We start from the raw sequence: 91,907 nt of genomic DNA on the forward strand, positions 1-91,907 counted from the left end.
GCGGGCCGGCAGGGCACCGTCGTCGTCGCCGCGACCCCCGAGCAGAAGGGCGAGCTCTACGCGTTCATCACCGCGTACTGCTCGTCCTGAGCAGGGGTGGCGGGCGGTCCGGGGACGCGGACGTCGGCGCCGCGGACGCGTCTCGCCGTCCACCTCGGCCGTCACTCGCCGCCGCTCGCCCGCATCGGCAGGTTGCGCCGTCGGCCGCGCCGAGCCGGTCCCGCCCGCCGTGGGACGAGCCCGGCCTGCCCCGCCCGCCGTGGGACGAGCCCGGCTTGCGCCGCCCGGTGGCTCGGCTCAGCCCGCTCGACTCAGCTCAGCCCGGTCCAGCCAGCGCCCCGCTCCGCTGTGCGCGCCCCAGCCGCGCCCGTCCGCTTCACGCCGGCGCCGTGCTCAGCGCCTGCAGCCCCGTCACCCGCAGCAGGTCGAGCCGCGCCTCGTCCTCACTGCCCGGCGCCACCGTGTAGACGACGATCCGCAGGTCGGTGCCCGGAGCCGTGAGCACGTCGCAGTCGATCGTGACCGGTCCGACGGGCGTCCGCGTCACCGTCTTCCGGCTCGCGCGGTGCTCGGCGATGCGCGCCTCCGCCCAGCGCCGCTCGAACTCGGGCGACTCCTCGCGCAGCCGGGCGACGAGGGCGGCGAGCACCGGATCGCGCGGGTAGCGTCCGGTCGCCGCGCGCAGGTCGCCGCGCGCAGGTCGGCCGCGAGGTCGCTCGCGAAGTCCTCCTCGTGCTGCGCGTCGAACTCGGTGCCGGCGTGGCCGGAGGTGAAGTGCCGCCAGACGAGGTTCCGTTCCAGCCCGGTGTACACCGAGGGGTCGCCGTTGAGGGCGGCCCAGAGCGGGTTCCACAGCAGGATGTCGTGGGCCGCCGTGAACGCCGCGAGCGGCACGTCGCCCAGGCGGTCGACGATCCGCTGCACGCCCGGGCTCACGTGCTGCGGCACGACGCCCGGCGAGGGGACGGCGGCACCGGCGACCCGGTAGAGGTGGTCGCGCTCGCTGTCCGTGAGCCGGAGCGCCACCGCGAGAGAGCGGAGCATCGACGGCGACGGGTTCCGTGCGCGTCCCTGCTCGAGCCGCACGAGGTAGTCGACGCTCACGCCCGAGAGCGCCGCCAGCTCCTCGCGGCGCAGGCCCGTGGCGCGGCGGCCCGAGCCCGCGGGCAGGCCGACGTCGGCGGGACGGATGCGGTCGCGCCACGAGCGCAGCACCGTGGCGAACTCCTCCATGCCGCCCATCCTCCTCCGCCCGCCGTCGCCGAGCCAGGTACTGCCGGTCCCCCCGTCGAGCGCGGCGTGGTCGAGGCCCGACCACCCGCGCAGGATGGGAGCATGACCACGACACTCATCACCGGAGCGAACCGCTCCCTCGGCCTCGAGACCGCCCGCCGACTCCTCGAGGCGGGCCACACCGTCTACGCCGGCATGCGCGACACCGCCGACGGCGACGCCGCCCGCGCGCTCGGCGCCCGCCCCGTCCGCCTCGACGTCACCGATCAGGCGAGCGTCGACTCCGCGATCGCCTCCCTGCCCGGGCTCGACGTGCTCGTCAACAACGCCGGCGTGCTCGGCACATCGTTCGGCGTCGACGACCTCACCCCGGAGGCGATGGCGGGCGTCCTCGAGACGAACGTCATCGGAATCCTGCGCGTCACGCAGGCCGCGCTCCCGCTGCTGCGGGCCTCCGCGGCCCCGGTCGTCGTGAACGTGGCGTCCGGAGTCGGCTGGCCGCGCTGGCTGAGCACCGAGGGCCACGACGAGTTCCCCGTCACCGCGATCCCCTACGCGGCGTCGAAGGCGGCGGTCGTCGCGCTCACCGTGCAGTACGCGAAGAACCTGCCGGCGATGCGGATCAACGCGAGCGACCCCGGATACACCGCGACCGACTTCAACGGACACGGCGGGCACCAGACCGTCACCGAGGGCACGGACGCGACCGTCGCGCTCGCCCTGCTCGGCTCCGACGGGCCGACGGGCGAGTTCCACGACCGGCGCGGGCGCATCGAGTACTGAGCGGCGGGGAGGGCGGGCGCGGCCGGGCGGGGCGGCCGGACGCCGGCCCGGACCCGGCAGGCGTCCGCGCGCCCGTTCGAGAAGCCGCAGCCCCGAGTCCGGCCTGCGTCCACGTGCGCGTTCGAGCAGATCCCGCCCCGACCCTACGTGCGTCCGCGCACGCCCGAGACGCGGTGAGGTCCCCGAACCCGCCCTCGGCGCACCGGCCAGCACATGGTGATGAGGTGTCCTGTCTGCGCGGTCACCGGTCCTCGGTGCTGGGCTGTGAGTGACGGCCGGAGCCGGGACGCTGCCCACCGCGTGACAGAGGGCCGGATGAACCGCCGGCCCGACGGTGCGTGCTCGCTCCGATGCGCCTACCGACTCACCGCGTCTCGTGTCAGCTCTGCAGCTCGACCCCCCAGTTCGTCCTCTGGACGTCGGCGTCGAGCCCGCGCAGCTCGCGCGCCACGGCGTCGGCCTGCTCGCGCAGCTCCCGCACCGGCAGCGCGGGCAGGCGGCGCAGCTCGCTCCGGAGCTGGCGGTAGCCGCGCTCGCCGGCGGCCGCGTCGGCCGCGCGGGTCAGGAGGCTGTGCCGGGCGCGCAGGGCCTCGCGCCGGGCGAGCGCCGCGGTCAGCACCTCTCCGGTGGGAGTGGTGGCCGTCGCGTTGGTGAGGTTGATCGCCGTGACCAGCCGCTCGAGCTCGCCCAGTGCGCGCGTGCAGTCGGCGAGCAGCTCGGCCGGGTCCTCGGTCGGCTCCTCCCCCTCCTGGTAGGAGGCGTTCGCGACGATCCGCGACTGGAGGGCCTCGATCCGCTTCTGCAGGTCGGCCCGCTCGAGGAGTGCTTCGGCGAGAGTCATGCGACCAGGCAAGCACACATCGGCGCGACCCGCGCCCCTAGGCTGCGACCGTGCCGCTGCAGAACCATCCCGGAGACGTCGAGTTCCCCGTCCGACCCCGGCTGCGCTACGCGCGGGCGGCCGATGCGCACCGGCGCGGTCAGGGCGCCGGACGCCGCGCGCTCCTGGTGACCGCCTTCGCGGCTCCGGTGGGCCTGGTCGGCTTCGCGTGGGGGCTCGCGCTCGGCGGCGGCGAGAGCGTCGTCGCGTTCACGGCGTTCGCGTTCGCTCTGGCCTTCGGGCTGCTCGCCGCCACGGTCGGCTTCCAGCAGTGGGATGCGCGCGCGCCGCGCCGCGAGCAGCTCGCCTACCTCGGCGCGGCCGACTCGCCGACCCCGTCCCTCCGCCAGCAGCAGCTGCTCGCGCTCGACGCGGTCAGCGACTTCTCGTTCGCCGGCTGGAACTCCTCCCTCGCGTTCCAGCCCTCGTGGGCCGAGCTCCCGGAGGAGCTGCGGCGCCGCTACGCCGACGGAGCGAAGGGGGCGCCCTGGCAGCAGCTGCCGCTGCATCCGCTCGTCGAGCACCGGGTCGCGCTCGACCGCGACTTCCGCATCGCCTCGGCCGACGACGTCGAGCTGCTGGTCGCCGACGTGCTCACCCGCGGGCCGCTCTCGACCCGTTTCGCCGAGGTCTCGGCCTCCGCCGACGCCGAGCGGATGCGCTCCCGAGTCGCCGCGCTCACGGGCGGCAGCGAGTTCCACCTCCTCGAGCTCGCCCAGGCGGTCGACGGGCGTCCGCCGCTGCTCCTGCTCGCGGGCGACGCCGAGCGCACGATCTGCGCGATCCGCTACGCCTACGTCGCCGGCTACCTCCCGGCGGCGCGGGCCTGGGAGCTGCTGGCCGCGGTCGGCGACCGCGTCTTCGAGCGCTACTCCGGCTGGGACGCCTACTGGGCCGACGCGGCCCTCGCCATCGCCTTCCGCACCGACTCCCTCGGCGCGGTGCAGCACCACCATCGTCTGCGCGCGGAGCTCGCGGCCTCGGGGTGGCCGGCGGCGGCGGTGCCGTACCCGGGCTGAGCGCGGGGCGGCTGCGGAGACGGTGCGACCGAGCCGGAGCGTCCGGATGGGAGGCGTGCGCCCGCGCGGTGGCCTCCCTAGCCCACGGGGCTGTCGACGCGGAGAGCGCTGCGGCCCCGGGGTCAGCCCAGCTTCGAGGCGGGCACCGTCTCGAGGTGGAGCAGGTCGCGGCGCAGGCGCTGCGAGCGGACGTAGCTGCTCAGCACGTGCTCGGGCGAGGGCGGGGAGTCGCTCCCGCCGAGGAGGGCGCGCGCGGTCGTGAGGCGTGCGCGGCGGATCTCGTCGAACACGGTGGTGCCGTTCCGCGCGAAGGTGCGCTGCAGCGTCCGCTTCGGGACGCCGAGGCGCTCGCAGATCTCCTGGACCGAGAGGCGGGGGTCGGTGGACATCGCGGCGATCAGGGCGAGGGCGCGCGTGTAGACGTCCTCGCTGCTCTCGCGCGGCAGCGAGGTCGCCAGCACAGCGCCCGCCAGCTGCTCGACGGCGGCCCGCACCAGAGGGAAGGCGGGGGAGTCGGCGTCGAGGGTGGAGCCGAAGGTCGCGTTGACGGTCGAGAGCAGGATGCCGCGGCTGGCCGCGTCGGCCTCGGTGACGACGGCGCCACGGTCGGCCGAGTCGACCAGGCCCAGCAGCGGGCGGTCGAGGGCGATCTCGGTGCGGGCGCTCGGGGTGTCGGTCACGATCGTGAACGGGGAGTCGCAGTGGAGGAAGGCGATGGCACCCGGCGCGACGCGGACCTCGAGCGCCGCCGGATCGTCCGGCTGGATCACGATCGCGCCCTCGAGCGGGATGATCAGGCGGACGCCCGGGCCGATGGCGGAAGTGCGGTGCAGGCGGGCCGGCGAGTGCCAGATCCGGAGCACGTCGACGCCGTCGCTGCAGAGGGTGTCGGCCACGATGCGGAACGCGCCGTTCGCGCGGACGTCGACGCCGCTCTGGGCCAGCCACGCGGCCGCCGCGGTGTCCCGGCGGGACACCCCGCGATCGACGATCGGTCGGCTGCCTTCTGCGATTCCCCTCACGGCGGAGTCCTTTCCTCTGGCGCGTCCTCCGTACGACGCGATCCCTCTACCCTGGCCGATCCGGCCCGGTGGTGAGAAGTCTTCATGCGATCGAATCGTCGCTCACCTCCACCGCAAGGTGTCGGATCCCGCCATCGGGGGACGGAACCTGACCTCGGGAGTGCGCCTCGGATCGACGTGGACCTCGAGCGCGGCGACGTCGGTGAACGGCCGGTCGTCGCTCGTGCGGCCCCGCAGCACGATGGAGTGGCGGAGCGTCCGCGGTGCCCGCAGCGGCGCGATCGTGTAGTGCGCGACGGCCACGAATCCCGCGCCTGGGGCGACCCGCTCGGGCCGGCCGACGACGGTGACCGGGGCCTCGTCGTAGTCGAGCTCGACGCCCGAGCCGTCGGTGAAGGAGCCGCAGAACAGGGCGAGGTCGTGCAGGGCGGAGGTGCCGGAGTTGTGGAACTGCATCCAGAAGGTGATCACGGCGACGGAGCCGCACGCGGGCGCGAGCCGCACCGCGCTGCCGTCGAGGACGAGGTGCGGAGGCGCATCGAGCGTCGGAGCTCCGAGCATCAGCCGCGCCGCCTGACGCCCGCCGCCGGTGCGGCCACCGGTTCCGCTGCGCGTCCCGCCAGCTGCAGGAGGCCGCACGCGGCGACCACTCCGACGAGGGCGGCCGCCCAGCTCAGGTCCTGCTGGTCGAACTCCCGGAGGCGCGCCGGGACGCCCGTGAATCCGAGGATCCCCTGGGCCGCGGCGACGGTGGCGAAGGCGAGCAGCGCGGCCGTGGCGGCGACCGCGGCCGGGGTGGGCGGGTCGCCCTCCGAGTCCTGGGCGAAGCGGCGGACGGCGTGCGCGAGGGCGAGTGCGCAGAGGGCTGCGGCGACGAGGGCGGCCGCGGTGTAGGCCGGGCCGGCGGCCAGCAGGAGGAGGGCGCCGACGACGACCCGCAGGCAGGCCGGGAGGACGCCGGGAGCGCTGCATCCGCGCGCGCCCGGGCCTCCGCCGAGGGCCGCGGCGCGGGCGCGGGACTCCTCGAGGCGCCTCCGGACGCCACGAGGACCGATGGTGCGGAGCAGGGCGGTCGCGCCCGAGGCGAGTAGCGCGACGCCGACGAGCAGGGGGAAGACGAGGGCGGCGGCGGGCAGGGCGGGGGCGGCGTCGGCAGGGGTCATCGGGTCTCCTTCGGGGCGGGGACGGGGCACGGCACCTCGATGATCCGTCCTCGCCGAGCGCCTCGGGAGGCCGGGCGCGAACGCTCACGAGGCAGGCGCGCCAGAACGTCAGAACGCGCCAGTGGACCGTGCCGCCGAGCTGTGCCAACGGCACCGCGGAACGTGCCACGCGCCTCCGCGTGCCCGCTGCGCGCCGTTTCGAGACGGCCTACGCTCACCGGATGGACGAGGTGCGGGACGCGTACGGCGCGCGGGCGGAGGAGTACGCGGCGCTGCTCGGATCGGTCGACGCGGGGCCCGCGGCCGATCGCGAGCTGATCGGGTCGTGGGCCGACGGGCTGGAGGGCACGGTCGCCGACGTGGGCTGCGGGCCCGGGCACTGGACGGAGTTCCTCCAGCGCCGCGGAGCCGCCGCGATCGGCGTCGATCCGGTGCCGGAGTTCGTCGCTCTGGCGCGGGCGCGGTTCCCGGACGTCCCGTTCCGGCTCGGCTCGGCGCTCGAGCTCGACGTCGACGGCCTCGGGGGCGTTCTCGCGTGGTACTCGCTCATCCACCTGCCGCCGGCGGAGCTGTCCGGCGCGGTCGCGGCGCTCGCCGCGCACCTCCGACCGGGCGGAAGCCTGCTGATCGGCTTCTTCGAAGGGCCGCGCACGGAGGCGTTCGCGCACGCAGTCGCACCGGCGTGGTTTCGCCCGCTCGCCGAGATGCGCGCCCTCGTCGAGCAGGCCGGCCTCGAGGTGACCCACTCGCTCCGCCGCAGCGCCCCCGGCGTCCGCGACCACGGCGAGCTGATCGCCGACTGCCCACGCTGACGCCGAGCTGAGCGCCGACCTGTGATCCGGACGCCGCCGACGCCGCGCTGGTTCCGTGCTGACGGCACCCGCTCTCGCTGGTCACCGGCGGCCGACGTCCCGGCCCACCGCATCCCCTCGAGACACCACCGCCCCGCCGGGACGCCGCCGTCTCAGCGGTGCCGCGGCGGTCTCGGCGGTGTCCCGGCGGACGAGGGCCCCCGCGCCTAGAGGCGGTCGGCGCGCCACTCCGTGGGGATCTCCTCGGCGCGGCGGAACGCCTCCTCCTCGCGCTCGCGCAGCTCGACGCGGCGGATCTTGCCCGAGATCGTCTTGGGCAGGGGGTGGAACTCGAGGCGCCGCACCCGCTCGAAGGAGGAGAGCAGCTCGCGGGTGTGGGCGAAGATCGCGCTCGCCGTCTCGGCGGTCGGCTCCCAGCCGTCGGCGAGGGTGACGTACGCCTTCACCACGCTGTGGCGCACCTCGTCCGGAGCCGGCACCACCGCGGACTCGGCGACGGCGGGGTGCTGCAGCAGCACGCTCTCGACCTCGAACGGCGAGATCTTGAAGTCGGAGGACTTGAAGATGTCGTCGGTGCGGCCGACGAAGGTGATCGTGCCGTCGACCGCGCGGACCGCCACGTCGCCGGTGTGGAAGTAGCCGTCCGCGCGGGCGCGCTCGGTGCGGTCCTCGTCGCCGAGGTAGCCGGACATCAGGTTGACGGGTTCGACGGACAGGTCGAGGCAGATCTCACCGGTGGAGGCGGGCTCGCCGGTCAGCGGATCGACGAGGGCGATGGCGACGCCGGGCAGCGCGCGGCCCATCGCTCCGGGGACCACGGGGGCGCCGGGCGGGTTCGCGATGATCGCGGTGGTCTCGGTCTGGCCGTAGCCGTCGCGGATGGTGAGTCCCCACTCCCGCTCGACGGTCGCGATGACCTCGGGGTTGAGTGGCTCGCCCGCCGAGAGGATCTCGGTCAGCGCGCGCGGCTTCGCTCCCAGCGCCGACTGGATCAGCATCCGCCACACGGTCGGCGGCGCGCAGAACGTGGTGACCTCGGCCCGGTCGAGCTGCTGGTGCAGAGCGGTGGGGGAGAAGCGGCTGTAGTTGTAGACGAACACCGTCGCCTCGGCGTTCCACGGCGCGAAGAAGCAGCTCCACGCGTGCTTGCCCCAGCCCGGCGAGCTGATCGCCATGTGCACGTCGCCCGGCTGCACGCCGAGCCAGTACATCGTGCTGATGTGCCCCACGGGGTACGACTCGTGCGTGTGCACGACCATCTTGGGCTTCGAGGTGGTGCCGGAGGTGAAGTAGATCAGGCACGGATCGGAGCTCTGGACGACCACGGTCGGGCTGATGCCGAAGGGCTCGAGCGAGTCGGCGTAGTCGAGCCAGCCCTCGACGGCGCCGCCGACCGCGATACGGCCGAAGCCGCCCTCCATCTCGTCGAACTTGGCGGTCTCGGAGGCGTCCGCGATGACGTGCGCGACCTCGCCGCGCTCGAGGCGGTCGGCCAGGTCGGCGGGTGAGAGCAGGGTCGTCGTGGGGAGGATGACCGCGCCGAGCTTCATGATCGCGAGCATCGACTCCCACAGCTCGAGGCGGTTGCCGAGCATGAGCATCACGTGATCGCCCTGCTCGACGCCGACCGAGTGGAGCCAGGCGGCGACCTCGTCGGAGCGCCAGCGCATCCGGTCGAAGGAGTACGTCTCCTCGGAGCCGTCCTCCTCCACGATCCAGAGGGCGGGGCGCTCGTTGCCGATGGCGATCGCGTCGAACCAGTCCACCGCCCAATTGAAGCGGGGCCCGACGTCCGGCCACTGGAAGGCCTCGTTCGCGGCGACCGCATCGGTGCGGTGCTGCAGGAGGGTGTCGCGGGCGGCGCGGAAGCTCCCGGTGGGGTTCATGCATGTCTCCGTAGCGGTCGAGGTCCGGCCGCTGGCGGGACCGACCCCATTCTGCTCCCGCCGCGGTGCCGGGTGCTGCGCGACGGAGGCCCGGTGGGGACGCGCGTCGGAGGGAGCACCTGTGGAGGGGCGGCCGAGTCCGTCCCACGAACGACACGGCGTCAGCGGGAGGGCGGAGGGCTCGCCGCCGCAGCAGGCGCTCCCTCCGCTCCCTCCGCGGGACCTCAGTACTTGATGGACTGACCGCCGTCGATCGGGAGGACGGTCGCGTTCACGTAGGAGGCGTCGTCGGAGAGGAGGAACGCGACGACCGAGGCGATCTCGTCGGCCTCGCCGTAGCGCTTGGTCGGGTTGACCTGGATGAACTCCTCGGCCGCCTTGCGCGGGTTCTGCGGGTCGAGCTGCTTCATCGAGTTCTCGACCATCGGGGTCCAGATGGCCCCGGGCGCGATCGCGTTGATGCGGATGCCGAACTCGCCGTACTCGATCGCGGAGTTGCGGGTGAGGCCGACGACGCCGTGCTTGGCGGCCGCGTAGCCGGACTGGTTGCCGATCGCGGTGATGCCGCCGACGCTCGCGGTGTTGACGACCATGCCCGAGCCCTGCTCGCGCATCACCTTCAGCACCTTCTCCAGGCCGAGGAACACGCCGCGGAGGTTGATCGCGACGACCTTGTCGAACTCGTCGGCCGTGAAGTCCTCGGTGAGGTTCTGGCGGCCCTCGATGCCGGCGTTGTTGAAGAAGCCGTCGATGCGGCCGAACGCCTCGAGGGTGCGCGCGACGTAGGCGTCGACGTCCGCCTCCTTCGACACGTCGGCGAGGACGGTGATCGACTCGGTGCCCTCGGGCAGGACGTCGACCGTGGCGGCGAGGCCCTGCTCCGAGATGTCGACGAGGGCGAGCTTCGCGCCCTCCTGGGCGAGGCGGACGGCGGCAGCGCGGCCCAGGCCGGATCCACCTCCGGTGATGAGGACGACGCGGTCGGTGAATCGGGTGCTGGTGGTGGTCATGACGACTCCTGCTCGAAGAGGGATGGGCTCGGAGGCCGTGCGGTCGGCGAGTCCGTATCCATGCGTCTGCATGCAATTGACTCCACGATACGCCACAGGTGTCGGTTGAGTCTGAGTGCGCGGTCAGGGATGGAGTGATCCGGGCTGCGGGCGCCCGCAGTCGAGCCCGGTGGACCCTCACGAGCGGGGCCGCAGGATCCGACGCGAGCACTCGGGTTCTGGGCAGAGCCCCCGCCCCCGCCCCCCCGACCCCGATCCGCCGCATGCCCGCCTACAGGTGCGGCTGCCCCGTCGAGGCGCTCGTCCCGCCGTCAACGGCGAGGATCGCGCCGGTGATGTACGACGCGTCCGCGCTGGCGAGGAACAGCACCGGCGGGGCGATGTCGTCCGGCTGCCCGGGGCGTCCGAGGGCGATGCGGTCGATGAAGGGCGCGAGCTCCTCGGGGGTCGAGGCCATCGACTCGGTCAGCGGCGTCTGCGTGAAGGCGGGGGCGACGGCGTTGACCCGCACCCCGTGCGCGCCGAAGTCGAGGGCCAGCGACTGCACGAAGGTCGTGATCGCGCCCTTGGTCGCGTTGTAGGCGGCCTGGCCCCAGTCGCCGCGGATGCCCGACACGGAGGAGACGACGACGATGTTGCCGCGGCTCGCCTTGAGGTGCGGGAGCGCCGCCTTCACCGCGTAGAAGAGGGCGTCGACGTTCGTCGCGAAGAGCGAGCGCCAGGAGTCGTCCTCCACCTCCTCGATCGGGCCGCCGAGGTGGCCGGCCGCGTTGTTCACGAGGACGTCGATCCCGCCGAACCTCGCGACGGTGCCCTCGACGAGCGCGTCGACCTCGGCTCGGACCGAGACGTCGGTGGGGACGACCAGGACGCGCTCGGCCGGGAAGCCGGCGACGGTCTCCTCGAGCGTGGCGGGGGTGCGCCCGGCGACCGCGACGCTCGCGCCCTGCTCGAGGAAGGCGCGTGCGATGGAGCGGCCGATGCCGGAGCCGGCTCCGGTGACCAGGACGGTGCGTCCGGCGAAGGGGTAGGTGTTCGAGGCGATCATGGCGGTGCCTTCCGGGTGCAGAGGGGCGGCTCGGCGGGGTGCGCCGGGAGCGGCGGGCGTCGGATCCGCCCGGTGCCGATCATCCGCGGCACCCGAGCGGATCGAAGGGCCGCCGCGCCGGTACGGAGGAGCTCCCCATCGATCCGCAGCACGGCTCCCGACCCTGGCAACCGCCGCAGAGTGCGGTCCGCGGCCGCGCGGGCTCGGGTAGACCGGAGGGACGCCAGTGGACAGGGGGAACCACCATGGACACCACGAGAACGACCGCTCCGCGCCGGGCGACGGGGCTCCGGGCGGGACGGCGCGCGACCGCGCTGGGCGCCTCGGCACTGCTCGCGGCGCTCGCTCTGAGCGGCTGCACGAGCGGCGCCGACCAGGCGGAGGAGGCGACACCCGCCGTTCCCGGCACCGCTGCTCCGACGACCGCCGCTCCGACCGCGACGCCCACCGAGGCTCCGCTCGGGCCCGTGACGCTGCCCGAGGGCGCGACCGCCGCCGTGCGGTGGACCGACCAGGTCGGCCCCGTCGATCCGCAGACCGTGAACCTCAGCGGCGATCCGCTGCACATCACCGTCTCGGTCGCCTGCGACACCGTGGACGCCGAGGTGACGATCGAGGTCGTCGGCCTGATGACGAGCGGATCGTCGTGCGTCTACAGCCCGAGCACGACCCGCACCGGCACGGGAGGCGGCAACACGGGCACCATGCAGATCGCCGTCGAGCAGGACGCCGAGATCAGGGTGACGACGGTGCCGGACGACGCGCACTGGTCGGCCGCCGTCTCGACCGGGGCGCGGACGGTCCCCGGGCCCTGACGCCGGCCTGCGCGCTCACGAGAACACAGAAGTCGCGGTGGTCGAGAGCGGCCACCGCGACGTCCGGGTTCTCGAGTCGCCCGGGGCGTCAGCCGATCGGGACGCCGAGCTCGGCCATGAACGGCACGGCGTCGACCGCCTCGCCGTCGACCCGCGTCTCGAAGTGCAGGTGGCAGCCGGTCGAGGCGCCGGTCGAGCCGCGCAGCGCGATGACCTGGCCGACGGTGACGGTCTCGCCGACCGACACCATCAGCTCGCTGTTGTGGGCGTAGCCGGTCTCGATGCCGCCGCCGTTGTCGAGCAGGATCCAGTTGCCGTAGCTGCCCTGGTACGACGCCTCCTCGACGGTGCCGCTGGAGGCCGCGAGGACGGGCGTGCCGCAGGCGCCGGCGAGATCGGTGCCCTTGTGGAACAGGTTCACGCCGGCGACCGGCGCGTCGGGGCGGGGGCCGTAGCTGCTGCTGATGTGGCCGGAGATCGGGACGACCCACGCTCCGGACGCTCCCGCGGCGGCCGCGGTCGACTCGCCGGAGGTGGCGGTGATCGCGTCGAGGGACGCGGTGGGCACGAGGACCTCGGGCTTGGCCTCGGCGGCGAAGGCGTCGCGGGTGACGCTCTGCTGCACGACTCCGGCCGCCACGAAGCTCTGCGGGCGGGCCGCGGCGACGGCGGTGGCCGTGTCGCGGGTCAGCTCGGAGTCGGCGGTGCCGCCCACGGCGAACGCGGGCATCGTCGAGGTGATCGCGATGCCGGCCACGAGGGTCATCGCGGCGACTGCGGAGACTCGGGGGCGCGACGGGCCGCGCGAGGGGCGGCGGCTGCGGGACTCCTGCTCACGGAGCGAGCGACGGGTCGGGAGGGCGGACGGACTGCCGGTCTCGGCTCCTGCGGGGGTGGGAGTCGAGGCGCGTGACGAACGGTGCATGCAGAGGAGGTTCCAGGTCTGCCGACGCTCGAGGGGGGAGGCGAGCGCCGGGTGGGGCAGTGGGGCTGATCGCACGGCTGAGCCGATGCGACCCTCCAAACTACCCGCGTTCCGCCGGATCCGACCTGAGAGAAACCTCCGGAGTCAAGCGGTTGAGCGCATCGATCGGCTCTCGATCCGGAGCGGCGGGGGTGCGCCGGGTCGCCGGTGGGCGTGCTCAGCGGTCGGCGGTGAAGACCAGCAGGGCGATCACACCGGCGACCGTCGCCGCGACTCCGGAGCCCAGGCGCCACCACATCCACTTGTCGCGCCTGGGCCCGCGCACGGGACGCCGGAGGCCGGCGCGGCCCTGGTAGCCGCCGGGATCGTGCTGGAAGACCATGCCCCCAGCCTGCCGAACCCGCGCCCGTCGCGGGGTCGACTCGCCCGCGACTCCCAGCCGCGAACGGCACCGCAGGGCTGAAGCGAGAGCCGAGGAGAAAGGAGGAGAGGCGGCGACCAGGGGGAAGGGGAGGCGGGACGGCACGGGCGCAGAACGGCCGCCGCCCGCGCGCCTAGCGCGGCCCGGGCGCGCTCGCCAGCGGGTTCGCGGGGCGGGTGCCGCTCGGTAGCGTGGGGGAGTCGGCCGGAGCGGTCGACGAGCGGAGGAGCGGACATGGCCGGGACCGGCAAGGACAGGGACGCACGCGACAAGGCGGCGCAGAAGCGCGCGAAGAAGGCGCTGAAGAAGGCCGAGAAGTCGGTGCGCGCGGCGCACGAGGCGGTCCGCGACTCCAGCAAGAAGCTGCGCAAGAAGGCCCGCAAGCTGGCCGAGCAGACCGAGAAGCTCAAGCGCACCCAGGAGAAGGCGGCGAAGAAGGCGGCCGCGACCGAGAACCGCCCGACCACGCCGAAGCACGCCGCCGAGCCGGCGGTCGGCGCCCTCGACCTCACCCCGCCGCTGCCCGGCTCGCAGGAGCCCGCCGAGGATCAGGAGTCCGCCGAGGACGCCGGCGCCGCGGCCGAGCCCGCCGCCCAGCAGGAGCCGGCCCCCGACTCCGACCCCGCGCACACCCCGGACCTCACCCCGCCGCTGCCGCGCTCGGCCTCCTGACCGCGCTCGTCTGAGCGCCGCACGCCAGTGCGGGCTCAGGTGGATCGCACCCGCAGAGGCGCCGCCCGCCTGAGAATCTGCACAGACTACTCGGGCGGGCGTGCCCCGCGAGGTGAACAGCAGATGAAGCCTCGCGACCACGCCGGAACGCCTACCGCCGTGGGAGCATCATGTCTGCGTGGATCCCTTCATCCTGCTCGCGCTCGTCGTCGTCACGGCCCTCGCCTTCGACTTCACCAACGGCTTCCATGACACGGCGAACGCGATGGCCACGTCCATCGCGACCGGTGCCCTGAAGCCCCGCACCGCCGTCGCCCTCTCGGCGTCGCTGAACCTCGTCGGTGCGTTCCTCAGCATCGAGGTGGCGCTGACCGTCACCAACGCGGTCGTGAAGATCCAGGACTCCTCGGGCGCACCCGATCCGGCGCTGCTCGAGGACGGCGGATCCGCTCTGCTGCTGATCGTGCTGGCCGGCCTCATCGGCGGCATCGTCTGGAACCTGCTGACCTGGCTGCTCGGCCTGCCCTCGAGCTCGTCGCACGCCCTCTTCGGCGGCCTGATCGGCTCCGCTCTCGCGGGCCTCGGCCTCAACGGCGTGAACTGGGCCGGCGACGGCACGAAGCTCGACGGCGTCGTCGGCAAGGTGATCCTCCCGGCGCTGATGTCGCCCGTGCTCGCCGGAGCGGTCGCGGCGATCGGCACCTGGCTCGTCTTCCGGGTGATCGGCAACCTCGCCGAGAAGAGCCTCCACCGCGGCTTCCGCTTCGGTCAGATCGGCAGCGCCTCCCTCGTCTCGCTCGCGCACGGCACCAACGACGCGCAGAAGACCATGGGAGTGATCACGCTCGCGCTGATCGCGGCCGGCGGCTGGAGCGACACCGAGTCGGTCCCCTTCTGGGTCAAGCTCAGCTGCGCGCTGGCCATCTCGCTCGGCACCTACATCGGCGGCTGGCGGATCATCCGCACCGTCGGCAAGGGCCTCGTCGAGATCGACACCCCGCAGGGCATGGCCGCCGAGAGCGCCTCCGCCGCGGTCATCCTCGCCTCCAGCCACCTCGGCTTCGCCCTCTCGACCACCCACGTCGCGACCGGCTCGATCCTCGGCTCCGGAGTCGGCCGCCCCGGCGCGCAGGTGCGCTGGCGCGTGGCGCTGCGCATGGTGATCGCCTGGGTCATCACGCTCCCGGCCGCCGCCCTCGTCGGCGCCGTGATGTGGTGGATCGGCCACCTCGTCGGAGGCGCGGCCGGCGGCCTCCTGATGGCCGCGATCCTCGTCGCCGTCGCCTCCCTCATCTACATCCGCTCGCGCCGCGACAGCATCGGCGCGCACAACGTCAACGACGAGTGGCAGGACGCGGCGGCACGCCCCGCGCCCGAGACCGCCGGCGTCTGAGCGAAAGGATCCGCACCGTGCTCTCCCTCTTCCTCTCCGCCGCCGGCCAGGTGGCCCTCGTCGCCGTGCTCCTCGGAGCAGGCCTGCCCGTGCTCTTCGCCGTCGGCGTCCGCTCCTTCGCCGTCGCCGCCGGTGCTCCCGCCTCGGGCGGGTCGGACGCCCCCGCGGTCCGGAGCGGTATGCCCGCCCCGGTGCTGCGCGGGATCGGCGTGCTCTGCTTCGCCCTCGTCGTCGGCTCCGTGGTGATCGGCCTGAGCGTCATCATCGCGACGGGCCTCGGCCAGTCGGTGAGCTTCGAGCACGTCATCCCGACCTTCGTGCCCAAGGGCTGAGCATGGCCTCGACCGATCCGATCGCGGCGCGGGAGGGGATCGTCGCCCGCGTGGTCGGCTGGCTGCGCGCGGGCTACCCGTCGGGCGTGCCGGAGCAGGACTACCTGCCGCTGCTGGGCCTGCTGCGCCGCAGCCTCACGACGGACGAGGTCGAGCAGGTCGTCGCGCGGCTCCTGTCGGAGTCGGAGCGGGCCGAGACGGTCGTCTCACGGGCCGTGGTCCGCGAGCGGATCGAGCAGCTGCTGCTCGGACCGGCGATGCCCGAGGACGTCGCCCGCGTCTCCTCGCGGCTCGCGAGCGCGGGCTGGCCGCTGGCGGGCCCGGAGTCGCTGGCCGAGCCGGACACCCGCGAGGGCCTGGTCGCGCGCATCGTCCGCTGGCTGCGCGCCGGCTATCCGGCCGGGCTGCCCGAGCAGGACTTCGTGCCGCTGCTGGCGCTCCTCCGCCGCCGTCTGAGCGACGAGGAGGTGGCCGAGGTGGCCGCCGGTCTCGCCGCCGACGCGCCCGCCTCCCGCGCGGACGTCGGCACCGCGATCGCCGGAGTGACCTCGGAGCTGCCCTCGGAGGAGGACATCGAGCGCGTGCGCCGGTCGCTGGCCGCGCTGGGCTGGCCGGAGGAGTTCGCGAGCTGACGCGCCGCGGCCCGGGCTTCGGGCCACAGGAGTCCGCGTGCCGATCCGCCGCTGTCGCCGGCGATCCGGCCGGAGAGGCCGCGAGCGGACCCGCCTCGCCGCGATCCCGGGCGGTCCAGCCGTCGAAGGGTGACCCCGCCGGGGCCAGGACGCGGACGCTGCAGCGGTCGGGGCCCGCCGTGAGCGGGCGGGACGAGCGCTGGAGCGTGTCCTCGGGCGGGCGACAGGCGGCCGCCCGGTCGGCAGGGGAGTCGCGGGGTCACGACGCGCGCCGTCCGCCGTCCTAGGTTCGGCCCGGGTCCGGATCGGCTGCGCAGCCGGCTGCCGGACCGCAGCCCGACCGGAAGGACAGCCCCATGACCGCACCCACCATCGTCCTCGTCCACGGAGCGTTCGCCGACGCCGCGAGCTTCGCCCCGGTCACGCGGATCCTGCTCGACGCCGGCCACGCCGTGCGCGTCCCGGCCGTGCCGAACCGCAGCCTGCTGGGCGACGCGGAGTACCTCCGCTCCTTCGTGGAGCAGCGCGACGGGCCGGTCCTGCTGGCGGGCCACTCCTACGGCGGCGCCGTGATCACGGTGGCGGGGGTCGCCGAGAACGTGGTCGGCCTCGTCTACCTCGCGGCCTACGCAATCGAGGAGGGGGAGAGCCTCGGGCAGCTGCAGGGCGCCTTCCCCGACTCCGACCTCCCGGCGAACCTCGTCTACACCCCGTTCCCGATCGACGGAGCGGAGCCGGGCACGGACGTGTCGGTCGCGGTGTCGGCGTTCCCGGAGGTGTTCGCGGCCGGGATCGATCCGGCCGAGGCGGCCGTGCTCGCGGTCGGCCAGCGCCCGCTCGCCGCTCTGGCGTTCGGCGAGGCCGCTCCCGTCGCCGCCTGGCGGACCCGGCCGAGCTGGGGCGTCGTCGCGGCCGCGGACCGGACGATCAACCCGGACGTCGAGCGGTTCGGCTACCGGCGGGCGGGCGTGCGCTCGGTCGTCGAGCTCGACGCGCCGCACCTGGTGATGCGCTCGCACCCGGAGGAGGTCGCGCGGGTCATCGCCGACGCCGCGGCGGAGCTGAGCTGACCGCGGAGTCGCCTGACCGCGGAGGGGTGCGCCGAGTGCCGGTGCGCTCCTCCGCACCCCGCCGCGCACCGCACCCACCCGGAAGCACGCCCCGCCGATCTAGGTACTCCCTCCGCGGATCTAGGTCGGCGTCGCGTGGAGTCGGGCCCGCCTCCTCCCTAGCCTCGAAGGGAGAGAAGGGCGGGATCGTGGACACGGACACCGCACGGCTCGGCGCCTACCTCCGGGGGCACCGCGACCGGCTGCGCCCCGACGAGGTCGGCCTGGGCGCCGACGGCAGGCGCCGCGTCAGCGGGCTGCGCCGCCAGGAGGTCGCCGTGCTCGCGGGGATCAGCCCGGACTACTACCTGCGGCTCGAGCAGGGCAAGGACCGCCGCCCCTCGGCGCAGGTCCTGGACGCTCTGGCCCGCGCGTTCCGTCTCGACGCGGACGGGCGGGACTACCTCTTCCGGCTCGGCGGGCACGCCGCGCCGCGCCGCTCACCGATCTGGGCGCAGGCCGGGCCGACCCCGGCGCAGGTCGGCAGCCTGACGAGCATGGTCTCGTCCTGGACCACGACGCCCGCCTACGTGGTCGACCGCTACCTGGACCTCGTCGCCGTGAACGAGCTCGGCCGCCTGTTCCTCCCCCTGGCCTGCGAGCAGGGGACCAACATGATCGAGGCCGTCATCGACGCCGCGGCGCTCGAGACCGACGCCGAGCGGCACGAGGACTGGGACCGCACGATCGCCGTGATGACGGCCGCCTTCCGCTTCCACTCCGACCCGGCGGACCCGCGTCTGCGGGTCCTGGTCGCCTCGCTCGGAGGCCGCTCGCGGGTGTTCCGCCGCGTCTGGGCGAGCCAGGAGGCGTATCCGCTCCGCGAGGGCTCGTCGCCGGTGCGCGTCGACCCCTTCGGCTTCATCGCCTTCCGCTGGCAGACCCTGGAGGTGCACGGAGGCGACCACTTCCTGACCTCCTTCTTCGGCGCCCCCGGCAGCGCCGCGGCCGCCGCGATCGATTTCATCCGGGCCCGTCACCGGGTCGAGGAGTGTCTGCGCGAGGGTGCGATACTCGACGCGTGAAGCGGGACGCGCTCGTCGTCGGTCGGGGATCGGAGCTCGCGCGGCTCCGTCTGATGGTCGAGGGCATCGCCGCCCACGGGTCGGCGCTCGTCATCGACGGGGACGCCGGGGTCGGCAAGACCACCCTGGTCGAGGAGGTCGTCGCCTACGCCCGCGCACGCGACGTGCGGGTGCTGCGGACCGCGGGCTCCGCAGCGGAGTCGGGCGACCAGTACGCGGCGCTGCAGCTCCTCCTGCACCCGCTCCGCCCGGGCCTCGACGGCCTGCCCCTGCCGCAGCGGGACGCGCTCCGCGTGGCCTTCCACCTGGCGGAGGGAGTGCAGCCGACGCCGCTCCTGGCCGGCCTCTCGGCCCTGACCCTCCTGAGCGACGCCGCCGCCGATCGGCCCCTGCTGGTCGTCGTGGAGGACCTGCACCGGATCGACCCGGAGTCGGCGTGGGCGCTGCGGATGCTCGCCCGGCGCATCGGCGAGGACCGCGTCGTCGTCGTGATGACCACGAGGGACCGGCCCGAGGAGGACTCCGGCCTCGAGCACCTCCACCTCGGGCCGCTGTCGGCCGCCGACTCGGCCGCTCTCCTCGACACGCTCCCGCATCCTCCTCGCGGCGCCGCCCGGCGCGCTCTGCTCGACCTCGCCCGCGGGAATCCGCTCGCCCTAGTGGAGCTGACCGGACGCGACCCGTCGGCCGACGAGGCGGAGGACCGCGCGGTGACCGGACGCCTCGAGTCGGCCTTCGCCGAGCGCTTCGCGGAGCTCGACCAGCCCTCTCGGCTCGCCGTGCTGGCCGTGGCGCTGGGCGACGTCGCGACGGCGGAGGAGGCGAGCCGGCTGGCGAACCTGGCGATCGGCCGCCACCCCGACCCCTCCTGGATCGACAGGGCCGTCGCCGCGTCGCTGCTCAGCTGGACGCCGGGGAGCGGACTCCGCTTCCGGCACCCTCTCGTGCAGTCCGCGGTGACGAGCGTGAGCCGCCCCTCCGAGCGCGCGGCTGTGCTCCGCACGCTCGTCCAGGAGCACCGCGACGACCCGAGCCGGACGCTCTGGTGGCGGTCGGAGCTCGCGACCGGCTCGGACGGGCCGGTGGGCGAGGAGCTCGCCGGTCTCGCGGCGTCCGGCCTCGCGACGGGCGACGTCGTCCTGGCGGCTCAGGCGATGGAGCGGGCGGCGGAGCTGACCCCCGCGGGGCCGCTGCGCGTCTCGCGCCTGATCGACGCGGCCGAGTACTCCGGGCTCGCCGGCCGGACCGCGGAGGCGGCGCTGCTCGTGCACCGCGCGGCGGTCGAGACCGTCGATCCGGTGCTCACCGCCCGCGCCGCCTGGACGCGCGAGACGCTGCCGACCGGGCGCACGGCACTCTCGCGGGGCGACCTCTCGCCCGCGCTCGCCGCAGTGACGGCGCTGCAGAGCCACGGAGCCGTCGACGCCGCGACGGCCGCGCTCCTGCACCTCGCCGCCATCGCCTGGGACCACAACCGCGAGGCGTCGCCGGGGGAGCCGATGATCCAGGCGGTGCGCGCGCTCGCCCTCGACGACTCCGACCCGCGCGCCGTCCTGCTCGCGGCGGTCACCGAGCCGATCGCCCGCGGCGACGAGGTCGTCCGCCGGGCGCTCGCGGCGGCCGGCGGGGCGAGCGGTCCGGAGGAGGCGTGGTGGCTCGGCTACGCGCTGAACACGGCGGGCGAGGTCGAGGTCGCCCGGGAGCTCCTGGAGGAGGCGATCACCGGGCTGCGCGCGCGCGGCGACATCCGGATCCTCCCGCAGGCGCTCCTCGCCGCCTCGATGACCACGTCGCTCGCCGGCCGCTTCTCGCGGGCCCGCTCCTTCGCCGAGGAGGCGCTCGTCCTCGGGAGCGACCTGGGGGACGTGGGCTTCGAGACCGCGTCCCGGGCCTGCCTGGCCTGGTTCGACGCGATGGAGGGCGTCGCGCCCGATCCCGAGGCGATCAGCGCGGGGAGCGCGATCGGCGCGGCCGTCCTCTGCTCGAGCGTGATGCGGGCGACTCTCCGTGGATCGCGAGCGGCGGTGGCGGTCCTCGAGTCTCGACCGGGCGACGCCGTGCCGGAGCTCCTGCCCCTCCTCGACACGGACGACGACTCCCTGAACCCCGGCTTCGCCATCCTCACCACGCCCGATCTCGTCGACGCGGCTCTCGCGACCGGAGATGACGGAGTCGTGCGCCTGCACGCCGCGAGGCTGGAAGCGCTCTTCGAGCGCTGGCACCAGCCGATGATCGAGGCGGCCCTCCGGTACGCGCAGATCGCCGTGGCGCTCGCCGACGGAGCGCCGGACGCCGCGGCCGGGCTGCTCCGCCGGACTCCGCCGCCGCTCCCGTACGTGCGGGCGCGGGCGCTGCTGCTCGTGGGCGACGGGCTGCACCGGGCCGGTCGGGCGGCGGAGGCGCGGCCCCTCCTCCGCGAGGCACTGGCGATGCTCGAGGAGCTGCCGATCCACGCCTGGGCCGATCGGGCCCGTGACGCGCTCCGGGCAGCCGGAGGGAGGATCGCGGACGCGCCGTCGCCGGCCGCTGCGACGCTGACCCCGCAGGAGCTGCGCATCTGCGCTCTCGCGAGCACGGGGCTGTCGAACCGCGCGATCGCGCAGAACCTGTTCCTCTCGCCGCGCACGGTCGGCGCGCACCTGTACGCGGCGTACCGCAAGCTCGGGATCGGCGGGCGGGGCGAGCTCGCCGCGGTGCTCGGGAGGGACGCGGGCGCCGACGCTTGAGGCCGGACTCCGCTCGCAGGGGCACCCGGCCCCCGTTCGAGCGCAGACGCGCAGGCGCGCCCCGGAACGGCCGGGACGCGCCTGCGAGCGTGCCGCGCTACTCCTGGATGAAGGCCAGCAGGTCGGGGTTGATGACGTCGGCGTGGACGGTCAGCATGCCGTGCGGGTAGCCCTCGTAGATCTTGAGCGTCGAGTTCTGCAGCAGCTCGTGCTGCTTGAGCGCGGCGTCCTTGTAGGGGACGACCTGGTCGTCGTCGCCCTGGGTGACGAGGACGGGGACGGTGATCGCCTTCAGGTCCTCGGTCTGGTCCGTCTCCGAGAAGGCCTTGATGCCCTCGTAGTGCGCGAGCGCGGATCCGGTCATGCCCTGGCGCCACCAGTTGTCGACCACGGGCTGCGAGAGCTCGACGCCCTCGCGGTTGAAGCCGTAGAAGGGCCCGGAGGCCACGGCCTGGTAGAACTCGGCGCGGTTCGCCGCGAGAGCGTCGCGGAAGCCGTCGAACACCGAGATCGGCGTGCCCTCGGGGTTCGCCTCGGTCTGCACCATCAGCGGCGGGACCGACGAGACGAGGACGGCCTTGGCCACTCGGCCCTGGGGCTCGCCGTACTTCGCGACGTAGCGCGCGATCTGACCGCCTCCGGTGGAGTGGCCGATGTGGATCGCGTTCCGCAGGTCGAGGTGCTCGACGACCGCGTTCACGTCGCTGGCGTAGTGGTCCATGTCGTGTCCGGTGCCGACCTGGGTCGAGCGTCCGTGCCCGCGGCGGTCGGTCGCGATGACGCGGTAGCCGTGCGCGTGGAAGAACAGCATCTGCGCGTCCCAGTCGTCGGACGACAGCGGCCAGCCGTGGTGGAAGACGATGGGCTGCGCGTCGGTGCTGCCCCAGTCCTTGTAGTAGATCTCGACGTCGTCGTCCGTGGTCACAAACGGCATCTTCGAACCTCCGTGCTCGTGTCGATCCCGAGCCCGGCCCGGGTCGTGTCCAAGGTGGTGCCTCCCCGGATGAGGGTGGGGAGCGGCTCCACGATAGGGGCGTGGGAGCGCTCCCTGAAGAGCGCGGGGAGATGTTCCGACGATCGTCCAGACCTGGTCGCCCGGGCGGTGCCGGGGCCGCCGGCCGCGCACGCCGTGTGGGGTCGGATGACTCGTGACCGGCACCGCGGACGCTGACAGGATCGCGGCGGATGCGCCCTCCCGCGGCGCGCGGATCGGAGGTCGCGATGCCCACGACGACGCCCACGACGACGGCCCTGCCGACGCGCAGGACGACGACGCCCCAGCGGGCGGTGCTCCGGTGACCGTCGAGGACCGCGTCCCGATCGAGCCGCAGGCGGTCGTCGCTCCGCTCAGCCGGTCCGCCGTCTTCCTCTCGCTCGACATCGTCGGCGGGCAGGACGCCGCGGACCGCGTGCGGGACGTCCTCGCCGACGTGGGCGGGCTCCTCCGCGCGGTCGGCTTCCGCGACCTGGGCCTGCGCCTCTCCTGCCTGGTCGGGATCGGGAGCGACGCGTGGGACCGCTTCGGCGGGGAGGGGCGCCCCGCGCAGCTGCACCCGTTCCGGGAGGTGGTCGGCGCGGCGCACACGGCCGTCTCGACGCAGACCGACCTCCTGTTCCACATCCGGGCGGAGCGGGACGACGCCTGCTTCGAGTTCGAGCGCCTCCTGCTCGACGCGCTCGGCGAGGACGTCGTCGTCCGCGACGAGGTGGTCGGCTTCCGCTACTTCGACAACCGCGACCTGCTGGGCTTCGTCGACGGCACCGAGAATCCGACCGGCGAGGCGCTGCCCCGCGTCGCGCTGATCGGCGCGGAGGACGCGGCGTTCGCGGGCGGCAGCTACCTGGTCGTGCAGAAGTACCTGCACGACCTGACGGCGTGGCACGCGCTCACCACCGAGCAGCAGGAGCGGGTCATCGGCCGGAGCAAGGCCGACAACGTCGAGCGCGAGGACGATCCGGCGCAGCTCTCGCACAAGGGGCTCGCGACCGTGGTCGACGCCGGCGGGACCGAGCACGACATCCTCCGCGACAACATGCCCTTCGGCCGGCCCGGCAGGGGCGAGTTCGGCACGTACTTCCTCGGCCTGGCCGCCGACCTGTCGGTGATCGAGACGATGCTGACGCGGATGTTCGTCGGCGTGCCCGCGGGCCGGCACGACCGCCTCCTCGACTTCTCGACCGCGACGACCGGCGGGGTCTACTTCGTGCCCTCGCGGGACGTGCTCGAGGGCCTGGGCGGCTGACCCGGGCCGGTCGTCGGGGCGCGGATCGAGTCGGATGACCGTGGTGCGGCCCGGGCCGGAGCGGTGGGATCGGAGCAGCGCAGGCGCGCAGAACGATCAGCAGGGAGAACGCCGTGGAACCCGACGACAGCACCGCTCCGCACCACGAGACCCCCGGTTTCGGAGACCCGGACCTCCCCCAGGAGGGGATCGTGAACACCGAGGGCGATCCCTCGGCGAACACGATGACCGGCCCGCAGAACCGCGTCCTGGAGGGACTGTTCCCGAACCAGATCGCCGCGCCCGCGACGGACATCAGCACGCAGCCGTTCTTCTGGTCCTCCTTCAACATCTCGCCGCGGCGGGTGCAGCGGGGAGGCTGGGCGCGCGAGCTCACGCAGGCCGACTTCGCGATCTCGAACGAGATCGCCGGCGTGAACATGTACCTCGAGGCCGGCGGGATCCGTGAGCTGCACTGGCACCAGAGCGCCGAGTGGGCGCTGATGACCAAGGGGAACTGCCGCATCACCACGCTCAGCCGCACCGGCCGGCCCAGCGTCGACGACGTGCAGGAGGGGGACCTCTGGTACTTCCCGCCCGGCCTGCCGCACTCCCTGCAGGGCCTCGGCCCGGACGGGGCGGAGTTCGTGCTCGCGTTCGACGACGGCGAGCAGTCCGAGAGCAACACGCTCCTGCTCACCGACTGGTTCGCGCACACGCCGCCGGACGTGCTGGCGAAGAACTTCGGCGTCGCGCAGGAGGTCTTCCGCGACATCCCGCTGCACGACCTCTGGATCTTCCCGGGCGACGTGCCCGGCGACCTCCAGGCCGACCGGGCCGCGGCCGGGGTGCAGGACGGCGACGAGGCGGTGATCTTCCGGCTCTCCCGCTCGGAGCCCGTGCACCAGAACAGCGGCGGCCGGATCCAGATCGCCGACAGCACGAACTTCCCGGCCTCGCGCACGGTCTCGGCCGCGCTGACGACCGTCGAGCCCGGCTCGATGCGCGAGCTGCACTGGCACCCCAACGCCGACGAGTGGCAGTACTACCTCCGCGGATCCGCTCGGATGACCGTCTTCAACACCGGCCCGCACGCCAACACGACCGACTTCCACGCCGGAGACGTGGGCGTCGTGCGCCGCAACTTCGGCCACTACGTGGAGAACACCGGCGACGACACGCTCGTCTACATCGAGACGTTCAAGAGCTCCCGCTACGAGGAGGTGTCGCTCGCCCAGTGGCTGAGCCACCTGCCGCCGTCGCTGGTCGCGCAGCACCTGAACATCCCGGAGGAGGTGCTGGCGACCTTCCCGCTCGGGACGCAGGGGATCACTCCGCTGCGCTGAGGGAGGGACGCGCGGAGGGGACGGGGACATGGCGGAGGATCACGAGGCGGCGCTCCTGCCGTGGGCGGGGAGGGCGGCGGTGCTGCTGGACCGGCACCTGCGCGTGCTGAGCGCGACTCCGCTCGCGCGGGCGCTCTCGCCCGCCTTCGCCCCGGGAGTGAGCATCGCCCGCTTCACCTTCCTGGACTCGTCCGAGGTCGAGGACCTGCCCTGCTGGGGCTCCGCCGCCGACCAGGTCGCGGCGATGCTCCGCGACTCGCTCGAGCGGCACCGGGGGGACCGGGAGTTCCTGACGGTCGTCGGGGAGCTCTCGGCGAGGAGCCCGCGGTTCGCGGACTCGTGGGCGGCCGGGGCGGAGGCCGACGCACGCGGGTCGGTCGTGTTCCTCGACACCGCGGTCGGCTCTGTTCCGATGGACTACCGGCTGGTCCGGGACGGCGCGCGCCTCCTGCTCCTGTTCGAGGCGGGTGACGCGGCGGGTCGAGAGGCGCTCGCCCGGCTCACCGCCGCTGATCAGGCGCCGGCCGGGGCGGCCAGCGCGGTGCCCGCCTCCGGAGCGGGCCGCAGCGAGGCGAGGACGTCGACGGCCGCGGCCGCCGGAGTCCCCGCTGCCGCGAGGTAGGTCACGACGTACCGGCCCGGAGCGCCGGCGAGCTCCAGGGTCTGCATCTCGAGGTCGAGCCAGCCGAACGGCTCGACGTGGACGCGGATCCACCGGTGGGTAAAGGGGCGGACCTGGTACTCGGCCCAGATCGACCGGAACAGCGGATTCTCGACCGAGCACTCGCCGACGATCTCGTGCAGCCGCGGATCGTCGGGGTCGCTGTAGAACCGCAGCGCGGCGATCAGCTCGCGGAAGACCTGGCCCCACGCCCGCAGCTGGTCCGGCGGGTCGCCGTTCGCCACGGCGCGCGCGTAGCCGCGGGAGGTGGAGAGCAGCATGTTGGCGCCGGGCACGCCCTTGTCGGGGGCGAGACGGCTCATCAGGTCGTTCGCGCCGAGGACGTCGAGGTTGCGGTCGAACGCGTACGCCGGGGTCCTCGGCCAGTGGGCGAGCAGCGACTCCACGCCCTGGCCCGGCGGAGGAGAGTCGGGACCGTGCGGGCCGGGGCGCAGCCGGGCCAGCCGGAAGAGGTAGGCGCGCTCGAACTCGTCGAAGGCGAGCGCCTCGGCGAGGGCGTTCAGCACCTGGTCGGACGGGGCGACCGCGTGCCCCTGCTCGACGCGGAGGTAGTAGTCGCGGCTGATCCGGGCGCGGTCGGCGACCTCCTCGCGGCGCAGGCCCGGCACCCGCCGCCGGGTGCCCGCGGTCGGCACGCCGACCTGCTCCGGCCGCAGCGCCGCCCGGCGAGCGCGGAGGAACTCCGCGAGGGGGCTGCGAGAGCTCATCGTGCGACTCCATCGGATCACCCGCCGCGTCGAGCGGCGGTCGTGCGGGGGTGGGGCCGTACCGGTCGTCCGGTGGGACACAGAGTACCGTCGGGCGCTCGCGGGGCCCACTGCCCTCCTGTGCCCCCCGGCCCGGCGCCGATCGGGGGCCGGGCGCTCGGGACGGTTCGACAGAGGGTGCGCTCCGGAGGGTTCCGACAGAGGGAGGAGAGCGCGGCCGCGCCCGGCGGTCAGCATGGGGTCCTCGGAACCCGTCCCTCAGGAGTCGCGATGACGATCAGTGCACTCTCCTCGCCGCCCGCGCACCCGAGCGCCCCCGAGGACGTGGTGGTCCGGATGCTGAGCTCGGCGTCGCCCGCGCGGGAGCGGCTCCTGGTGGTCGAGGGCGGGATCGGCTCGGGCCGGACGCACATGCTGCGCTCCGCCGCGGCCACCGCTCGCGCCGCCGGCTGCGAGGTCGTGGAGGTGCGGCCGGACCGGGGCGACGCCGTGATCGGCGCGTCCTCGCTCGCGCTGTTCGCCACGCTGATCGGCCGTCTGCAGCGGGTGCGCGACTCCTCCGCCTCGCCCTGCGACCCCGGCTTCCTGATCGTCGTCGACGACTGGGAGCGCTTCGACGTCGCCGCCCGCGAGACCCTCCAGGCCCTGGTGACCCGGCTGGTGGACGAGGTCGGTGCCGCCTGCCTCCTCGCCACCCGCGACCGGCGCGTCCTCGCCGGCTGGGAGGGCCTCCGGCACCGTCGCACGGAGCCCCTCGACGCGGCGGCGGCCCGCGGCTTCCTGCGCGCCCACGGCGGCCGCCGGCCGCTCGCCGTCGAGGCGCGCCTGCTGCGGGTCGCGGAGGGGAATCCGCTGCTCCTCGACGTCCTCGGGCGGGCCTGGGCCGACGAGGACGCTCCCTCGCCCTTCCCGGTCTACCCGCGACTCGAGCAGGCCGAGACCAGGGTGCTCGACCTGCTGGCTCCGCTGGCGGAGGAGTGCCGGGAGGCGCTCCTGGTCGCCGCGGTGGCGGGCGCCGAGTTCCCGGAGAGCATCGGGTCGGCCCTCGGAGACGGGGACCGCGCCCTGGTGCAGGCGGGGATCTTGACGGCGGGCGGCCGTGCGTTCCGCGACCCGGTGGTCCGCGCGGTGGTGCTCTCGACGGCGTCGCCCCGAGCGCTGCGGGCGGCACGGAGGCGGCTCGCCGAGCGCCCGGAGTCGGCCCCGCACCTCCGCCTGCTGCTCGCGGCGGACGACGCCGCCGGGCCGGAGGAGCGGGCGCGGCTGCTGAGGGACGCGGCGGAGGAGCGACTCCGCGCGGGTCGCCCGCAGGAGGCGCTGCTCCTCCTCGCCGAGGCGCGGTCGAGTGCGCGCGGTGCTGCTCTGCGGGACGAGCTCGAGGCGCGCGCGGCTGCCGTCGCGGCCTTCACCGGCGACGCGGCGGCCCTCGAGCGGGTGGTCGAGCGCTCGCGGGAGGACGGCCGGGTTCCCGGGGCCGGCGTCGAGGCGGCGCGGCTGGCCGATGCGCTGCTCCGCACGGGGGACGTGGGCGGGGTCCGCCGCGCGGCCCTCCGGGGGCTCGGCGCTCGGGTGGGGCGTGGGGGCGCGGGAGTCGGTGGTGCCTCGTCTGTCGGTGGTGTCTCTCCTGTCGGTGGTGCCTCTCCCGCCGAGACCGACGCCTCCCGCGACGACGCCAGCAGCTTCTCCGCCGACCGCGTCGCCCCTCACGACGCCGCCGCCGACCTGCTGGCGACCGTCCTCCACCTCGCCTGCATGCTCCGCGGCGATCCCGCCTGGTGGCAGGAGGCGCTCGCCGTCGGCGAGGAGCACCCCCTCGATCCCGTCCTGCGCCTCGTGGAGGCCTGCGTGCGGCCGGTCCCGGACGAGGAGTGGGAGCGCCGCCTGCTGCTCGCCGAGGACTCCGCGGTCACAGGCGACCCGTGGAAGACGGTCGCGCTGCACCTCGCCTGGTCGCTGCTCGAGGTCTCGGACGAGCGCCGCGACCGCCTCGCCGGGCTCCTCGACGGCGGGGAGGAGGCGGACGGCCTGCCCGGCGCCCTCGCCCTCCTCCGCCGCGGCACCACCGCGCTCGACCGCGGTCGCCTCGACGACGCCTCGGCCGACCTCGATCGCGCCGCCGCCCGCGCCGACGACCTGCCCGCCGTGCGCGCGCTGATCGACGCGACTCGAGCCCGGGTCCACGCCGTGCAGGGCGACCGCGCTCGCACCCTCGAGTGCGCCGAGCGCGCGACGGCCTGGGCGCTGCGGCACGGAGCGGCGTCGGTCGCGCGCGCCGCCGATCACGCCCTGTGCTCGCTCGACCTCGGCGGCGGCCGCTTCGAGGAGGCGCACGCCCGCTCCTCCTCTCGCGCCGGCGGCGATCCGCTGGAGCTCCTCGACGCAGCCGAAGCCGCCTCGCGCCTCCGCCTGCCCGAGCACTGCGCCGAGCTGGCGGCGGCCGCGGCGGAACTCGCCGCGCGGCCCCTCGCTCCCCGCGGGCGGATGCTCGCCCTCGCGGCGACCGCGGTCCTCGATCAGACCGGCGGCGCGGGCGCCCTCTTCGAGCGCTCCCTCGACCCGGCCTCCGAGGAGTGGCCGTTCGAACGGGCACGCGTCCAGCTCTGCCACGGCGAGTGGCTGCGCCGCCGGATGCGTCCGCTGGAGGCCCGCACCCGGTTCCGCCAGGCCGCCGCGGGGTTCGCCGCGGTGGGGGCCGAGCTCTGGCTCGCCCGCGCCCAGCACGAGCTGCGGGCGGCGGGCGGAGCGGGGGAGGCGCCGGTCGCCGCCGACCTCAGCGAGCAGGAGCGGCGCGTGGTCTCCCTGGCCGCCGCGGGCCTGTCGAACAAGCAGATCGCCCAGCAGCTCTTCGTCTCGCCCCGCACCGTCAGCGGGCACCTGTACCGGATCTTCCCCAAGCTCGGGGTGACCTCGCGGGCCGGGCTCCGCGACGCGCTCCTCAGCCTCGAGGACGCCCGGAGCGCGTGACGGAGCCGCAGGATCGAGTCATCCGACCTGGTGCCTGCCGCCGCGGGAGGCGCATGCTGAGCGCATGACGTCGCAGCAGATGATCGACCCCTCCGTCCCGCCGAGCGGCCCCGGCTGCGTCGAGTGCGAGCAGTCAGGCTCGTGGTGGCTGCACCTGCGCCGCTGCGCGCTCTGCGGGCACATCGGCTGCTGCGACGACTCGCTGAACCGCCACGCGACGGCCCACTACCACTCGACCGGCCACGCGGTCATCCGCAGCTTCGAGCCCGGCGAGGACTGGTTCTGGGACTACCGGACCGACGACTACGCCGACGGCCCCGCCCTGGCCGACCCGCAGAGCCACCCGGCGAGCCAGACCACCCCGGGGCCGAAGGACCGCGTGCCGCGCGACTGGCAGTACCTCCTCGCCGAGCGCGCCGAGCGCGGCTGAGCCGCGCGCCTCCGCGAGAGCGCAGGACTTTCGCGAGAGTCCAGGAGTTGTCGCACTCGGCATCGACTGCGACAACTCCTGGACAGTCGCCGGCCGCCGGCTCCCTGCGCACGTCCGCAGGCGGCGTGCAGACAGAAGTCGCTGTGCTCGCGACCGACGACGGCTACTTCTGGATGATCGCGGCGGCCCGCCCAGGAGCGATCGCCACGAGGGTCCAGGAGTTGTCGCACTGGGCGTCGAGTGCGACAACTCTCGAGCAGTCCCGGCCGTCGGAGCCGCCGACACCCAACGCTCGTCCACAGGCGGCGAGTAGCCAGGAGTCGTCGTACTCGCGACCGACTACGGCGACTTCTGGATGTTCGTGGCGGCCCGCCGAGGAGCGATCGCCACGAGAGTCCAGGAGTTGTCGCACTGGGCGTCGAGTGCGACAACTCTTGAGCAGTCGCGGGAGCAGTCGCGGGAGCAGGTCGGAGCCAGCTGCCCAGCCGGCGGCCGACGCCGCGCCTGATCGGCGTTCGTCAGCTCCGGACCCCGCCGGCCGAGCCCCGCCCCGTCACCCCCTCTCGACCCCGTCCAGCGCCTCCGCCTCGGCGATCCGCAGCCGCATCTGCCGGTAGCGGTGGAACTGGTACACCCCGTGCAGCACCGCGAGAACGACCGCGGCCGCCATCCCGCACGCGATCGCGGGGACCTCGTCCGCGCCGCTCTGCGTCAGCGCGAGCGCGACTCCGGCGCCCGCCACGATCGAGTTGACCACCGCGATCGCCGAGGACATCGTGAAGAAGATGCCCCGCCAGCTCTGCCGCCGGCCGATCTCGAGCAGCTCGTTCGGCGCGTGTCGGCCGCGCGGCACCGCGAAGTAGGCGCCCGCGCCCGGCAGCAGGGTCCCGTAGTAGCGGCGGATGCGCTGGATGGCCGTCAGCGCGGCGATGTCCTCCATCGAGGTCTGCACCAGCCGCTCGTAGGTGAACACCCCCAGCAGCACGACGACCGGGATGATCACCGCGAGGAACCCCATCGCGTACCGGGTCGGGGCGAGGAAGCCGAAGGCCACGAGCGAGCTGGAGAGCATCGTCAGGTAGAGCGAGGCGCGGCTGCTCGACTCCGTCACGGTGATGCCGCGCGCCGACTCCAGCACGAAGTGCTCGGTCAGCAGGGCGTTGAGGAAGGCGGCCGGCCGGTCCGGGAGCGACGCGGCGGAGACGGCGGCCTCGGGCAGCGCGGGCGTGCGGGGATGCTCCTCCTCGTCGAGGCGGTCGCCCGGCTCCGGATTCACGGCCGCGCCTTTCGCGGGGACCGTACCTCTCGCGGGGCCGCCCCGCGGCGTCCGCTCTTCGAGTCATCCGACTCGCGCACCGGCTCCACCCGCGCGCCTACCGTCGGACGCGACGCCGAGCACCGCCACCGGGGCGCGTGCGCAGACACCGAAGGGCCGTTCATGACCGCCACCCGCCACCTCCACTCGAACCAGCGAGACACCCTCGAGCGGCTGCTCGAGGACTCGCCGAGCCACAACGTCCTCTGGGCGGACGTGCTGACGCTGCTCGAGGCCGTCGGCACCGTCCACGAGAAGCACGACGGCGCCTTCTCGGTGACGGTCGGCTCGACGACCGAGACCCTCCACCGGCCGCACCACAAGGACGTGGACGAGCAGCAGCTCGTCGACCTGCGCCGCCTGCTCCGCGGAGCGGGGTACGGCGCATGAGCGCCGGGACGCCCGCCGACCTCACCGGGTCGGCCGCCGAGCGCCTCCGCCGGCTGGACGCGCTCGACGCGGGGGCGCTGACCGAGGAGTGGCTGCTGCGCCAGCTGCGACTCGCGCTCGGGGATCTCGCCGCGCTCGAGCCGGCCGCCGAGGCCGAGCAGGAGCGGCGCGAGGACTTCTGATGCGGCGGGCGGCCGTCCGGGGTGCACGCGGCCGGCACCCGGACGGCCGTCGGCCCGCACCCCGCAGCGCCGCCCCGCTCCGCCGCTCATCGCCCGGCCGCCGCGCTGCGGGCGCGCAGCAGCACGCCGGCCGTCGCGGTCGCCGCCAGCACGAGCGCCGCGAACACCGTCAGCACCGTCGTCGCGGCGACGAGGTTGAGCGCCGCTCCCGCCGCCAGTGCGGGCATCGCGAGCCCCGTGTACGCGACCAGGAACACCACCGCCAGGGTCTCGCCCCGGCGGGCGGGATCCGCGAGGGCGACCGCCGTGCCGATCGAGCCCTTGAAGAGCAGCCCCACCCCGAAGCCCGAGACGACGGCCCCGGCGAGGAACACTCCCAGCTGCGGAGCGATCGCTCCGGCCGCGACCGCCGCCAGCCCGACCGCGCAGCCCGCCACCGCGATCGAGAGCTGCAGGCGCATCCCCACCTTCACGAGCAGCAGCTGGCCGAGGGCCGCGGAGGCGAACACGGCGAAGGACGTCGCGCCGGCCAGCAGGTGGTCGCGCACCTGGAAGGTCTGCACCAGGAACGTCGGTGCGAGCGAGGTGAAGAGGCCGAGGACGGAGAAGGCCGAGAACGCTCCGAACGCCGCGAGCAGGAACGCCCGGCGCGCGTCCGCCGGCACCGAGAGCCGTTGCGGCCGGTAGGCGGGCGCCGTCTCCGGCACGTCGACCGTCTCCGGCACGAGGAGCAGCGCCAGGCCCGCCACGAGCAGCGCGACCAGGAACACCTGGTGCGGCAGGAGGAGCGGATCGGGCAGGAACTCGGCGAAGACCCCTCCGAGCAGCGGGCCCAGCGAGAGTCCGCCGAGGTTCACCGCGCCCGAGATCGACGCGGCGACGATCGTGTTCTCGTCGGGCCGGGCGCGGGCGCGCAGCTCGCCGAGGTGGGCGGTCGCCGTGGCGGTGAGCATCCCGATGCTGACGCCGTTGACGAAGCGGGCGACGATCAGCCCCGGCACCTCCGTCGTCAGCGAGAAGAGCACGGCCGAGACCGCCGAGACGAGCACCGCGATCAGCAGCACCCGGCGGCGGCCGAGCGAGTCGCTGACGTGACCGGCGAGGTACAGGCTCACGATCACTCCGACCGCGTAGGCGGCGAAGACGACGGTGATCACGAACGGCGGGAAGCCGTCGAGCTGCTGGTAGAGCGGGTAGAGGGGTGTCGGCACCGTCGAGTACGCCATCACGAGCAGGAAGGTCGCGGCGACGATCCAGAAGCCGACGCCGTGGCGCACCGTCGGCAGCCGGCGGCTCACGAGGTCTCCTGCAGGTGGCGGTGGGCGAAGGTGACGGCCATCGCGCCCTCGCCGACGGCGGAGGCGACGCGCTTGACCGAGCTGCGGCGCACGTCCCCCGCGGCGAAGGAGCCGGGGACGCTGGTCTCGAGGTAGAACGGCGCCCGCTCGAGCGGCCAGTCGCGAGCCGCGTGCCCACCGGCGAGATCCGGTCCCGTCACGAGGTAGCCGCCGGAGTCGCGGACGATCGCGGTCTCCGCCGCCCACGTCGTATCCGGCTCGCCCCCGATGCAGACGAAGAGGTGGGAGGTGGCCAGCGCCCCGTGCACACCGGCCGCCGAGTTCTCGACCTCGATCGACTCGAGGGCGTCGGCGCCGTGCAGGCGGGTGACGCGCGAGTCGAGCAGGATCGTCACGTTCGGCTGCCGGACGACGCGCTCCGCGAGGTAGGAGGAGAGGCTGTCGGCCAGATCCGGGCCGCGGACCAGCATGGTCACGTGCCGCGCGTGCGCCGAGAGGTTCATCACGGCCTGCCCGGCCGAGTTGCCGCCTCCGACGACCACGACGTCCTCGCCCTCGCAGAGCGGCGCCTCGCTCGTGCCGGCACCGTAGTAGAGGCCGACGCCGAGCAGCTCGTCCTCGCGCTCGAGGCCGAGCCGGCGCCACTGGATGCCCGTGGCGCAGATGTTGGTGCGGGCGACGACGGTCGTCCCGTCGGCGAGCAGCGCGTGGATCCGGTCGTCGGCGAAGCGCCCGCGGATCCCCTCGCGCATCCGCAGCAGCTCGGCGCCGAAGGAGACAGCCTGCTGCCGCGCGCGCTCGGCCAGATCGGCTCCCGCGATCCCGTGCGGGAAGCCGAGGTAGTTCTCGATCAGGCTGCTCGAGCCGGCCTGCCCGCCGATGGCCGAGCGCTCGAGGACCACGACCTTCAGCCCCTCCGAGGCGGCGTACACGGCGGCCGAGAGCCCGGCCGGGCCGGCTCCGTAGATGGAGAGGTCGTACTCCGCGAGCCGCGGCGAGCCCACCCAGCCGAGCCGGGCCGCGACCTCGGCGAGCGTCGGATCGGAGGCGCGGCTGCCGTCCGGGAACACCACGAGGGGGAGCGACGCGGTGGCGAGCGGATGCCCCGCGACGGCGAGGCACTGCTCGTCCGTGTCGATCGGCGTCCACGAGAACGAGACGACGCTGCGCGAGAGGAGGTCGCGGATCTCCCACGCGTCGCGGCTCTCGCGCCGCCCGTAGAGGCGGACCTGCGGGAGGTCCCCGGCCACGGTCACGAGGCACGCCGCCGCTCGAGCCCGTCGCGGAACTTCATCAGCTTGAGGCAGAGGTGCAGCGTGCTGCGGGCGAGGCCGTCGTCGAGCGCGTCCCGGACCGCCTCGGGCAGGTTGTCGAGACGGTAGTAGAGCGTGGTGCGGTGGATGTGGAGGAGCCCGCACGCCTCCCGCACGCTGCCGCGCACGTCGAGGTAGGCCTCCACGGTCCGCCGCTGCACCTCGTCGCCCCGCTCGAGCAGCGTCGCCGCGGCCGGCGAGAGCATGGCGAGCTGCGAGCTGTCCGCCCCGATCGAGGCGAGGAGCACCCAGGCCCCGAGCTCGGCGATGTCGGCCCGGCTACGGCCGTCGGGCAGGGAGCCGACGATGGTCGCCGCGAGAGCGGCCCGCTCGGCGGTCGGCAGGAGGTCGTCGTCGCGGACGTCGAAGCGCGCCGAGCCGATCGCATCGACGGCCGTGCCGCGGCCGCGCGCCTCCGCCCGCAGGACGTTGTCCGCCTCCGCGGCGGCCTCGGGCGCCTCCACGCTCACGAAGAACAGCACACCCTCCTGGTCGCCGAGGAACGTCAGGCCGGAGGCGGCGCTCGCGTCGATCCGCCGCGCCAGCGCCGTCCGCTGGAGGGAGCCGGTCGGGCCGGTCAGCCGCACCGCGCGGACCACGGTCTGGGCGTCCCGGCGCAGCCAGCGGCGCTCGACCGCCTCGGCGAAGGAGGCGCGCCGGGTGCCGCCGTCGCCCGACAGGAGCGCCGCGAGGACGTCCGCGCGCCGGGAGCTGCCGCCCGCCCGCGTCGAGGGGCCGAGGAGGCGGCGGATCGCTCCGACGGCCGCGTCGATGAGCGAGTACTCGGCCGGAGTGAGCGGCGCGGGCCGCTCCCGGGGGAGGAGGAGAGTCGCGAGCCGGCCCCGCGGATCCTGGACGGGGAACACGCCGTCGTGAGGCGCCTCCTCGCGCGCGCGCGTCGCGGCCAGCACCCGGCTCGAGGCGTCCTCGATCGTCACCGGGCGGTCGAGAGCCTGGGCGAGCTCGTCGGCGAGGTCCTGCAGAGTCATCGGCGGGGATCCGTGTGGGGGGCCATGCCGTGATCCTCGCGGAGGGAGCCCTCCCGAAGCGTGGCCCTTCCAGGCCCACCTTCCGCGTCGGATCCGCTGCCGGCCGCGATGAGACGCTCAGCCTCCGCTGCCGGAGCGGTCCCCGGGGAACCCGTCCGCGAGGAGGCGGTCGAGGACGTCCGGCCAGTCGAGCAGGACGCCGATGTGGCCTCGACCGGGCCGGATCGTGAGCTCCGCGGCCGGGTGGAGGCGGCGGATCCGCTCCGCGTGCGCGACCGGGACCACCCTGTCCGCGGCGCCGTGGAGGAGGAGGACCGGCGCCGCCAGGCGCGAGAGGTCGACTCCCCAGGGCATGACGAGAGCGAGGTCGTCGTCGACGCTCCCGCCCTGTTCGAGCTCCGAGGCGCGTCCGGCCTCTGCGCCGAGCGCCGTCAGCGGGCCGTCGAGGGCCGAGTAGTCGTCACCGGTGAACTGCTCCGGATCGAAGCGGGCCGTCTCCTCCCACTCCTCGCGCGCAGCCCGGCCGTCGCGCGCGCTGCGGAGAGCGCCCGGATCCTGCATGCCGTCGAACCACGCTCCGTCGTCACTGAAGGGCGCCGGGCTGCCGAACGTCGCGACGCCCAGGACGCGATCACCTCCGAGAGCCCCGGCGGCCAGTGCGTGCGGGCCGCCGCCGGAGTAGCCCGTCACCACGAAGCGCTCGATCCCGAGCAGGTCGGCGACGCGGAGCACATCGGCGGCCGCGTCCGCGATGCTCCGTCCGGGAGTGCGCATCGAGCCGCCGAAGCCGGGACGGGCGACGGAGACGAGCCGGATGCCGCGCGCCGCAGCGGCGTCGACGTGGGGAGCGAGGAGTGCGCCGGTGTGCGGTGTCCCTCCGCACCAGACGACGACAGCGCGGGGGGCTCGAGTGCCGAGGAAGTCGTGGGCGACGAGCGTGCGCGAGTCGACGCGGAACTCGTGCCGGGACGTAGCGGCGCGTCCGGTCATGGAGGAACGGTAGCCGCAAGTCGAGGGCAGTGCTCGTCGCCCGGCCCGACCGGGATGCGACGTCTCGTCGTAGGGTCGACGGGAGGGTCGGTGGACCCTCGGACGGGAGGGGTCCGCATGTCGATCGACGAGGTGTCCGACGGGATCGAGACCGCCGCCGCGCTGCCGCACGTGCGCTCCGGCTTCTCCGGCGCGACACCGTACGGGATCGCGCAGCGCTTCGCCGCGGGGGAGCTGACGCGGGAGCAGGCCGTCGACGAGCTCGGCCGCTGGCGCTACCGGTCCGGATCGCCGAGCGACGGCTTCGACTGGACGACCCTCGACCCGGGGGAGTTCGAGGAGGTCTGCCGGGCCCTGTCCGATGGTCTGCTCGACGCCGCGATGTACGACGAGATCCTCGACCGGTACAGCGGGCAGGGCTCCTCCGGCGAGAGCGCGGCGTCCGCGGAGGAGAGCGCATGAGCGCCGGCCCCCTGGACCTCGCCTTCACCGCTCCGATCGGCGTCACCGTCAAGGGCGACCTCTGGTCGTGCGTCGAGGTGCCCGGCTCCGTCGAGCTGCTCGGCACAGGGAGGTCCGTGAAGGTGGTCGCCACCGTCGACGGCGAGCCGGTGACCGCGGGCCTGCTGCCGACCGGCGCCGGCGGTCACATGCTGTCGATCAGCGCGAAACTGCGGAAGACGATCGGCAAGGACCTCGGCGACATCGTCGCCGTCCACCTGACCGAGCGCCTGAGCTGAGCACTGGCGGTTGGCCAGGGCCCGCGTGCGGATGGTCGACTCGACGGATGCGGAATCGAGTCCTGTTCGTCGTCGGGGTCACAGCGATGTTCGTCGCGCTGGTGCTGAGGCTGGTGTGGCCGGCCGGTGAATTCGCCTCCGGCTTCTCGCTCGCCCTGCAGCTGAGCGGAATCCTGCTCCTCCTGGTCTACGGGGTGAAGCACTTCACGGGGCGGCCGCGCCGGAGCTGAGCGGCTCATCCCCATCGGGGGTGTAGGAGTTGGGGTCTGAAGCCGCCGGTCTCGAGCAGGCTTCGGGCGATGTGGTTGGTCAGGTTGCGGAACCCGAGTGCGGAGCCGCGCAGGTGTTCGAGCCGTCCGTTGAGCGCCTCGGTCGGCCCGTTGCTGGTGCCGGGTCGTTCGAAGTAGGCGCGCACGTCAGCGGCTCGCTTCTTCAGGGTCCGGCCCAGGGTGGTGAGCTCGGTGAGCACCTTGGGGACGCCGGCGCTGAGGTCGGTGATCAGCTTCTCCATGAGCTCGCGGCCACGTTGCCGGTCCTCGTGGCGATAGGCGGCGATCATGCGCTGATGGACACCCCAGGTCGCCTCGACCTCGACGTGAGCGTCATCAACGAACAGCGCGCGTAGCCTGTCGCTCTGCTTGTCGGTGAGCAGGTCCGCGCCGGTGTGCAGACCGAGGCCGTCGAGTCGAGCGAAGGCGGTCAGATCAGGGCGGCCGAAGCCGGCCGGCCGGGTAGCGTCGGTCACGTCGAGGTCTTTCGGACGGATGGCCTAGGAACCTCCGTCGTCGGAAGACCTCGACGTCTATCTGCGGACCGACGCTCCCGGCCGACCTACACCGTCATCTGAGAAGACCCCTGAAACGTCTTCGCCGACGACGGGGCCGGCGAGGAGGAGGGCGCGGTGAGCTAGAAGAATGGAGCTTGCTCGGCTTCGACGCCGCCGCAAGCTCCGGTGAAACGGTCGGTACTGGTCGGTCGTGGTCGGTCACCACCGGATGGCGGCGTCCTCCACGCTCGGCGTTTGCGCAGGTCAGAGGCTCGTTCGCCCAGTGGGCGCATCAAGCGCTAGACGCAAAGCCGACGTGATGAGGTCGTCCGTTCGATTCCGACAGGCGGCTCCGGCGAACCGTTCTGGTGGTCGCGCGATGCGCTGGCCTCACGGCTCTGCCGGACACCGACGTCGCTCTCCTCTGCGACGGACCCCTCGCCGGCTGAGCGCTCGCGGCCGGCATCCTGTCCGTGTGCCGATAGGCCTCGCACCGCTCGGCAACGCAGCGTCGCGTTGCGTCGCGACCTGGCGACGGCTCGGCGGGGCGCGATCGTCTCGTGCGTTGGCGGACTACGGGAGCTTGGACGCGAGGACGTCGGCCGCCAGGATCTCGGGTGCTGCGCCGAGGAGGTGCTGGTTGGCCATCAGGGCTGCGACGATGGCGCCGTTGGCGTGGGCGTCGCGAGCGGCTTCGTCGGGGAATGCATCGAAGATCCAGAAGGTGTCGGCGTGAGTCCTGACCGCGAACCAGACAATCGTTCCTACTTCTTCGTTGGCGAGTGCGACAGCGCCGGCGAGCAGATCGGCGACCGCGTCGTGCTGTCCATCGGCCGCGACGATCTTGGCGACGAAGGCATACGGAAGTGATGCGGGTGTGGACATGAGGGACTCTCCTTGACGTCGGGGTTCTTCGTGGGACGAGTTCAGCGTATGACGAGCGAGGGCCGGTGGGGAGTGGCGTATACGGCAGTATTGCTATTGTTTACGTCATGCGTATCGGACTGATCGCGATCGACGGCTGCTTCGGTTCGGCTATCGCGTCGATCATCGACATCGTGCGGGTGGCCGACGGAGCCCGCGGCGATGTCGACCCGCGGATCGACCCGATCGAACTCGCCATCCTCGGACCGAAACGGCGAGTGACCACGACGGCATCGATGACCCTGTCGGTGGACCACCCGCTGTCGGAGTCCGGAGAGTTCGACGTGGTCGTCGTCCCTGCGCTTGGAACCCTTACGGCCGCCGCTACCAACGACGTCCTCCAGAGCCGAGATGCTCGTTCGGTCATCGCCTCGCTCGGGCGCCTCGACGAGGCGACCACCCGGATCGCCGCGGCGTGCACCGGCGTGTTCGCTGTCGCCGAGACCGGACGGATGCATCATCGGAGGGCGACGACCAGCTGGTTCCTGGGGCCGGAGTTCCTGAAGCGCTATCCGACCGTCGCCCTCGATCTCGACACCATGGTCGTGGTCGACGGGAACCTCGTCACCGCCGGCGCCGCGTTCGCCCACATCGACCTCGCGCTCTCACTCGTGCGATCGATCAGCCCCGACCTGGCCCAACATGTCGCCAAGCTCCTCATCATCGACGAGCGTCCGTCTCAGGCGGCCTTCGTCGCCTACGAACATCTCCGGCACGAGGACCCGATCGTCGTCGAGTTCGAACGCTTCGTGCGCGCCCGCCTGGACGAACCGTTCAACGTCGCCTTCGTCGCGCAGTCGCTCGGCACCAGCCGGCGCACCCTCGAACGACGAGTCCGTGCGGCGCTCAACCTCACTCCGCTCGGCTTCGTCCAACGGCTTCGCATCGAACGAGCTCGGCACCTCTCAGCAACCACGGACTTCACCTCCGCCGAGATCGCGCTACGGGTCGGCTACGCGAATGCCGAGACTCTGCGCTCCCTCCTGCGCAGGGAGCGACGCCGTTCCTGACCTATCGCCATGCCTGTAGCCGGTGTCCTAGCGCTCGACTGGAACCACCTCTCAGCACGTCGCGTCGACGCTCCTGCGTCGCCCTTGGACGACCCACTCGACACGCCCGCAGCACAGGTCATGTGACGTGTCCCGGCTTCCCGGACGGTCGGGGTTGGGTGGCTGTGATGTCGCTGCGTTCTCGTCGAGGGGGTCAGCAGACTCGATCAGGGTCGACTGGGATGAGACGCGAAGGCGGTCAGGTCAGGGCGGCCGAAGCCGGCCGGCGGGGTAGCGTCGGTCACGTCGAGGTCTTTCGGACGGATGGCGTAGGAACCTCCGTCGTCGGGAGACCTCGACGTCTATCTGCGGACCGACGCTCCCGGCCGACCTACACCCTCATCTGGGAAGAGCCAGCTGAGCTCCGGAATCGGAGGAAGACCCGTGAGCGGAGCGGAGGAGCCGGCCTGGGCGGATCCGGAGCCGGAGGTCCACCGGGCGCTCGCGCGGTGGGCGGCGGAGTGCGCGGAGCGCGCCCTCCCCGCGTTCGAGGAGCGGGACCCGGACAATGCCCGGCCCCGGCGCGCGCTCGACGTCCTCCTCGCCTGGGGGCGGGGCGAGGCTCCGATGACCGAGTGCCGCGCGGCGGCCTTCACGGCGCACGCCGCAGCCCGCGCCGCGACGCAGGCGGGCGAGCGGGCCGCCACCGCTGCCGCGCGGGCGGCCGGGCAGGCCGCAGCCGTCGCGCACATGGTCGATCACTGCTCGCACGCCGCCGTGGAGAGCAGCGCGCAGCCTCGGGCCTTCACGCGAAGGAGCGCGCAACGGATCGTCGCTCTCACTGAATCCGCCCGCCGCGCGGATGCTCTCCCAGCGATCTTCTCGCGTCGGTGAACGTCCGCGACTGCTGTGTCGTGTCCTCGGTGGGACCACCTCGGCCCCCGCACTACAGGAGGCATCATGCTCAAGCGAATCGCGACCACTATGACGACTGCGGCGTTCGCCGCCGTCCTTCTCGCCGGATGCTCGACGGCCGCCGGCTCGGCCGCCTCGTCGGAAGCGCCGGCCGACAGCCCCTCCGCCACCGCGATGGCCTCCGCCACCGCGACCGCCTCCGCTGGGACGGCGGCTCTCACGACGGCGTCCTCGCCGCTGGGCGAGATCATCACGGACGAGGCCGGCTACACCGTCTACACGTTCGCCAAGGACACGCAGAACTCTGGCAGCAGCAGCTGCTACGACGAGTGCGCCACGACCTGGCCGGCCGTGTCGGCGTCCAGCACGACCGCCGCGGACGGGATCACCGGAGAGGTCGGCTCGATCACGCGCACCGACGGGACGACCCAGCTGACCGTCGACGGATGGCCGGTCTACCGGTTCGCGAAGGACACCGCGCCGGGCCAGGTCAACGGGCAGGGTGTGAAGGACGCCTGGTACGTCCTCCTCCCTGACGGCACGATGAACAAGGAAGCCGCGGCCATGAGCACCGCCACCCCGGCGTCCTGATGCGACGGCGACCCGTCCCCGCGCAGCGAAGCGCATCGTCGGGCCGGGTCGCCGGTTCTCGACAGGCATGGACGGAAGGGATGACCGGCAGTGATCGCAGCAACCGTGATGAGGGAGCGCACCGTGGCGCTTCGAGGCGGTGAGCGTTGTGCCCCGCCCCGTCGATGAGCTCCTGGCGGCGCTGTACGAGAGTCACGGCCCGGCCTTGCGGCGCTTCGTGCAGAACCTCACTCGGAACGCGGCGCTGACGGAGGACGTCGTGCAGGAGACGATGGTCCGGGCCTGGCAGCGCCCGCAGGTCCTCGAACGCGACGCCGACGCCGCTCGCGCGTGGCTGTTCACCGTCGCCCGCAACCTCGTCATCGACGACGCCCGATCCGCTCGGAGCCGACGCGAGGTGCCGGCGAAGGACGAGGACGGCGGCGGCGCCGTCCCCGATCGCACCGACGCGGTCCTGGACAGCATCCTGGTCGCCGACGCTCTCGCATCGCTGTCGGTGGAGCATCGTCAGATCGTGGTGGACGCGTACTTCCTCGGACACACCGTCCCCGAGATCGCCCGCCGGCACTCCATCCCCGAGGGAACAGCGAAATCTCGATTGCACTACGGACTGCGCGGACTGCGACTGGCTCTGCAGGAAAGGGGCGTCACCCGATGAACGACCACCACGGAAGCTCTGCGACGGAGGACGAGTACCGCGACTGGGACGCGTCCTACGTCCTCGGCGCTCTCCCCGCAGATCAGCGACTCGAGTACGAGCAGCACCTCAGCGGCTGCGCGGCCTGCCGCGCGGCCGTGGCAGAGCTGGCAGGACTGCCCGGCATCGTCGGCCGCCTCTCCGTCGAGGACGCTCTCGCCATCAGCGCATCGGACGACGGCGAGGAGGCGCCGCCGTCGATGGTGACGCTGCCCGCCATCGCCCACCGTGTCCGGACGCGCCGACGTCGGCGCCGGCTGGTGACGTCCCTCGCCGTCGCGGCCGCCGTCACCGCCTCCGTCTTCGGAGGTGTCGCTCTCGGCACGGGCATCGCGGGCGCTCCCGTGGCGAGCGAGGCGACCCTCGAACCGATGGACCCGATGGCGGCCGATCCCGCTCTCGCTGCGGACATCCAGGTCGAGGGGAAGCCGTGGGGCACCCGGCTGGAGTGGAGCTGCACCTACAGTGGTGATGCGCCCGCCGACGCGGAGTACGAACTCGTGATCACCCGCACAGACGGCAGCACGATCACCGTCGCCACCTGGACGGCGGCCGGGCGGCGCGCCGTCGACCTGGCGGCGTCCACGGGCGTCGCCCGGTCGGAGATCACCGGCGTCGACATCAGGGTCCGCGGCACGAACTCCCCCCTCGTCCGCACCGACACCTGAGACACCGCCCACCCGCAGGAGACACCGACACTGCCCGCGGTGCCGCGGGCACCGGACAGGAGCAGACCATGAGCACCGAGACCACGCCGCTGCACATCACCCGCGAGGGCCCGAGAAGCTTCATCGGCCGCAACGCGCGAGGAGCCGAGGTCCGCATCGGCGGGTCGGACGCCGACGGCGTGTTCTCGCCCGGCGAGCTGCTGCACCTCGCCCTCGCCGCCTGCGGCATGCTCTCCTCGGACCACATCCTCGCCAGCCGGCTCGGAGCCGACTTCGAAGCGACCACCGACATCACCGCGACCAAGCCCGAGGGCGAGGACCGCTACGACTCGATCGCCGCCGTGATCCGCGCCGACCTGTCGGCGCTCGATCCCGAGCGGATCGCCTCACTGTCCGAGCGCACCCACCGGGCGGTCGACCGCCAGTGCACCGTCGGCCACACGCTCGAGCACGGCGCGGCGTACACCGTCGACGTCGTGGACGACCAGGCCGTTCCCGTCAGCGGTTCGAGGACGGGGGCCGTCTGAGATCAACACCTCATCGGTCACGGCGACCGGTGACGACCGAGACGCGGACGTCTCCCTTCAGTGCCGTCCGTCTGCGACTCGCCGACCGGATCCGAGACGATTCGCGAGGCGGAGCGCGTTCACGGAGCGGAGGTGCTGGTCGGCGCGGTGACGCCCGTTGGCCGGTGAGGGGTGCGGTGCCGCGAGGACGGGGACGACACGGGGATCATCGTGCAGGGTCAGATAGCGCATGACCCCGTCGAGCGCCACGGTCCCGTAGGTGACGACGGCTTCGAGCGCGGGCAGCAGCTCCAGCAGCTCACCGAGCGCGAGCCGGCCCTGCTCGATGTCCGCGGGGCGGACGCGGCCAGGGATCTCCCACGGGATGAGGTTCCACCGGACGTAGTGGTCGCGGGAGAGTCCGGACTCGATGCGGGCCGCCCGGAACGCGGCGGCGGTGGGCCCGAGGTTGTCTTCGCTGCAGACGGCAGCGGATCCCGCGGCGATCGTCCGAGGGCCGGGTGACTGCATCAGCACCAGGACGCGACTGGCGGTGCCGCCGGAGCGGGGATCGAAGCCCGGAACGAAGCGTCCGGTCGCGTCCGCGGTACTCCGCCAGGTCTCGGCGAGGGCGTTCAGGGTTCGGACATCCACGATGCTCCTCGATCCCGGTCAGGCCGGCCGCGGTGGTGCGAGCAGGGTGCCGCGGATCACGGAACCGTGGAACGTGCGGGCGGCGACGATGATCCACGCGGCGACCAGGCCGACGTAGTAGAGCACGGCGAGGCCGGCGACGACCGTGAGACCGGAGTGCAGGGCGAGGCCGTTCAGTCCGGTGACGCAGGTGCCGACGGGGAACGTGAACGACCACCACGTCAGACTGAACGGCAGGTGCTCCTTCGCGGTGCGGAGGGTGATCGCGAGGGCGATGACGGTCCAGAGCAGCGCGAAGCCGAGCATCGCGAAGCCGTACACCAGAGCCACGACCAGCAGCGCACGCGCCATGCCGGCGTCCACGACGGTGGGCGCGTTCGAGGCGAGCAGATTCACAGCGGTGATCGACTGTCCGACCGGACCGAGGACGATCCACAGCGTCGGCACCATCCCCGCCGCTCCTACCTTGTGCTGCGCGAGCCGGTTCCAGATCAGGGTGATCACCACCAGCGACGCGACCAGGCTGAGGCCGAAGAAGCCGTAGCAGGACCACAGGAGCGTCTCCCGCGCTTGCCCGGCGGGCGCGTACGGCAGCAGCAATGCGCCGGTGGAAGCGGACACCATCGGCGGAACGATCGGCATCAGCCAGCCGCCGAACGCCGAATCGGGCTTGTTCTCATGCCGGGTGAACGCGAGGTAGGGCACCAGGACCGCCGTCACCAGCCCGCCGAGAGTCCCCGCGGTCCAGAGCACCCAGTCGATGGTGACAGCGGCCGGCAGGCCGATCCAGTCCTTGCCGAGGAGGAGGGTTCCCGCGCCGACGGTGAGGAACGCCATGGGAGGCGCGCCGTAGAAGTGCGAGAGGACCGGATTCAGGTGGTGCCTCATCGCTGTAGCGCGGTAGCGGACCCAGTGCAGCCCGGTCGCGACCGTCAGCGCGACGAGCAGCATCGCGGCGATCGCCCAGACGACGGTGGCCCCGGTACGGAGTCCGGGGAACTGGAGTGGCAGGGACGCGGCGGCGACCGCGACGATGCCGGTGCCCATGATCGACGCGAACCAGTTCGGCGTCAGGTTCGACACGATCAGTCCCGGATGCTCCAGCTCCCGGAACAAGCGCCTCGACCGCGGAGGATGCCCGATCGAGGAAGATGCGCGGGCGGGGGAGAAAGTTGTCATGACTCCAGCCTGAGCATCGCCGTCACCAGCCGATACAGCGATCGTGTTGGCGGGGCACAATGAGTGCTTGTGGCGACGCGGCGATTGACGGACCGGATCCTGGATCTCGACACGCTGGAGGTGCTCGAACGCATCGCCGAGGCGGGCTCGCTCTCCCGCGCTGCCGAAGCCCTCGGCGTCACCCAGCAGGCCGTCTCGGCGCGTCTGCGGGTAGCGGAGCGCGCCATCGGGCAGCCGCTCGTGCGCCGCTCTCCGATCGGGTCCCTGATGACCGACGCGGGCCGGCTCGTGCTCGAGCTGGCCGGCCCGGTCCTCGAGGCGTCCCGCCGCCTCGAGGCGGGCGCGGCGGCACTGCGACAGCCGACCGGCTCACTGGTTCTCGCGGCGTCGCAGACCATCGCCGAACTGCTGCTCCCACGCTGGCTCCTCGAATTCCGACAGCGCACACCCGAGGTGAGTGTGCAGCTGATCGCCGGCAATTCAGCCACGGTCACAGAGCTCGTGCGATCCGGTGCCGCGCAGCTCGGATTCGTCGAGACACCGGCGTCCACGGCCACGCTCTCCTCTGACGTGGTCGCGGAGGACGAACTCGCTGTCGTCGTGGCACCGGACCACCCCTGGGCACGCGCGGCGAGTATCGGCGCCGAGGAGTTGGCCGGGACCGCACTGCTGACGCGAGAGGAAGGCTCCGGCACCCGGACGACCCTCGAAGCATGGCTCCACGACGCCGGGCTCGCACTCACGACTCCCGCCGCGATCCTGGAGACGACGGCGATCATCCGAGCGAACGCCCGCGCCGGCATCGCGCCCGCCGTCATGAGCATCCTCACCGTCGAAACAGATCTCGCCGCGCGCTCACTGATACGAGTGCCCCTCCGCGGACCAGCACTCGTGCGACCCCTCCGCGCCATCTGGTCCGATCGCATCGGGTCGTCCGCGGCGGCGTTCCTGGAGATCGCACACGAGTTGCGCTGACCGGTGCACGGCTCGTCGCTACGCCGATCACGCCAGCGGCCGTGTCTGCTCGAGCTACAGCGATCTGGTCGATCTGCCCACGGCGGCGCGGACGTCATGTCGCGGTGATGGCGAAGAGCCCGGCGATGCCGACGGTGTAGAGCGCGAGCACGATCAACGAGTCGATTCCCATGCCGGCGATGCGGCGGGTGGGTCGGAAGATCAGTCCGACGATGTAGACGAGGGTGAGCAGGGCGGCGAGAGCGGTGAGGTAGATGTCGGACGAGTTCGCCTGCGGGAGGACTGCGGTGCCGGAGAGGACGGTGGCGACGAGGAACAGGACGGGGAGGAAGGCGTTGCCGCCGAAGATGTCGCTGATGGCGAGGTTGTCGTCGCCCTGCTTGATGGCTTGCAGCCCGGTCGAGATCTCGGGGAGGGAGGTGGCGAGAGCGAGCACGGTGGCTCCGAACAGCACCCCGGAGAGACCGAGCTGCGAGGATGCTGCGTCACCGGCGCGCTCGAGCACGACACCGGCGAGGAGGGTCGCCGCGGCGGAGATCGTGAACACGATGGTCGCCTTGCGTGTGCTCATCGGGTGCGTCTTCTTCTTCGAGGGGGATGCTGTCGCGTCGGGGGCCCGCCCGTCCTCGTGCCAGGGGAGGTGCTTGCCGGAGCGTTGCACGAGCAGCAGCCCGACGACCCAGAGGCCGGCGATGAGGACGACGTCCGGGGTCAGGCGCAGCACTTCAAGTCCGGAGGGCAGCTGGCTGCCGGCGATGACGACGGCGAGCACCGCGACGACCACGAGCCCCTCGAGCACGAGTGTGAGGGACGCGGCACGGTAGGTGAGCGGCTTCGCACCCTTTCCGCGCTTGCCGAACAGGTCGAGGACGACGAGGACCACGGTCTGCAGTGCGATGCCGCCGAGGATGTTGCCGACCGCGACGTCCAGGTTCCCGGAGAGCGCGGCGGACACGGTGATCGCGATCTCCGGCAGGTTCGTCGCGACGGCGAGAACGATCAGACCGCCCAGCGCACTCCCCAGGTGCAGACGCGCATCCAGAACGTCCGTGGCCTTCGACAACTGGATGCCGGCGACCCACACCACTGCGGCGGCGGCGAGAAAGATGACGACGAGAACAACGAAGGGCAGACCATCCATGCAGTGAGTGAACCGCGCCGACGACGATTCGCGACCCCCTTGCGCCTGAGCTGCTTCTCACCGCCTCGCGCGCGGTGGTCTCCGTGGTGATCGGTTCGACCGCGTGCCATCCTCGACGACACCCCGATCGTCGGGTCGAGCGTGATCCCGCCGTTCGTTCCCGAGGCGCGCTTCGTCAGTAGCAGCCGATTCGGGTACGCCGCAGCGTCCGCACGTGTACGCGCGGGCAGCTGGCGGGGACCGGACCCTTGGGAAGGGGCCGGTGTCGCCCGCAGTGCATCTGCGACACTCCACTGGCTCCAGATCCTGCGATCCTCGAGCGGCTTGACCGGATCGTCGGTGACCGTGTCCCGTGGCAGACGCATCAGATGGCCGGTGACGTTGCACACGCTCTGGCGACGCTCGCGGACCGTGTCGATGCGGTCATGATCATTGTCGGCACGAAGGAGCCGTCTCTGCGTCGCACCGTGCAGGAGGTCTTCTCCGGTGCCGTCGGCGCCCGTCTCGCTCACCGTCAGCACCGGCCGGCCCTCATGATCCCCCTCGCCCCGGTCGATGATTCGGAGCCGCTGCCCTGGTCCTGACCGAGGTGCGGGCGTAGGCTGACGACAGTGGTGATGGATCCCGCCCGAGCGTGAGCTCGAACTGCCGCCGAGGCTGATGGTTCCTACCTTCTCGATCAGAGACCAGGTAGGTGACCCATGCCCGCGCATCCCCCGCTCGTCCTCGTGCGCCACGGTGAGAGCACCGGCAACGCCGACGGTCTCTTCTGCGGCGTCCTCGACGTCCCCCTCACCGACCACGGACGTGACGAAGCGCGACAGGCCGCGACGCTACTGAGGGACGCATCGATCGACCCCGATCTGATCCTCACGTCGACCCTGCAGCGCTCCACCGAATCGGCCCGGATCATCGCCGGCGCCCTTCCAGGGCGGCCGCGGATCGTCGCGGCCCAGTGGCGGCTGAATGAGCGCAACTACGGAGCGCTCACCGGCCTGTCCACAAGCGCCGTCGGAGCCCGGTACGGGGCCGACGCTTTCCTGGAGTGGCGTCGGTCGATGGACGTCCGCCCGCCTGCTCTGTCCGCCGCCGCCTTCGTGCAGCTGCACAGGTCCGCGGCGTTCCGTGGGCAGCCGGCCGAGGCGATGACGGAGACGGAGTCGTTGCGCGACGTCGTCCACCGACTGCAGCCGCTCCTCGAGGAGCGCATCCTGCCCGCCCTCCAGGAGGGCGAGACGGTGCTCATCGTCGGGCACGGCAACTCCCTGCGCGCGCTGCGGGCCCTTCTCGAGGACCTCGGCGATGCCGCGGTCCGCGATCTGAACATCCCGACGGGTCAGCCGTACCTGTACGACACCGGGCCGTCCGGAACACCGATCTCGAGGAGCGGACGCTACCTCGACCCCGCAAGAGCCGACCGGGCGGCGATCACGCTCGCCCACGAAGGAGGAACCTGATGAACGCCTACATCAGCCACACCCGCACCAGCATCCACGGGACGGGCGAGTACGTCACCCACCCCGCCGGACACCCGCTGGTCATCACCGACGTCGCCGCACGGCAGATCCTCGACTCCCGCGGCTTCCCGACCGTCGCTGTCACCCTGCGTCTGGACGACGACACCGTCCTGGACGCCTCCGCCCCCGCGGGCGCCTCGACGGGCGCGTTCGAAGCGGTCGAGCTGCGCGACGGCGGCCCCGCGTTCGGCGGACGCGGAGTCCGCTCCGCTGTCGCGGCCGTCGACGGCGAGATCCGCGCCCTCCTGCTCGATCACTCCTGGACTTCGCTTCGCGAGATCGACGAAGCGCTGCGAGCACTGGATGGAACCGCGAACCTCGCCCGCCTCGGAGCGAACTCCGTCGTCGCCGTCTCCATCGCGGCCGCCCGCGCCTTCGCCGCGCGCACCGGCCTGCCCCTGCACCGGTGGATCGCCGATCACACCGGGGCGACCGCCTCCCTGCCCGTCCCGCACTTCAACGTCATCAACGGTGGCGCGCACGCCGCGAACGGCCTCGACTTCCAAGAGTTCATGATCGCCCCCGTCTCCGCCGGCACCGAGGAGGAGGCCGTGCAGGTCGGCGCCGAGATCTATCACGCCCTCGCCGCCCGCGTCCGCACCGCCTACGGCACCTCCGGGCTCGGCGACGAGGGCGGCTTCGCGCCCCCCATCGACCGGCCCGAAGACGCCCTGGACCTCCTCGTCGCAGCGATCACCGACGCCGGATACCAGCCCGGCACCGGTGACATCGCGATCGCGATGGATCCCGCCGCGAACGGCTTCTTCTACGGCGACGGCCACTACACCGTCGCCGGCACCGATCTCGGCCGCGACGCACTCGCCCGCTACTACGAGAAGCTGATCGCCGACTACCCGATCCGCAGCATCGAGGACGGCTTCGCCGAGGACGACCACGAGGGCTGGGCCCTCCTCGCCCACGCCATCAGCGACCGGGTGCAGCTCGTGGGAGACGACCTCTACGTCACCGACGCCGACCGCATCCGCGACGGAGCCCGCAACGGCTACTCCAACGCCGCACTCATCAAGCCCAATCAGATCGGCACCATCACCGGCACCCTCGACGCGATCGCGGCCGCGGACGACGCCGGCATGCGCTGCATGGTCTCCCACCGCTCCGGCGAGACCCTCGACACCTTCATCGCCGACCTCTCGGTGGGAACCGGAGTCGGGCAGATCAAATCCGGCGCCCCCGCGCGCGGCGAGAGGGTCGCGAAGTACAACCGCCTCGTCGACATCGAACACCTCGACCCCACGCTGCACTACGGTCTCACCCACTGACCCGCCCCCTCCCGAAAGGTCCCACTCCCCGTGACTGATGACCGCCACCGTCACCGCCCCCCGGACCCCGACCCCGAGCTGCCGGTCGACAGCGACCTCGACGTCGACGACGCCCCCGACGGGACGCCACGACCCGTGCACCTGCGTCCGCGATACCTCCTCCTCGTCGCCGCCGGCGGCACGGTCGGGACCGGGGCGCGGGAGGGCCTGACCCTCGCGTTCCCCGCCGATCCCGCCTTCGACACCGTCGTCTTCGCCATCAACATCGTCGGCGCGCTCCTGCTCGGCGTACTCCTGGAGAGCCTCGCCAGAGCCGGCAGCGACGAGGGCCGACGCCGCACCGCACGGCTGCTGCTCGGTACCGGAGCGCTCGGAGGCTTCACCACCTACAGCACCCTCGCCACCGACACCGCCCACCTGCTCACCACAGGACACCCCGCACCCGCCGCCCTCTACGCGCTCGGCACCGTCCTGCTCGGTGCCCTCGCGTCCTGGACCGGAGTCGCCCTCGCCGCAGCACTCCACCGGCGACGCACGCAGAGGAAGGTGCCGGCATGACACCCGCACTGTTCCTCGCGCTCTCCCTCGCCGGTGGAATCGGAGCCGCAACACGGCTCCTCCTCGACGGGCTCATCAAAGCCCGCACCGGCGGCGCCTACCCCTGGGGCACCACCGTCATCAACGTCACCGGATCACTCCTCCTCGGCCTGATCACCGGCCTCGCCCTCGCAGGCATCGCCCCCGAGCCGTGGCGACTCGTCCTCGGCACCGGCTTCCTCGGCGGCTACACCACCTTCTCCACCGCCAGCCTCGAAACCGTCCGTCTCCTCGCCGAAGGACGCCAACTCGCCTCCGCCATCAACGCCCTCGGCACGCTCCTCCTCAGCGTCATCGCCGCAGCAACAGGACTCTGGCTCGGAGGCGCGCGATGAGCATCATCGATGCACCCTCACCGGCAGTGGTGGTCGGTCTTGCCGGCGTCGATTCCGGCCCGGAGTCGGGGCACGCAGGGTCCTTCCGTTCAGCGGGTGCGGTGCGCCGTGAACGACCTCGCCGGCATGTCATCACGGGGCGATCTGGTCGCGTCTCTCCATGAGCGGTCCTGCCGTTGCGGGGTCCCGGGCGGCTCATCACGGCATGCCATCAGGCGGCTGAAGGCGGTCAGCCGTACCCGGGACCCCTGGCGCGTTCCGGAGCCGACAACTGCCCCGAATCCACGGAGACAACGGTGAGGAAGGCGGTCGGACTCCGGGGGAGCGACGCCGACCGGGACGCGGAGCGGCGTCAGCTGTGACGCCGGCCCGGTGGACCTCACCGGGTCGGCGCCCGCGCGCTCAGCGGTGCGCGGGTCGGAGCCCCAGCAGGGTGTCGATGATCACGAAGGCCGCGAGGCTCGCCCCCAGGAGCGGGAGGAACAGCCCGACCGCGGCGGCGACGACCAGGACGGACGCGACTCCCCACCACGGCGCGCGCCGGAGAGCTCCCCGGGCCGGCGGGGTGCCGACGAGCCGTCGGGGGCCGCGGGTGGGGCGGCGCTTCCACCACATCAGGTACCCGAGCACGACCATCGTGGCGATGCCGGCCGCGGTGACGAACAGCAGCAGCTGGTTGGGCAGCCCGAACATCGAGCCCATGTGCGTGTCGATGCCCCAGCGGGAGAGCTTGGCGACGAGGCCGAAGTCGGCGAAGTCGACCCGGTCGACGACCTGCATCGTGCTCCCGTCGACCGCGACGCCGTCGACCTCGGTCGGGAAGCTGCGCTGGATCTCCTGCACGACCCAGGCCGAGCCCTCCGCCGCGGGCGGCCGGATCTCGACCAGTCCCGTGTTCACGTTGACCTCGCGGGCGACCGAGAGCACCGAGTCGTAGGCGGCCGACGAGTAGCCCGCCGTCGACTCGACGGCGTCGCCGGTGGCCGCGCCGTGTCCGGCGTGTCCGGCGTGTCCGGCGTGCTCGTCGGCCACCTCGCCGGTCCGGTCGCCGAGCGTCGTCCCCAGCGAGGGTGTGGTCCAGCCGACTGCGGAGCGGAGGGTCTCGAAGTTCCCGCCTCCGTACAGCGACCAGGTGATGCCGGTGGTCGAGAGGAACAGGGCGCCGACGAGCAGCCAGACGCCGGTGGAGGCGTGCCAGGAGAACAGGCGCTTGTAGCCGGTGGTCCTCGGCGCGGGGCGCAGCAGGTCCCTCTGCACGCGGGCTCGGCGGAGGCGGATGATCCAGAGGCCCAGGCCGGCGAGGGCGACGACCCCCAGCCAGGAGGCGGCGAGCTCGCTGTAGTAGCGGCCCACGTCCCCGAGGTGCAGCGTCCGGTGCAGGTCGCTGATCCAGGTCCGCAACGGCAGGGCGCCGCTGGTGCCGTAGGCGGTGAGGTCGCCGCGGACGGCGGCGGTGGCCGGGTCGATGAAGACCGCGCGGGTCTCGCTGGCGCCGAGCGCCGGGTCCGCGTACATCACCCGGGTGGTGTCGCCGGGGTTCGGGGCGGGGCGGACGGCGACGATGCTCTGCCCGCCTCCGGTGTACGCGTCGGCGGCGTCGATCTGGTCGGCCAGGGGCAGGTAGGTGTCCGCTTCGGGGGCGTGCAGCTCCTGCGCGTAGACGACCTGCTCGAGCTGCGGGGTGAGTGCGTAGAGCGCTCCGCTGGTCGCGGCGACGAGGATGAACGGCCCGACGAACAGGGCGGCGGAGAAGTGCAGGCGGAGCAGCAGCTGTCCGAGCCAGCCTCCGCTGCTTCTGCGCGGCGGGGGCGGGGTGTCGGCGGAGTCGCGGGGTCTCGTGGCGGTGGTGGCCATGCTTCTGGTCCTTCGGTGCTGTGGCGGGTGCCGGTGAGGGTCAGAGGAGGGTGTCGCCGATGTAGCCGCCCTCGACGCAGCCCGGCGGGATCGCGAAGACGGCGGAGCCGATCGGCGTCGTCCACTCGTTGAGCAGGTCCAGCTCGTCCAGGCGCTTCTGGATCGGCACGAACTGCGCGGTGACGTCGGCCTGGTACGCCGCGAAGATCAGCCCGCAGTTCGAGATGTCCTCGCCCGTGGGGGTGTCGTCGTAGTTGTAGGCGCGGCGGTGGAAGCGCTCGGCGGTGTTCTCCGAGCGGGCGCGCCTCATGTGCGAGAACTCCGGGATCACCGGGAAGCCGATGGCCGTCGTCGCCTCGAAGTCGGGCTCGTCGGCCTCCGCCGTCCCGGTGAGGGGCGCGCCGTTCGCGAGGGTCCGGGGAGGAGACGGGTCGGTCAGACGCCGCGGGGACCTCCGGGGAGGTCCTCGCCGCGGCTCGCGTCGATGATCAGGAGGCGGGCTGCAGAGGGGGGCCGCGCCGCAGCGCCGCCTGGGGGAAGACGCCCGAGGCGAGGGGGAGCACGTCGCGCAGCTCGAAGGAGGAGCGTCGCGCGGGTCGAGGAGCGGCCACCGGAGTCGGCAGGACCCGCACCAGGCGGGTGACGAGGTGGCTCGTCGTCGCGGCGACCCGGACGAGGAGGGACTCGCCGCGGTGGAGCGCCCCGGTCGTCGCGACGGCGGCGACGAGGTGCGCCGCCCACATCGAGGAGCCGGTCATCCCGCTGTGCGTCATCGCCGCGCTGACGTCGATCATGGCACCGTGGTGCGCGTGCAGGGTCGGCGCATCGACCGGCCCCGCGAAGGTCCCGATCGTGAAGAGCGTGTGGAACAGGAACTGGCTGACTCCCACCGAGACCGCCAGGCGGACCAGGGAGAGCCTGCGCCCGGCGAGCGCCACGCACACCAGGACCGACAGGACGAGCGGCATCGCGACACCGAGCGGACCCGGGATCTGGCCGCCGCCGGCCACGTGCGAGAACAGTGCGACGAGCGTCGCCACCGTCGCCGCGACGACGCCCCGGAGGGTGCGCAGCGGGCGCGACGACGACATCTCCCCAGTGTCGCAGACGCCTCCTTCCCGCGGAGGACCGCTCCCGGGCGAGAGGGGCGGCCGGCCGACGGTTCCTCTCAGCGGGCCGCGGAGGCTCCGGGGCGTCACTTCTCGGGCCGGACCACCAGCCCGACGCCGCCGCCGCGCCGCACCGGTTCGGCGACCGCGGTCATCCGGCCGGAGGGGTCGACCTCGATGGCGGCCACCGCCCCGATCTGCGCGGCCGAGGTGAAGGTGTCGCCCGAGGGGACCAGCTGCTGGCCGAAGGGAGCGAGGTCGTCGGCGTACGCCTCGATGAACTCGGGCTCGGCGGAGGTCGTCGCGCCGTTGCGCTGGGAGGCGCGGGGCGCTGCCACCGCCTCGGGGAGCGTCATGCCGAGGTCGATGCGGTTGACCAGCGTCTGCAGGACCGTCGTGATGATCGTCGATCCGCCCGGCGAGCCGACGACGAACCGCACGTCCCCGCCGTCGAGCACGATCGTCGGCGACATCGACGAGCGCGGGCGCTTGCCCGGCTCGATCCGGTTCGGGTCCCCGTCGACGAAGGTGGGGGAGAAGTCGGTCATCTCGTTGTTGAGGAGGAAGCCGCGGCCGGGGACGGTCATCGCCGAGCCGCCGGTCTGCTCGATCGTCAGCGTGTAGGAGGCGGCGTTGCCCCACTTGTCGACGACCGAGAGGTGGGTCGTGGAGATGTTCTCGGTGTCCGACTCCTCCACGGCGGGGGCGGTCGCGCATCCGGAGCCGTCGAGAGCGCCGGGCGCGACCGGGCGGACGGAGGCGGTCGCCGGGTCGATCGTGCAGTCCCGCGAGTCCGCGAACTCCTGGCTGAGGAGCGTCTCGGTGGGCACGTCGACGAAGGCCGGGTCGCCGACGTAGGCGCCGCGGTCGGCGAAGGCGCGGGCGGACGCCTCGAGGTAGAGGTGCAGGGCGCTGCCCGTGTCCTCGGCCGCGAGGTCGTGGTTCTCGAGGATGTTGAGGGCCTCGCCGACCGCGATCCCGCCGGAGGAGGAGGGCGCCATCCCGTAGACGTCGAGTCCGCGGTAGGAGACGCGGGTCGGCGCCTGCTCGGCGACCGAGTACGCCGCGAGGTCGGCGGCGGTCATCGTGCCGGCCGGGGCGGGGAGGTCCGACCCCTCGGCGATCCGCGGGTTCTGGACCGTGTCGGCGATCTCGGCGGCCAGCGCGCCCTCGTAGAACGCGTCCGGCCCGTGGACGGCGATGGAGGTCAGCGTCTTCGCGAGGTCGAGGTTGCGGAAGGTGCTGCCCACCTTCGGCGCGTCCCCACCGGGGAGGAAGAGCTCGGCCGTGTCGGGGAACGCCTGGAACCGCTCGAGGTTGTCGAGCGTCTGGTTGCGGAAGGTCTCGTCCACCCGGAAGCCCTTCGCCGCGAGCGCGATCGAGGGCGCCAGCACGACGGGGAGCGGCAGGGTGCCGAAGCGGTCGACCGCGGTGTCCCAGGTCGCCACCGTGCCGGGCACGCCGACCGCGACGCCGGAGGAGACGAGGTCCGGGGTGAACGGGTACGGGGCTCCGGTCGCGGGGTCGAGGAACGCGTCCGAGGTGATGCCGGCCGGCGCTGTCTCGCGTCCGTCGATGGTGCTGACCTCGCCGGAGGCCTTGTCGAAGTAGACGAAGTACCCGCCTCCGCCGATGCCGGCGCTGTAGGGCTCGCTCACGCCGAGGGCCGCGGCCGTGGCGACCGCGGCGTCAGCTGCGTTGCCGCCGCGCTTCAGCACCTCCATGCCCACGCGGCTCGCGTTCGCGTCGACGCTCGAGACCGCTCCGCCGTAGCCCACCTGCGTCGAGGGCGAGATGAGGGGTCCGCCGAGGAAGTCGCGGATCTTCTCGGGCGTGAGCCCGCTGTCCTTCAGGTATCCGGAGACGGGCCTGTCGAGAGCGGACGCCGGTGCGGCACCCGCCACTCCCACTGCGACGACCGCGACCAGCGCGATCGCGATCCTGCGGAGCACGGGTGTCGTGGCCATGGCGTTCCTCCATCGGAACTCTGTGGTGCGCGGTCGGCGATGCGGGTCCCCCCAACCTAGGGGCGGGATGGGGGTGCGGGGTAGGGGGTGTGCGGCGGGCTCCACGATCGGTAGGCCTGCCGTTGCCGCGTGCCGGACCGGATCGTGGAGGTGCCCCTGATCGGGGCCGCAGTCTCGATCCGTCCGGCAGCCCCTCTTGACAGGCGAGCGAAGTAAGTGTTCGATCAGTCACATGCCTTCCCCCTCCTCCCGCTCCACCGCCGAGGCACAGCGCGAGCGGATCACCGCGGCGGCGCTCCACGTCTTCGCGCGCACCGGCTACGCCGCGACTCCGATCACCGAGGTCGCGGCCGAGGCCGGCGTCTCGCCCGCCTACGTCTTCCGCCTGTTCCCGGGCAAGCTCGGCGTCTTCGTCGCCGCGGTCGACCGCTGCTACGAGCAGGTGGCGTCCACGCTCGCGGCGGCGGGGGAGGCCTCGCCCTCCTCGGACCCGGCCGACCGGCTCGAGGCGATGACCGTCGCCTACATCGACCTGATCGCCGACCGCGACCTGATCATGCTGCAGTCGCAGGCGCAGAGCGCGTGCGACGTCCCCGAGATCCGCGAGGCGGTGCGCCGCGGGATCTCCGCGGTCGTCCGGACGGTCACCGTCGTCTCCGGAGCCGACGGCCCGGCCGTGCAGCGCTTCGTCGCCTACGGGCAGCTCTGCCACCTGATCGTGCAGACCGACCTCGGCGGCGTCGACTCCGAGTGGGCCCGCATCGTCTCCGACGGCATCCGGCACCGCGACTGAGTCCGCGGTCCTTCCCTCTCCCTCCTCTTCTTCGCCACCTTTTTTCATGCCCGCCATTGTGACTGTCCAATCACTCACCTACGACCTCAGGAGCCCCTCATGTCCACCACCCTTCCCCGCACCACCACCCGCGTCGTCCTCCCCGGGATCGTCGAGCCGTCCGGACTGCTCCTCGAGCAGGCACCGGTCGAGCCGCCCGCGGCCGGCGAGCTGCTCGTCGCCGTCGAGGCCACCGGCATCTCGTTCGCCGAGCAGTCGATGCGCCGCGGCCGCTACTTCGCTCAGCCGCCGTTCCCCTTCACGCCCGGCTACGACCTCGTCGGCCGGGTCCTCGCGGTCGGCCCCGGCGGCGACGCGTCGTTCGAGGGCCGCCGCGTCGCCGCGCTCACCAAGACCGGCGGCTGGACCGGGCACGCCCGTGTCGCCGCCCGCGACTGCGTTCTCGTCCCCGACGCGGTCGCGTCGGAGGACGCCGAGGCCGTCGTGGTCAACGGAGTGACGGCGTGGCAGATGCTGCACCGCGCGGCCCGGGTCTCCCGCGGCGACACGATCCTCCTGTTCGGCGCGAACGGCGGAGTCGGCGGCCTCGTGCACCGCCTTGCACGCCTCGAGGGGATCCGCGTGATCGGCGCCGCCTCGCCCCGCCACCATGAGACCCTCCGAGCGGCCGGAGTGGAGCCCGTCGACTACGCCGATCCCGACCTCGCCGCCCGCGTGCGCGAGCTCGCTCCCGGCGGAGTGCAGGCCGTGTTCGACAACGTCGGCGGAGCGACGACCCGGCTGGCGTGGTCGCTGCTCGCGCCCGGCGGCACCCTCGTCGCGTACGCGATCGTCAGCGCGAGCACCGGGAGTATCTGGCCCCCCTTCCTCCGCCAGCTCGCGCGGATCCAGGCCTACCAGCTCGCCCCCAACGGCCGGCGCGCGGTCTTCTACGACCTCTGGGCGGGCCACTCGCTGCGCCCCGCGCGCTTCCGTGCGCGGCTCGAGGAGGACCTCGGACGCGTGCTCGGACTCCTCGCCGACGGCTCGCTGACGGCCAACATCGCCGCCCGCTTCCCGCTCACGGGGATCGTCGAGGCGATGGAGCTCGCCGAGTCCCGGACCCTCGACGGCAAGGTGATCCTGCTGCCGTGAGGGCGGTGCGCCCGGGTGGAGGCTGATTCCGGCGCGGAGGCGCCCGGGCGGCGAGCGGAGGAGAATGGCGCGGTGGACACGGGACTGGTCGAGGTGCTGAAGGCGCTGGGCAACCCCGCGCGGCTGCAGATCATGGAGTGGCTCCGCTCTCCCGAGGCGTCGTTCAGCGAGTTCGAGCCGATCGCCGACCGCGCCGAGTTCGGGGTCTGCGTCACCCATCTCGCCGCGAAGAGCGGTCTCGCGCAATCGACCATCTCGTCGTACATGGGATCCCTGGAGCGCGCGGGCCTCGTCCGCTCGACGCGCGTCGGGAAGTACACCCACTACCGGAGGAGCGACGCCGACGTCGACGGGCTCCTGAAGCGGCTCGGAGCCTCGATCTAGCGACGTATCGCGAATCGTCGATATGATCGGCGGCATGACCGATGCTTCCGAGGCCGCTCCCGCTCGCCGCGCTCTGCTCGTCCACGCCCATCCCGAGGAGCGGTCCTTCTCCTCGGCGCAGGCGGACGCGGTCCTCGAGCAGCTGAGGGCCGACGGCATGGAGGTGCGCCGGCTCGACCTGTACGCCGAGGGCCGGGACCCGGTGCTGCACCGCGACCAGTTCGCGTCCGGCTCCGGCTACTTCAAGCCGCAGGCGCAGCAGATGACCGCGGTCCTCGAGAAGACGCTCGGGGAGCCCGTCGCGAGCGATCTCGACGAGCTGCTGCAGGCGGATCTCCTGGTGCTCTCGTTCCCCCTGTGGTGGTTCTCGATGCCGGCGATCATGAAGGGCTGGATCGACCGCGTCTTCGTGATGGGCGCGACGTTCGGAGGCGAGCACGGCGTCTTCGCCGAGGGCGGCCTGCGCGGCAGGAGCGCGATGCTCCTGCTGACGACGGGCGGCGGCGAAGCGGCCTTCGCGCCCGGCGCCGCCGACGGCTACGGCGACCTGCAGTCGTTCCTCTTCCACATCCATCGCGGGATGCTCGAGTTCGTCGGGTACGACGTCCTGCCCCCGGTGGTCACCTACGGTCCCGCCCGCCTCGCCTCGGCCGGACGCGAGGAGGCCCTGCAACGGGCTCGCGCGCAGGCGTCCGCATCGACGGCCCGGCTGCGCGGCGCCTAGCGTTCGCCGCTGCGCCTCCCGGCCGCCCTCAGTCCCGCGACCGGCTCGCGTGCGCGCGGGCCTTCATCCGGTTGCCGCACGTCGCCATCGAGCACCACTTGGCGGTGCCGGGGCGGCTGCGGTCGAGGAGGAAGAGGTTGCACTCGTCGTTCGCGCAGGCGCGGAGCCGCCCGGGGAACCGGGCGTTCACAGCGGACCAGGCGAGGACCGATTCCACCGCGAGTCGATCCGGTTCGGGAGCGCTCAGCTCCCACACGACGCCCTCATCGGTGACGCGCGGGGTGCGCACGGCGTGCGCGACCAGGTCCGCGAGCTCCGCGACGGCCGCGGGCGCGCCCGAGCGCACGACGGCCTGGAGCGCGTCGCGGGCGCGGCGCAGCCGCTCGAGCTCGTCCTCGGTGCCGGCTCCGCCCCACCGCCGGGCGAGCCCGCGACCGGACGCGTCGCCGAGGTCGTCCGTCGGCCGTCCGTCCACCACCGGCGCGCTGTTCAGCACCGCCAGGAGCAGCTCCTCGTCCCGATCCATCGTTCCCCGTCCTCCCGCGCCGTGCGGCCCGTTCGATCCATGCTAGCGTCCGGCTAACCAGTAAATCTGATTTGAAGGGTTAGCCATGGTCGTCGTCCATCACCGCACCGTGTCCGTCGACGGACTCGACGTCTTCTGGCGGGAGGCCGGGCCCGTCGACGCGCCCGTCCTCCTGCTGCTGCACGGGTACCCGAGCAGCTCGCACATGTTCCGCCACCTCCTCCCCGCCCTCGCCGGCCACTACCGCGTCATCGCCCCCGACCACATCGGCTTCGGACGCTCGTCCGCGCCCTCCGTCGACGACTTCGACTACACGTTCGCCGCCCTGACCGCGGTGGCCGGCCGCTTCCTCGAGACCATCGGGGTGACCCGGTACACGATCTACGTGCAGGACTACGGCGCCCCCGTCGGCTGGCGCCTCGCCCTCGCCGATCCGTCCGCGGTCGTCGCCGTGATCTCGCAGAACGGCAACGCCTACGAGGAGGGCTTCGTGCCCGGCTTCTGGGACCCGATCTGGGCCGACGCCGCCGAGCGGACCGACGAGACGCGCGACGCCCTCCGGCCGGCTCTCGGCCGGGAGGCCGTCGAGTGGCAGTACACCCACGGTGTCCCCGACTCCAGCACCGTCGACCCGGACGCCTGGGAGCACGACCTCGCGCTCCTCGCCCGCCCCGGCCAGGACGACGTGCAGCTGGCCCTCTTCCGCGACTACGCCACCAACCGCGCCCTGTACCCCGCCGTGCAGGCGTGGATCCGCGAGTCCGGAGTGCCCGTCCTCGCCGTCTGGGGCCGGAACGACGAGATCTTCGCCCCCGCCGGCGCCCAGGCGTTCCTCCGCGACGCCCCCCACGCGCGCATCGAGCTCGTCGACGGCGGGCACTTCCTGCTCGAGTCCCACCTCGACCGCGTCGTCAGCGCGATCACGGACTGGCTCGGCCGCGAGTGACGGTCCCGTGAGCCGGGCGGGTCCGCTGATTCGGCCTCGCGGGAGCGGCCACGGATGCCTGCTCCTGCTGCCGGCAACCGCGCCGACGTCGGCGCAGCGGGGTCGTGATCCCGACCCGCTGCGCCCGACGAGGCCCTCCTGCCCGGCGCTCCTCAGCGGCTGAGGAGGGCGACGAGGTCGGTCGCGATGCGGTGCTCGACGTCGGCCGGGACGGGCTGCACGGCGGCGTCGAGGTCCGCGGTGACGACAGCGGCGAGGCTCCGTGCCTGCAGGGTCAGGCCGAGGTCCATCGCCTGGATCGGGTTGCCGCCGGCCGCGGTGAGGTTGATCATCCGGCCGTTCTCGAGGCGGACGATCCGCTTGCCGTTCTTCAGGCTGATGCCCTGCCGGCGCTGTCCGTCGGCGAACTCGGTGGTCGACTCCGTGGCGGCCGCGAGGGCGTCCTCGTCGATCTCCCACGGGAAGTGGCCGACGCCGGCGATCACGGCGCCGTCGGCGAACGCGTCGATCTCCGCCGCGCCGATGACGCCGGGTGCTCCGGTAGCGGTGAAGACGAACTGCGCGTCCGAGAGGACGTCGGCGACGGGTCCGACGCGGTGGCCGCGGAGGATCGCCTGCAGCGAGCGGATCGGGTCGACGTCGGCGACGGAGACCCGCGCTCCGAGCTGCGCGAGGGTGTCGGCGACTCCGCGTCCGCACGGGCCGTAGCCGATGACCGCGGCGCGGGTGCCCGGGATCATGAGGTTCGTGGCGTTCATGAAGCCCTGGACGACGCTCTGGCCGACCCCGTACTCGTTCTCGACGATCAGCTTGAGGGGGGAGTCGTTGATGACGACGACCGGTCGCGGGAGGGTCGCGCTGTTCTCCCGCAGGCGGATGCCGCCGGTGGTGGTCTCCTCGGTGCCGCCGAGGTAGTGGTCCGGGACGCCCGAATCGATCAGGCGGAGGGTGAGGTCGGCGCCGTTGTCGAGGGTGAGATCGGGATCGTGCTCGAGCACCTCCTCGATGTTGCGGAGGTGCTCCGCCTCGCCGTCGCTCTGCTTCGTGTGGACGTGCACGCCGAGGGCGCGGAGGTCGTCGGCGACGTCGTCCTTCGTGGTTCCGGGCGAGCCCGTCAGAGCGATGTCCATTCCGGCCTCGACGAGGAGCGACACGAGGGCGGCGGTCTTGGGCTCGACGTGGAGGCAGATCGCGAGCTTCCTCCCGGAGAGCACCGGAGCGAGCTCCCGGACGGCCTGCGCGGTGAGGGGCATGTGGTCGAGAGCCCAGCGGCTCGCCGGGTGGGAGAGGGAGGAGGTCATGGCGGGTCCTGTCTGAGTGGGTACGTGGGGCGTCGAGTGGGGGCGTCGTGTCGTCGGCGGCGCGGGAGTCGCGTCAGGGCGCTCGGTCCCCGGCGGGCTGCCGCCGCGCCCGGCGTCCCGCGTGCGTCGAGCGCGCGGTCCTGCACGCGACGTCCTGAGGAGGCCGATCGCCGGGGAAGGCCGCGAGGCCTCGCGCGGGGCTGATCTCCGTGCGACGGAGCCTGAGGTGCATCTCCTCACGCTGGGCCGAGGTCGGCACGGCGCGGATCGTCATCGGTGAGGACACCAGCCCAGTCTGTCGACCCGGACGCGCCCTCGCTCGGATGATCGTGCTCGGCGGCGGCACCTCGGGTGGGGCCGACCTGTCGTCAGCCGGCGTCCGGCGCGGATCGACAGGCGCGCCGAGTCCGCTCACCCACCGGTGACTGGACGAGGGGCGTCGAAGAAGAGAGAGGACACGAGAGGATCGCGCGAAGCCGGAACAACGCGAAGGCTGGGTCGCGAGCGCGGCCCGACGATGCGCCACCGCTACCCTGACGCCATGCGCCGCAGCCTCGACGACCCTCTTCGGAACCGCGTCCGCACCGGCACTCCGTCCGTCGCGTCCGTCTGATGGAGCGGCGACGGGCGGACCGCTCGGAGCCGGTTCGCGAGTTCCGGCCCTCGAGGGCCCGGCAGAGGAACGAGTCGCGACGGCTGAGGCCCGTCGCCGTCCTTCCCGCGCTGGTCCTGCTGGCGGGGAGCGGCTGGGGCGTCGTGATCGCCGACGACCGCCGTGCGGCGCTGGCCGTCTACCTCGGGCTGTTCGGCTTCGCCACCGTGGTGGCTCTGGTGATCGTCGGAGTGCTGGCGCTCCGCAACCGGCGGTTCCTCGCCACCGCGTCGCTCCGGATCTCGGACCGGGCGATCGAGTGCACGGACGCTCGAGGCAGGGTCGTGACCTTCGAGCGCGCCGACCCGTCGGTGAAGGCGCTGCTCGCGTGGGTGCCCGCCGGCCCCAACAGTGAGGGGATCAATCTCCCCCCGTCGCTGATCCTGTTCCTGTCGGACGGGAGCCGGTCGCTGCGGCTCCGCGGGGCGGACTGGGAGATCGAGGATCTGCGGGCCGTCGTCGCCGCCGTGACGACGCCGCTCTTGCCGGCGGCGCGTGGCGTGCACACCGGTGGCCGGAGCGTGTGGGCGCGCCTGACCGGAGCCGCTCGTCGGCAGGAGATCGAGGCGCCGCCCGCCGCGGAGAAGACGCTCAGCCCCTCCGAGATCAACGAGCTGATCCCCGGCACGATGAGCTTCCGCGAGACCCGTCCGCTGACGTTCGCCCTCCTGATCGGGTTCGGCTCGGTGGCTCTCGTGCTGGGCCTCGTCGTCGGCATCGCCTTCGTGGTGGTGCCCGGGTAGCGGAGGAATTCGGCGCCGTGCCGGGGACCGCTGGGCGGGAGACGCGGGCGACGGGCCCACGCTCCCGACCGGCGACCTCTCCGGGGCGATCCTGCCCGCGCCCTAGGCTCCACGCATGACACTCACCCAGGACTCCGGTTGGATCTGGTTCGGACTCGCGATCGTCACCGCCGGTCTGGCCGAGCAGAAGGGCCGCTCGCGCTGGCGCTGGTTCGTGCTGGGGCTGCTGCTCGGGCCGATCGCGACGGCCCTCGTCGTGCTGTGGGCGCGACCGGAGGGCGGAGTGGCGACGGACGTGCGCTGGAACTTCGCGATCGGCGCCGGCGTCGCCGCGGCGGCGCTCGTCCTCGTCGCCGTGACCTCGGCCCTCTGGCTGCTGCTCATCCCTGCGGCGATCGCGGCGCTCGCCGCCGGTCTGCTCGCCTGGCTGAGCCGCCGCGTCCCCTACGAGGACCTGCCCCGCTGACGACCGCTAGAGGCTGGTCGAGCATCGGAACTCGAGATCTCGCGGCCCGAGGCGGCAGGCGCGTCACTCCTCGGACAGGGTCGATGACCTCGCGAGAGTCTGCCGGCCGCGGCGTCAGCGTTCCGGCCAGGCCTCCCACACTCGACTGAAGGGCGCGGTCAGCTGCTGCCCGTCGTGGCCGATCCTGTGATGCCCCCCGACGTCGTTGCTGTAGCCGCTCGACCAGCCGAGCTCACTGCCGCTCCCGATGCGGTAGCCGACGATGATGCCGTCCTTCCCGGCGGCACGGCCACGAGCGTTGCGGGTGAGGGCGACTGCGAGCTCGGTCGACCTTCATTTTCGACCTCGGCTCTACGTCACGCGGATCAGGGAAGCGGGGCCTTCATTCATGTCTATTAATCGGGTTGGTTCGTAACCAGATCGATGACATGCAACTAAGTCGTTGGTTCGAATTGGAAGCGTACACAAACAGCGAAGGCAACTGGCTACACTGATCGGGTGCCAAGACCTTCCGCTCGAACCTCTACTGACCCTGTCCGTCACTTTCTAAAGCGTGCAGAAGCGGCAAATACTGCCGGTCGATGGATCTTTTTTCTCGCGCTTGCAGGCGGCCTGTTGACGGTGGGTATAAACGTCTTCAGCGCAACGCAACTTACCTTCGAAGCCAATTCGTTAGAAACGCAAGCGGAATCTAGCGCAAGCCGTCTAAAAGAAGTGCGTAAAGATTTCAAGGGAGCGGAGTATCGCCACGACCTGGCTTGGGAGAAGCTTGAACTCGAGCAGACGGTCGCCTCGCAGATCTACGATGAAGAGGTGGCGCGCGGCGTGGAGGACGGAACCATTTCAGCTCCAATCTGGCCCGCCTCTGTCGGCTTCGATCCGGCGCTGAAGAAAGAGTTTGACGATCGTATTGCGGCGTCTTCGAGGGAGTTCGTTCCTTTCAAAGACGAACTGGAGAAGGCGACAGAACGTTTTGAGAAGGCGAGTTCCTCTAGTGACGCCGCGCTCATCCAAGCTGACATTTCTCGTGCGACCGCTGATGCGGCCTGGGCAAGAGTCGCAGTTGTATCCGGTGTCACCTGCGCGGCCCTGGTTGTCCTAGCCGCCTTATGGTTCTTGCTCTCAAGCGCGCTTCTGCGTGCCCGTGCCACAGTAGCGCTGGCCGAGCGCACAACTACGCTCGACTAGCTTCGCTTCATCAGGGCTAGGCACTTCTTAAGCGGTGAACTTGAAGAGGGCGCACAAGTCGCCCGCGGGTCGTCGTCGGCATCGGCACCTACCGGCAAGTCGCCGCTCCGCGCAGCGCCACGTCCCCCTCCGGATACGCGTCGTGCGAGAAGCACAGCCGCACGCCCGCCGCCTCCACCCGCTCCAGCATCTCGGACGTCCGCTCGTGCGCCCGCGCGTCGTCGCTGATGAACCGCGGCAGCCGGCGCAGGCGCCCGGACCAGCCGAGGAACTCCCGCCCCCACGCTGCGTCCCCGGCGACCAGCACGCGCCCCTCGACGAGCACCCCCAGGTGACCGCGCGCATGCCCCGGGAGCGGCACCACGAGCAGCGACCCGTCGCCGAACAGGTCGAATCCGGTCAGCCCCTTGATCGTCGTCGCGGGCTGCTCGTCCGCCACGATCCCGGCCTCGAACCACGGCGGCAGCAGCGCGCGGAAGATCCCCTCGCGCACGCGGTTCCGCCGCACGGAGGCGACCTGGCCCGACGACAGCACGAACGTCGCGTCCGGGAACCAGCGCACGCCGCCCACATGGTCCGGGTGCAGGTGCGTGAGCACCACGAACTCCACGTCGGCCGGGGTCAGGCCGAGGGCGAGCAGCCGCTGGTCGACGGTCTCGTCGTCCGGCACCGTCGCGGGCAGGATCCGCTCGTACAGCCGTCCGACGAGGCCTGTCCCGCGGAACGTCGGCGGGTAGCCCGTGTCCACGAGCACCCGTCGGCCGCTCGCGTGCGTGTAGAGGAAGACGTTCGAGGGGAAGACGCGGCGGGGGAGCCCCTTCCCGCGGAACACCCGGGACAGCGGGAAGACGGTGCTCCCGCACGCCATCACCTGCAGCGACGACTCAGCCACGCGTCCTCCTCAGGTGCTCGCCGACCCGGCGGATGCCCTCGGCCAGCGGCACGGTCGGCTCGTAGCCGAGCTCGGTCCGCGCCCGCGAGATGTCGAGGGTCTGCGCGTAGGCGAGGGTCGCCACGGTGTAGCGGGTGAACGGCGGCTCGCGGCCGGGCAGCAGCCGGTAGACCCGCTCCAGGATCTCGGCGAGCGCGGTCAGCACGCGCAGGTCCACCCGGATGAAGCGCGGCTCCTCGCCCATCGCGGCGAAGAAGCGCTCGAGGAGGTCGCCGAGCGGAGCGGGCTCGCCGTTGGTGATGTTGTAGACGCCGCCGTCGGCCACGGGAGCGTCGGCGGCGAGCACCAGCGCGTGCGCGGCGTTCTCGACGCAGGTGATGTCGACGGGGTTCCGGCCGCCGTCGAAGAGGGGGATGCCGCGGCGGCGGCTAGCGGCGACGAAGCGGGGGAGGAGGCTGGGGTCGCCGACGCCGATCAGGCCGCGGGGGCGCAGGATCACGAGCTCGGGGATCCGGCCGGCGCGGTGCGCCTCCTGCAGCAGCCGCTCGGCCTCGATCTTGCTGCGGATGTAGATGCTCATCCGGCTGCCGGTGTCGACCTCCTCCTCCCGCACCAGGTACTGGTGGCGGCGGGCGGAGTAGATGCTCGGCGACGAGACGAAGACGAAGCGGCGGATCCCGCAGCGCTCGGCCAGCGCGATCATCGACTCCGTCCCCGTGACGTTCGCGCGCTCGAACTCGCTCCACGTGCCCCACGGGCTCGAGAGCGCCGCGGCGTGCACGAGCACGTCGGCGTCGACGTCCGTCGCGCCCAGCTCGGCGAGGTCGGCGCGGAGGACCGTGGCGCCTTCCTCCTCCAGCCGCGCCAGCGCCTCGGGGGCGCGACCGGTGGCGAGCACGTCGTCGCCCGCGGCCAGGAACTCGCGCACGGCGTAGCCGCCGAGGAAGCCCGTCGCCCCGGTGATCAGCACGCGGCGCCGGCGCTCAGCGGACATCGACGACCTCCAACCCGCGCTTGCGGCCCCAGTACCAGAGCAGGATCCCCAGGTACCCGAGCGCCTTGCCCTTCCGGATCGACATCAGCACGACCGCGTCCTTGTCGAGCAGCGCCTCGCTCCGCCCGATCACCTGGCAGACCTTGAGGTGCAGCTCCAGGTCCTCGTCGGTGTCGTCGATGCTCGAGCGCGGGAAGCCGTCGACCTGGAGGTACAGCGCGGCGTCGATCGCGAGGTTGCAGCCGGCGGCCATGAACATCCGGTACCGCTGGCCGGGGCGGCGGTAGAAGACGCCCGGCGCGTGCTCCATCAGGCGGATCAGCGCGGTGCCGAGCACGCCGTCGTACCAGCGGTAGACGGCTTCGTCCCGCCGCGGGGACAGGCGGCCGCCGACGAAACGGGCGCCGCCGCGGAGGTCGGCCCTGAGGCGCGCCACCCAGTCGGCGCTCGGCAGGCAGTCGGCGTCGGTGCGGGCGACGGCCGTCGCGCCCTCGGCGATCGCGTGGCGGAAGCCGGTGTCGGAGGCGGCTCCCGTGCCCTTCTGCGCCTCGTCGATCACGGCGACCTGCCGCTCCGGGCGCCGGCGGCGGAACTCCTCGATCACGGCGCGCGAGCCGTCGGTGCTGCCGTTGTCGACGAGCAGGAGGGTGAAGTCCGGATCGGTCTGGCGGGCGAGCGCGTCGAGGGCGCCGCCGAGCAGCTTCTCCTCGTCGAGGAAGGGCACGACCACCCAGAATCCGTGCGCGTCCATCCGTCCCCCGCTCCGGGACCATGGTGTCGGCGGGCGCCTGTGCCGTCAAACCGCGCCGAACAGTGCGCGCGGAGGTGCAGAGGCGCGCTATACAGGGATTCGCTCCGCACGTCCCGGGGCAGGAAGGGGCCCGCGTGCCCGACCTCCTCCCGCTCCGCGTCCTCGGCACGGGCGAAGCGCTGCCCGAGCGGATCGTCACGACCGCCGAGGTCGCCGCGCTCTGCGGCCTGCCCGCCGACGAGGCCGAGCGCCGCTCCGGCGTGCGCACCCGTCACTGGGTCACCGACGACGAGGACCCGCTGGAGCTCGGCCTGCTCGCCGCCCGCCGGGCGCTCGCGGCGGCCGGACTCGACACGGTCGACGTGGTGCTCAACGCCTCGGGCACGCAGCTGCAGGCGATCCCGGACGGAGGCGCGCTGCTCGCCGCGGGCCTCGGCCTGGACGACGTCTCGGCGTACAGCGTCGGCGCCACCTGCCTGTCGTTCCTCTTCGCTCTGCAGGAGGCGGGGTTCCTCGTCGCCACGGGTCGCGCCGACACGGTCCTCATCGTCTCGACCGACTGCGGCAGCCGCGGCATCGACCCGGGCCAGCCCGAGAGCGCCCTGCTCTTCGGCGACGCGGCCGCCGCCGTCGTGATCGGCCGCGCCCTGACGCCGGGCCAGGGCCTGGTCACCACGCACTTCCGCACCCGCCCGAGCGGTGTGCGCCACGCGGAGCTGCGCGGCTTCGGCTCGCGCATCCGCATCGAGGAGGCGCCCGATCGGCTCGCCGACTTCCGGTTCGACATGCAGGGCAAGGCGCTGCTCGTCGACGCGCTGCGGCACTTCCCGGCGTTCCTCGAGGAGGTGCGGCCCGGCCTCTCGAGCGGGCTCCCCGGCATCGACCGGGTGGTCCCGCACCAGACCAGCGCGGCCGGGCTCGAGGGCATGGCCCGCCTCTGGGGTCGCGACCGGATGACGATCACGCTCGGCGAGGTCGGCAACACGATCGGCAGCGCGATCCCGCTGGCCCTGCACCGCTCGCGCGTGCAGCCGGGGGAGTCGGTGCTGCTGGTGGGCACGGGCGCGGGCACGCACTACGGCGCGGTGATCCTGCAGGCGTGAGAGGCCGCGCCTAGCCGAGGAGCGACAGGGCCGAGAGCCCGAGGAACGGCGCCATCACCACGAGGCAGACCGCGGCGGACGGCAGGAACCCGTGGAAGGAGTCCCGCCCGCCGACCAGACGGGCGAGCAGTCCCGTGACCAGCGGTGGGAGCAGGAACAGCAGCAGCCACGGAGCCAGGACCTCCGCGCGCGGCGCCGTCCAGTCGGGCTGGTCGTCGCGGTCCAGGGGAGGGAGCCGCACGAGGAGGAACGCGGCCGTGAGGACGATCGCGGGGAGGACCGACAGGTAGGTGAGCGTGATCGCGGTGAACCTCGCCCCGTCGTCCCGGGAGTACCGGGCACGGTCGGGGTCGGGCGCAGGTCCCCGGTCGGTGTCCTCGTCCCAGCCCGGACTGCTGAATCGGATGCGTCCCATCAGGCGATCATGCCGTTCCGGAGCGGGGTCCCGGCCCGGCAGACGGAACCTCCGTCATCCCCGCCGCCCGACCAGTGCCCGCAGCGCATCGCGGACGAACCGGGCGCCGGCGACTCCGCCGTAGTGCGCCGAGAACCGCTCGTCGTCGACGTACATCTCGCCGAGCCCGAGCAGGTACTCGTCGCTCGGGCCGCCGGTCGCGTCGCGGGGCGTGCCCGGCACCTCGGCGAGCCAGGCGCGGTGCCGATCGGCCAGCGCGAGCGCTTCCTCCCCGGTCGGATCCGCCCCGCTCGCCGCCGCGGCGGTCCAGGCGTCGGCGAGGTCCGCCTGCCTCCGCTGCCACTGCTCGCGGTCCTCCGCGCTCATCGAGCGCCACCAGCGGTCGCCGTCGGCGTACGCCGGAGCACCCCAGCGGCGCTCCACCTCCTCGCGGTGCTCCGCGTGGTCGAACCCGTCGAACATCTCCTCGGCCATCGGCCCGTTCCCTTCTCTCATCGTGGTGATCGTCCCGGTGACAGCCCGGATGCGGCGGTCGAGCCGTCGGCGCTCCTCCTGGAGCACGTCGAGGTGCCGCTCGAGAGCGGCCACCGGCTCCGCGTCGCGCCGCAGGATCCGCCCGATCTCGGGCAGCCCGAGACCGAGGTCGCGCAGCAGCAGGATCCGCTGCAGCGTCACGAGCGCGGCGGCGTCGTAGTAGCGGTAGCCGTTCGCGCCCACCCGGCTCGCCGGGAGCAGTCCCTCGGCCCCGTAGTGCCGAAGCGTCCGACTGGTCGTGCCGGCCAGCCGCGCCACCTCGTGCACGGTCCACTCCTGCTCCACAGCGCCCTCCGTCTCCGCGTCGCCGGTGACTCCGGCGGCGATGGAAGCGACGGTACGGGTTGACGCGGCGTCAACGTCAAGCGGCGGGAACGGATCCGCTAGCGGGCGCCGATCCTGCGGGTTCCCACCCGGAGGACGAGCTCGGTCACCGGCACCGCGGCGATCGAGCAGCAGGCGGCGGGCACCACGGTCAGCAGCGCGACGACGGCGTCCGTCCCGTCGCCCGCGTCGGTCCACGCCGCGATCGAGACCACGATCCAGGCGATCGCGAGGATGCAGACCGTGGAGGCCGACCAGAGGACCGGCCAGGGCGCGCGACCCCGTCCCGCGGAGTAGGGGAGCCCGCCGACGGCCGCCGTCACGGCGGTCGCCAGAAGCGCTCGGGCCAGCGGGAGGAGCAGCTCGCCGGGGTCCCGGCCGGTGTCGAGGGAGGACAGGGCGAACAGGACCGAGGTCGTCGCGAGCGAGAGGACGCCGGCGACGGCGACGAGCGTCAGCAGGGTCCGGATCAGGAGCCTCACCGGTCGCCCCCGGCGAGGAACGCGCCGCGCTCCTCCAGCAGCCGCCGCAGGTGCCGGTCGAGCACCAGCCGCTCCGCGATCCGCCCGAGGACGCCGAGCGGGGCGGAGTACTCGAGCCGATCGATCATCACGGAGCCGGAGCCGTCGGGCTCGAAGCGGTGCTCGTGCCGGAACATCGCGAAGGGCCCGCCGGTCTGCTCGTCGACGAAGGAGTGCGGGGCGTCGAGCGCGGTGATGGTGCTGGTCAGCCGGAGCGGGACGCCGAAGTGCCGGGCGCTCCAGGTCACGTGCTCGCCCAGGCCGATCAGCCCGGTGGTCGTCCCGGACACCGCGCGCTCGCGAGCGCCGGCCTGCGAGGCGGTGTGCAGGTCGATGTCGCGCGCCCGGTCGAACATCTCGGCGGCCGGGCGGGCGGAGCGGGTCACGACCTGGAGGAGCACGGTGTCGATCCTGCCCGCCGCGCCCACGGCCGGCCGCGGACGCGCCGGTCCGCCGGCCTCACCAGCTCGTCACCACGGTCCGCGTGATCACCCACCCCTCGTCGCGGCGGACGAGGCGGCTCGTCAGCTGGAGCCGCCAGGTCGCGTGCAGGCGGCCGATGGTCGCCTCGGTGATGGTGCGGGAGGTGAGCACCGGGTGCGCGGCGCCGCCCGAGAGGGCGCTCTCGACGTGGTCGATCTCGTGGTACTCCTTGCGCGCCTCGTCGATGTCGGCGAGCCACTCCTCCCGCGACTGCACGAGGCCGGTCGGGTGCTCGATCACGAAGCGCTCGTCGAGCAGCGCCTCGAGCGCGGGCAGGTCCACCAGCTCCAGCGCGTCGAAGAGGGCGGCGTGCACCGCGGTCGGGCCGTGGTCCTCCAGCTCGTCGCTCCTGCCGGCGGTCCCGTCGTCGCTCATGCCGGCGGTCCCGTCGTCGCGCGGCGGACGAGCTGCGTCGGCAGCTGCACGTGCAGCGAGCGCGGCTCGCGCCCGGCCATCAGGGCGATCAGCATCTCGGCGGCGGTCGCTCCGAGCGTCTGCATCGGCTGGCGGACGGTGGTCAGCGGCGGATCGAAGCGAGCGGCCTCGGGCACGTCGTCGAAGCCGATCACCGACAGGTCGTGGGGCACGGCGAGGCCCAGGTGCGCGGCGGTCTCGATGATCGCCAGCGCCGAGACGTCGTTGGCGGCGAAGACCGCGGTCGGCCGGTCGGGCAGCGACAGGAGCGAGGAGGCGGGCCGCCGGGCGGTGTCGCGGTGGTAGTTGCCCACCCGCAGCAGGCGCTCGTCGAAGGCGATGCCGGCCTCCGCCAGCGCCGCCCGGTAGCCGGCCTCGCGCAGCCGCGCCGAGCGCAGGTCGCCGCGACCCGCGACGAAGCCGATGCGGCGGTGCCCGAGGGTGACGAGGTGGCGGGTGGCGAGCAGGGCGCCGCCGAAGTTGTCGGACTCGACGGTCGGCAGGTCGGCGCGGCCGGTGTGCGGGTCCACGGCGACGAGCGGGATGTCGGAGGGCGCGCTCACCACGCTCGGCGTGACCATGATCGCCCCGTCGATGAGGGTGCCGCTGAGCCGGCTGAGCGAGCGCCGCTCCCAGCCCTCCTGCTCGCCCTCGTGGGAGCCGGAGTAGGCGAGCAGGTCGAACCGCGACTCCGCCAGCACCGACCCCACGCCCTTCAGGATCTCGGCGCTGAACGGCTCGAACCCCGCGACGAGCACGCCGATCACGCCCGTGCGCCGGGAGCGCATGCTGCTCGCGACGAGGCTCGACTCGTAGCCGAGCTCGCGCACGACCTCGAGCACGCGGGTGGCGGTGGAGGGGGCGATGCCGTAGCGGCCGTTCACGGCCTTGGACACCGTCGCCACCGAGACGCCGGCGGCAGCGGCGACGTCGTGGATGGTCGGTCGGGTGGTCATGTGGCCGACTGTAACCCGTGCTTCGAAAACCATTTCGAAAACGTTTGACCACTTTCGCAAGCACTGCGGACACTGACTCCACCCGCGAAGGCGGGAACCCCCACGGCGCCGGTGCACCAGGCGGCGCCCTCGATGAAGAGAACGGTTGGACGATGAAGTTCAGGAAGATCGCAGTGGCGACAGCAGCCCTGCTCGGCACGGTCGCGGCCCTCACCGGCTGCTCGGCCCAGGACTCGGGATCGAGCGACGGCAGCGTCGCGATGACCCTCTGGCAGAACTCGACCACGGGCCCCGGCCAGGAGTTCTGGGACAAGACGATCGCGGACTTCGAGGCCGCGAACCCCGGAGTGACCATCGAGTCGCAGGCCATCCAGAACGAGGATCTCGACGGCAAGCTCCAGACGGCGCTCAACTCGGGCGACGCCCCCGACGTCTTCCTCCAGCGCGGAGGCGGCAAGCTCGCCGCCATGGTCGCGGGCGGACAGCTGAAGGACCTCACCGACGGCATCTCGGACCAGGCGCGCAGCGAGATCCCCGAGGGCTCGTTCTCGGCGAACACGCTCGACGACAAGGTCTGGGCGATGCCGGTCGCCGTCCTCCCGGGCGGCCTGTTCTACAGCCAGGACCTCTTCACGGCGGCGGGCGTCACCGAGACGCCGAAGACCATCGACGAGCTCGACTCGGCGATCACGAAGATCAAGGGCAGCGGAGCCCAGGCCGTCGCGCTCGGCGCGAAGGACGCCTGGCCCGCCGCGCACTGGTACTACTTCTTCGCGCTCCGCGAGTGCAGCGCCGACACCATGGCCGAGGCGGCCGACACCAAGGACTTCTCGGACGACTGCTGGGTCCGCGCGGGCGAGGACCTGCAGGACTTCTCGGCCACCGAGCCGTTCAACGAGGGCTTCCTCACCACCGCCGCCCAGCAGGGCGCGGGCAGCTCGGCCGGACTCCTCGCCAACCACCAGGCGTCGATGGAGCTCATGGGCGCGTGGAACCCCGGCGTGATCGCCTCCCTCACCCCCGACGAGAAGCCGCTGCCCGACCTGGGCTGGTTCCCGTTCCCCGAGATCGACGGCGGCGACGGCGAGGCCGGCGCGATCATGGGCGGCGTCGACGGCTACTCCTGCTCCGCGGGCGCTCCCGACGAGTGCGTCGACTTCCTCAACTACCTGGCCACCTCCGACGTGCAGAAGGAGTACTACGCGGCCTTCAACGCGCCCCCGGTGAACACCGTGGCGCAGGAGGCGGTCACCGAGCCGTACCTGCAGCAGATCCTCGAGGCCTTCAACTCGGCCCCGTACGTCTCGCAGTGGCTCGACACCGTCTACGGCCTCAACGTCGGCAACGCGCTGAACGTCGGAGTCGTCGACCTGCTGGCCGGCAAGAGCGACCCCGAGCAGCTGGTCGAGGCCGTCAACGCCGCCGCGGCGAAGGCCTAGCCACCATGGCACTCCGCGAGAGCCCGCTCCTCGGAGTGGATGAGCCCCGCGGGACCGCGCGCACCGGAGGCGTCACCTCGACGCCTCCGGTGCGCCGGCGCCGCCGCAGCGTGGGCTGGGCTGGGCGCTTCGAGATCGCGCTCCTGGTCGGCCCGGCGCTGATCGTCTTCCTCGCCTTCGTGATCTTCCCGGTCGTGATGGCGGCCTACTACGGCTTCTTCAGCTGGCAGGGCTACGGAGTGCCGACGGACTTCGTCGGCTTCCGCAACTACCTGACGATCCTGCAGGACCCCACCTTCCACGACGCCCTCGCGCACAACGGCATCATCGTGGTGCTCTCGCTCGTGCTCCAGGGGCCGGTCGCGATCCTCCTGGCGCTGCTGCTGAACCGCAAGCTGCGCGGGCAGTCGATCATCCGCGTCCTGATCTTCGTGCCGTACGTGATCTCGGAGGTCGTCGTCGGCACCGGCTGGAGCCTGATGCTCCAGACCAGCGGCGCGGTCAACGGCCTGCTCGAGAAGGTCGGCCTCGGCGCGCTGAAGCAGGACTGGCTCTCGGATCCGGCGATCGCGATCTGGACGCTGATGCTGATCATCACGTGGAAGTACATCGGCTTCGCCGTGATCCTCTTCCTCGCGGGTCTGCAGGGCATCCCCGAGGAGCTGTCCGAGGCCGCGGCCATCGACGGCGCCTCCTACTGGCAGGTGCAGCGGCGGATCACCCTGCCCCTGCTCGCGCCGACCCTGCGGATCTGGGCGTTCCTGTCGATCATCGGCGCACTGCAGCTGTTCGACCTCGTCTACATCATCTGGGGCCAGTACGTGTCCTCGACCGCGGGCACCTCGACCATGGCGATCTACCTGGTCACCAACGGCCGCAACGCCGGCAACTACGGGTACGGGAACGCCGTCGCGGTGGTCCTGTTCCTGATCTCGCTCGTGGTGGCGCTGCTCTACCAGCGCTTCGTGCTCCGGCGCGACACGGCGGGCGCACTGACGGGAGACAAGCGATGACCGGCACGACGATGACGGCCCCGCCGATCACTCCGGAGATCCCTCGGCCTCTCGCGGTGAAGCGGCGCCGGCAGCCCCTGGGCCGCGGCACCACGATCGCCTACGTCGTGGCGATCGTCGTGATCGCGCTGATGCTCGCCCCGGTGGCGTACATCATCCTCGGCGGCTTCCGCACGAACGCGCAGATCACCACCGACCCGGCGGGCCTGCCCTCGCCGTGGAACGTGCAGAACTACCTCGACGTGATCACCGGCGGAGTCTTCTGGCAGGAGGTCGGCAACTCCACCATCGCCGGCCTCGCGACGACGCTCGGCGTGGTCGTGCTCGGCCTGATGGCGAGCTACGTCCTCGCCCGCCACGACTTCACCGGACGCGGCGTGTTCTACGCGCTCTTCGCCGCCGGCCTGATGTTCCCGATGACCGTGGCGATCACTCCTCTCTACCTGGTGATCAAGAGCCTCGGCCTGATGAACTCGCTCGCCGGAGTGGTGCTGCCGCAGATCGCGTTCGGCCTGCCGACCACGATCATCATCCTGGTGCCGTTCCTCCGCGCGATCCCGGACGAGATCCAGGAGGCGGCCTTCATCGACGGCTGCAGCCGGATCGGCTTCTTCTTCCGGATGGTCGTGCGCCTGGCGATGCCCGGCGTGATCACCACGGGGATCCTCGCGTTCATCGCGAGCTGGAACAGCTACCTGCTGCCCCTGTTCATCCTCAACAACGAGTCCACCTTCACGCTCCCGCTCGGAGTCCAGGCGTTCTCGTCGCAGTACTCGGTCGACACGGCGAAGGTGCTCGCCTTCGTGTCGCTGTCGATGATCCCGGCGCTGATCTTCTTCAGCGTCTTCGAGCGCCGCATCGTCGGCGGGCTGACGGGGGCGGTGAAGGGATGAGCGGATCGCTCCGCCCGTCCGCCGCGTCCCCCGTCCCGTCCGCACCCGTCGCCCCACCCGCAGAGAGGGTCGCACCGTGACCGCACCGCACGCACCAGAGGACCCCCAGGCCCCGTCCGCCCGCACCACCGAGCTGCTGGGCCGGATGACGCTGGAGGAGAAGCTCTCCCAGCTGGTCGGCTACTGGGTCGACCAGGGCGGCGAGGTCGTCGCCCCGCTCGCCGGCGAGATGGCCACCTCGACCGGGTACGCCGAGGCGACCCGCGAGGGGATCGGCCAGCTGACCCGCGTCTACGGCACGCGCCCCGTCGATCCGCTCGAGCGCGCCCGCTGGCTGTGGGCGGAGCAGCGCCGGCTCGTCGAGGAGACGCGGCTGGGCATCCCGGCGATCGTCCACGAGGAGTGCCTGACCGGGCTCGCCGCCTGGCAGGCCGCGACGTTCCCGACTCCGCTCGCCTGGGGCGCCTCGTTCGACCCGGAGCTCGTGGCCGAGCTCGGCGCCGTGATCGGCGGCTCGATGCGCGAGCTCGGGATCCACCAGGGCCTGGCGCCCGTGCTCGACGTGATCCGCGACCCCCGCTGGGGCCGGGTCGACGAGTGCATCGCCGAGGACCCGTACGTGGTCGGCACGATCGGCACCGCGTACGTGCAGGGGCTGCAGTCCACCGGCATCGACGCGACGCTGAAGCACTTCATCGGCTACTCCGCCTCCCGCGGCGGCCGCAACCACGCGCCGGTGCACGCCGGACCGCGCGAGATCGCGGACGTGCTGCTGCCGCCGTTCGAGATGGCGATCCGCGACGGGGGCGCCCGCTCGGTGATGAACTCCTACGCCGAGATCGACGGGGACCCGGTCGGAGCGACGCCCGCCTACCTCACGGGCGTGCTGCGCGAGCGCTGGGGCTTCGACGGCGTGGTCGTCGCCGACTACTTCTCGGTCGCGTTCCTCCACCTCATGCACGCGGTCGCCGCCGACCTGGGCGAGGCGGCCGAGCTGGCGCTCGCCGCGGGGATCGACGTGGAGCTGCCCACGGGCGACGCGTTCCTCGCGCCGCTGGCCGCGCGCATCCGGGCCGGGGAGGCCGACGAGGCGCTCGTCGACCGGGCCGTGCTGCGGGTGCTCGCGCAGAAGGAGCGTCTCGGCCTGCTCGACGCGCGCTTCGACGACGCCCCCGAGTCGATCGACCTCGACTCGCCCGCCCACCGTGACATCGCCCGCCGCCTGGCCGAGGAGTCGGTGGTGCTGCTCGCCAACGACGGCGTCCTGCCGCTCGCTGCGCCGCGCCGCCTCGCGCTGATCGGCCCCAACGCCGACAGCGCGCCCGCGCTCATGGGCTGCTACTCCTTCGCCAACCACGTGCTGGCGCACCACCCGGGCGTGCCGCTGGGCTTCGAGATCCCGACGGTCGCGGACGCGCTGGCCGACGAGTTCGGCTCGGCCGAGCTGCTGCTCGCCGAGGGCTGCTCGGTCGAGGGGGACGACGTCTCCGGGATCGCCGAGGCGGTCCGGGCGGCCGCCGACTCCGATGTGGCGATCGTGGTCGTCGGCGACCGGGCGGGTCTGTTCGGCCGCGGCACGGTCGGCGAGGGCAACGACGTCGAGAGCCTCGAGCTCCCGGGCCGCCAGCGCGAGCTGGTCGAGGCCGTCGTGGCGACGGGGACCCCGGTCGTGCTCGTGCTGCTGACCGGCCGCCCCTACGCCGTGGGCTGGGCGCTCGACGGGCCGTCGGCTCCCGCCGCCGTGCTGCAGGCGTTCTTCCCGGGGGAGGAGGGCGCCGGCGCGATCGCGGGCGTCGTCTCGGGACGGGTCGACCCCTCCGGCCACCTGCCGGTCTCGCTGCCGCGCTCCGCCGGAGCGCAGCCGTTCTCGTACCTGCACCCGATCCTCGGCGGGCCGTCGGACGTGACCTCCGCCGACAGCACGCCGGTGCGGCCGTTCGGCCACGGCCTCTCGTACACGGCCTTCGCCCGGACGGAGCTGGCGGTCGAGGAGTCCGCCCCGACGGACGGCTCCTTCACGGCGACCGTGCGCGTGCGCAACACGGGCGAGCGGGCGGGCACCGACCTGGTGCAGCTGTACGCCCGCGACGTGTTCGCGAGCGTGACCCGGCCGGTGGCGCAGCTGCTCGGCTACGCGCGGGTCGCGCTCGAGCCCGGCGAGAAGGCGGAGGTCCGCTTCGAGGTCCCGGCCGCGCGCCTGGCCTTCACCGGCCGCGAGGGCGTGCGGATCGTCGAGCCCGGCCGCGTCGAGCTGTGGGTGGGCCCGGACTGCGCGACGCGCGAGACGGAGGCGGCGCTCGAGCTGGTCGGCCCGGCCGCCGCTGTCGACGCCTCCTCGCAGCGCCTCGTCGGCACGCGGGTCCAGCGGGCGGGAGCGGGCGTCCCGGCCTGACCCGTGCACAACGCTGGAAGGATCGCTCCGGCGGGCCGTGGATCCGCGGATCCCGGTGCCCGCGGGGCGATCCTTCCTGCGGTCTGAGCACGGCGCGGCTCCGGCACCGCTCTGGCGCGGCTCGGACGGGCGCGGCAGGCTGGGGGGATGAGCGACGACGCGAAGCAGACCCTCCTCCGCTACCTGCAGGAGGGGCGCGACGCCCTGCTGCAGAAGCTCGACGGGCTCGACGAGTACGACGTGCGGCGGCCGCTGGTGGCGACGGGCACGAACCTGCTCGGCCTGGTGAAGCACGTGGCGGGCACCGAGGCGGGCTACCTCGGCGCCGTGTTCGGGCGGCCGTTCCCGGAGCCGATGCCGTGGATGGAGGACGAGTCGGAGCCGAACTCGGACATGTGGGCGACGGCCGACGAGTCCCTGGCCGACGTCGTCGCGCTGTACCGCCGCGTGTGGGCCCACTCCGACGCGACGGTCGCGGCCCTCCCGCTCGACGCTCCCGGGCAGGTCCCCTGGTGGACGAACCGCGACGTGACGCTGCACCGGATCCTCGTCCACATCACCGCGGAGACGCACCGGCACGCGGGCCACGCCGACATCGTCCGCGAGCTGATCGACGGGCGGGTCGGGCTCCGGACGCCCGGCGACAACCTCCCGCCGGTGCCGGAGGAGTGGTGGCCGGAGTACCGGGAGCGCCTCGAGTCGCTGGCGCGCGCCGTCCGCGACCGGGGCTGACGTGCCGGCGTCCGTCGGCACCGCGGTCACGCCCGCGCGCGCGGCCCGGCTGCTCGACGAGCTCGATCCCGCGACGGAGGCGGCGCTCGACGCGGCCCTGGGCGGTCGCGGTCGGGGCCGGGCCGCCTTGCAGCGGCGCCGCGACGGGGCGTCGCCGGAGGAGCGGAGGCAGCGGGCCGCGCTCGAGCGCCGGGCGTTCAGCGCGGAGGCGGACCCCGCTGCGCTCGAGGAGCTGGCACTGCTGCGGGCGCAGCGCCGCGAGCGGGAGGAGGCGCTCGACGCCGCGGTCGCGGGACTGGCCGCGCCCGCCGGACCCGCAGCGGCCCAGGGCCGGATCGGCCTCGGGACGGCGAGCGGCCGGGGCGGGACGCGCCGTGACCGGACCGGCTGGGACGAGACCGGCCGGGACGAGGTCGGCCGTGACGAGACCGGCCGGGACGCGGCGCCCGGCTGGGGCGAGCGCAGTGAGACCACCGGAGGCGACGACGCCGACTCCCGCACCTCCGCCACGCCCCGCCCGCGCCGCCGCCTCGGGGTGATCGCCGCCCTCGTCGCCGTGCTCGGGCTCGCCGCCCTCGGCACGGCCGCCTCCGTCGCGCTGGCCCCTCGCCCGTCGCTGGAGGTCTTCACCGAGCCCTGGGCCGTCCCCGACGACGTCGCCACGCGCCCGCTGTCGACCCTCGCGAGCCTCCGAGTCTTCCACTGGGGGCCGACGCGCTACCTGGGCAGCATCGCCGGAGTCGACTACTTCGCCACCCTCAGCCTCGACTCCTTCTCGGCCGCGGAGCTCGCCGACGAGTCCGTCTGCCTCTACGGGCTCGCGCGCTCCGACGGCGACGTCGTCGTCACGGACTGCGCGGCGACCGCCGACTTCGTCGCGAGCGGCATGACCCTCTCGCCCGACGACTACCAGGGCGACGCGGGCGGCGCCGGAGTCGCCTGGGGTCCGACCGGAGGGATCCGCTCGGCCGGCTGAGGCGGCGGGCGCGCCCCGGGGGGTCGGGCCCGCCGCGTCGACGCCCGCTCCACCAGCGGCATCGGCACCAGCACCCGCTCTCCCGGAGCGCCGCTGAGCAGCAGCTCGACCGCCCGGCGGCCCATCTCCTCGTGCGGCAGCGCCACGGTCGTCAGCCCGGGGCGGAGGTAGGCGGCCAGCTCGTCGTCGTCGAACGACACCACGGCGACGTCGCCGGGGATCGAGAGCCCCGCCTCCGCGACCGCCTGGTAGGCCGCCTCACGCCGAGCGGCTTCGGGCACGACGGCGCGGGCGGACAGGTCGCCTTCGCCGACCCGGACGCGGGAGTCGGCTTCGCGTTCCTCACCAACCGGATGGAGGGGGTCGGCGACGTGCGCGCGACCCGCGTCGTCGAGGCGCTCGCGACCGCGCTGCGACTGCCCGTTCCGCGCGGACTCTGACCCCTCCGCCCCACCCCCGTCAAGGGGTGGGGCGCCCGGTCGGCGCCGTCCTAGCGTCGGGGGACAGGCCGACCGGAGGGGCGGTCCGGGATCCAGGGGAGGGCGAGATGCAGAAGCTGTACTACGCGAGCGGATTCGTGCTGCTGGGCGACGAGGTGTGCTCGGCGGTCGTCGAGTACGCGCAGGCGCTGGCGAACGTGGGGAAGTCGGACCTGGTCGTGGTGCCGTCGCTCTCGGACGAGGGGCTGCGAGGCGAGACCCGTCTCCTGGTCGGGCCGGCCAGCCAGCTCTTCACCAGCCCGGCGCTCGACCGCGGCGTCGACCTCGACGACCCGGAGGCGGTGGAGTCGATGCGCGAGAAGACCCGACGGCTCCAGCCCGCGCGGCCGACCGTGCAGCCGCGCGGCGAGGGCGACGACAGCGAGGACGACGGCGGGACCGACTACCTCTGACGCCTCAGGTGTCGAGCGTGGTGCTGGGGCGCTCGCCGAAGCGGTGGGCGTACGAGGCCGAGAACCGGCCGAGGTGCGCGAAGCCCCAGCGCCGTGCGACCTCGCTGACGCTGACGACTCCGGACTCGCCCGCCCGCAGCTCCTTCTGCACGCCGTCCAGCCGGATCCGCCGCAGGTAGTCGACCGCGGTGAAGCCGAACTCGCGCCGGAACTCGGTCTGCAGCGTCCGCAGGCCCATGCCCGCCGCGTCGGCGATCTGCTCGGTCCGGAGCGGCTCGTGGGCGTGCTCGTACATGTACTCGATAGCCTGGCGGAGGCGCCCCGAGCGGGGTACTCCGAGGTCGCCGGGAGTGTCCAGCGTCGAGTGCGGGAAGGTCTCGAGCAGGGCGACGGCGACCGCGCGGTCGGCCTCGCGGCGCAGCAGCGGCGAGCTGTCGGCGTCGTAGATCACCCGGGCGACCGTCGCGACGGTCGCCGACCAGCGCCGCAGCGCCGCGCCCTCGGGTCGTGCGGTGGTGTCGAAGAGGAGGGGGCCGCGGGTGCCCTCGACCTCCTCCGCGATGCCCTCGAGGTACGCGCCGTCGAAGTGGATGAGGTTCTGGCGGTAGTCGTGGAACTCGAACCGGCTGGGACGGTCGTTGACGAAGATCGCCGGCTGCCCGAATCCGAGGGTCACCGCGTCGCCGTCGAGATCGGTGACGCCCGCGCCGGCGGTCAGCCACGAGACGACGTACTCGCCCTCGGTCTGGATCGAGCCCTGCACGGAGCCGGCGAACTGGCTGCCGCGGAGCGTCACGTCGCCGTCGCCGACGGAGGTGTAGCGGTACGAGAAGTCCTCGCCGGGCTCGACGACGAAGCGGTGCCCGTTGTACGACTGCTCGAAGAGGGCCCGCGCCTGCTCGATGTCACGCCCGCCGATGTCGGAGCGCATGACCTCGTCCTTCTCGTTCATCCCGATCAGGGTCGCACGAGGAGCGCTCCTCACCGCGTGCCCCGAACGGGGAATTCGTTAAGCGGATAAACCAGTCGCGGGTCCGGCGGCGCGGGTCATGGCCTGGACGGTCGCCGCCTGGAACTGCGTGAGCAGCACCACGGTGTGCCGCGCTCCGGCATCCACGGCGAGCGAGAAGGTGGCGCCGGCCGGAGTGGCCCGCCAGGAGCGGATGTCGCGGGTGCCGACGCGGGTCGAGTCGCCGGTGCCGGCGCTCCGCAGCACCAGGGAGTCGGGCAGGACGCAGAGCGCGCCCGTCACGCCGTCGACAGTGGAGGAGCACTCGAAGCCTGCGTCGTCGTGCACTGCACCGGCGAGCTCGACGAAGTCGGTGACCTCCATCGGCTCGTCGTCGTCGCGCCTGGACACGGCGCGCTCAGGCAGCGTGCGTGAGCCCGGAGGACTCGGGCTGCTGCGCCGGCTCGGTGACGATCCGCAGGCCCCGGCCGCTGTTGGCCTCCTCCATCAGTGCGCGCACCCAGGTGGCGTTGATCGCCGGCATGCGGCTTCCGTGGAACGAGAACTGGAGAGGGATGGTCGGGTGCAGCCAGAGCGTCTGGCGTCCGGTGCCGTGCGCGCTCGAGGCGTCGAGCTGGAAGGCGAACGCCTCGTCGCGACGGAACTTGTTGATCATGACGATCTGGAGGTGCGCGAGCGCGCGGTCGTCGATCTCGTGCGAGGTGGGGGGAGTGCCGTAGAGGAGAGCGCCCATGGTGCGTGCCGCCGTTCTGTGCTGTGTCGCGGGTGCCGGCCGCGACGGTGAGGTGCCCCGGCGAGTGCCGCCGGGAGGGGGAGTGCGAGATGGTGGGGGTGTTCGTGGGGAGCAGGACCCGGGGTGTGCTGTGCCGCCGAGTCGAGTGTCCGGAGTGTCGATCCGGGGGTGCCGGGCTCCGGGATGTCGAGCCCGGATGCCGTCGCGCCGAGCCGTCGATCCCCGCTGACGCCTGCTCTGCAGGCCCGTGGAGTCGGGCGGTCGGGCCGTCCCTCCGGCTGTTCTCCGAAAGTACGCCCCTCGTTCGGAGGGCACGTGCCGCTATCCGGAATGCGAAGCAGTGGCCCCGGCCGCCGGGCGGACTCCCAGCCGGGCGACTCCGGGCCTCAGTTGCGGGTGCCTCCGAAGGGCGGTGCGGCTGCGTCGAGACACGCGCTCGTGCGCGAGACGCCGTCTCGACGGCGGCGGTGTGTCGGGCGGGCCGACAGTGTCTCGGCGGGGCGGGTGGAGCCGGAGGAGGCGTGACGGTGCGCTCACTTGAGAGGGCGTGGGGCTCCGTCGAGACGCCGCGCTCGCGCGAGACGCCGTCTCCGCGGCGGTGTCCCGGCGTACGCGGGAGCGGGAGGGTGCGCTCCTGCGCGAGTCGTCGCGCCGCCGCTCCGGCGGGGGCGCCGGCTCAGAAGGCGTAGCGAACGCGGCAGTAGGGGAGGCGCTCGGCGAGGAGGGCGCGGAAGCGGTCGAGGGCCGCGCGCTTGAGGTCGCGTCGGTAGCGGATGTTGACGGCGCCGTTCTCGGAGACCTTCTGCTCCTGGCGTCCCGGCTGCCAGAGCAGCGACTCCGCCTTCGGGTGCCAGCCGAGGTTCACCTCGTGCAGGCCCTCGTTGTGGGTGAGGAGGATCACCTCGGCCGCGAGCTGCGCCTTCGCCCGCGGGTGGAGGGCGGCGTCGAGCTGGTCGAAGAGCTCGGTCCAGTCCTGCTGCCAGGTCTCGGTGAGGATCACGGGCGAGAAGTTGACGTGCACCTCGTAGCCGGCGTCGACGAAGTCGTTGATCGCCGCGATCCGCTCGGCCATCGGCGAGGTGCGGATGTCGGTGACCTTCGCCGTCTCGGCGGGCATCAGCGAGAACCGGACGCGGGTGCGCCCGAGCGGGTCCCACCCGAGGAGCTCGCGATTGACGTACTTGGTCGCGAAGGACGCCTTGGCGGTGGGCGACATCCGGAACAGCTCGCAGAGGTCGCGGACGTTCTCGCTCAGCAGCGCATCGACGGAGCAGTCGCTGTTCTCGCCGATGTCGTAGACCCAGGCCTCCGGGTCGCACTGGTTCGCCTCGGCCTTGGGGCCCTGCTTGCCGATGTGCCGGGCGAGGTGGCGCTGGATCTGCTCGATGTTCGTGAAGAGCGTGATCGGGTTGCTGTAGCCCTTCCTCCGCGGCACGTAGCAGTACACGCACGCCATGGCGCAGCCGTTGGCGGTGGAGGGGGCGATGAAGTCGGCCGAGCGGCCGTTCGGGCGCGTGACGAGCGACTTCTTCACCCCGAGCACGAGCGCCTCCGTCTTGATGCGCACCCAGCGCGCGACGTTCGCCTCGTCGCCGTGCACCTCCGGGATCAGCCAGTGCGACTCGACGGGCACGATCTCGGCGCCCGGCCAGCGCGCCACGACCTCCTGCCCGCGGGGCAGCTCGAGCGCGGCCGGCTCGGCGTAGATCCGCCGGATGTCGAGCAGGCGCCGCTCGCGGACCGGCGCGGACGCGGGGTTCGGAGCGGTGTCGGACATGAGTCCGTTCTACCGGCGACCACCGACATCCGCTGAGCAGGGCTGTCGCCCGCCGCGCAGGTCCTCCGCCCGCCTGCAGGAACCGTTGCGCCGCTCCCTCAGGATGGAGGCATGCCCTCCTCCGCCGACCGCTTCCGCCGCGCCGCCGTCGAGCTCGCGCAGACCTCCGAGCGGCAGGTCGAGTGGGCGCTCGCCGTCACGGAGGATGCGCGCCTCCTCGCCCTGATCGACGAGCTGCCCGCGCAGCACCGGCAGCCGTCCCTGCTCTTCTCGGTCGCGCGGCTGCTCGGCGTGCCCGACGTCGACGGCGCCGGATTCGCCGCGTGGCTCCGGAGCGAATGGGCGCGGGTGGCACCGATCGCCGCCGAGCGGAGGACGCAGACCAACGAGGCGCTGCGGTGCGCGCCCCTGGTCGCGGCGCTGGAGCGGATCACGGAGCCCGGCGAGCCGGTGGCGCTCGTCGAGATCGGCGCCTCCGCGGGGCTCTGCCTGGCGCCGGAGCGGTACTCCTACGCCTTCACGGCGAGCGACGGCGAGACGAGGCTCGGGTCGGGCGCGCCTCTGCTGCGGTGCGCGGTGAGCGGAGGCGCGGCGCCGGCACGGCTGCCGGTCGTCGCGTGGCGCCGGGGGCTCGACCTGGCGCCGCTCGACGTCCGCTCGCCCGAGGACGTCGCCTGGCTGGAAGCGCTGCTCCCGCCCGACCGCCCGGAGCGGACCGCGCGGCTCCGCTCGGCCGTCGAGACTCTGGAGGACGACCCGCCCACGATCGTCGCGGGCGATGCGGCCGCCGAGCTGCCCGCCCTGCTCGACGCAGTGCCGCCGGGTCTGCGGACGGTGGTCGTCTCGCTCGGGACCCTGGTCTACCTTCCGTGGGCCGCGCGCGAGAGCGTCCTGGCGACGGTCGCCGATCGCGGCGCGAGCCTGGTGACGCTCGAGACGGAGGCGCTGCTCCCGCACCTCGTCGCCGCGCGCGGGGAACGCACGGCCCCCGAGCCGACCCCGTTCCTGCTCGCCGCCGACGGCGTCCCGCTCGCGAGCGCGGCCGCCCACGGCGGCACCCTCTCCTGGCTGGCCTGAGCCGCGCTCCCGCGCCGGGTGCGGGGTGCCCGAAGCCCGGGAGGCGCCCGGCGCCCGGTGCTCGCTCCGCCCCGATCCTCAGCCCACTGTTCAAGAGTTGTCGCGCTCGGCGTCGAGTGCGACAACTCCTGGACTCTCGCGGAGGGGAGGACGGCCGAGCGCAGGACTCAGAGCTCAGAGCCAGAGCTCAGAGCGTCCAGCTCCCAGCGCCCAGCGCCCTACAGCCCGTCGACGACGAGCTGCGTCGCGCGCGGGACGTACGAGGTGTTCGTCGTCGGGTCCCAGCCCACGAGCGCGACCGCGTCGCCGCCGACGCGCGCGGTGATGCCCACGAGCGAGAACGGCTTGCCGCCCACGGCTCCGGACACCTTCCAGCCGAGCGTCTCGTCGGCGCCGGTCAGCGTCTGCTCGGTGCGCTCGACGGTCGTCTCGACCGGCACGCCCTGCATGGCGAAGAGCGTCGAGCCGGAGGCGCAGCGCGTGGTCGCGTCGGTGGCGCTCGCGAGGAGCGAGGCGGCCGCGTCGGCGGTGCCGGTGCTCGACACGACGGCGGTCATGGAGCGGTCGGCGCTGGTGCCGTACGAGAGTCCGGCGGCGGGCTGCGCGGTGTCCCAGCCCAGGCCGAACGGCGAGAGGCAGCTGGCGTCGGTCGCGGTGAGGCCGGGGTAGATCGAGTCGAGCATCTCCTGGATGCTCGCGTACTCGCCGGGCATGAACTGCACGCCGGTCAGCACGGCGGCCACCTGCTCGCCGGTCTTCTGAGCGGTGTCGGCGGCAGGGGCGGCGGCCGTCGCGGTGGCGGACGGGGCGGCCGACGACGAGGGGAGCGTCGGAGTGAACGGGCGGAGGGTCGATCCGCTCGTCGCGGTCCCCGCGCAGCCCGAGAGGGCGAGCAGCAGCGCGCCTCCCATCAGAGTCGTGCGCAGCAGTGTCTTGGACATCATGTCTCCCCCTTCGCCCGCCGGCGCCGCACCGGGGCGCCTGAGGCTAGCAGAGCCCCGCGTCCCGGAGGCGGCCCGGCGCCGCCCGCAGGACGGAGGCGGCCCGGTGGCACCCGCAGATCGGAGGCGGTCCGGCAGCGCGTGCAGATCCGAGTCGGCCCGGCCCCGCCCGCACGACGAAGCCCGGAACCCCGAACCCACGCCTCCGACGGCCGCTCCCGCCGCCTCCGCTCCGCCGCTCAGATCTCCGTGTGCCCGAGCTCGGCTCCCGCGAGCAGGCGGATCTCCGGCTCGGCGATGCCCTCCAGCTCCAGCACCACGACGCGGTTGCGGCCGGCGCGGGTGACCGGCGAGGGGACGATCAGCGTCCGCTGCGGTCCGCGGCGCCAGTAGCGCCCGAGGAGGAAGCCGTTCACCCAGACCAGTCCCTTGCCCCAGTGCAGCGTGTCCACGTAGAGGTCGGCCTGCTCGTCGAGATCGAACGAGCCGGAGGCGAGCTGCGGTCCGGCCGAGAACGCCGGCGCCGCGACGGCCAGGTCGGGGAGGCACTCCAGCGCGAGGGCACGCGCCGCCCAGCCGGTCAGCGGGGCGCCGTCGAGCGTCACGCCTCCGATCAGGCCCTTGTGCTCGCCGATGCGTGTGCCGTAATTCACCCGGCCCTGGTTCTCGACCAGGATCGCGAGCTCGCCGCGTCCGCTCGGCAGAGTCAGCGCCCGCTCGTGGTGGTCGCGCGCCAGCACGCCCACCGGCACGCCGTCCAGCAGCACCCAGGCGCGGTCGCGCACCTCCTCGCCCACCACGAGGCGGGCCGGAGCGGAGGAGCCGTCGAGCGTCGTCGTGAAGAGCACGAAGCCGTCGTCGTGGCCGAGGTCGTCGAAGCTGGCCATCGCGTCGAGGTGCGCGGCCGGTCCGAACGCCTGGCCGAGGCCGAGGAGCGCCGGGCCGGGGACGAGCGGAGCGGTCAGGGCGGGGGCCGGCGGGCGCACCGCGGGCACCTCCTCCGGCACCGGCGCGTAGCGCGCGATGACGTCGCGGAACGCCCAGAACTTCGCGGTCGGGTCGCCGCCCTCGTCGAGCGGGGCGTCGTAGTCGTAGCTCGTCGTGATCGCGGCGTAGCGGCCCTTGTCGTTCGCGCCGCTGGTCAGGCCGAAGTTGGTGCCGCCGTGGAACATGTAGATGTTGACCGAGCCGCCGGCCGCGAGCAGGGTGTCGAGCTCCTGGGCGGAGGCGTCGGCGTCCGTCGTGTGGTGCTGGGTGCCCCAGTCGTCGAACCAGCCGCACCAGAACTCCATGCACATCAGCGGACCGGTGGGCTGGAACTCGCGCAGCGTCGCGAGGCGCTCCGTGGTCCGCGAGCCGAACGAGCCGGTCAGGTGCAGGCCCGGGAGGCTGCCGTCGGCGAGCATCTGCGGAGTGGGCTGGTCGATGGTGGTCAGCGGGACCGTGATGCCGGAGTCGCGGGTCACCCGCACGAGCTCGGCCAGGTACTCCTTGTCGGAGCCGTACGCGCCGTACTCGTTCTCGATCTGCACGAGGACCACGGGCCCGCCGGCATCGATCTGGCGCGGAGCCACGATCGAGTACACGCGGCGCAGGTAGTCGCTGACCGCGGCGAGGTAGTTCGGCTCCGAGCGGCGCACGCCCACCTCGGGGTCGCGGAAGAGCCAGGCCGGGAGGGCGCCGTTGTCCCACTCCGCGCAGATGTAGGGGCCGGGGCGCACGATCGCGTGCATGCCCTCGGCGGCGATCAGGTCGAGGAAGCGGCCCAGGTCGAGCCCGGCGTCCTCGCGCCACTCGCCGCGGCGCGGCTCGTGCGCGTTCCAGGCGACGTAGGTCTCGATGGTGTTCAGGCCCATCAGGCGGGCCTTGCGGATCCGGTCGGCCCAGAGGTCCGGGTGGATGCGGAAGTAGTGCAGCGCCCCCGACAGGATGCGGTGCGGGCGGCCGTCGAGCTCGAAGTCGGCGGTGCCGATGGCGAAGCGGCTCTCGGGAGCGGTGGTCATCTGGATCCCCCTCAGGATCGGTGCCCGGAGTGTCCGAGCGTGAGAACGACGCGGGGCCGACCGGAGCGATCCGGCCGGCCCCGCGTCGAGCAGTGGTGCTACTCCGAGACGGTGAAGCCCTGCGCGTTGCCGTACTGGACGAGCTTGCTCTGCCAGTCGGCGAGGCCCTGGTCGAGGCTGGTGCCGTTGGCGTACGCCTGGCCGACGGTGTCGCCGAAGACGCTGTTCGCGTACACCTGGTAGGGCAGGTACGACCAGCCGGAGCGGACGTCCTTCGAGGCCTGGGTCAGCACCTCGTTGATCTTCTGGCCGCCGAAGTACTCCGACTCCTGACCGGTGAAGTCCGAGCTGTCGAGGTCAGCGGTGGTCGACGGGAATCCGCCGCTCTGCAGGAAGACGTCGACCGAGGCCTGGTCGCTGTTCAGCCAGCGCAGGAACGCGGCGGCCAGCGCCGGGTTCTCGCTCTGCTTGGTGACGGACTGGCCGCCACCGCCGTTCTCGGCGCTGACGGCGGTGCCGTCGTAGGTCGGGATCGGCGCGACGGCCCAGTCGCCGGAGGCGTCGGGGACGCTGGACTCCAGCACGCCGGGCATCCAGGCGCCGGTCACCAGGGAGGCGATGGAGCCGTCGGCGAGGCCCTTGTACCACTCGTCGCCCCAGGCGGGGGTGTCCGAGAGCAGCTTCTTCTCGACCAGCTGGTTCCAGACGCCGGTCCACTTGGCGGTGCCCTCGTCGGCGAGGTCGATCTTCACGTCCGTGCCGTCGGTGGTGAACGGCTCGCCGCCCGCCTGCCAGATCATGCTGGTCGCGAAGCCGGCGTCGCCGGTGTCGGCGGTGATGTACTTCGACGGGTCGGCGGTGTGCAGCTTCTCGGCCGCGGCCACGTACTCGTCCCAGGTGGCGGGGACGGCGATGCCGTACTGGTCGAAGACGGTCTTGTTGTAGAACAGCGCCATGGGGCCCGAGTCCTGCGGGAGGCCGACGAGCTTGCCGTCGATGTTGACGCTGCCCCAGGTGGAGGCGGAGTACTTGTCCTCGAGGTCGCCCATGCCGTACTGCGACAGGTCGAGGAGCGAGTCCGACAGCGCGAACTGCGGCATGGCGTAGTACTCGATCTGGACGACGTCGGGGGCGCCCGAGCCGGCCTTGATCGCGTTCTCGAGCTTGGTGTACTCGTCCTTGTTGGTGCCGGCGTTGACGAGCTCGACGTCGACCTTCGGGTAGGCCTTCTCGAACGCGGCGACCTGCGCCTCGGCGCTGGGGGTCCAGCTCCAGTACGTGATCTTGCCACCGGCCTCGAGGGCGGAGTCGAGGTCGGCGGCGGAGCCGGCGCTCGTGGTCGTGCCGCCACCGGAGGTGGACGAGCAGGCCGCGAGGGAGCCGGCGGCCAGGGCCGCGACGGCCGCGACCGTCAGGGTCCGCCTGAGGGCGGAACGGGCGATCTTCATGGTGGTGTTTCCCTTCACTTCTTCGTGCTGCGGGTGCTGTGGACGGGGCAGGACGCTCCGGCCGGGGGATGGGTAGGGGGAGGGCTCAGCCCTTGACGCTGCCGGCGCTCAGACCGGACTGCCAGAAGCGCTGGAGTCCGAGGAAGGCGACGACGATGGGGATGATCGTGAGGAGCGAGCCCGTGATCACGAGGTTGTAGATCGGCTGCGCGCTGACGCCGGTGGCCTGCGCGTTCCACTGGTTGAGGCCGACGGTGAGCGGGTACCAGGTGGGGTCGCTCAGCATGATCAGCGGGAGGAAGTAGTTGTTCCAGGTCGCGACGACCGAGAACAGCAGCACGGTCACGATGCCGGGGGCGAGGAGGCGGATGGAGATGGTGAAGAAGGTGCGGAACTCGCCCGCCCCGTCCATCCGCGCCGCTTCGAGCAGCTCGGTGGGCACCGACTCCACCGCGTAGACCCACACCAGGTACAGGCCGAACGGGCTGATCAGCGAGGGGATGATGATCGCCCACGGGGTGTTGGTCAGGCCGAGCTGGCTGAACATGAGGAACGTCGGGACGGCGAGGGCCGTGCCGGGGACCGCGATCGCTCCGAGCACCACGGCGAAGACCGCCTTGCGGCCCGTGAAGCGGAACTTCGCGAGGCCGTAGCCGGCGAGCGTGGCCAGGAGCGTCGCTCCTCCGGCGCCGACGACGACGTAGAGCAGGGTGTTGCCGAGCCAGCGGAGGAAGATCCCGTCGCGGTAGCTGAGGGTGTCGGCGATGTTCTGGAAGAAGACGAAGTCGCCGTCGAACCAGAGGCCGAAGCTCGAGAGCAGGCCGGCCTGCGTCTTCGTCGCGTTGATGACCAGCCAGGCCAGCGGCACGAGGCTGTAGAGGATGAAGACCGACATCAGCAGGGTGAAGGCGATCGACTTCTTGGGCTGCACCGAGGAGCCGCGGCGGGCGGCCGGGCGCTTCGGGGCGCGGGCGGGCGTCCGGGGAGCGGTCGCGAGGGCCATCAGTTCTCCTTCCGCGCGCCGCGGAGCTGCACGACGTAGGCGATCACCGCGGTGATCACGCCCATGACGATGGCGACCGTGGCCGACGCGTTGTACTGCTGACCGGCGAAGGACAGGTTGTAGGCGTACATGTTCGGGGTGAAGTAGGTGGTGATGATGTTCGGCGCCAGCGTCCGGAGGATGTTCGGCTCGTTGAACAGCTGGAAGCTGCCGATGATCGAGAAGATCGTGGCGATGACGATCGCGCCGCGCAGGGCGGGCAGCTTGATCGAGCGGATGACGCGCATCGGGCCGGCGCCGTCGATCTCGGCCGCCTCGTAGAGCTCGCCGGGGATCGTCTTCAGCGCGGAGTAGAAGATGAGCATGTTGTAGCCCACGAACTCCCACGTGACGATGTTGCCGATCGAGGCGAGGATCCAGTCGCGCGAGAAGGGCTGGACGACGTCGGAGCCGAGCAGGTCGTTGACGTTCGCGGCCAGGCCGAAGTTGTCGCCGTAGATGAAGCCCCACATCAGCACCGCGACGACCGCGGGGACGGCGTAGGGGAGGAAGACCACGATGCGGAAGAAGCCGGTGCCGTGGAGGCGGCCGCTGTCGATCGCGAGGGCCGCGACGAGGGCCAGCACGAGCATCACGGGGACCTGCACGACGAGGAACAGCAGGACGCGGCCGAAGCCCTCCCAGAAGTTCGGGTCGGTGAAGATCGCGGCGTAGTTCGCGAAGCCGACGAAGGAGTTGCCGCCCACCAGCTGCTCGCGGAAGAGGCTGAGGTAGATCGAGTAGACGACCGGGGCGATGAAGACCAGGAGGAAGACGACGAGGAAGGGTGCGACGAACGCCAGGCCCTTCCACTCGCTCTTCGCCCGCGACTTCGGGGCCGCGAGGGGGGACGCCGGAGGGGCGACCTCGCTCAGCGGGACGGGGGGAGACGTCGTCGTCATGGGATTCCGTTCGGGGAGTAGTGCGGGCCCGTCATGTTCACGTCAACATGGCAGAGCGTCACCGTAGCATGTCCACGTCGCCACCCGCGACTGTTCCTGCGTCACGGTTCGGCGCACGATGCACCACGGCTGACGGGCGGCGCGCTATAAAGGGAAGCCCATGTCACTCGAGACCGACCGCCCGTCCCCGTCCACCCGGCCGCGACGCGGCGTCTCGATGGCCGACGTGGCCCGGCGCGCGAACGTCTCGGGCCAGACGGTCTCGCGGGTGTCGAACGGCAAGCAGAACGTCGACGGCGAGACGCGCGAGCGGGTCCTCGAGGCGATGCGGGCCCTCGGCTACCGGCCCAACAGCGCGGCGCGGGCACTGCGGACGGGCCGCTTCCACAGCATCGGCGTGATCATGTTCACGCTGTCCTCGTTCGGCAACATGCGCACCCTCGACGCCATCGCGATCGCGGCCGCCGATGCGGGCTACTCGATCACCCTCATCCCCGTCTCCCACCCCACCCAGGGCGAGGTGTCGGTCGCGTTCCACCGGCTGAGCGAGGAGGCGGTCGACGGCGTCATCATCATCGTCGAGGCGCACCTGCTCGACGAGGCCGACATCGTCCTCCCGCCGGACCTGCCCGTGGTGGTCGTCGACTCCGCCGGCGGCGAGAAGTACCCGGTGGTCGACACCGACCAGATGTCGGGCGCCCGCCAGGCCGTCGAGCACCTGCTCGGACTCGGACACCGCACCGTGCACCACATCGCCGGCCCGGACCGCTCCTACTCCGCCGAGCGCCGCCACGAGGCGTGGGAGTCGACCCTGATCGAGCGCGGCGCCCCGGTGCCGGAGGTGCTGGTCGGCGACTGGTCCACCGACTCCGGCTACCGCCTCGGCAAGCGGCTCGCCGCCGATCCGGAGGTCACCGCGATCTTCGCCGCCAACGACCAGATGGCGCTCGGCGTGCTGCGCGCCCTGCACGAGGCCGGACGCGCCGTGCCCGGCGAGGTGAGCGTCGCGGGCTTCGACGACATGCAGGAGTCGGCGAGCTTCTGGCCGCCGCTGACGACGGTGCGCCAGTTCTTCGGCGACACGGGCCGCCGCTCGGTCGACATCCTCCTGCGCGAGCTCGAGTCGGGCGAGCGCACCGGCGTCTCGCTCGTGCCGACCCGCCTCATCGTCCGCGAGAGCACCGGCCCGGCCCCCGCCGCCTCCTGACGCTTCCGCGGAGCCGGCCCCGCCGAGCCCTCCCGCCCTTCCGCTGATCGAGGAGCCGGCCCCGCCGGCGTATCGAGATCCCCTGCAC

At 72.9% G+C, this 91,907-nt stretch carries 97 protein-coding genes, 3 pseudogenes and 1 riboswitch; of the genes and pseudogenes, 52 read left to right on the forward strand and 48 right to left on the reverse strand.

Annotated features, from left to right (window positions below; translation table 11 throughout):
• Positions 1-376: 376 nt before the first annotated feature.
• Both C5C53_RS17475 and C5C53_RS11560 read right to left on the reverse strand, forming a co-directional pair.
• Positions 377-649 (reverse strand): hypothetical protein, encoded by a 273-nt coding sequence (locus C5C53_RS17475; RefSeq protein WP_258075415.1) that lies wholly within the window; start codon positions 647-649, stop codon positions 377-379.
• Entirely contained in the window at positions 544-1,233 is a 690-nt protein-coding gene (locus C5C53_RS11560) for a helix-turn-helix transcriptional regulator (RefSeq protein ID WP_258075416.1), read from the reverse strand. Before C5C53_RS11560 ends, C5C53_RS17475 begins: the two co-directional genes overlap by 106 nt.
• 102 nt (positions 1,234-1,335) lie before the next feature.
• Here C5C53_RS11560 and C5C53_RS11565 point away from each other — a divergent pair, with 102 nt between their 5' ends.
• Positions 1,336-2,016 carry an SDR family NAD(P)-dependent oxidoreductase gene (locus C5C53_RS11565; RefSeq protein ID WP_104267599.1) on the forward strand — a complete coding sequence of 227 codons (681 nt, stop codon included), beginning with the start codon at positions 1,336-1,338 and terminating at the stop codon, positions 2,014-2,016.
• A gap of 379 nt (positions 2,017-2,395) precedes the next feature.
• On the opposite strand, the gene C5C53_RS11570 is transcribed toward C5C53_RS11565, so the two are convergent.
• Entirely contained in the window at positions 2,396-2,857 is a 462-nt protein-coding gene (locus C5C53_RS11570) for a DIP1984 family protein (protein ID WP_104224023.1), read from the reverse strand.
• 50 nt (positions 2,858-2,907) lie between these two features.
• Between C5C53_RS11570 and C5C53_RS11575 the strand changes: the two genes are divergently transcribed.
• Positions 2,908-3,915 carry a DUF1266 domain-containing protein gene (locus C5C53_RS11575; protein WP_104267600.1) on the forward strand — a complete coding sequence of 336 codons (1,008 nt, stop codon included), beginning with the start codon at positions 2,908-2,910 and terminating at the stop codon, positions 3,913-3,915.
• 122 nt (positions 3,916-4,037) lie between these two features.
• Here C5C53_RS11575 and C5C53_RS11580 read toward each other — a convergent pair whose 3' ends face one another.
• From C5C53_RS11580 to C5C53_RS11590, 3 genes are all read right to left on the reverse strand, one after another.
• A complete protein-coding gene (locus C5C53_RS11580) occupies positions 4,038-4,892 on the reverse strand; it encodes a helix-turn-helix domain-containing protein (RefSeq protein WP_146084671.1) in 855 nt (284 codons plus the stop codon).
• Positions 4,893-5,039: 147 nt separating this feature from the next.
• Complete coding sequence (locus tag C5C53_RS11585) at positions 5,040-5,498, reverse strand: hypothetical protein (RefSeq protein WP_104267602.1); 459 nt, start codon at positions 5,496-5,498, stop codon at positions 5,040-5,042.
• Positions 5,498-6,100 (reverse strand): hypothetical protein, encoded by a 603-nt coding sequence (locus tag C5C53_RS11590; RefSeq protein ID WP_104267603.1) that lies wholly within the window; start codon positions 6,098-6,100, stop codon positions 5,498-5,500. The genes C5C53_RS11585 and C5C53_RS11590 overlap by 1 nt, the downstream gene beginning before the upstream one ends.
• Before the next feature lie 221 nt (positions 6,101-6,321).
• Between C5C53_RS11590 and C5C53_RS11595 the strand changes: the two genes are divergently transcribed.
• Positions 6,322-6,912 (forward strand): trans-aconitate 2-methyltransferase, encoded by a 591-nt coding sequence (locus C5C53_RS11595; RefSeq protein ID WP_104267604.1) that lies wholly within the window; start codon positions 6,322-6,324, stop codon positions 6,910-6,912.
• A 206-nt stretch (positions 6,913-7,118) separates the two neighbouring features.
• Here the strand turns inward: C5C53_RS11595 and C5C53_RS11600 are convergent, their stop codons facing one another.
• From C5C53_RS11600 to C5C53_RS11610, 3 genes are all read right to left on the reverse strand, one after another.
• Positions 7,119-8,798 carry an AMP-binding protein gene (locus tag C5C53_RS11600; RefSeq protein ID WP_104267605.1) on the reverse strand — a complete coding sequence of 560 codons (1,680 nt, stop codon included), beginning with the start codon at positions 8,796-8,798 and terminating at the stop codon, positions 7,119-7,121.
• Positions 8,799-9,022: 224 nt separating this feature from the next.
• Positions 9,023-9,808 carry a glucose 1-dehydrogenase gene (locus C5C53_RS11605; protein WP_167299040.1) on the reverse strand — a complete coding sequence of 262 codons (786 nt, stop codon included), beginning with the start codon at positions 9,806-9,808 and terminating at the stop codon, positions 9,023-9,025.
• 271 nt (positions 9,809-10,079) lie between these two features.
• Positions 10,080-10,856, reverse strand: coding sequence for an SDR family NAD(P)-dependent oxidoreductase (locus tag C5C53_RS11610; RefSeq protein ID WP_258069480.1), 777 nt, complete (start codon positions 10,854-10,856; stop codon positions 10,080-10,082).
• Positions 10,857-11,101: 245 nt separating this feature from the next.
• Between C5C53_RS11610 and C5C53_RS11615 the strand changes: the two genes are divergently transcribed.
• Positions 11,102-11,671, forward strand: a complete 570-nt coding sequence (locus tag C5C53_RS11615) for a hypothetical protein (protein ID WP_104267606.1) — start codon at positions 11,102-11,104, stop codon at positions 11,669-11,671.
• A gap of 88 nt (positions 11,672-11,759) precedes the next feature.
• Here C5C53_RS11615 and C5C53_RS11620 read toward each other — a convergent pair whose 3' ends face one another.
• Both C5C53_RS11620 and C5C53_RS17160 read right to left on the reverse strand, forming a co-directional pair.
• The gene (locus tag C5C53_RS11620; RefSeq protein ID WP_181074628.1) at positions 11,760-12,437 is read right to left on the reverse strand and encodes a M23 family metallopeptidase; all 678 of its coding nucleotides are present in this window, start codon (positions 12,435-12,437) and stop codon (positions 11,760-11,762) included.
• Positions 12,438-12,813: 376 nt separating this feature from the next.
• Positions 12,814-12,978, reverse strand: coding sequence for a hypothetical protein (locus C5C53_RS17160; protein ID WP_159940529.1), 165 nt, complete (start codon positions 12,976-12,978; stop codon positions 12,814-12,816).
• Between the two features lie 273 nt (positions 12,979-13,251).
• On the opposite strand from C5C53_RS17160, the gene C5C53_RS11625 reads away from it, so the two are divergent.
• The 7 genes from C5C53_RS11625 to C5C53_RS11655 all read left to right on the forward strand — a co-directional run bounded on the left by C5C53_RS11625 (position 13,252) and on the right by C5C53_RS11655 (position 20,906).
• Positions 13,252-13,689, forward strand: coding sequence for a hypothetical protein (locus tag C5C53_RS11625; protein ID WP_104267607.1), 438 nt, complete (start codon positions 13,252-13,254; stop codon positions 13,687-13,689).
• A 178-nt stretch (positions 13,690-13,867) separates the two neighbouring features.
• The gene (locus C5C53_RS11630) at positions 13,868-15,082 is read left to right on the forward strand and encodes an inorganic phosphate transporter (RefSeq protein ID WP_104224012.1); all 1,215 of its coding nucleotides are present in this window, start codon (positions 13,868-13,870) and stop codon (positions 15,080-15,082) included.
• Positions 15,083-15,099: 17 nt separating this feature from the next.
• Positions 15,100-15,414, forward strand: coding sequence for a hypothetical protein (locus C5C53_RS11635; protein WP_104267608.1), 315 nt, complete (start codon positions 15,100-15,102; stop codon positions 15,412-15,414).
• 2 nt (positions 15,415-15,416) lie between these two features.
• Positions 15,417-16,046 carry a DUF3349 domain-containing protein gene (locus C5C53_RS11640; protein WP_104224010.1) on the forward strand — a complete coding sequence of 210 codons (630 nt, stop codon included), beginning with the start codon at positions 15,417-15,419 and terminating at the stop codon, positions 16,044-16,046.
• Between the two features lie 356 nt (positions 16,047-16,402).
• A complete protein-coding gene (locus C5C53_RS11645) occupies positions 16,403-17,116 on the forward strand; it encodes an alpha/beta hydrolase (RefSeq protein ID WP_104267609.1) in 714 nt (237 codons plus the stop codon).
• 188 nt (positions 17,117-17,304) lie between these two features.
• Entirely contained in the window at positions 17,305-18,180 is an 876-nt protein-coding gene (locus tag C5C53_RS11650; RefSeq protein ID WP_181127760.1) for a helix-turn-helix domain-containing protein, read from the forward strand.
• Positions 18,177-20,906, forward strand: a complete 2,730-nt coding sequence (locus C5C53_RS11655) for an AAA family ATPase (protein WP_104267611.1) — start codon at positions 18,177-18,179, stop codon at positions 20,904-20,906. The genes C5C53_RS11650 and C5C53_RS11655 overlap by 4 nt, the downstream gene beginning before the upstream one ends.
• A gap of 97 nt (positions 20,907-21,003) precedes the next feature.
• On the opposite strand, the gene C5C53_RS11660 is transcribed toward C5C53_RS11655, so the two are convergent.
• Positions 21,004-21,840 (reverse strand): alpha/beta fold hydrolase, encoded by an 837-nt coding sequence (locus tag C5C53_RS11660; protein WP_104267612.1) that lies wholly within the window; start codon positions 21,838-21,840, stop codon positions 21,004-21,006.
• A 214-nt stretch (positions 21,841-22,054) separates the two neighbouring features.
• On the opposite strand from C5C53_RS11660, the gene C5C53_RS11665 reads away from it, so the two are divergent.
• From C5C53_RS11665 to C5C53_RS11675, 3 genes are all read left to right on the forward strand, one after another.
• Positions 22,055-23,149: a Dyp-type peroxidase gene (locus tag C5C53_RS11665; RefSeq protein WP_308470983.1), complete on the forward strand. Its 1,095-nt coding sequence runs from the start codon at positions 22,055-22,057 to the stop codon at positions 23,147-23,149.
• A gap of 113 nt (positions 23,150-23,262) precedes the next feature.
• On the forward strand, positions 23,263-24,474 hold the full coding sequence (locus C5C53_RS11670; protein WP_258060596.1) for a cupin domain-containing protein: 1,212 nt from the start codon (positions 23,263-23,265) through the stop codon (positions 24,472-24,474).
• A gap of 28 nt (positions 24,475-24,502) precedes the next feature.
• The gene (locus C5C53_RS11675) at positions 24,503-25,096 is read left to right on the forward strand and encodes a hypothetical protein (RefSeq protein ID WP_104267613.1); all 594 of its coding nucleotides are present in this window, start codon (positions 24,503-24,505) and stop codon (positions 25,094-25,096) included.
• Here C5C53_RS11675 and C5C53_RS11680 read toward each other — a convergent pair.
• Positions 24,988-25,863 (reverse strand): helix-turn-helix transcriptional regulator, encoded by an 876-nt coding sequence (locus C5C53_RS11680; protein ID WP_181127761.1) that lies wholly within the window; start codon positions 25,861-25,863, stop codon positions 24,988-24,990. The genes C5C53_RS11675 and C5C53_RS11680 overlap by 109 nt on opposite strands.
• Positions 25,864-26,133: 270 nt before the next feature.
• Here C5C53_RS11680 and C5C53_RS11685 point away from each other — a divergent pair, with 270 nt between their 5' ends.
• Both C5C53_RS11685 and C5C53_RS11690 read left to right on the forward strand, forming a co-directional pair.
• On the forward strand, positions 26,134-28,827 hold the full coding sequence (locus C5C53_RS11685) for a LuxR C-terminal-related transcriptional regulator (RefSeq protein WP_104267615.1): 2,694 nt from the start codon (positions 26,134-26,136) through the stop codon (positions 28,825-28,827).
• A gap of 64 nt (positions 28,828-28,891) precedes the next feature.
• Positions 28,892-29,257: a UBP-type zinc finger domain-containing protein gene (locus tag C5C53_RS11690; protein ID WP_104227372.1), complete on the forward strand. Its 366-nt coding sequence runs from the start codon at positions 28,892-28,894 to the stop codon at positions 29,255-29,257.
• A 553-nt stretch (positions 29,258-29,810) separates the two neighbouring features.
• Here C5C53_RS11690 and C5C53_RS11695 read toward each other — a convergent pair.
• Positions 29,811-30,533: a hypothetical protein gene (locus C5C53_RS11695; RefSeq protein ID WP_104227440.1), complete on the reverse strand. Its 723-nt coding sequence runs from the start codon at positions 30,531-30,533 to the stop codon at positions 29,811-29,813.
• Between the two features lie 162 nt (positions 30,534-30,695).
• Between C5C53_RS11695 and C5C53_RS11700 the strand changes: the two genes are divergently transcribed.
• The gene (locus C5C53_RS11700; RefSeq protein WP_104267616.1) at positions 30,696-30,962 is read left to right on the forward strand and encodes a hypothetical protein; all 267 of its coding nucleotides are present in this window, start codon (positions 30,696-30,698) and stop codon (positions 30,960-30,962) included.
• Positions 30,959-31,144 (forward strand): hypothetical protein, encoded by a 186-nt coding sequence (locus tag C5C53_RS11705; RefSeq protein ID WP_104224778.1) that lies wholly within the window; start codon positions 30,959-30,961, stop codon positions 31,142-31,144. The genes C5C53_RS11700 and C5C53_RS11705 overlap by 4 nt, the downstream gene beginning before the upstream one ends.
• Before the next feature lie 86 nt (positions 31,145-31,230).
• Here the strand turns inward: C5C53_RS11705 and C5C53_RS11710 are convergent, their stop codons facing one another.
• The 4 genes from C5C53_RS11710 to C5C53_RS11725 form a co-directional block, all read right to left on the reverse strand.
• Positions 31,231-32,442 (reverse strand): MFS transporter, encoded by a 1,212-nt coding sequence (locus C5C53_RS11710; protein ID WP_258075417.1) that lies wholly within the window; start codon positions 32,440-32,442, stop codon positions 31,231-31,233.
• Positions 32,439-33,692 carry an NAD(P)/FAD-dependent oxidoreductase gene (locus C5C53_RS11715; RefSeq protein ID WP_219813975.1) on the reverse strand — a complete coding sequence of 418 codons (1,254 nt, stop codon included), beginning with the start codon at positions 33,690-33,692 and terminating at the stop codon, positions 32,439-32,441. Before C5C53_RS11715 ends, C5C53_RS11710 begins: the two co-directional genes overlap by 4 nt.
• A 2-nt stretch (positions 33,693-33,694) precedes the next feature.
• The gene (locus C5C53_RS11720; protein ID WP_104267618.1) at positions 33,695-34,744 is read right to left on the reverse strand and encodes a helix-turn-helix domain-containing protein; all 1,050 of its coding nucleotides are present in this window, start codon (positions 34,742-34,744) and stop codon (positions 33,695-33,697) included.
• A 117-nt stretch (positions 34,745-34,861) separates the two neighbouring features.
• On the reverse strand, positions 34,862-35,734 hold the full coding sequence (locus C5C53_RS11725) for an alpha/beta fold hydrolase (protein WP_104267619.1): 873 nt from the start codon (positions 35,732-35,734) through the stop codon (positions 34,862-34,864).
• A 117-nt stretch (positions 35,735-35,851) separates the two neighbouring features.
• On the opposite strand from C5C53_RS11725, the gene C5C53_RS11730 reads away from it, so the two are divergent.
• Genes C5C53_RS11730 through C5C53_RS11740 form a run of 3 tightly spaced genes read left to right on the forward strand, consistent with a single transcriptional unit; the run spans position 35,852 to position 36,704 of the window.
• Positions 35,852-36,196 carry a hypothetical protein gene (locus C5C53_RS11730; protein WP_104227436.1) on the forward strand — a complete coding sequence of 115 codons (345 nt, stop codon included), beginning with the start codon at positions 35,852-35,854 and terminating at the stop codon, positions 36,194-36,196.
• Entirely contained in the window at positions 36,193-36,474 is a 282-nt protein-coding gene (locus tag C5C53_RS11735; protein WP_104267620.1) for a DUF1905 domain-containing protein, read from the forward strand. The genes C5C53_RS11730 and C5C53_RS11735 overlap by 4 nt, the downstream gene beginning before the upstream one ends.
• 47 nt (positions 36,475-36,521) lie before the next feature.
• Positions 36,522-36,704, forward strand: coding sequence for a hypothetical protein (locus C5C53_RS11740; protein ID WP_104224784.1), 183 nt, complete (start codon positions 36,522-36,524; stop codon positions 36,702-36,704).
• 5 nt (positions 36,705-36,709) lie between these two features.
• On the opposite strand, the pseudogene C5C53_RS11745 reads toward C5C53_RS11740, so the two are convergent.
• A pseudogene (locus C5C53_RS11745) lies at positions 36,710-37,144 on the reverse strand (transposase); the annotation flags it as partial.
• A 669-nt stretch (positions 37,145-37,813) separates the two neighbouring features.
• Positions 37,814-38,125 carry a putative quinol monooxygenase gene (locus tag C5C53_RS11755; RefSeq protein WP_033107114.1) on the reverse strand — a complete coding sequence of 104 codons (312 nt, stop codon included), beginning with the start codon at positions 38,123-38,125 and terminating at the stop codon, positions 37,814-37,816.
• 107 nt (positions 38,126-38,232) lie between these two features.
• On the opposite strand from C5C53_RS11755, the gene C5C53_RS11760 reads away from it, so the two are divergent.
• From C5C53_RS11760 to C5C53_RS11785, 6 genes are all read left to right on the forward strand, one after another.
• Entirely contained in the window at positions 38,233-39,174 is a 942-nt protein-coding gene (locus tag C5C53_RS11760; RefSeq protein WP_053548963.1) for a GlxA family transcriptional regulator, read from the forward strand.
• A 423-nt stretch (positions 39,175-39,597) separates the two neighbouring features.
• On the forward strand, positions 39,598-40,047 hold the full coding sequence (locus tag C5C53_RS11765; protein ID WP_146083479.1) for a putative immunity protein: 450 nt from the start codon (positions 39,598-39,600) through the stop codon (positions 40,045-40,047).
• Positions 40,048-40,113: 66 nt separating this feature from the next.
• Complete coding sequence (locus C5C53_RS11770) at positions 40,114-40,659, forward strand: hypothetical protein (protein WP_146076490.1); 546 nt, start codon at positions 40,114-40,116, stop codon at positions 40,657-40,659.
• A 148-nt stretch (positions 40,660-40,807) separates the two neighbouring features.
• Positions 40,808-41,317, forward strand: coding sequence for a sigma-70 family RNA polymerase sigma factor (locus C5C53_RS11775; RefSeq protein ID WP_056865923.1), 510 nt, complete (start codon positions 40,808-40,810; stop codon positions 41,315-41,317).
• Positions 41,314-42,024: an anti-sigma factor gene (locus tag C5C53_RS11780; RefSeq protein ID WP_104267623.1), complete on the forward strand. Its 711-nt coding sequence runs from the start codon at positions 41,314-41,316 to the stop codon at positions 42,022-42,024. Before C5C53_RS11775 ends, C5C53_RS11780 begins: the two co-directional genes overlap by 4 nt.
• Before the next feature lie 68 nt (positions 42,025-42,092).
• Complete coding sequence (locus C5C53_RS11785; RefSeq protein ID WP_104263392.1) at positions 42,093-42,551, forward strand: OsmC family protein; 459 nt, start codon at positions 42,093-42,095, stop codon at positions 42,549-42,551.
• Positions 42,552-42,608: 57 nt separating this feature from the next.
• Here C5C53_RS11785 and C5C53_RS11790 read toward each other — a convergent pair whose 3' ends face one another.
• Both C5C53_RS11790 and C5C53_RS11795 read right to left on the reverse strand, forming a co-directional pair.
• Positions 42,609-43,184 (reverse strand): uracil-DNA glycosylase family protein, encoded by a 576-nt coding sequence (locus tag C5C53_RS11790; RefSeq protein ID WP_258075418.1) that lies wholly within the window; start codon positions 43,182-43,184, stop codon positions 42,609-42,611.
• An 18-nt stretch (positions 43,185-43,202) separates the two neighbouring features.
• Positions 43,203-44,267 carry a TDT family transporter gene (locus tag C5C53_RS11795; RefSeq protein WP_258069483.1) on the reverse strand — a complete coding sequence of 355 codons (1,065 nt, stop codon included), beginning with the start codon at positions 44,265-44,267 and terminating at the stop codon, positions 43,203-43,205.
• Positions 44,268-44,447: 180 nt separating this feature from the next.
• On the opposite strand from C5C53_RS11795, the gene C5C53_RS11800 reads away from it, so the two are divergent.
• On the forward strand, positions 44,448-45,338 hold the full coding sequence (locus tag C5C53_RS11800) for a LysR family transcriptional regulator (RefSeq protein ID WP_258065988.1): 891 nt from the start codon (positions 44,448-44,450) through the stop codon (positions 45,336-45,338).
• A gap of 94 nt (positions 45,339-45,432) precedes the next feature.
• Here C5C53_RS11800 and C5C53_RS11805 read toward each other — a convergent pair whose 3' ends face one another.
• Entirely contained in the window at positions 45,433-46,479 is a 1,047-nt protein-coding gene (locus tag C5C53_RS11805) for a sodium:calcium antiporter (protein ID WP_104267626.1), read from the reverse strand.
• A 425-nt stretch (positions 46,480-46,904) separates the two neighbouring features.
• Here C5C53_RS11805 and C5C53_RS11810 point away from each other — a divergent pair, with 425 nt between their 5' ends.
• The 5 genes from C5C53_RS11810 (at position 46,905) to crcB (ending at position 50,208) form a co-directional block, all read left to right on the forward strand.
• On the forward strand, positions 46,905-47,063 hold the full coding sequence (locus tag C5C53_RS11810; protein WP_181027259.1) for a hypothetical protein: 159 nt from the start codon (positions 46,905-46,907) through the stop codon (positions 47,061-47,063).
• 20 nt (positions 47,064-47,083) lie between these two features.
• Positions 47,084-47,156: riboswitch (Fluoride riboswitch) on the forward strand.
• 24 nt (positions 47,157-47,180) lie between these two features.
• Positions 47,181-47,936, forward strand: coding sequence for a 2,3-diphosphoglycerate-dependent phosphoglycerate mutase (locus C5C53_RS11815; protein ID WP_104267627.1), 756 nt, complete (start codon positions 47,181-47,183; stop codon positions 47,934-47,936).
• Positions 47,936-49,276 (forward strand): phosphopyruvate hydratase, encoded by a 1,341-nt coding sequence (gene eno, locus C5C53_RS11820; RefSeq protein WP_104267628.1) that lies wholly within the window; start codon positions 47,936-47,938, stop codon positions 49,274-49,276. The genes C5C53_RS11815 and eno overlap by 1 nt, the downstream gene beginning before the upstream one ends.
• 30 nt (positions 49,277-49,306) lie before the next feature.
• Complete coding sequence (locus C5C53_RS11825; RefSeq protein WP_258062373.1) at positions 49,307-49,834, forward strand: CrcB family protein; 528 nt, start codon at positions 49,307-49,309, stop codon at positions 49,832-49,834.
• Positions 49,831-50,208, forward strand: a complete 378-nt coding sequence (gene crcB, locus C5C53_RS11830; protein ID WP_104224798.1) for a fluoride efflux transporter CrcB — start codon at positions 49,831-49,833, stop codon at positions 50,206-50,208. The genes C5C53_RS11825 and crcB overlap by 4 nt, the downstream gene beginning before the upstream one ends.
• Positions 50,209-50,610: 402 nt before the next feature.
• Here crcB and C5C53_RS11835 read toward each other — a convergent pair whose 3' ends face one another.
• The 4 genes and pseudogenes from C5C53_RS11835 to ggt form a co-directional block, all read right to left on the reverse strand.
• The gene (locus C5C53_RS11835; RefSeq protein ID WP_104267629.1) at positions 50,611-52,062 is read right to left on the reverse strand and encodes a PepSY domain-containing protein; all 1,452 of its coding nucleotides are present in this window, start codon (positions 52,060-52,062) and stop codon (positions 50,611-50,613) included.
• Positions 52,063-52,102: 40 nt separating this feature from the next.
• A pseudogene (locus C5C53_RS11840) lies at positions 52,103-52,483 on the reverse strand (Dyp-type peroxidase); the annotation flags it as partial.
• Positions 52,484-52,550: 67 nt separating this feature from the next.
• Positions 52,551-53,153, reverse strand: a complete 603-nt coding sequence (locus C5C53_RS11845; protein WP_104267630.1) for a hypothetical protein — start codon at positions 53,151-53,153, stop codon at positions 52,551-52,553.
• 104 nt (positions 53,154-53,257) lie between these two features.
• A complete protein-coding gene (ggt, locus tag C5C53_RS11850) occupies positions 53,258-55,138 on the reverse strand; it encodes a gamma-glutamyltransferase (protein WP_104267631.1) in 1,881 nt (626 codons plus the stop codon).
• A 232-nt stretch (positions 55,139-55,370) separates the two neighbouring features.
• Between ggt and C5C53_RS11855 the strand changes: the two genes are divergently transcribed.
• From C5C53_RS11855 to C5C53_RS11870, 4 genes are all read left to right on the forward strand, one after another.
• Positions 55,371-55,931 carry a TetR/AcrR family transcriptional regulator gene (locus C5C53_RS11855; RefSeq protein ID WP_104255770.1) on the forward strand — a complete coding sequence of 187 codons (561 nt, stop codon included), beginning with the start codon at positions 55,371-55,373 and terminating at the stop codon, positions 55,929-55,931.
• Positions 55,932-56,030: 99 nt separating this feature from the next.
• Positions 56,031-57,065: a medium chain dehydrogenase/reductase family protein gene (locus C5C53_RS11860; RefSeq protein WP_104267632.1), complete on the forward strand. Its 1,035-nt coding sequence runs from the start codon at positions 56,031-56,033 to the stop codon at positions 57,063-57,065.
• Between the two features lie 72 nt (positions 57,066-57,137).
• Positions 57,138-57,449, forward strand: a complete 312-nt coding sequence (locus C5C53_RS11865) for a helix-turn-helix transcriptional regulator (RefSeq protein ID WP_219812482.1) — start codon at positions 57,138-57,140, stop codon at positions 57,447-57,449.
• Positions 57,450-57,483: 34 nt separating this feature from the next.
• A complete protein-coding gene (locus tag C5C53_RS11870) occupies positions 57,484-58,173 on the forward strand; it encodes an NAD(P)H-dependent oxidoreductase (RefSeq protein WP_104267660.1) in 690 nt (229 codons plus the stop codon).
• A gap of 28 nt (positions 58,174-58,201) precedes the next feature.
• Here C5C53_RS11870 and C5C53_RS11875 read toward each other — a convergent pair whose 3' ends face one another.
• Positions 58,202-58,699, reverse strand: coding sequence for a CGNR zinc finger domain-containing protein (locus C5C53_RS11875; RefSeq protein WP_104267633.1), 498 nt, complete (start codon positions 58,697-58,699; stop codon positions 58,202-58,204).
• 85 nt (positions 58,700-58,784) lie between these two features.
• On the opposite strand from C5C53_RS11875, the gene C5C53_RS11880 reads away from it, so the two are divergent.
• A complete protein-coding gene (locus C5C53_RS11880) occupies positions 58,785-59,645 on the forward strand; it encodes an alpha/beta fold hydrolase (RefSeq protein ID WP_104267634.1) in 861 nt (286 codons plus the stop codon).
• Between the two features lie 152 nt (positions 59,646-59,797).
• On the opposite strand, the gene C5C53_RS11885 is transcribed toward C5C53_RS11880, so the two are convergent.
• The gene (locus tag C5C53_RS11885; protein WP_104267635.1) at positions 59,798-60,946 is read right to left on the reverse strand and encodes an adenosylhomocysteinase; all 1,149 of its coding nucleotides are present in this window, start codon (positions 60,944-60,946) and stop codon (positions 59,798-59,800) included.
• 612 nt (positions 60,947-61,558) lie between these two features.
• On the opposite strand from C5C53_RS11885, the gene C5C53_RS11890 reads away from it, so the two are divergent.
• The 3 genes from C5C53_RS11890 (at position 61,559) to C5C53_RS16805 (ending at position 63,995) form a co-directional block, all read left to right on the forward strand.
• The gene (locus C5C53_RS11890; RefSeq protein ID WP_146084672.1) at positions 61,559-62,341 is read left to right on the forward strand and encodes a hypothetical protein; all 783 of its coding nucleotides are present in this window, start codon (positions 61,559-61,561) and stop codon (positions 62,339-62,341) included.
• 115 nt (positions 62,342-62,456) lie between these two features.
• The gene (locus C5C53_RS11895; RefSeq protein ID WP_104224914.1) at positions 62,457-62,807 is read left to right on the forward strand and encodes a hypothetical protein; all 351 of its coding nucleotides are present in this window, start codon (positions 62,457-62,459) and stop codon (positions 62,805-62,807) included.
• A 498-nt stretch (positions 62,808-63,305) separates the two neighbouring features.
• Positions 63,306-63,995 carry a hypothetical protein gene (locus tag C5C53_RS16805; RefSeq protein ID WP_146084673.1) on the forward strand — a complete coding sequence of 230 codons (690 nt, stop codon included), beginning with the start codon at positions 63,306-63,308 and terminating at the stop codon, positions 63,993-63,995.
• 88 nt (positions 63,996-64,083) lie between these two features.
• Here the strand turns inward: C5C53_RS16805 and C5C53_RS11900 are convergent, their stop codons facing one another.
• From C5C53_RS11900 to C5C53_RS11910, 3 genes are read right to left on the reverse strand one after another with little or no spacing between them, the layout of a single operon-like run.
• Positions 64,084-64,887, reverse strand: a complete 804-nt coding sequence (locus C5C53_RS11900; RefSeq protein ID WP_104267637.1) for an MBL fold metallo-hydrolase — start codon at positions 64,885-64,887, stop codon at positions 64,084-64,086.
• On the reverse strand, positions 64,880-65,881 hold the full coding sequence (locus C5C53_RS11905) for an NAD(P)-dependent oxidoreductase (RefSeq protein WP_104267638.1): 1,002 nt from the start codon (positions 65,879-65,881) through the stop codon (positions 64,880-64,882). The genes C5C53_RS11900 and C5C53_RS11905 overlap by 8 nt, the downstream gene beginning before the upstream one ends.
• Positions 65,871-66,632, reverse strand: coding sequence for a glycosyltransferase family A protein (locus tag C5C53_RS11910; RefSeq protein WP_104267639.1), 762 nt, complete (start codon positions 66,630-66,632; stop codon positions 65,871-65,873). The genes C5C53_RS11905 and C5C53_RS11910 overlap by 11 nt, the downstream gene beginning before the upstream one ends.
• Positions 66,633-66,766: 134 nt before the next feature.
• On the opposite strand from C5C53_RS11910, the gene C5C53_RS11915 reads away from it, so the two are divergent.
• The gene (locus tag C5C53_RS11915; protein WP_219813976.1) at positions 66,767-67,735 is read left to right on the forward strand and encodes a 3-oxoacyl-ACP synthase III family protein; all 969 of its coding nucleotides are present in this window, start codon (positions 66,767-66,769) and stop codon (positions 67,733-67,735) included.
• A gap of 10 nt (positions 67,736-67,745) precedes the next feature.
• Here C5C53_RS11915 and C5C53_RS11920 read toward each other — a convergent pair whose 3' ends face one another.
• The 6 genes from C5C53_RS11920 to C5C53_RS11945 form a co-directional block, all read right to left on the reverse strand.
• A complete protein-coding gene (locus C5C53_RS11920) occupies positions 67,746-68,150 on the reverse strand; it encodes a hypothetical protein (protein WP_104267641.1) in 405 nt (134 codons plus the stop codon).
• 54 nt (positions 68,151-68,204) lie between these two features.
• On the reverse strand, positions 68,205-68,969 hold the full coding sequence (locus tag C5C53_RS11925) for a TipAS antibiotic-recognition domain-containing protein (RefSeq protein WP_104267642.1): 765 nt from the start codon (positions 68,967-68,969) through the stop codon (positions 68,205-68,207).
• Positions 68,970-69,067: 98 nt separating this feature from the next.
• On the reverse strand, positions 69,068-69,490 hold the full coding sequence (locus C5C53_RS11930; RefSeq protein WP_104267643.1) for a hypothetical protein: 423 nt from the start codon (positions 69,488-69,490) through the stop codon (positions 69,068-69,070).
• The gene (locus tag C5C53_RS11935) at positions 69,487-69,930 is read right to left on the reverse strand and encodes an SRPBCC family protein (protein WP_258075419.1); all 444 of its coding nucleotides are present in this window, start codon (positions 69,928-69,930) and stop codon (positions 69,487-69,489) included. Before C5C53_RS11935 ends, C5C53_RS11930 begins: the two co-directional genes overlap by 4 nt.
• A 58-nt stretch (positions 69,931-69,988) precedes the next feature.
• Positions 69,989-70,387 (reverse strand): nuclear transport factor 2 family protein, encoded by a 399-nt coding sequence (locus tag C5C53_RS11940; RefSeq protein ID WP_104267644.1) that lies wholly within the window; start codon positions 70,385-70,387, stop codon positions 69,989-69,991.
• The gene (locus C5C53_RS11945) at positions 70,384-71,382 is read right to left on the reverse strand and encodes a LacI family DNA-binding transcriptional regulator (RefSeq protein ID WP_104250420.1); all 999 of its coding nucleotides are present in this window, start codon (positions 71,380-71,382) and stop codon (positions 70,384-70,386) included. The genes C5C53_RS11940 and C5C53_RS11945 overlap by 4 nt, the downstream gene beginning before the upstream one ends.
• A 152-nt stretch (positions 71,383-71,534) precedes the next feature.
• Here C5C53_RS11945 and C5C53_RS11950 point away from each other — a divergent pair, with 152 nt between their 5' ends.
• From C5C53_RS11950 to C5C53_RS11975, 6 genes are all read left to right on the forward strand, one after another.
• The gene (locus C5C53_RS11950; RefSeq protein ID WP_104267645.1) at positions 71,535-72,821 is read left to right on the forward strand and encodes an ABC transporter substrate-binding protein; all 1,287 of its coding nucleotides are present in this window, start codon (positions 71,535-71,537) and stop codon (positions 72,819-72,821) included.
• Between the two features lie 5 nt (positions 72,822-72,826).
• Complete coding sequence (locus C5C53_RS11955) at positions 72,827-73,834, forward strand: carbohydrate ABC transporter permease (protein WP_104226347.1); 1,008 nt, start codon at positions 72,827-72,829, stop codon at positions 73,832-73,834.
• Complete coding sequence (locus C5C53_RS11960; protein WP_104267646.1) at positions 73,831-74,727, forward strand: carbohydrate ABC transporter permease; 897 nt, start codon at positions 73,831-73,833, stop codon at positions 74,725-74,727. Before C5C53_RS11955 ends, C5C53_RS11960 begins: the two co-directional genes overlap by 4 nt.
• A 145-nt stretch (positions 74,728-74,872) precedes the next feature.
• Entirely contained in the window at positions 74,873-77,119 is a 2,247-nt protein-coding gene (locus tag C5C53_RS11965; RefSeq protein ID WP_104267647.1) for a glycoside hydrolase family 3 N-terminal domain-containing protein, read from the forward strand.
• A 147-nt stretch (positions 77,120-77,266) separates the two neighbouring features.
• Positions 77,267-77,851, forward strand: coding sequence for a DinB family protein (locus C5C53_RS11970; protein WP_104267648.1), 585 nt, complete (start codon positions 77,267-77,269; stop codon positions 77,849-77,851).
• 1 nt (position 77,852) lies between these two features.
• The gene (locus tag C5C53_RS11975) at positions 77,853-78,827 is read left to right on the forward strand and encodes a hypothetical protein (RefSeq protein ID WP_104267649.1); all 975 of its coding nucleotides are present in this window, start codon (positions 77,853-77,855) and stop codon (positions 78,825-78,827) included.
• Here C5C53_RS11975 and C5C53_RS17610 read toward each other — a convergent pair.
• A pseudogene (locus C5C53_RS17610) lies at positions 78,758-79,054 on the reverse strand (substrate-binding domain-containing protein); the annotation flags it as partial. The gene C5C53_RS11975 and the pseudogene C5C53_RS17610 overlap by 70 nt on opposite strands.
• On the opposite strand from C5C53_RS17610, the gene C5C53_RS17615 reads away from it, so the two are divergent.
• Positions 78,959-79,267: a serine hydrolase gene (locus tag C5C53_RS17615; RefSeq protein ID WP_146078844.1), complete on the forward strand. Its 309-nt coding sequence runs from the start codon at positions 78,959-78,961 to the stop codon at positions 79,265-79,267. The pseudogene C5C53_RS17610 and the gene C5C53_RS17615 sit on opposite strands and share 96 nt — an antisense overlap.
• Before the next feature lie 107 nt (positions 79,268-79,374).
• A complete protein-coding gene (locus C5C53_RS11985; protein ID WP_104223414.1) occupies positions 79,375-79,719 on the forward strand; it encodes a hypothetical protein in 345 nt (114 codons plus the stop codon).
• Positions 79,720-79,723: 4 nt separating this feature from the next.
• On the opposite strand, the gene C5C53_RS11990 is transcribed toward C5C53_RS11985, so the two are convergent.
• The 4 genes from C5C53_RS11990 to C5C53_RS12005 all read right to left on the reverse strand — a co-directional run bounded on the left by C5C53_RS11990 (position 79,724) and on the right by C5C53_RS12005 (position 83,199).
• Positions 79,724-80,671: an AraC family transcriptional regulator gene (locus C5C53_RS11990; RefSeq protein ID WP_104267651.1), complete on the reverse strand. Its 948-nt coding sequence runs from the start codon at positions 80,669-80,671 to the stop codon at positions 79,724-79,726.
• Positions 80,672-80,728: 57 nt separating this feature from the next.
• Positions 80,729-81,079 (reverse strand): hypothetical protein, encoded by a 351-nt coding sequence (locus tag C5C53_RS11995; protein WP_104267652.1) that lies wholly within the window; start codon positions 81,077-81,079, stop codon positions 80,729-80,731.
• 7 nt (positions 81,080-81,086) lie between these two features.
• A complete protein-coding gene (locus tag C5C53_RS12000) occupies positions 81,087-81,422 on the reverse strand; it encodes an ATP-dependent DNA ligase (RefSeq protein ID WP_104223411.1) in 336 nt (111 codons plus the stop codon).
• A gap of 676 nt (positions 81,423-82,098) precedes the next feature.
• Positions 82,099-83,199, reverse strand: a complete 1,101-nt coding sequence (locus C5C53_RS12005; protein ID WP_104267653.1) for a spore photoproduct lyase family protein — start codon at positions 83,197-83,199, stop codon at positions 82,099-82,101.
• 111 nt (positions 83,200-83,310) lie between these two features.
• On the opposite strand from C5C53_RS12005, the gene C5C53_RS12010 reads away from it, so the two are divergent.
• Positions 83,311-84,276 carry a DUF2332 family protein gene (locus C5C53_RS12010; protein ID WP_104267654.1) on the forward strand — a complete coding sequence of 322 codons (966 nt, stop codon included), beginning with the start codon at positions 83,311-83,313 and terminating at the stop codon, positions 84,274-84,276.
• 218 nt (positions 84,277-84,494) lie between these two features.
• Here the strand turns inward: C5C53_RS12010 and C5C53_RS12015 are convergent, their stop codons facing one another.
• From C5C53_RS12015 to C5C53_RS12035, 5 genes are all read right to left on the reverse strand, one after another.
• Complete coding sequence (locus tag C5C53_RS12015; RefSeq protein WP_146084674.1) at positions 84,495-85,220, reverse strand: hypothetical protein; 726 nt, start codon at positions 85,218-85,220, stop codon at positions 84,495-84,497.
• A gap of 236 nt (positions 85,221-85,456) precedes the next feature.
• A complete protein-coding gene (locus tag C5C53_RS12020) occupies positions 85,457-87,220 on the reverse strand; it encodes a beta-galactosidase family protein (protein ID WP_104267656.1) in 1,764 nt (587 codons plus the stop codon).
• Positions 87,221-87,318: 98 nt separating this feature from the next.
• Complete coding sequence (locus C5C53_RS12025) at positions 87,319-88,668, reverse strand: sugar ABC transporter substrate-binding protein (protein ID WP_104223423.1); 1,350 nt, start codon at positions 88,666-88,668, stop codon at positions 87,319-87,321.
• Positions 88,669-88,753: 85 nt separating this feature from the next.
• Positions 88,754-89,563 (reverse strand): carbohydrate ABC transporter permease, encoded by an 810-nt coding sequence (locus C5C53_RS12030; protein ID WP_258062773.1) that lies wholly within the window; start codon positions 89,561-89,563, stop codon positions 88,754-88,756.
• Positions 89,564-89,670: 107 nt separating this feature from the next.
• Complete coding sequence (locus tag C5C53_RS12035) at positions 89,671-90,612, reverse strand: carbohydrate ABC transporter permease (RefSeq protein ID WP_104223405.1); 942 nt, start codon at positions 90,610-90,612, stop codon at positions 89,671-89,673.
• Positions 90,613-90,772: 160 nt separating this feature from the next.
• Between C5C53_RS12035 and C5C53_RS12040 the strand changes: the two genes are divergently transcribed.
• Entirely contained in the window at positions 90,773-91,819 is a 1,047-nt protein-coding gene (locus C5C53_RS12040; RefSeq protein ID WP_146076621.1) for a LacI family DNA-binding transcriptional regulator, read from the forward strand.
• Positions 91,820-91,907 lie beyond the last annotated feature (88 nt).

The organism is Rathayibacter sp. AY1E3 (assembly GCF_002932235.1).
Classification (GTDB): Bacteria; Actinomycetota; Actinomycetes; order Actinomycetales; family Microbacteriaceae; genus Rathayibacter.

Bases quoted from the DNA above. Each gene is read 5' to 3' on its own strand.
- C5C53_RS11815 (WP_104267627.1), top strand. From the start codon at position 47,181: ATGCCCGCGCATCCCCCGCTCGTCCTCGTGCGCCACGGTGAGAGCACC.
- C5C53_RS11910 (WP_104267639.1), bottom strand. From the start codon at position 66,632: ATGGACGCGCACGGATTCTGGGTGGTCGTGCCCTTCCTCGACGAGGAG.
- C5C53_RS11720 (WP_104267618.1), bottom strand. From the start codon at position 34,744: ATGACTCTGCAGGACCTCGCCGACGAGCTCGCCCAGGCTCTCGACCGC.
- C5C53_RS11955 (WP_104226347.1), top strand. From the start codon at position 72,827: ATGGCACTCCGCGAGAGCCCGCTCCTCGGAGTGGATGAGCCCCGCGGG.
- C5C53_RS11725 (WP_104267619.1), bottom strand. From the start codon at position 35,734: ATGACCGGACGCGCCGCTACGTCCCGGCACGAGTTCCGCGTCGACTCG.
- C5C53_RS11625 (WP_104267607.1), top strand. From the start codon at position 13,252: ATGGCCGGGACCGGCAAGGACAGGGACGCACGCGACAAGGCGGCGCAG.
- C5C53_RS11785 (WP_104263392.1), top strand. From the start codon at position 42,093: ATGAGCACCGAGACCACGCCGCTGCACATCACCCGCGAGGGCCCGAGA.
- C5C53_RS11855 (WP_104255770.1), top strand. From the start codon at position 55,371: ATGCCTTCCCCCTCCTCCCGCTCCACCGCCGAGGCACAGCGCGAGCGG.
- C5C53_RS12040 (WP_146076621.1), top strand. From the start codon at position 90,773: ATGTCACTCGAGACCGACCGCCCGTCCCCGTCCACCCGGCCGCGACGC.
- C5C53_RS12020 (WP_104267656.1), bottom strand. From the start codon at position 87,220: ATGACCACCGCTCCCGAGAGCCGCTTCGCCATCGGCACCGCCGACTTC.
- crcB (WP_104224798.1), top strand. From the start codon at position 49,831: ATGACACCCGCACTGTTCCTCGCGCTCTCCCTCGCCGGTGGAATCGGA.
- ggt (WP_104267631.1), bottom strand. From the start codon at position 55,138: ATGGCCACGACACCCGTGCTCCGCAGGATCGCGATCGCGCTGGTCGCG.
- eno (WP_104267628.1), top strand. From the start codon at position 47,936: ATGAACGCCTACATCAGCCACACCCGCACCAGCATCCACGGGACGGGC.
- C5C53_RS11885 (WP_104267635.1), bottom strand. From the start codon at position 60,946: ATGACCTCCTCCCTCTCCCACCCGGCGAGCCGCTGGGCTCTCGACCAC.
- C5C53_RS12030 (WP_258062773.1), bottom strand. From the start codon at position 89,563: ATGTCGGTCTTCATCCTCTACAGCCTCGTGCCGCTGGCCTGGCTGGTC.
- C5C53_RS11675 (WP_104267613.1), top strand. From the start codon at position 24,503: ATGGCGGAGGATCACGAGGCGGCGCTCCTGCCGTGGGCGGGGAGGGCG.
- C5C53_RS11780 (WP_104267623.1), top strand. From the start codon at position 41,314: ATGAACGACCACCACGGAAGCTCTGCGACGGAGGACGAGTACCGCGAC.
- C5C53_RS11890 (WP_146084672.1), top strand. From the start codon at position 61,559: ATGGAGCGGCGACGGGCGGACCGCTCGGAGCCGGTTCGCGAGTTCCGG.
- C5C53_RS12010 (WP_104267654.1), top strand. From the start codon at position 83,311: ATGCCCTCCTCCGCCGACCGCTTCCGCCGCGCCGCCGTCGAGCTCGCG.
- C5C53_RS11660 (WP_104267612.1), bottom strand. From the start codon at position 21,840: ATGCCGTTTGTGACCACGGACGACGACGTCGAGATCTACTACAAGGAC.
- C5C53_RS11920 (WP_104267641.1), bottom strand. From the start codon at position 68,150: ATGGGACGCATCCGATTCAGCAGTCCGGGCTGGGACGAGGACACCGAC.
- C5C53_RS12000 (WP_104223411.1), bottom strand. From the start codon at position 81,422: ATGGGCGCTCTCCTCTACGGCACTCCCCCCACCTCGCACGAGATCGAC.
- C5C53_RS11960 (WP_104267646.1), top strand. From the start codon at position 73,831: ATGACCGGCACGACGATGACGGCCCCGCCGATCACTCCGGAGATCCCT.
- C5C53_RS11590 (WP_104267603.1), bottom strand. From the start codon at position 6,100: ATGACCCCTGCCGACGCCGCCCCCGCCCTGCCCGCCGCCGCCCTCGTC.
- C5C53_RS11705 (WP_104224778.1), top strand. From the start codon at position 30,959: ATGAGCGCCGGGACGCCCGCCGACCTCACCGGGTCGGCCGCCGAGCGC.
- C5C53_RS11860 (WP_104267632.1), top strand. From the start codon at position 56,031: ATGTCCACCACCCTTCCCCGCACCACCACCCGCGTCGTCCTCCCCGGG.
- C5C53_RS11985 (WP_104223414.1), top strand. From the start codon at position 79,375: ATGCAGAAGCTGTACTACGCGAGCGGATTCGTGCTGCTGGGCGACGAG.
- C5C53_RS11615 (WP_104267606.1), top strand. From the start codon at position 11,102: ATGGACACCACGAGAACGACCGCTCCGCGCCGGGCGACGGGGCTCCGG.
- C5C53_RS11760 (WP_053548963.1), top strand. From the start codon at position 38,233: ATGCGTATCGGACTGATCGCGATCGACGGCTGCTTCGGTTCGGCTATC.
- C5C53_RS11950 (WP_104267645.1), top strand. From the start codon at position 71,535: ATGAAGTTCAGGAAGATCGCAGTGGCGACAGCAGCCCTGCTCGGCACG.
- C5C53_RS11685 (WP_104267615.1), top strand. From the start codon at position 26,134: ATGACGATCAGTGCACTCTCCTCGCCGCCCGCGCACCCGAGCGCCCCC.
- C5C53_RS11770 (WP_146076490.1), top strand. From the start codon at position 40,114: ATGCTCAAGCGAATCGCGACCACTATGACGACTGCGGCGTTCGCCGCC.
- C5C53_RS11595 (WP_104267604.1), top strand. From the start codon at position 6,322: ATGGACGAGGTGCGGGACGCGTACGGCGCGCGGGCGGAGGAGTACGCG.
- C5C53_RS11845 (WP_104267630.1), bottom strand. From the start codon at position 53,153: ATGTCGTCGTCGCGCCCGCTGCGCACCCTCCGGGGCGTCGTCGCGGCG.
- C5C53_RS11735 (WP_104267620.1), top strand. From the start codon at position 36,193: ATGAGCGCCGGCCCCCTGGACCTCGCCTTCACCGCTCCGATCGGCGTC.
- C5C53_RS12025 (WP_104223423.1), bottom strand. From the start codon at position 88,668: ATGAAGATCGCCCGTTCCGCCCTCAGGCGGACCCTGACGGTCGCGGCC.
- C5C53_RS11700 (WP_104267616.1), top strand. From the start codon at position 30,696: ATGACCGCCACCCGCCACCTCCACTCGAACCAGCGAGACACCCTCGAG.
- C5C53_RS11965 (WP_104267647.1), top strand. From the start codon at position 74,873: ATGACGCTGGAGGAGAAGCTCTCCCAGCTGGTCGGCTACTGGGTCGAC.
- C5C53_RS11970 (WP_104267648.1), top strand. From the start codon at position 77,267: ATGAGCGACGACGCGAAGCAGACCCTCCTCCGCTACCTGCAGGAGGGG.
- C5C53_RS17160 (WP_159940529.1), bottom strand. From the start codon at position 12,978: ATGGTCTTCCAGCACGATCCCGGCGGCTACCAGGGCCGCGCCGGCCTC.
- C5C53_RS11990 (WP_104267651.1), bottom strand. From the start codon at position 80,671: ATGAACGAGAAGGACGAGGTCATGCGCTCCGACATCGGCGGGCGTGAC.
- C5C53_RS11645 (WP_104267609.1), top strand. From the start codon at position 16,403: ATGACCGCACCCACCATCGTCCTCGTCCACGGAGCGTTCGCCGACGCC.
- C5C53_RS11870 (WP_104267660.1), top strand. From the start codon at position 57,484: ATGACCGATGCTTCCGAGGCCGCTCCCGCTCGCCGCGCTCTGCTCGTC.
- C5C53_RS11835 (WP_104267629.1), bottom strand. From the start codon at position 52,062: ATGGCCACCACCGCCACGAGACCCCGCGACTCCGCCGACACCCCGCCC.
- C5C53_RS12005 (WP_104267653.1), bottom strand. From the start codon at position 83,199: ATGTCCGACACCGCTCCGAACCCCGCGTCCGCGCCGGTCCGCGAGCGG.
- C5C53_RS11565 (WP_104267599.1), top strand. From the start codon at position 1,336: ATGACCACGACACTCATCACCGGAGCGAACCGCTCCCTCGGCCTCGAG.
- C5C53_RS11875 (WP_104267633.1), bottom strand. From the start codon at position 58,699: ATGGATCGGGACGAGGAGCTGCTCCTGGCGGTGCTGAACAGCGCGCCG.
- C5C53_RS11585 (WP_104267602.1), bottom strand. From the start codon at position 5,498: ATGCTCGGAGCTCCGACGCTCGATGCGCCTCCGCACCTCGTCCTCGAC.
- C5C53_RS11610 (WP_258069480.1), bottom strand. From the start codon at position 10,856: ATGATCGCCTCGAACACCTACCCCTTCGCCGGACGCACCGTCCTGGTC.
- C5C53_RS11755 (WP_033107114.1), bottom strand. From the start codon at position 38,125: ATGTCCACACCCGCATCACTTCCGTATGCCTTCGTCGCCAAGATCGTC.
- C5C53_RS11680 (WP_181127761.1), bottom strand. From the start codon at position 25,863: ATGAGCTCTCGCAGCCCCCTCGCGGAGTTCCTCCGCGCTCGCCGGGCG.
- C5C53_RS11740 (WP_104224784.1), top strand. From the start codon at position 36,522: ATGCGGAATCGAGTCCTGTTCGTCGTCGGGGTCACAGCGATGTTCGTC.
- C5C53_RS11640 (WP_104224010.1), top strand. From the start codon at position 15,417: ATGGCCTCGACCGATCCGATCGCGGCGCGGGAGGGGATCGTCGCCCGC.
- C5C53_RS11570 (WP_104224023.1), bottom strand. From the start codon at position 2,857: ATGACTCTCGCCGAAGCACTCCTCGAGCGGGCCGACCTGCAGAAGCGG.
- C5C53_RS11905 (WP_104267638.1), bottom strand. From the start codon at position 65,881: ATGTCCGCTGAGCGCCGGCGCCGCGTGCTGATCACCGGGGCGACGGGC.
- C5C53_RS11600 (WP_104267605.1), bottom strand. From the start codon at position 8,798: ATGAACCCCACCGGGAGCTTCCGCGCCGCCCGCGACACCCTCCTGCAG.
- C5C53_RS11895 (WP_104224914.1), top strand. From the start codon at position 62,457: ATGACACTCACCCAGGACTCCGGTTGGATCTGGTTCGGACTCGCGATC.
- C5C53_RS12015 (WP_146084674.1), bottom strand. From the start codon at position 85,220: ATGATGTCCAAGACACTGCTGCGCACGACTCTGATGGGAGGCGCGCTG.
- C5C53_RS11605 (WP_167299040.1), bottom strand. From the start codon at position 9,808: ATGACCACCACCAGCACCCGATTCACCGACCGCGTCGTCCTCATCACC.
- C5C53_RS11880 (WP_104267634.1), top strand. From the start codon at position 58,785: ATGGTCGTCGTCCATCACCGCACCGTGTCCGTCGACGGACTCGACGTC.
- C5C53_RS11620 (WP_181074628.1), bottom strand. From the start codon at position 12,437: ATGACCCTCGTGGCCGGCATCGCGATCACCTCGACGATGCCCGCGTTC.
- C5C53_RS11810 (WP_181027259.1), top strand. From the start codon at position 46,905: ATGATCATTGTCGGCACGAAGGAGCCGTCTCTGCGTCGCACCGTGCAG.
- C5C53_RS11690 (WP_104227372.1), top strand. From the start codon at position 28,892: ATGACGTCGCAGCAGATGATCGACCCCTCCGTCCCGCCGAGCGGCCCC.
- C5C53_RS11730 (WP_104227436.1), top strand. From the start codon at position 35,852: ATGTCGATCGACGAGGTGTCCGACGGGATCGAGACCGCCGCCGCGCTG.
- C5C53_RS11560 (WP_258075416.1), bottom strand. From the start codon at position 1,233: ATGGAGGAGTTCGCCACGGTGCTGCGCTCGTGGCGCGACCGCATCCGT.
- C5C53_RS11805 (WP_104267626.1), bottom strand. From the start codon at position 46,479: ATGGATGGTCTGCCCTTCGTTGTTCTCGTCGTCATCTTTCTCGCCGCC.
- C5C53_RS11945 (WP_104250420.1), bottom strand. From the start codon at position 71,382: ATGACCACCCGACCGACCATCCACGACGTCGCCGCTGCCGCCGGCGTC.
- C5C53_RS12035 (WP_104223405.1), bottom strand. From the start codon at position 90,612: ATGACGACGACGTCTCCCCCCGTCCCGCTGAGCGAGGTCGCCCCTCCG.
- C5C53_RS11940 (WP_104267644.1), bottom strand. From the start codon at position 70,387: ATGAGCGACGACGGGACCGCCGGCAGGAGCGACGAGCTGGAGGACCAC.